Source organism: Nostoc piscinale CENA21, assembly GCF_001298445.1.
GTDB classification, from domain to species: Bacteria; Cyanobacteriota; Cyanobacteriia; order Cyanobacteriales; family Nostocaceae; genus Nostoc_B; species Nostoc_B piscinale_A.
This window is the reverse complement of the sequence record NZ_CP012036.1, coordinates 3,515,735-3,631,077: the sequence shown is the minus strand read 5'-3', so window position 1 is coordinate 3,631,077 and position 115,343 is coordinate 3,515,735. Positions and strand designations below refer to the sequence as shown.

Here is a 115,343-nt window from a genome sequence, read left to right as displayed (position 1 = left end):
CTGATAGTGTAAATTCCAGTTGTGCTGCTTCTGGATAAAATCGCCAATCATTCAATTTAGCGATTTGTGCCGCATGAGTACTAGGTGTTTCTAAAGAAATTGCTGTGTAAAATCCCAGCAAACTGATGCTAACACCCTGACTCCATAATAAAAACCATGTAGGTTTTCGGTTTGTATACATTATTTGATTCCTTTGCAACAAGAACCTTGATTTTGGGAGGGTGTCAGGGTTGGGAAAATATCTACCCTTTCACCAGTCCAACCCTTAATTTTTAATTTTCGTGCTTAACTTCACTTTCATAATTTACCCATATTTCAATGAGGAGTTACCTTTTGTGATTTTTCTGGGGTTGATTGTTTAGCAGCAGTGAATCTCAGGGTTTGAGGAATGCCATTGACTGTGATTTGACCTGTGATTTTATCTTGATCTATTAGCTGCATTTGCATGACGACGGATTGATTTGAGTTAATCTGAGAGTTGGAATCAAGACAAAGGATTTTTGGATCAACTTTGCCAGAAAAACTGATCTGTTGATTTTTCAAGATACCTGTCAGCGAAGGTTTTTCAGTCTCTGCATTGGCATTAACTGTTACCAAAGAGGCATTCAAGTAAATACCTGATTGTTGCATATTTAATACCAGAGAATTTGCGGTTTCACAACTGGGTAATTTTGTCGCCAGAGTCAGAAGGTAGCGGCCATCAACTACAGGAGGGGCTTTGAGATTGTTTTCTCCATAGACAGTAACGGTTTTAAACAACACTAACACTGAACCTATGGCTACTCCGTAGAAGGTTAAAGATTTAACATTCAAATGATTCATCTTTTTAACTTGTGACCCATAATTTATTTGATGGTAGAAGCTCTCAGATAAATCTCAGAGGTAAATTCCAAATCTAGAATTGCTTGACTGTTGATTCTTGGTTGCTAATTTCTGGGAGTACAGAAGCCAGATGAGATGTAACTTGGCTGTAACGACGGGTAATGAGTAGTGAAGAACGACATTGAATCGCCAAAGCATCTGTATATCTGCCCAGGGTTTGACGTTCAATTCCCCAAACGCGGCTAGTACCAGCAATTGTCAGGTCAACTGCTTCGGAAGCTTCTACTACAGCTTGAATTGGCTCTGGAGATTCGACGGTTTTAATGGCAATGCGATCGCGTACACTAGCTGGTAATTGCTCCATCATTTTATGCAGTTCATAGCTCAACTCATCTTGGTGATGGTTATCTCTTAGTACTTGTAAAATCTGCAACATACAGGTGTCACGGTTCAGCAAGAGCCTAAAAGCTAAAATCAAGGCTAAATCATCATGGATATTTGCTGAGTAAGGCACTAATAAATTTTCTAAGCGTTCGGAACCACGATCTACAAACACAGCAACATCTACTGGTGCGATGCTTAAGATTTGACCGACTCGACCACCTAAGCGATTATTACTAAAAGCTGGGCGGTGCCATCCTACAAGAATTAAATCAGGTTGCTCAATTTCAGCGATTTGGGCAGTTTCTCGCGCTACGTTGCTTGATATGCGAATGATGGGATGTATATGAGAACGAGCTATTGGTGGTTCTAAGGTATTAATCAATTCTTCTAGTTCTAGGCGACGCTGAAGAATTAATCGTTCTGCTTCCACTGGGGTACTCTCAAAAGCATAATCTTCTTGCAATTCAATTAAACTGAGAGGATTGACAACCGCAGGTTGTTTGTAATTAAGCGCCAACGCTACTGCCAACTGTACCAAACCTTTTTGGGTGCTGGGATTTGCCACTGGGACTAAAATTCGGTAACTCGGAGCAGGTTCAACAATGGTAGCGGTTTCAGCAGATGTTTCTACTTCTAAGTCTGGTTCAACGACATCTAACTTGATGAGGCGTTTCGGATATGTCCACTCCAGTAGCGGAGAGGTCATAAATGTTGTTACCAATGCCATAATCACCAGCATGGTAAAGACTAAAGGCGAAATTACTCCTAGCTCTAAACCAATATTCAGAACAATGAGTTCAGTTAAACCGCGGGTATTCATTAACCAACCAAGGGCTGAAGCTTCGCGTTTATTAATTCCACTCACACGAGCGGCGATATAAGTACCAAGATACTTGCCTGCGATCGCCACGAGCAATACCAAGCCACACAATAACCACAACTCAGGACGATTTAATAAACCAATCTGTGTCCGCAAACCACTGTAGGCAAAAAATATTGGTAGCAGAAATATCAAAACAAAATCTTCAGTTTTGACGGCTAATTCTCGCACTAAATCTGCATTCTTGGGCATGGCGGCTCCCAATAAAAATGCGCCAAAAATGAGGTGAATCCCAATTAGTTCGGTGATGAGTGCAGAACCAACTACCGCCATGTAAATTACAGCTAAAAGTAACTGGCTTAAGCGTCCAGTACGTCGGTAATAAGTTGCTAAACGTTTCAGAAACCAGCGCCCCACTGTCAGCATAAAGCCAATGTAGACTATGCTTTCAATAATGGTGGGAATAGCACCAAAAAAGTTACCAGTACGTGCTACTGCGATCGCTACTGCTAAAACACACCATGCTGTGACATCATCTACGGCGGCACAAGTTAATGCTAGGGTTCCTAAACGTGTTCCCTGTAAGTTATTCTCTGTAATAATTCGTGCCAATACAGGAAAAGCTGTAATTGACATTGCTGCACCTAAAAATAAGGCAAAGGCAGTAAACGAAACACTTGCATTAGAAACCAGAGGATACAGCAGTACTGCCAGCAAAGTTCCCAAAGAAAAAGGTACTAAAATGCTGACATGGGAAGTTAGAACTGCTACTTCTAACTGACCACTCAGATATTTGGGATTAAGTTCTAGCCCAATCAAAAACATGAAAAATATTAACCCCACCTGAGATAAAACATTAAGAAACGGAATCGTTTCTGGTGGAAATAAACTAGCTGCTATATGGGGAGCAACCAATCCAAATAAAGATGGGCCAAGCATAATCCCGGCAACAATCTCACCAATTACCAAAGGTTGCTTAATTGATTTGAATGCCAGACCTATGAGCCGGGACAGTCCAATAACAATCAGCACCTCGATCAAAACGAGAATAACTGTGTGCATGGTTTCCTCTAAGTGACTATCTGGTTTCCCTAAGATGATTCTTTAAACAATGGGAAATTGTCAACCTAATTCATCATATTCCATGTAAATTTATCCCTTATTTTGATGTTAATTGTTGTTACAACACAGTCATACAAATCAAGAACGAATTGGTTAAATTTAACAGATATTCAGAGAATAATTAGTAAAAATGCGGCAGAAACATTAATGAATAATTAACAATTATCAGTTATATCTTTGGTGTTAACGTCTAAGCGTTGATAAACGCAGTTAACAATTTTAAATTAAATTTTCTCTGGAGAATTACTTAATAGCAATGTAATTTGGCTAAGATAAATTACTGGCAATTACCGATTTATAACATTACTATTGGTTTTTTAAACATAGAAGATTTCAGATACCCGACTTCTTCAAGAAGTCGGGTATCTGGTAGTTTTTGACGAATTTATTGATAAAAATTGACGTGAATCAAACAATTGTGGCTTTTATATTGACTCCGCCGACACATTTATCAAACTGATACAAGCAAACGAATAATTTAGGTTGGAAAAAAGGGTGTAAGGGTGTAGATGTAAACAACTCTTACGCCCAATATTAACAGACAATCTTGATGTGTAACTGTATTATCTCAATTGGTATTCTGGTTGAGCATGATAGGGTGCTAGAGCATCCCATTTCAACACATCATCTAACAAAGCTTGGTAGCCTAATGTATTGGGATGTAAACCATCAGCATTCATTCGCTGGCTTAACCAAGTTTCACCACGTCCCATCCATTGGTCGAAAATATCCAAGTAAGGAATTTGACGTTGTTGACAAGCTAGGCGCGTAGCTTCTTTATAACGGTGTTGGTCAGTATGATTGAAATAAAAACAATCCAGAAATGGCATTTTAGTTTCATCCACAGGTGTCATACCTACAAATAAAACTGGGCAGAGTTGCTGTGCCAAATCTAATAAATGGGCGATATCGGCTTCAAAGGTGGCGAAATCTGTGTAGTTTTTGCCATTGGGACGACCTAACCGCGCTGAATCATTCACTCCAACTGAAAGAATAATTAAATCAGGAACACGATTACGGAGTTCGCCACGATGACGAAATTCTACTTCTAGTCTTTGGGCTACTTGTTGTGTGCGATCGCCTCTGACACCTAAATTATATAAAACGTGACCAGCACTACCAGGCAACATCCACCATCGCCGCAGTTGTTCCACCCAACCACCACGTTCAGGATCACCAAAACCGTAAACTATGCTGTCTCCAAGAGCGACAATCTTCAAAGACTGACATTGATTCGGAGCTAAAGACAGTTGCATTGAAGAAAGAGCTTGTAATGTTTGCATCTTAAAAAAGACTATATTTTATATCTTTACAAGATTCTATACATTTCTACACTATTCCAGCGTATCTTTTTTGTCATGCGTGCTGCAATGTTGACTTTTCTGAATGTTTCACTGATTATCTATTAGACGCTAACTTATCCGCGACACGGGTTGTTTCTGGTAATCTGTACTTTGGTGTACAGCGTAATACATAATCAATTGCTGTAGTTAAGCTAATTTTGTGACCACTAGAAATATACAAAGGTTTAACGCCAACGCGCGTCCGTAACACTGCACCAACAGTTTCACCTTTATGTATGAGTGGTTGCCAACTACCTCTAGCTTCTAGCAATTCTTGATGCTTGCCAATTAACAGTGATTTAGCGACACCAATTGTCGGCATATCTAAAATTACCCCAAGATGGCTGGCTATACCTAATCTGCGGGGATGGGCAATACCTTGTCCATCACAGAGAATAACATCTGGTACTGTTTGAATTTTTGCTAAAGCATCCAGTACAGCCGGAATTTCTCGAAAGGAAAGAAACCCAGGAATGTAGGGAAATGAAGTCGGACGATGCGCCAAGGCTGTTTCTACAACTTTTAAATCAGGAAAACTCAGCACTGCTACAGCAGCGCGGCTAACTTTACCCTCCTCTGCAAAACCCATATCGACACCAGCAACATAACTAATAGTTTCTGGGAGTTGATCTTCTGTAATTACTTGTTCGCGCAAACTTTCTTGAATAGTGATAGCTTCTTCTAGGGTTTGAGGCCAAGCATGAAGTTGATGAATATTCATAATCTCTGGAGAGAAAAATCTAGTTAAATGGGTGCGTAGATGCAAAGCGGTAAAGGGATCAGAGTCTTGGCGGTTCCCGTCGAGTCTGAACCCCTGAACCCGTTAGACGAAGTCTTTCTCGAAGAGTAGGACTTGTCGTCAGACATCGCTAATTTTTCGTTTTCCCTCGACATCGCAATCAAAGCAGATTCCTTGATAAATACCACAAGCTAATCTAGCAACTAAGCCACATCACCACCAAATAAACTCAATAAACCGTCAAAATTAGTGATATTTTGCCACTCTACCTACAGGTTGATATTCCCTCTAACTCAGAAGTGATTAACTTCACTCTACAGGTCGATCCCAAAGTAGGATGATTCAACGTAAATATAAGTTAGGTGAAATTCGCTAGAGAAATGATTGTGAAACAGCTAAACACTGAATGGCTATAACAGCTTTAGTTCAGCCAACAGTGCAAGTAATTCACAATTAAATTATTCTGCAAATATCTACCTAAAAATAACTCACCAGCCAAGCATATCTTAATAATTTTGCGCCAACATTTATTTTGATGATGGCTAAAATTTGCTGCGCTGGAAAATTATAACTTATGTGTTGTTAACGTTGTTTTTGAGGAATTCACATGAAAAATATGACTTCTGTTCTATCTCTATTACGTCCAGTACGTTTCCTAATTGTAGCTTTTACCTGTGCATTAGTTTTATTTTCTAATGCTTTTCCAGCTTTGGCAATTGAAAGCTATAAAAGTGAGCCTACAGAAGCTACCACACAACTGCTAGAAACTCAAAAGAAAACTGATGAAGTTGGTAGATCCGCACCTCCAGGATTGAATAAGGTGCAAGAAGAGTCTAACAAAGGACTCAACGAAGTTCAAGGTGATGCTGATATTGATAAAATGAAGCGTCCTGAAAATTCCCAAGATGCAACCTCAGTGAGAGATGAAGTAGAAAACCTGTTGGAAAAAGTTACAGGTAAAAAGTAAAAAGTAAAAATACTAATTAGCAGTTACAAAGGTAATCTAACTAGTGATATTGGGTAATACTGCATAATCTTTGAATGATAATTATGTACCAAGTAAAGACTTTGGCTGCTGATTAGTATTCACACTCTTCATCTTTGGTTCGGAAAATTGGAAATATTTAGATACCCGAATTCTTGAAGAATTCGGGTATCTTGCTGTTCATAATTGATTGAAATTTTTTCTATTCTAAGTCATAAATGAAGCGTACCCTAAGTTGTAAATAATTCTTCTCTAGTAATCTTTCCTATGGTTGATGTAAATAATATTTGATTTTTGTGAACTTATAAATAAGTCTATTTAGGAATTAAAATCAATGCGTGCAATCAACATCGGTTTGACAGAAGAACAGCGTCAAGGTGTAGCTAATCTGTTAAATCAAGATTTGGCGGATGCCTATTTACTTTTAGTAAAAACCAAAAAGTATCATTGGGATGTCGTTGGCCCTCAGTTTCGTAGCTTGCACCAACTATGGGAAGAACATTACGAAAAACTGACTGAAAATATTGATGCTTTAGCTGAACGGGTGAGAGCTTTAGGTTGTTACCCTGTTGGCACAATGGAAGGATTTCTCCAAATTGCTACTCTCAAAGAACATTCAGGTGATGTTCCCACAGCCACAGGGATGGTAGCAAATCTGGTGGAAGATCATGAGCAAATTATTCGCAACCTCAGAGAACATATAGATCAGTCAAGTGAAGAATTCCATGATGAAGGAACTGCTGACTTTTTAACCGGACTGATGGAAGAGCATGAAGAAATGGCTTGGATGCTGCGCTCTTTTATTGAAGGACAAGAATTGCAGCCAGATGGCAGCAAGCCAGAAACAGGCACAAAAACTCCTGTGGGCGTGTAGTCAAACGCAGATTTACCTCTAAAAATAGGATCTGATTGAACATACTAGGCTGCGGGAAGCAATTATCTCCCGCATTTGCCTGTTTGTCAGTCAACTATAAAAAGCAGATTTTAAGGAGTATTCAAGTGCCAGAAGTCTATCAAGCAGAGCGTACTATTTCGGCTGTATTTAAAGAACAGAAGCAAGTTGATGATGTAATTCGACGTTTACTCGACCGAGGCGTACCCAGAGATCATATTTCGGTGATGGGACGAAACTTCCAGTCAGAAACGAGAATTGCAGGCTTTATTACTAAAAAAGATGTAATTTTAGGCGGGTTGCGAACAGGAGCGATTTTTGGCTCGCTGTTTGGCTCTTTCTTGAGTTTGCTCACAGGTGTAGGTGTACTGTTCATTCCCTTTGTTGGCCCGATTGTGGCGGCTGGGCCAATCAGTGCATTACTATTAGGGGCAGCCAGTGGTGCGATCGCAGGTAGTGCTGGTGCTGGTTTAGTTTCGGTGTTCACCGCTTGGGGAATGCCAGAAGATAAGGCCGCAGTTTACCAAACTCGCTTACAAGCTGGCGAATTTTTATTAATGACAGAAGTACCAGCTAATCGTGCCGGGGAATTTCAACTACTTTTAGAAAGTGCCGGTGCTGAAGAACTGAGTACAATGGACAAAACTTTGGTTCATCCTTGCCCTGGGCCATGTAATAGCCCAGAGGATTTATCTCCTGAAGTCCGCGCTCATCTGTCACAAGAAGCTCAACGAGTATTCATCGAGCGTTACAATGCGGTATTGAATGAAACCAGTGATGAGTTTAATGCCGAACAAGCTGCCTGGGAAGCCGTACACCAGCGTTTTGATGAAGATGAAAACGGTGTTTGGTCAAAACAAAAAGTCGGTGTTTAAGCAATATAGTCAAGACTTAAGCACCAAGATTGTCTGTGGGGATGGGGTGTAGTGGAGCTAGTTGCGTGGTGTTAGCAACGTAGAAGCGTCGGTAGTTCCTTCAGGTCTGGCGACCGAACGGACTGCTCATCGCAACTCACTGGCTTTTCCCACTGTTTTTCAACAGATAAACGTGGATAGGACACAGATTCATCTGTGTCCTATCCACGTTATGAGGTGCTATATCTCTGTATTTAGAGAAAAAATAATTTATGGAAGTGTAGGTTATTTTCAATTAGGTTAGTACTAGATAAAGTGGTCAACTGTCGGATAGTTGCTTGAAGTGCTGCTGATGAGATTTGCTGGTTAATTCGATGCAAGGCATAACGCACGCGATCGCTTAAAATGACCGCAGCGTAGGAATTAGCGAACACACTCATCCTAGTGCATGGGAAGTAATTCGCCACTGTTATGTGAAAGTCAATAACCCCCAGTTCCGATATCTGCATCCGACTTACTTCCACAAACGATATGTGACTATTTGTTGTCCAGATAAGCTGATGAGTGCAGTCCTCACGCAAAAAAAATTTACTGCGAGAAGTCGCACAGTATTTAGGACTAATGGAAGTTGTGTGCTTGAATGCTACCAACTTAGTACGAGACCCTATGTCTCAACTTAAACACACTCATCCGCAATTATGGTTAGATTTATTATGGATTTTATCAACCAAACATGAAAGTTAAGTCTCATAATTTCAACTGAAAAAATTTCTAGATTAATTCTAGAAATGGATGTTTTTTCAGAGGCGATATCCTGCTTTTAGATATGACTTAATTTAGTTGGTAATTACCCATAATCCCATAATAAAGGGCAGTTAATCTGCCCTTTATTTGATGTATTGATAAAAAAATAAATTAATTAATCAATAGCAATCATTACATCAGTAGCTTTAACAATGGCATAAACCTGTTTACCTTCAGCGAGTTTCAGATTTTCCGCAGATGATTTTGTAATGATTGCTGTGACTTCTACACCATTGGCAATTTCTACGCTAACTTCTGTATTAACACTGCCAACTTCAACTTTTTTAACTGTTCCTTTTAAAGCATTACGCGCACTAACTTGCATTTTAAATTGCTCCCTGGCTCAGTATTATTGACAGATTCAATATAGCATTTACTATCTTCAAAATTTAGCAATATTAGGAGTATTACTCTTTTTTAACTATATTTTTAGATTTATCCTCTCTCTGTAACTTATACCAATAAAGTTGGAACTTTTAAATAAAGTCGGTATTTTAGCTGTAAGATTATCTGTGAAGACTGGGTGTAAAAGTTTTTTCCTCTCTTCCCTATGCTCTTCCTCCCAGCAGAGTGAGTATTTTCTTGAGTTGTTAACATTCCCACACAACTTTGCTGGGTAAACTTTTAAACTGTCCTTAACCCATGATAGACTAACTTTACCAACTTTATTGGTTTAGTATATACTTTTACCAACCTACTGGTGTAGTTAAGTTCAGGTGTGAGGCTCATGAATAGTGTTTTACGCAGCGCAGTATGGATCAGTCCAATACTGCTACTTGCTAGTGTCGTTACGAATCAAAAGGCATTAGCAAATTCTGTAATTGAATCTCCAGATGAATTACAAGCAGAAAGTATCAAGTTAGTTTCACCACAATTACAAGATACTCTTGTTGCTCAAACGGCAACTGAAATTAATCAAACTTCTGTATCAGAATTAACCCAAGAAGCTGATAATTCCGATACTATGAATCAAGTAACATCCGTATCGCAACTATCGGATGTGCAACCTACAGACTGGGCATTCCAAGCACTACAATCTTTAGTTGAGCGATATGGGTGTATTGCAGGTTATCCTAACAGTACCTATCGGGGTAATCGGGCGATGACGCGCTATGAATTTGCAGCTGGTTTAAATGCTTGTTTGGAAAAAATTAATGCACTAATTGCCACAAGTACCGCCGACGCTGTGAGAAAAGAAGACTTAGAAACCTTACAAAAGCTGCAACAAGAATTTGCTGATGGTTTAGTTGAGTTGCGTGGCAGAATTGACCCATTGGAAGCACGCACCGCCGAACTAGAAGCCAATCAGTTTTCTACCACGACCAAATTATCCGGGGATGTAATCTTGACCTTTGGTGGTGTGTATGGTGATGAAAAAGCTTTAACTTCCGATGCGTGGCGGACTATCAATAATACCCCTGGTGAAAGTAGAGCCGCCAGAGAAGCCGCAGCTTATAGAAGTGCTGGCGGACGGGACTTGGAAGATAACACAATTTTTGCTGACCGGGTGCGAATCATCTTTGATTCCAGTTTTTACGGTCAAGACCGCTTACGCCTGATATTGAGAGCGAATAATACTCTGGCTTTCAATGCGACAAATCAAGTTTCTGGGACGAATATGACGCGGTTGGCTTGGGATACAACTCTTGAGCCAGACAATAGTTTTGGCTTGGCCAAGTTATTTTATAACTTCCCGATTGGGGATAAGTTGAATGTGACGGTTGATGCTATTGGCGGTTCATTTTTTGATAATTTCAACACAGTTAACCCCTTATTTTCAGCTGCAACGACAGGGGCTATATCGAGGTTTGGTCGTTTTGCACCAATTTATCGTGCGAGTAACTCTGGTCTGGCGGTTGGTAGAGGTTCTGGTGTCAGTGCTATCTTCAAGTTGAGTGATGCTATCACCTTGTCGGGCGGTTATATAGCCAGAAATGCGGAAAATCCTCTTGATGGTAGAGGTTTGTTTGATGGGAGTTATGGCGCATTAGGACAAGTGGCGTTTCAACCAAATAAAGATTTGACTCTGGCTTTTACTTACGCCCATTCTTACTTTAGTGCGGTTGATGGTAATGGAGTCGCAACTGGTGATGTGAATGTCTCCGGTTCGGAAGGAAGTACATTTGCCAATAATCCTTTTGGGACGACTGCAATTCCCATTGCCACATCAGCTAATCACTATGGCATTCAAAGTAGTTACAAGTTGAGTGATAAATTCATCTTATCTGGTTGGGTGGGTTATACACAGGCGATCGCCGAAGCTAGTTCTGGAAGAAACTCTGTTACCAATACAGTCAATAGAGGTGATAAAGCCGATATTTGGAACTGGGCTGTGACTCTAGGATTTCCCGACTTGGGTAAAAAAGGTAATGTCGGTGGGATTATCTTTGGTCAGCCGCCAAAGGTGACAAGCAATGATTACGGGCCACGCACTCTGACGGCGACAAGTGCGCGTCGGGAAGATAGCGATACTTCCTACCATTTAGAAGCTTTGTATCGTTATCAAGTTAATAGCAATATCTCAATTACTCCAGGGTTTATCATTCTGTTCAACCCCGAACACAACAGCAAAAAACGACACTATCTATGTCGGCACAATTCGGACAACTTTCCGGTTCTAGAAATTCTCAATACAACTTTTCAGCTAAGTTGTTTGAGTACTCACCTGCTCAAACAGCTTTTTCCATATATTCACAATAAAATCTCTAACCATGTACAGAAGATCAGTAGTGTACCCATACCCCCATAATTAGGGTAGTGGTAGAGTAATCTGTACAGCAGGTTTTCAATGTCAAAACTTGTTGAGGTTTGAATAGCGATCGCCAAAGTTAGGTTCTCTGGTTAGAAAATTGTTTCAACTAAGGTTTTAAGCGTTTATTAAAGGTTCAGGTTGATGTTATGTAGGCGATCGCTCTGGTTAAGAGAACTTATTCTTCGTCAGAATTAGTAGCCGCTAACCTTTGCTCTTTCAAGTTTTGCAACTGCTGTAACAGAGAATCTACCTCTGCTTCCAGGTGCTTAAACTTGGCTTGCTGATCTGCTTGATAATAGGACTTGTTTAGTTCGTTAACTAAAGCAGCTTGGGATTTCCGTTCTGAAACACTAGATGTAGACATCGTTATATTAAATAGATACACAACTCAACTCACACCAATATTAAATATTATAGTAATGTCGGTTTAAGGTTTGTTAAATGATTGTATATTTTTAATCACATCATTTAATGGATTGTGAGTTTTGTGATAAGTGACGGCGATGAGTACAGGAGTGTTCCAACGTTTGTCTGTTGAGAATGGGTGTAAGGGTGTGGGGGTATAGGGGTGTAAGCCTTTCAGCCTCACCGAAACCCTTGATTTTTCCTCTCACTCTTAAGTCATAAAAAACATGGGTGTACAAAGGCTTTATGGTAAACTGTACTATCTGCACGAAATAAAAAATCTCAAAAACTACACCAAACAAAGATAATATTTTTCTGGAATAGATGGATAAAGAAAGCTAAACATTAGCTTTCGTATCCATAATTGATCAATCTTTAGTGAAAAACTGTTAAAACCTGTGACTGTGAGCTTGTCTGTTGCTAAATCTCATCGCCAACCTTGGCCCGGACTGATAGAAGCCTATCGTGAATACTTACCTGTCAGTGACAAAACGCCTGTTGTTACCTTGTTAGAGGGTAATACTCCCTTAATTCCGGTGCCGGCGATCGCAGAACGCATTGGCAGACAAGTGAATGTATTTGTCAAGTACGATGGCCTCAACCCCACCGGCAGTTTTAAAGACCGGGGAATGACAATGGCCATTTCCAAAGCCAAGGAAGCAGGCGCAAAAGCCGTAATTTGTGCCAGTACAGGTAATACTTCCGCCGCCGCCGCCGCTTATGCTAAACGTGGCGGGATGAAAGCCTTTGTTTTGATTCCTGATGGTTACGTCGCTTTGGGCAAATTAGCACAGGCTTTATTGTATGGTGCAGAAGTTTTAGCAATTAAAGGTAACTTTGACCGCGCCTTAGAAATTGTCCGGGATATGGCTGAGAGTTACCCAGTAACCTTGGTAAATTCCGTTAACCCTTACCGCTTAGAAGGACAAAAAACCGGAGCCTTTGAAGTTGTTGATGCTTTGGGTAACGCTCCCGATTGGCTATGTATCCCCGTGGGCAATGCGGGAAATATATCAGCATATTGGATGGGATTTTGTCAATACCACCAAGCAGGTAAATGCGATCGCCTGCCCAAAATGATGGGATTCCAAGCCGCAGGTGCCGCACCCTTAGTCAACGGTCAACCAGTCACCCATCCCGAAACCATCGCCACAGCCATTCGGATTGGGAATCCAGCTAGTTGGGATAAAGCGATCGCCGCGCAAACAGCGAGTCAAGGAAGTTTTGCGGCTGTCACCGATGCAGAAATTCTCGACGCTTATCGATTGTTGGCTGCATCCGAAGGTATTTTCTGTGAACCAGCCAGCGCCGCTTCTGTGGCGGGATTATTAAAAGTTAAAGACCAAGTACCCACAGGTGCAACAGTGGTTTGTGTGCTGACTGGTAATGGTTTGAAAGACCCTGATACAGCAATTAAGCACAGTGACAGTCAATTTAAACAAGGCATCCCAGCAGAACTGAAAGATGTAGCCACTGCAATGGGATTTTAAAAGTTGTTTTTGGCAATATGCGATCGCTTGATTGACAACTAGAACCCCAGCTTTGTGAAAAAGTTGGGGGTTTTATTTACCTGTTGCGTATCAATATCATTCGTGGTCTAGAATCGTTTCTATATTTTGCCTAGCGTGGAGAATGCGTATAATTTCAATACTTTCATCTCGCTCGCAATAAAAAAATTAGATACCTTTTAAATCCTTTAACAACCCACTTACGTAAACCATGTAAACGTAAGTTATCTAAAGGATAACTACTCCCCATTCCAGGCATTCTAGCTAACTGTGCAAAAGTTTCTCTTATGGAATCAAAAAATATAAGAGCTGTTTCGGGGTTTTCTTGAGCAATGTACGCAAAACACTCATCAATGTCTAAACTAGCTTTGGGTGTAATGACTATGCGTTTTGCCATTATTGGTCTTCATACAGGTGATTTGTTAGGTACGTGCGTTTTTGCTCCCACCATTCATCATTAACTTCTATTGCTTCTCCACTTTCAAGCCCGGCAATTAAAAGTTCTTCTATGTGTTCTTGTGTCTGGCGTTTTTGCTCTTGACTAATCAACTCTTGTAAATACTCGCTTACCGAACTGTAGCCACCTTTAGTGACTTGTTCTTCCACAAAGACTTTCATAGATTCAGGTAAGGAAATATTAATACTGCTCATAACTTTGGTAGTTCAGTTGAACTTTCTTCTATGTTATCAGGGTTCTTAAACGTTGCCTTTGGCAGAACTTTAGCGATCGCAGTATGACATTTTCCACAAGGGTGATCAATTCAAAATTATGTGGGTGAAAAATCAAACCTATTCTTTACGATAGATATACTCTTGCGGGAAATTATGTCTCAGAAAACTTTATGAATATTTTTATGCAAATACCGTTGATTCCTTGTAATCATAGCGATGCTGGGCAATCGATGTTGTTATGGCTGCATATTGTATCTGATAGTTTGATTGCGATCGCCTATTATTCTATTCCCTGCACACTACTATATTTCATTCGCAAACGCCGAGATTTACCATTTAACTGGATTTTTTTGCTGTTTGCTTTATTGATGCTAAGTTGTGGCACAGCTCACTGGATAGAAATTTGGACGCTTTGGCATCCTATATATTGGCTGAGTGGCGGGATGAAAGCGATCGCATCTGTAGTATCACTGTACACAGCATTAGAACTGATACGTTTAATGCCACAAGCCCTAACCTTTCCCAGTCCCGCACAACTAGAAGCCACAAACAAAGAACTAGCGCGAGAAATTAGCGAACGTCAAAAAATAGAAGCAGCTTTACGGTGCAGTGAAGAACGTTGGCACTTGGCTGTGGCTGGTACGAGTGAGGCGATTTGGGATTGGGACATCACAACTAATCAAACTTATCGTTCAGAACGTTGGTATGAAATGTTGGGATATAAGCATCATGAACTGAGCAATGAAGATGATGAATGGAGTAAACGCATACATCCTAATGATTATGAACAAGTCATAGCAGCTCAAACAGCTTATTTATTAAAACAAGCCCCAGATTATAACGTTGAATATCGATTGCGCCGTAAAGATGGTAGTTATGGATGGTTTAGATCACGCGCCAAAGCCGTTTGGGATGAGCAAGGAAATCCTGTGCGGTTGGTTGGTTCATTAGGAGAGATTACAGACCGCAAACAAGTAGAATTGGTTTTGCAAGAACGGGAAGCGATGTTGCGACGGATTGGAGATAACTTGCCGAATGGGGCAATTTACAAAGTCATTCGAGAATTAGATGGTAGCGATCGCTTTTATTATTTAAGTGCTGGAATTGAAAACATCATGGAAGTGAGCGCCGCAGATGCACTCCAAGATGCCAGCCTACTCTATAGTCAGTTTATCCCAGAAGATATCCCCCGACTTCATGCCGCAGAGAATGAGTCAAGACAGCATCTCAGTATTTTTAATATTCAACTACGAATCTGTACACCTAGTAATCAACTGAAGTGGTGTCATTTTCGTTCCTCGCCACGGCGGTTGGAAGATGGTCGCATAGCTTGGGATGGAATGGTAGTTGATATTACAGAATTTAAACGCACTGAAGAAATACTCCGCAAAAATGAAGCTTTGTTAGAAGAAGCGCAGCGCGTGGCTCGTTTGGGTAACTGGGAGTATGACCTTGCCACTGGTAAAGTTAGCTGGTCAAAAGGGCTGTTTGAACTTTTTCAACGCGACAGTAAACTCTCACCCCCCACATATACAGAAAATCTACAGCTATATCACCCCGAAGATCGAGAAAAATTAGACCAAGCTGTTAAGCGTGCTATTGCTACTGGTGAATCTTACAAACTAGTGCTACGTGCTACTAGAGTTGACAATGTTGAAATTTATGTTGAGGGGATTGGCTATGCCGAGTTTAATACTAATGGAGAGGTAGCACGCCTTTACGGTACTGCTCAAGATATTACAGAACGCAAGCAAGCAGAAGCGGCTTTACAAGCCAGCGAACGTAGATTTCGTGGCATTTTCAACAATTCATTTCAGTTTATCGGGCTGCTGAGTGTTGATGGAACTTTGCTAGAAGCAAATCAAACGGCGCTCGATTTTGCAGGAATTAAGCCGGAAGACGTAATTAATCGACCATTTTGGGAAACACACTGGTGGACAATTTCGCCAGAAATTCAAGAGCAACTTAAACAGGCAATTGCTTCAGCGACTCAAGGAAACTTTGTCCGCTATGAAGTGGATGTTTTGGGAGCAAATCACCAAGTAGCAACAATTGATTTTTCCTTGCGTCCACTCCAGGACGAAACGGGCGAAGTTATTTTGTTAATTCCTGAAGGCCGAGATATTACCGAACGACAAGCGGCATTACGCGATCGCATTCAGGCAGAAGAAAAATTGCGCCGTAGTGAATTACAGCTAACTGCTGCCCAGCATATCGCCCATGTCGGCAGTTGGGAATGGAACTTGGGTGATGAACCGCAAATTTGGTCAGTAGAAACCTTTCGGATTTTTGGTCTTTGCCCAATTCAACCAGCACCAACTCAAGCAGAATTTCTGCAAATGGTTCACCCAGATGATCGGCCAGGTTTACAAGCCCATTTTTTAGCAGCAATTGTCGATGCAGTCCCGATTAACGTGGAATATCGGATTATTCGGCCTGATGGCTCAATGCGCTACTTAGAATCTAGAGCAGATGTAGCATACAATACCGAAACCAAAAGTATCAAGTTATTTGGAGCCGTTCTCGATATTACAGAGCGTAAACAAGCTGAATTAGAAATTATCAAGAGCCGTGATTTGCTCGAAGCCATTTATAACGAATCGGCTGATGCTCTGTTTCTGGTTGATCCCCAAACATTATTAACGCTCGACTGCAACCATCGGGCTGTAGAATTATTTGCGGCGCGATGTAAAGCTGACCTAATTGGGATTGAAGGACAAACCCTGCACAAACGACCATTTAGTTCTCAGGAAGTAGCTGATATCCTGGCAATAATGAATCAGCAAGGATTTTGGAGCCAAGAAATTGAGTACGTTACGCAGCAGGGTAATTGTTTTTGGGGAAATATTGCAATTAAACAAATTCGAGTTGCCGAGCAGGTGATGAATTTGGTACGAGTGACTGATATTAGCGATCGCAAATTAGCAGAAGCAGCATTAACTAGAAGTGAAGAACAACAGCGACTCACATTAGAATATACCCAAATTGGGACTTGGGATTGGAATCTGCAAACAAATGAAGTGATTTGGGATGACAATCACTGTCGCTTGCTAGGCTTAGATCCAGAAATATCAACAGCCCAATATCAATTATGGCGTGATGCTGTTCATCCAGAGGATATAGAACGAATTGAACAAACTGTCCTCCAGGCTTTGGCAGATCATACTAATTTTGAGGCAGAATATCGGGTAATTTTTCCTAATGGCGAAATTCGCTGGCTGACAGGAAAAGGACATGGAATTTATGACACAGAGGGTCAGCCAATTCGGATGTTGGGTGTAATTATTGATATTAGCGATCGCAAACTAGCAGAAGAAAAACTCAAGCAAGCCGAATTGCAATATCGCACTTTAGTTGAGCAAATTCCCGGAGTAGTTTACACATCACCAATCGCAGGTACTTCGGAATTTGCCTACATCAGTCCCCAAATTCAAACATTACTCAATGTCCCAGCACAAGAATGGGAAGCAGGCCTCTGCAACAGTTGGGTAAACTTTGTCAATCCACAAGATCACCCATTTGTCCTACAAGCAGTTCAAACAACACTTGCAACAGGAGAGCCTCTCAACATTGAATATCGGATGATGACTCAAGATAACAAAGTCATTTGGGTACAGGATCAGGCGCGTTTAGTATTAGCACCCGATGGCAAAACTCCAATCTTACAAGGAGTTGCATTTAATATTAGCGATCGCAAACAAGCAGAACAAGCACTGCAAGAAAAAGAAAATTTTTTACGCAGTATTTACGATGGTGTAGCCCAGGCAATTTTTGTGGTCGATGTGGTCGATGATGATTTTCGTTATGTCGGTTTGAATACTGCTCACGAAAAACTCACAGGTCTAATTTCCGATGATGTGCAAGGCAAAACCCCAGAACAGTTGTTTCCTCCCACTCCGGCGACGAAGGTAAGACAACATTATCAAGATTGTCTCAACGCAGGCACAACTATTACTTATGAAGAATGTTTACCATTTAAAGGCCAAGAAACTTGGTGGTTCACCAGCCTGACTCCCTTGAGAGACGATAATCACCGTGTTTACCGCATCGTTGGTAGTGGTATTAATATTACAGAGCAGAAACACGCTCAACAAATGCTAGAACTACAAGCAGTCATTACGCGCAACATGGCTGAAGGAATCTGCTTAGTTCGCGCCAGCGATGGCATTATCGTTTATGCCAATCCTAAGTTTGAGAAAATGTTTGGTTATGACACTAATGAATTAACTGGCATACATATCTCAATTATCAATTATGCCAAGGATCAAGCGGAAGCTGAAGCAGTGAATCAAGCCATCAGTGCAACTGTTTTGCAACATGGTGAAGCCAGCTATGAAGTCCACAATGTGAAAAAAGATGGCACACCTTTCTGGTGTAGTGCGACAACTTCTATGTTTGAGCATCCTGAGTATGGACAAGTTTTCGTTGCGGTTCACCAAGACATTACCGAACAAAAGCAAATCCAAGAGCGACTCAAAGCGTCTCTGAAAGAAAAAGAGGTTTTACTCAAAGAAATTCATCATCGTGTCAAAAACAATTTAGGCATTGTTAGTAGTCTGTTACAAATGCAATGCCGACGGACACAAGACCCTGAAGCCACAGCAATTCTGCGTGATAGTCAAAACCGCATTGCTTCTATTGCCTTAGTTCATGAAAAACTCTACCGTTCCGCCGATTTAGCAAACATAGATTTTGCTCAATACATCCCCGATTTGACCACTCATTTATTTGATTCTTACAATGTCACACCTAACTGTATTAAACTGAAAATCCAAGTTAATAATGCCAGCTTAGACATTGAAACAGCCATCCCTTGTGGTTTGATTATCAATGAATTAGTTTCCAATGCTTTAAAATACGCTTTTCCTCATCAAAGTACAGGAGAAATTATCGTTAGCTTAGAGCAGCAAGATAATTACAACTTGATATTAACCATTCAAGACAATGGAGTTGGACTGCCTCAAGACTTTAATCCTAAATACACAAAAACCTTGGGTATTATTCTTGTCCAAGGTTTAGTGAAACAGTTAAGAGGAACGATGGAAGTTAATTCTCAACAAGGCACAGAATTTAAAATTACTTTTACAAAAAGCAGGGCATGAATATGATAGATATCTCCTCCGATACAAGCACAAGCAAGACAGTAAAAGTTTTGGTTGTGGAAGATGAGTATATTCTTGCCATCAATTTGCAAGAAAGTTTAGAAGCCTTGGGTTACACCGTTGTTGAGATTGCAGATACCGCAGAAGCCGCTATAGAAAAAGCAACAGCATTGCGCCCAAACTTGATTTTGATGGATATTAGATTACGGGGTGAAAGTGATGGTATCCAAGCCGCAGAAGCAATCTGGAATAATTTACAAATCCCGATTATCTATGTTACAGGTCACTCTGACCAAAGTACTGTAGAAAGGGCAACTCTGACTTTTCCCTTTGGTTACATTCTCAAACCCATCAGAGATCAAGAACTCTATGTTGCTATTCAAACGGCACTGAATCGCTATGAACGAGAACAGTTTTTGAGTACTGTGTTGCGCGGTATGGGGGATGGGGTGATTGTAGTTAATCCCCAGTTACAAATTAAGTATATGAATCAAGTAGCTGAAACCCTTACAGGCTGGCAATTACAAGAAGGGCAAAATCAATTATTAGAAAAAATTTTTTCCCTAGTTGACGAACAAACTAAAGCACCTGTATCAAACCCCATTCATGCAGCTTTACAACAAGAAACTACTGTATATTTAAGCGATCGCACTTTATTAATTACCAAAGATAAAAATGCTATTCCCATTGCGGATAGTGCTGCTCCTCTACGCGACAATAAAGGTAAAATTACAGGCGCAGTCTTAGTATTTCGAGATGATACCCAACGCAGATTAACTCAAGAGCGCAACCTTGCCAATGAACGCTCCCGTCAGTTAGAAATTCAAATGACAGAACTGCAACGACTAAACCAGTTAAAAGAAGATTTTCTTGCAGCTACTTCTCATGAAATGCGTACGCCATTATCAAACATGAAAATGGCAATTACAATGCTGGAAAGTATTCTCGATCGCCGACGGATGATTCAGTCTGGTAAACCTCCAGAAATAAATGCTGTAGCTTACTATATCAACATCTTACGTTACGAATGCGAACGCGAACTAAATTTAGTAGATGATTTATTAAATATGCGTTTTGTAGACGCAGATATGTATCCTCTAGAATTAACTTCTATTCGTCTACAAGATTGGCTACCTCATGTTACTGAAAGCTATCAGGATCTTGCTCAAACTCAACAGCAAATTTTAACAATTGAAATTCCGTCTGATTTGCCCAATATTACGACTGATTTGGCTATCTTGACCAGGATTTTATCAGAGTTATTAATGAATGCTTGTAAACATACACCCTTGGGCGAAAGTATCACAGTGGGCGTTCAACTAACAACAATCTCTAATCAGCCAAATCCTCCAGAGAAACCACCTGATGTTCCAATCTCTGCGGTAGAAATTATTGTGAGCAATTCTGGTGTAGAAATTTCGTCCACAGAACAAGCTCAAATCTTTGAACCGTTTTATCGCACATCCCAAAATCAAAACCAAGATAAATTATCAATTTTTGATTATACTTACCAAGCTCTGCAAGACGAATCTACATTTAATAGCGGTACAGGTTTAGGTTTAACTTTGGTCAAAAAACTTGTGGAATATCTGCAAGGAAATATTACAGTTACTAGTTCTCAAGGTTGGACAAGGTTCATAGTTCAATTACCATTAACCTTGTCAGATCGTGTTGAGTGAAAAATTGATCATGAAGGGAGCAGGGGACAAGGGTGATAAGGGTGACAAGGACGACAAGGAAGATAAGGAAACAATTTTCTACCTTGTCCATCCCCTCTACCCCCTCAGCACTCAGCGAGAAGTTGCGTGCGGGGGTTTCCCCCGTTGAGCAAACTTCGGTGACTCAGCACTTTTTCATAAGCCTAAATGTTGGCGTAGTGCTTGGCGCATAATCTCAACTGGAACAGTTTCTATTTGTAACCAAATTTTTAAGGCGGCTGCACCTTGTTGCACTAACATTTCTAGCCCATCAATGGCTATAGCCCCTTGATTTTGTGCCTGTTGAAGAAATTTTGTCGGTTGGGGGATATAAATTAAATCATAGGCGATCGCACCTTGGGGTAAATCAGCCATTTCTGCGACACTTAAAGGCGAGTTTTCTACTTGCGGATACATCCCAATGGGCGTTGTATTCACTAATAAATGAGCTTGGGGAATCAATTTAGCTAGACTAGCCCAGGTATAAACTTGCAACTTTTCGGCTATGGGTGAACTCCCCCAACTATCACGAAACTCGATTAATCTTTGTTCATTGCGTCCCACCACATAAATTTCCGCAAAACCCAGTTGATAACAGCCTGCAACTACAGCCCTGGCTGCACCACCATTACCTAAAATGACCGCTACTTTCTGACTCCAATCTTGTTGGTATGTTGTTTGTAAGGGGGCGATAAATCCTTCAATATCTGTGTTTGTCCCTATCCATCGCTGATTTTGGCGAGTCACAGTATTGACTGCACCTATCGCCTGGGCTACGGGGGTAATTTCTGATAATAACGGCATAATTGCCTGTTTATGGGGAATTGTCACACTAAAACCTGTTACCCCAATTGCCGCAAAACCTGCGATCGCTATTTCTAAGTTATCAGGTGCGATCGGGAAAGGTAAATAAACATAATCTAATCCTAATTCTGATATCGCAGCATTGTGCATCAACGGCGACAGCGAATGTTCCACCGGATGTCCAATTACCCCTAATAATTTGGTAGTGCCTGTAATTTTAGTCATTAGTCAATCTTAAGGGGGCAGGAGGCAGAAGGTAGAAGAAGATTTTCCCTGTACACCCTTGCACCCTCACAACCCTATACCCTTACACTCCTATACCCTTACCCCCTTGTTTCTCTCTCCTGCTCTACAATTATTAACAACTACTTAACATTACTTAAAATTATGCAAGTTAGTACAGCCCCTTTGACAAATCCGGTTCCTGGGCAATATTGGCAGTGGCGAGGGCAGAAAATTTACTATGTACATGCAGGAAATTCACAATCGCAACGTCCGCCTTTGCTATTGGTACATGGGTTTGGCGCTTCCACAGACCACTGGCGAAAGAATATTAGTGGATTGTATCAAGATTTTGAAGTGTTTGCGATCGACTTGTTGGGATTTGGGCGATCGGCTAAACCTAAACTACAGTACAGTGGAGACTTATGGCGTGACCAACTTCATGATTTTATCAGTGAAGTAATTGGTCGCCGAGCGATCGTTGCAGGTAACTCCCTTGGTGGCTATGCAAGTTTGTCTGTTGCTGCCCAATATCCTGATAGTGTTGCTGGGGTAGTATTACTCAATAGTGCTGGCCCTTTTAGCGAAGTCCAACCCACAGCAGAACCAGAAGCTTTACAATCACAAATCCAGCCACCTAAACAACCATCACCCCTAGAAAAAATCTTAGGTAGTAGTGTCAAGTGGATTTTTCAACAATCTTTTTCCCGATTTTTGATATTTCAATATGTGCGACAACGTTGGGTAATTCGCCGCACTTTAGAAAAAGTTTATTTAGATAAAACTGCAATTACCGACCAATTAGTAGAAGAAATTTCTCGCCCTGCTTATGATACTGGGGCTTTTGATGTGTTTGTCTCTGTGTTTAGCAGTCCTCAAGGGGAAAAAGTTGATGTGCTATTGCAAAGATTAACTTGTCCTTTATTATTACTGTGGGGCGAGGCTGATCCGTGGATGAAGGCGCGAGAACGTTCGCAAAAGTTCCGCCAATATTACCCCCAACTAACTGAATATTTTCTCAGGGCTGGTCATTGTCCCCATGATGAAATTCCAGATCAGGTAAATCAACTTTTACGAGATTGGGTTCTATCTATTTCTGAGTAGAAATGTAAAGTTATGATTCCTGGTGAAAACGAGTGATACGATGTCCGGTTAATTAGTTGTGATTCCCACAATCCTTGCACCCTACCCCCAACCCCTCCCCGTTGACGGGGAGACATAGCGTAGCTGTGGCGGGGTGGGATTCTTCGGTTTTTGTAAGTAATCAAGCGGACATGATATGACATATACTTTCAACAAAAATAGGGATGTTAGCTTATAAAAAGTGTTGCTTCAGAGTATATGCACCGTTTTTCCTAAACAAATAATGATATTATTTCTCAATAATGTTCAGATTGTTCGAGAGATTGAATGCTCAGTAATGAAACGACTGCAATATTGTTTGCCCTACTATCGGCATTTTTTGCAGCCTTAACCACTATCTTTGCCAAGATAGGAGTCGAGACGATTAACCCCAATTTAGCAACCGCAATCCGCACCGTAGTCATTTTAGTCATGGTTTGGGGTTGGGTTTTTGCCAAAGGACAACTAGATACACTGCTGACAATTACACCTAAAACCCTGTTATTTCTCGTATTTTCTGGTTTATCAACGGGTTTATCTTGGTTATTTTACTTTCGAGCTTTACAAATCGGGAAAGCTTCTTTAGTTGCGCCTTTAGATAAATCAAGTTTACTTTTGGTACTAGTTTTTTCAGCACTGTTTCTCAAAGAACAACTAACGCCGCAAGTGATATTGGGAACTGGCTTGATTTTAGCTGGCACAGTGGTTTTGATTCGTTAAAATACGCTATTACAGTAGTAATTACGCATAACAACGAAAAAATAAGGTTTTAAAATAGGGAATCTCTACAAACAATTTTGGTGCGTAAGTCTTGTTTGATTTGAATCTGTGGAGTCAGTTTGTCATCTACACACAGCCGTCATCAAAAGCAGACTGATAGACTGGAACGTTTGTGAAACTAGAGTTAAAATCACAAACAAAGTTTAAACAAAAATCGAGTTATGAAAACTGCTGAAAAATTGGCGGCGGGTTGGTTACTGACACTCGGATTCATGTTTTTGACGCTTTCAGTCTCTGCGGTAATGGAGAAAAATACGATGCTAAAACCTTTGCCGTCAGGGAATGATGCAGATTCAGGACTGGATTTTGTGAATAAAGAAGCTCTTTTTATGCTGGATACAACAGCAAGACAAGGTTTTATATTTGGTGTGCCGACAATGGTGTTGGGTGGTTGGTTAAGTTTATCTTTATACCGCCGTAGTAAGACAGAACAAAAAGCACTTCAACAACAAGCGAGCGATCGCCTACAATCAATTTTCTATCAAATGTTACAGCAAAATCATGGCAGAGTTACTGTTTTGGGTTTTGCAATGCAGTCTCAGTTACCTGCATCTGTAGCGCGGGAATTTTTAGACGAAAAAGCTAAAGAATTCAATGCGAATTTTAAAGTCAATGAAGAAGGGGGAGTATCATATCATTTTGATGTTTAAATCTGTTGCCAAGTAAGTCTGATGACACAGATTTTTTTGAGTATAGCTGCCGTTTTAGGTGGGTTATCTGTTGCGGCTGGGGCTTTTGCTTCCCATGCTTTACGAGATCATATTAGTGAGCGATCGCTTTCTATTTTTGAAACTGGCGCTCGCTACCAAATGTACCATGCCCTAGCACTTTTAGTAGTTGCTCTCCTCATTAGTCGCCTCGAATCACCTCCAACTACTTTAATTGCTAGTGGATGGCTATTTATTATCGGTATTGCCATTTTCTCCGGCAGTTTATACGCCTTGAGCTTAACTGGTGTGAAATATTTAGGCGCAATCACACCATTAGGCGGTGTCGCCTTTATCGCTGGCTGGGCTACTTTGGCTATTGCGGCTTGGAATTTGAAATTCTGAAGTTTTTCAACACCAAGGGACGCAGAGTTTTGTGATTCACATATCTTATACCTAGCCCTAGCAATAAGAAATCGCGGCTATACAAACTAAGTTCGCCTAGCCTGCGAACAGCAAAGCTGAACGCGGACTAATAGAAAATCAAGGTTTTTAACCCGCGAAGGCGGGTTTTGTCTGTGTAGCCGCGACTTCTAGTCGCCTAGTCTAATATTTCTCCGAATTTTAAGCTACCCTCTAAAATATCGGTAATTTTGCGGGTCTCTGCCAATGACAAGGCGCTGGTCACAAATCTGGGAACGGTTGCGACAATCTTTCTCTGTTGAGGAAAGTCTTAATACCACAATTGACACTAGCAAAACATTTTTAGATGCGGCAAAAACTCTTCAAGAAAATGGTGCAAGTTTAGAAGTTTTAAAACCTGTACTGCAACATTCATCTTCTTTGTTAGATGTGTTGTGTTCACCGTTGGCGCAGGTGATAGGCGCGGGTTTGCCGTTTGTACCGATGGGTATTGCTTTGCTGAAGTTTTATCGCCAAAACAGCCAGGAACAACCAACCCTAGAAGATTGTGTATTTATAGTTAGTCAAATTGCTTATTTAGAAAGCGTTAAAGAAATTTTATCTTCCGATATTAATGTAAATTGGGATGCTCATTTTCAGAGTGATGAAGCAGTCCGCCAACAACTACAAAAACTCAACGATATTGAATTAGATTATGAAGCTGCCAGTAAAACAATCAATTGTTTTCATCAATCAGATTTAGCCCAGGCATTTAATCAAGTATTGTTGGCAAGGTTAGCATCTGCAAATATATCTAATGCAGAAATTTTGACAGAGCGAGTCGCTTGGAATACTCCCCGTTATTTAGTGAAAGCTTGGATAAAATCATGTGATGTTACTAAAGATGTGATTCAACTTTCTTTTAGTGATTGGCAGAAAGCAGAGCAGAAATTTCAAAGTATTGATGAATATTTAAAGAGTCAGATTGCCACTAAACCAGAAGAAAAGGTTTTTAACGAAGACTTTGCTTTTAAAGATATTTATGTACCACTCAAAGCCAGAAATGTAGATAGAAATGGCAAATTAAATACTAATACACAACCTTTTGATTTAGAAACCTGGACTAAACGAATTCTCTTTGCTACCAGATCAAATACACAACCCCAAGTCATGTTTATTCAAGGCGGGCTGGGGAGAGGTAAAAGTGTTTTTTGTCGGATGTTTGCTGATTGGGTGCGTCAGAATTTACACCCTATATGGACACCAATTTTAATTCATCTGCGTGATATTGATGATTTTCAACCAAGTCTAGAAGAAACTTTGCGCTCCCGAATTAAAGCAGATTTCGCGCAAAATGATGATGGGTGGCTAACAGATGGAAATACCAGATTTTTATTTATTTTAGATGGCTTTGATGAATTGCGAATTGAGCGCGGCAATAACCAAAGTGTAGAAAGATTTCTGCGCCAAATCGGAACATTTCAAAATGACTACCAAGATAATAAAGCAGGTCATCGAGTCATCATTACAGGTAGACAGATGGCTTTACATGGTATTGATCGCCTACCACCTAACTTGGAACGGGTGGAAATTGCGGAAATGGATGTGGAATTACAACAGCAATGGTTTGAGAAATGGTACAGGATATTTCCTACCAATGACACGTTAAACTTTATGGATTTCCTGCAAATTACCTTAGACAAAACAGCAGCATCTCAACAGATTTCACAAAATAAAAAATCCTGTCCCCAGCAAATTCAGGAGTTAGCCAAAGAACCACTATTGCTGTATATACTAACAGCAATGCACCGAGATAAAAAATCAGATATTAATCAATTTGAGCAAGCCACAGAGACAGAAGCAAAAATATTAGTTTACGAACAAGCCCTGAATTGGGTACTAACTAAACAGCGTGCTGATACTCGCCACCCTGATTTAAATTATGAACTGACTCGACAACACCCAGACGCATTACGCCGCATATTAGCCGAAGCCGCAGTGTGTGTAGTGCAGTCAGGGGGAGAAAGTGCTTCGATGCAGATGGTAAAAGCGCGGTTGCAGCAAGATGATGAAGCTAAAGAACTCATTGCTAAAGCCGAAAAAGAACTAGGAGAAGAAGCATTAAAAACTGCGTTGGGTGCTTTTTATCTCAAGTCTAATGACCGTGGTGGTGTGGAGTTTTTTCATAAAAGTATTCGGGAATTTCTTTGTGCGGAACGCATCAAACAAAGTTTGGAAGAATGGACAGAACCAGGTAGACGCGGCGCAGACCTCAGCGACGCAAACCTCAGCCACGTAAACCTCAGTGACGCAAACCTCAACCGCATAGACCTCAGCAGCGCAAACCTCAGCAGCGCAAACCTCAGCAGCGCAGACCTCAGCCGTGCAAACCTCAGTGACACAAACCTCAGCGACGCAGACCTCAGCGGCGCAAACCTCAGCGACGCAAACCTCAGTGGCGCAATCCTCAGCAATCAGATATGGAAAGATGTCCGCTGGGATGACAAGACAAACTGGAAGAATGTCCGAGGGTTAAATACAGCAAGGAATGTCCCAGAAGCTTTAAAGCAACGGTTGGGGCTGAGTTGAGAATCAATTTGCAATTCGCAATTACAAAAGGCGTAGCGACTGTCTTAAATACTCGTGAATGAGTATCAAACACTCTCACGCCAGTCTCAAACACTCGTGGGCGAAGCTCAGAGATTCATTAATCAAGTTCCGTGCTTCGTTCACTAAGCTCAGAGGTTCATTCACCAAGTTCCGAGGTTCATTCACTAAGCTCAGAGGTTCATTCACTAAGCTTAAAGGTTCATTAATCAAGCTCCGAGGTTCATTCACTAAGCTCAGAGGTTCATTAGTCAAGCTCCGAGGTTCATTCACTAAGCTCAGAGGTTCATTAGTCAAGCTCAGAGGTTCATTCACTAAGCTCAGAGGTTCATTCACTAAGCTCAGAGGTTCAGCGATGAAGTCCCAACTACATTTATTTTTCTCTCGCGCCAGTCTCAAACAGTTTGCATTTCCTATTGTTGCAGTAGAAAATCCATATAGCAGCCGTAAATTCTACCGCCGCAATAAGCCAAAATTCTTATATAGCGGTTCTTACTTGCTTGTAATGCAGTCGGAACCCCACCCCGCATTTGCTAACGGCAAACGCTCCCCTCCCCGCGTGCGGAGGGGTTGAAAGGTACTTCATCCAACCGAGAACCGCTATAGTCCTTCTAGTTATCAGAACTGACACAGCAAGATTGTCTGTTGACACTGGGATCTCGCATCCCACACCATGAATGACGAAGCATATCAATTTCTGTATCGTGGGGCTTGTCACTGCAATATATTACAATTATAATACAAAATATAATACCACTCTCATAGTGACTATTTGTCGCTTAAACAAAAAGGAAATGTTATGATTCCCCGAACACGCGTCCGCAATATTGGTATTTCTGCTCACATCGACTCTGGTAAAACTACGCTGTCAGAGCGAATTCTCTTCTACACGGGCAGAATCCATGCTATTGAGGAGGTGAAGGGAGGCGGCAAGGGTGCAACAATGGATTTTATGCCAGAGGAAAAGCTGCATGGAATTACCATTACCTCTGCGGCAACAACTTGCCAGTGGCGTGATACACAAATTAATTTAATTGATACCCCTGGGCATGTGGATTTTACGATAGAAGTAGAGCGTGCCTTGCGGGTGTTGGATGGTGCCGTAATGGTTTTGTGTGCCGTGGCGGGTGTGCAGTCCCAATCCATCACAGTGGATCGGCAGATGAAACGCTACCGTGTACCGCGTCTAGCATTCATCAACAAAATGGATCGAATGGGTGCAGATCCATTTCGTGTAGTTCAGGCAATTCGCGATCGCTTGCAATTAAATGCGGTGTTGCTGCAATATCCCATCGGTAGTGAAGATAACTTCCAAGGTGTGATTGACCTAGTGACAATGCAGGCACATTACTTTGAGGGCGAAAATGGCGAAAACTGGGTCAAACCAGCAATTCCCGACAATCTTGTAGCAGCAGCCCAACAAGCGCGGGAAAAATTGCTAGATAGTTTGTCTTTGTTCTCCGAAGAGATGACTGAGATGCTATTGGCAGATCAAGAGATTCCCCAAGAACTAATTTGGCAAGTTATTCGCCAAGCAACCTTGAGGCTGGAACTCACACCTGTACTACTAGGTTCCGCATTCAAAAATAAAGGCGTGCAGAATCTTTTAGATGCGATCGCCCTTTATTTACCATCTCCCATCGATAGGGAAGTAGTCAAAACCGCAGAATCAAACAGTGTTTACCCTGAGCCTGATGCTGCTTTGGTGGCTTTGGCATTCAAACTCACTCTTGAATCTTTCGGTCAGCTAACCTACACCCGCATTTACTCCGGCACATTAAAACCGGGTGATATTGTTTATAACTCCCGTACTGAACAACGAGTGCAAATTGGTCGCTTGGTGCGAATGCACGCCAACAAGCGCGAAGAGTTGCCAGTGGCTGTGGCTGGAGATATTGTGGCTTTGTTGGGTGTGGATTGTGCTTCGGGCGATACATTATACACTGGAGACACACCAGTATTTCTGGAAAGAATGTTTGTCCCGGAACCAGTGATTACACTGGCAGTTACACCGAAAAAACAAGAAGATAGCGATCGCCTAGCCAAAGCCCTCAACCGCTTTCAACGGGAAGACCCCACATTTCGGCTAAGTATCGACCCAGAATCAAAAGCAACTTTGATTTCTGGTATGGGTGAACTGCATCTGGAAATCTACCTAGAGCGGATTCAACGAGAATATAACGCTGAGGTTTATGTCGGTACTCCGGCTGTGGCGTATCGGGAAACCATTAGCCAAAAAACTCAATTTGATTACCGACTCAAGAAACAATCAGGTGGTACTGGTTTATACGCCCATGTGACTGGATGGATTGAACCAAGCGATGAACCATTTGTATTTGAAAATCGAGTAGTTGGTGGTGCAGTTCCTAAAGAATATATCCCAGCTTGTGAAAAAGGTTTCCGCGAAGCGATGACAACCGGAAAACTCTCAGGCTATCCGGTCACTGGGGTGAAAGTTGTGCTGGATGGGGGTTCCTATCATCCAGTTGACTCTTCGGAATTAGCGTTTCGTTCAGCTGCACATCAAGCACTAGAAAATGCGATCGCCCAAGCCAAACCCTATATACTCGAACCAATTATGCTCGTCGAAGTGGAAACACCAAACGAGTTCATAGGTAGAGTCCAGGGTGATATATCATCCCGTCGTGGCTTGCTGTTGAGTTCCGAGACAATGCAAGGATACTCTGTGATTCGCGCCGAAGTTCCACTAGTGCAGATGTTTGGCTATTCTACAGACTTGCGATCGCTCACTGCCGGTATGGCGACTTTTTCAATGGAATTTGCCTGTTATCGCCAGTCTTAAATCCACAATTTGCCACTAACCTCTTGAATTAGTTATTTAGGGACACAAAATAATTGTGTCCCTTTTATTTTTGCGATCAGGTTTCCTCGTCGCGTGATTGGTATGAATACTCGCATCTACGCTTGTGAAGAAAGCAATACTGTTTGATAATGTTTCTACCTATACCAGCAGTTTGAGATGGAAATCGGCACAAAACAGCGAATAATCTTGTTTTACCGTTAAATTTCTCACAGATAGAGTCGTTATTATAAATTATTCATTATGGAAGCAAGCTTTTTAACTGCGGTTGTTCTACCTATAGCCTTAGCGATTATTATGCTAGGAATGGGTTTATCTCTGACACCAGAAGATTTCCAACGTGTCAAGAATTATCCCAAAGCCGTCACCATTGGCTTGATTAGTCAGTTAGTTCTTTTACCAATTATTGGTTTTGCCATTGCGAAATTAGTACCTATGCAACCTACCATTGCTATGGGTTTAATCATAATTGCACTCTGTCCAGGTGGAGTATCCTCCAATATGATTACATTCCTGGCTAAAGGTGATGTTGCCCTGTCGGTAACTCTAACAGCTTTTAGTAGTTTAATTACCGTCTTGACAATTCCAGTATTGGCAAACCTCGCATATCAAAACTTGCTCGGACAAACTGCGGCGATCGCTCTACCTATTGGTGCCACAATAGTACAAATATTTCTGATGACACTTCTGCCTATATGTTTAGGTATGGGAGTGCGTCAATTATTTCCAGAAGTTGCTCACCGTTTAGAAAAGGTGACTAGCCGTCTAGCAGTCGCATTCCTAGCATTAATTATTCTCTTACTAATTGTTCGTGAGTGGAATCGTCTCCCTGGCTTTATTCTGCAAGTAGGAATTGCCGTGGTGCTGTTGAACAGTATCTCAATGTTGGCGGGGTTTTATATTAGCAAACTATTTAATCTCAATCCGCCTCAGCAAATCTGCATCGCTATTGAGGTAGGGATTCAAAATGGTACGCTAGCGATCGCCATTACCGCCGGAATACTCAACAATCCTGATATGGCAGTACCAGCAGCAGTTTACAGTTTATTTATGTATGTGACAGGGTTGATCGCTATTAACTACGGCAGAAAGTTAGCTGCAACTACTCCGATTCCCCAACCTCTAGAAAGCAAGGTTTAGCATAAGTTAGGTGGGCATCAATATTTATCGTTAGGGCAAGGCAGGAGACAGGAGGCAGAAGGCAGGAGGGAAGAGGGTTTGGGGCAACTTTACTTTTAGTTACATACTTCGGTTTTTTTACGCCTTGCTACTTAGTTCAAGATACAGGTTTGACTGAGTAGCAAGATGTTATTTTCATCTGACTAACTTTCTCTTGCCTGCTCAAAGATAGCTTAATTTCAATGAAAGCTACTTCATCAGATGATAGTTCGAGAAAGTCGGCTGCATCGCCTATGCGCCAACCTGCTGCTTCCAGTCGTTGACGTTTATTTATATCCATCTAACCTCCCCTTATCTCCGCGTTTGAAATCTCCTGTAACTCCCATTCTGATAACTGCTGCACTTCTATTTCCATATCAAAACAATCTTTTGCAGCAGCAATCAAAGCTGTGATGATTTGTTCGTGACTGTAAGGCAAATAAACGTTATTGAATGACTCTGTACCAAATACTTTTGCAAACAGTTCCGCATCTGGTTGCAAGCGAATGGAACCATGTTGCAAAATTACGTCACCGCGTTTGAGTTGGGCGCTTCCGATGAGTTTTGCGCCATTGGGTAAAATTAAATCTGCACCTGTCGCCGTCCCAAAACAGTTGGGGTTATGGATGTAGCCTCGCCCAGATGTACCGTAGCTTAATTCCACACCAAGCGATCGCCATCCTTGAATTAAAAATTCACAAATTTTTGTATATGCTTGTAAACGGTTTCCAGTTAAACCCGATGTAATTACAGCGTAAGTTAAATCGCCTTGGTGTAATACTGCTCTGCCACCAGTGGGACGGCGAACTAAATCTAGTTTTTTACCTTGCCAAGTTAAATTCTCCCATGCTGGGGGATATTGCCGTTGATGATAGCCGAGAGAAATAGCAGCTGGCGACCAAGTATAAAAGCGCAGAGTTGGAGGATGCTTTCTTAAATGGTGTTGTTCTACTAACCATTTATCGATCGCCATCTGTAAATTACCAGAGGCTTCTAAGAAAGGAATCAGTCGCCATACCTGCTTGTTGGACATGAATGATTACTTAAGCAATACCAAACTCAGATTGTAAAGCTTCATCGTTGTTATCGGCGATCGTGGCAACAATTGTAATTAACCGCGAGACTTCCCCTGGAGACAACTCCGCAAGGGTACGTGTTGAGATGACAACAACTTTGTCCTCAATGATGCCAAAACGCGCTTCAAAAGTACTAGAACAGTTCAGTTCCAAAAGTTGACGCATTAATTTAGGTTCATCTTTGGCGGGTAATTTTAATACAACAGACCAAACCGTGAGGGTGTCTTCGTCGCTTGTACCCGTGAGTTGCACAAACACTTCCACACTACCGTACTTAAACTTCCAGAGATGACCACCTTCTGGACTCTGGCTAACCATTGCACTGTCATCTTGTTCTAGAGAGTCGATGACGTTTTCAATAATTTCTAGATGGTCGATGGTATTTGTTTCCTGGATTAGTTCGTTAAGAAATTCTTCAGTTAGGTTTTCTTGAGAGATTGCCATAAGGATTTTTGGTTCAATATGTTTACTGGTGTATCGGTAGAGAATTCGGGATGAAGCGAAAAGTATTAAGAACCTCCGCTTCGGTGAATTCTGCTGTAACTACACATACTTTATAGCTTGTCAGCAAAATTAGTTTTAGTTCCCTAAGTGATAATCTGGTCATCAGTGACCAGACTAACGCGGAAAAGGATAGGCTGAATTATGTCATCTCTCTCTCAATCTGTGCAAACTTCTGATGTGCGTCAATTGGGAATTAACCCTAATCATTGGTATGTAGTTGCACGGTGTACTGAGGTAACTAATAAACCTGTGGGAGTGATATTATGGCATCAAGCGATCGCACTTTACCGCGACAGTACAGGTAAAATCCACGCCTTAGAAGACCGTTGTCCCCATCGTCAAGTTAAACTGAGCCACGGACAAGCGATCGCTAATGAATTAGAATGCGCTTATCATGGTTGGCGGTTCAATTCATCGGGTGAATGTACAGCAGTTCCTTATTTAGCTGCAAATCAAAAATTACCAAACTGCCAAATTCGTCGCTACCCAGTCAAAGAACAAGATGGTTTTATTTGGCTATTTCCTGGTGATGCAGAATCAGCCGTTGAACCAATGGGTTTACCAGAATGGGAACATTTGAATTATATTGCTTCAGTTGCCGTCATTAACTGTCAAGCCCATTATTCTTATTTAATTGAAAACTTGATGGATATGTATCATGGGCATTTACATCAAGATTTACAAGCTTGGGCGGCAGCATCTTTAAAAGATATTGACGAAGATAATCACCGTGTAGATGCTCATTATACAGCCCAAAGTTATTACAAAATAGATAAAATCTGGTCAATATCCCAGTTATTTTTCCCTGCATTACGAAAACTCCATCCAGAACCATTGGATGTCAGTTATATCTATCCCCATTGGCAATCAACTTTAGGCAAAGATTTTAAAATTTATTGTTTATTGTGTCCTGTAGATGAAACTCAAACCAAAGCTTATTTAATTCACTTTACTTCACTCAATGCCTTTTGGCGATTACATAAATTACCTGTATGGTTTCGCCGATTTATTAAAGATAGTTTATTTAATGCCGCCAAAAAATTACTTGATGGTTTAGTAGTGCAGGATGTGGAAATGATTGAAGAAGAACAACAGGCGTATTTACAAAATCCGCAACGACGCAATTATGAGTTAAATCGAGCTTTAATTAGTGTGCAGAAATTGATGCGGAGTCAAGTTGAAAGATTAGGCTGAGATATCAGTAAATTATCTAGTTGTAATTCGCATTGTTGAAAAATATAGTTGACAGTGGCAAATAAACTGTCTAATTCATAAATAGTGTATGGTGTAATATTTCTGGTAAAATTTTGTGCTTCTAGTTTACCAAATTGCCAGACTGCACCATTAGAAACAATCCCATAGATAATTACAGGCAACTCTTGATTTAGTCTTTGAGCAGCAATCATTTCAGCTAAACATTGCGCCCAACCTGCTTCAAAATTATCTTGCTTGGCTTCTACTAAAATAAAGTATGGTTTATCAAAAACTATTTTTCCTAAAGGCGAACGTTTAGCCAAAATATATTCAGGAAAGCCTGATAATTGCTCATCACAATTGAGTGATTGATGACTCCATAAAGTAAACTTACTGTTATACTGCTTCCAAACTTCTTTTAGAACTGGATAAATTAAGTTTTCACAAATAGCAAACTCAGAATTATCAACAACACCTTCGCGCATGACAATTGCTAAGTCTTCTCGAAAATACTGCGGAATATTAAACTCTGTAGCTAGAACAAAATTAGCTTCTGTGTAAATAATCTGAAATGTTTTGAGAACTTCGCTAATCGATTTATAACTACTAAAGGCCATATTCACCTCCTGAAGAATAACGTTACCTTAGCTGTATTTTGCAGTTTGTAATCACAATTGTAATGAAGGGCGATCGCCAAGTATCTTAGAAATAGGTTTGATAGTTGTGGAGTGGCGATCGTGAATACTCAGGAATTCCTGCGATTGATCGATAGACAGGTCTCATGTCCGCAAACCCTACCAAAAGCACTACAAGCTCTGTGGTATGACAAAAAAGGCAATTGGCACCAAGCTCATGAAATAGTCCAAAATGCCAATGATGTTGATAGTGCTTGGGTTCATGCTTACTTACATCGTCAAGAAGGTGATTTGCATAATGCGCGTTATTGGTATCATCGCAGCAGTCAGCCAGAGTTTGTTGGTGAGTTAAACCAGGAATGGGAACAAATTACTTCTCTATTACTGAAAAAGGTCAACACTACTCATGGATGCTGAACAACTCAAGCGCAGTTACGATGCAGGGGAGAGATATTTTCCAGCTGCAAATTTAAGTCGAGCTAGGTTAATTTCCGCTTACTTACCAGGAATTAATTTATGGGGAGCAGACTTGAGCCAAGCGAACCTAGCCAAAGCTAAACTCTGGGGAGCAGACTTGAGTCAAGCTAATTTGGCTCAGGCGAATTTGACAAGAGCTAATTTATGCGGTGTCAAATTAAAAGAAGCAAATCTCCGGGGTGCGAAACTCAACTTTACTAAGCTGTATGGTGCAGATTTAAGTGGTGCTTATTATGATGACAGCACGCGTTTTTCTAGAGGATTTGACCCTGTAAAAAACAATATGCGAAAGTTTTAATTCTGATGAACAAACAGCACTGGAGTTCCCGATGATTCGACCTAGTACGCCCGATGATTCAGCCGCATTAATCGCGATCGCTGTAGCAGCAGAACTATTCCCCGCCAACGAAACCGAAGAACTGAGCAAAGTGCTGGCCAGTTACTTTAGTGGTGACATCGGCGATGGTCATGTGTGGCTTACCGATGAGGAGGATGGGGAGCCATGCGGGGTCGCCTATTACGCACCAGCACCCTTTACGGATGGGACGTGGGACTTGTTAATGATTGTTGTGCATCCCAACTATCAGAGACAAGGGCGAGGAGAAGCGTTGGTGAAGTATGTGGAAAATGCCTTACGAGCAAGTGGTCAGAGGATTTTGCTGGTCGAGACTTCGGGACTTCCCAGTTATGATCGAGCGCGGGCTTTCTACAAAAAGTGTGGTTTCGAGGAGGAGGCGCGTATTCGTGACTTCTACAAAGCAGGGGAAGATAAGGTGGTGTTCCGCAAGGCGTTGAATGCGGAATAGACCACACACGAAATTACAACTCCTCAGCAGCAGGTAAGGGAAAGATTTCGCCGGCTAAATACGCATCAAAATGCTTTTGAAAGTACAGCCAAGAAGTCATATCTTCCCCATCGGAAAATGCTTTGGGAGCTTGTTTATATAAGGGAACGCGATGATTAATTTCATCTTGCAATAGTTGGGGTAGTTCTGCTAAACCAGCAACTTTGCAACCAAAAGCACTATAGATGAGATTACCAGCGCGATCGCCCATTTTCATCCACGGTAGCCATTGCCCAATCCTATCCCAACTCAACTTTAGTTGAGAAACAGAATTGAGTTCTGAATTGAATAAATCTGCGGTAGGAACAGATAATTTAAATAATTCTGCGGCTTGATAAGTTTCATAAGGACTATATTCGGCAAATTTTGGATCTTCTGCCAAAGGATTTGGATAAGTTGGAAAAATATCAAAGACAAAAGTTGTGGTGTCTCCTTCAACTTGCGCCGGAAATTTACCTTTAAAATGTCCCTGCACGGGATTATTCGCAACGTGTAACACAGGCACAGTTTGACCAGTCCAAGGATTTTCCCATTTGGGTAAAATCTCTTGTGTTTCTGGGTTCAAGTAATAAGTCAGTTCACGAGAAGTAAAATCCCAACTATCTTCTCCTGTAGAAATACATCTACTAACACTCACACCCAAGATTTTAAATAAAAGTTTTCTTTTTTCTCCAGGAATAAAACTATAAATTTTGCCTTGCCACATTAAAAATGTAGATTCGTTAGCATCGAGGGAAGAGCGAGTTTTAACCCATTGTTGTGCATCAAATTCTTTCACTGTTGTGACCATTTTGCATCTCCTCTTTAACAGAATATACAAAGGGTAGTCTTAAACAAGGTAAAATGACGAGATTATTCTTCCTTGTTATTCATTTACTCAATCAGTTGCTAATTCGTGGTGTAGCAGATTTTTCCCCTTTTTTTTAGCACCATACATTAAATTATCGGCTCTTTCGAGCATTTCGGTGACTGAAGCTGGTGGTTTAATAAAGGTAATTGCGCCAATACTCAAGGTGACAGGCCAATTTTCTGCCTGCATCACAGATGATAGAGTTCTGTGTAATCTCTGTAACACTACTTCGGATGCTTCATAACCAGTACGTGGTAATAAAATTGCAAATTCATCACCACCAAGTCTGGCGATGACATCAATTTTACGTAGATTATTTCTTGCATTTTCTGCAACTAAACATAGCAGGCGATCGCCAACAGTATGACCAAACTGATCGTTAACAAGTTTAAAGTTATCAACATCAAAATATGCAATAGTTATTGGTTCTTGATGTCTTAAAGATTTATGAATTTCAAGATTTACTAACTCTAAAAAAAATGACCTGTTATGCAGTCCTGTTAAAGCATCTGTTCTCGCTAGTTTTTCTAAATTTTTTAATGTGAGTTTTTGTTGCGACAAAAGATAGTTTGTAAATAAAAAAAAACACTAAAACTACAACAGTATTCCAATAAGGTACTAATGGATGTAAATAGTGAAAATTTGGTTTTTGGTTGACTACTAAATTTGTAACTGCACTAATCAATGAAATTAATATTCCACTGCAATTGTCAGCAAACCAAGTTGCAATGCCAATAGGGATTAAGTAAAAAATTGCTATTAATATTTCTGGTGGAATTTGGTAGTCTAACCAACCTATTAAGCTTGTGAGCAAAACACTGAGGGAGATTATGCACCATTTAGGTTGATTATCTAGGATTTTCATTAAATTCATATTCCTTCAGCTTCACTGCAACATCTTTTACAGTTCCTTATTAGTTATCAGCTTCACCCTTATTTTTCACACAATCATATATTTTAGGTTTTGTCAATGTTAATCAAATTAATTCTCTCAATAAAATAATCAATCCAAGCAATAATTTGGGATTTAATATACTGAGAAATTCAATAATAACGTTATTTTAGTTCATAAGACAAATTGAATACATAATTATAACTGAGTAAATTATCCTATTTTATAACCGTAGTCACATAGATGAGGACAGTATTGATGGCTCAAAGCCTTGAAATTACTGTGTTTCTCCTCAGCATTTTGCTATAAATTTAGATTGATAGTTGCTGTATAAGACGGTTTTTTCTGTATCTATCATCATCATTATTTAAATTGATATTCATAGCTTTTACTAAAACCTCTCTACCCAGAAAAAACATCTTTATCGCTTGATCATTTATCTGGATATTAGAGAATTTCTGTCGTTATTATCCATTTCTCCGGATAAGTAAAAAAAATACCTGAATAGTAATTCACATAAATTTTCTACACCACAACTTATGGAACTGCCTCAACGCGTGTCAATTCGCTACAAAGACACTTCCTATAATATGAGTGAGATCCGCCTAAAAACAGTGCAACTAGCATTCAAAATTTGGGAAGAACAAAGTAAGCCTCGCAAAACCGAGTTGTATGATTTTATCTTGACTTGTCTCAAACAATTTGACCGTCAAGACCGTTTTATTGTTTCATATCTATTCTTAGAGTTAACAGATATGATTCGTAATTCTTCCTTAGAAAGAACGATGAGAGAGGTGTTAATTAAAACAGCTTTTCGGGAGTTTGCTTGTGCGTTGACAGATTTTGAGAATGCGGAGAAATAGGACTATAGCAGGAGGGCTTAATTTGGTAACAGAGATTTTGGATGAATTTTGACTCCCGCAAAAGGCATAGAGTCAACAGCCTCTTAAAACCCTCTTCCCTTCTGCCTCAACCGCATAGTGGTAAGTTAAAAGGCAAAAGTTAAAAATCAAGAATACTTTTGACTTTTCCGGCTTTGCTAGAATGCCTTACCTTAGCGATAAATTTTTCCACTCATCTACTTACTTAATAAAAAAGGGATGATTCACTCATCCCTTTATATAACCAACTTTATCTACACCCATAACAATTAGAAAACTCGGAAAATAAACGGATAGCGGAAAGGTTCATCAGGATTGTTTAAACAGTGTAGAAGTGCAAAAAATTGTTAATCCCCAGTGCAGTAAAAAACCAAAAGCTACAACAGGAAAGAACACAATTCCACCTATACCAAAAGTCAGCCAAGATAAAACAGCAATGGGTACACCAATTACAGTTGCCCAAAACCAAACATTGAAGTGAAAGTTAATTGATTCCTTAGCGTTACTTTTAACAACTGGGTCATCCGAGATGATGTTAATAACAATCGGTACACCAACCGAAAACAACGCCGTACTAAAAAAAATCGCCCCATGAGACAGAGATGATAGCAGTTTGCGCTTATCAGAATCGTATGAAACTTGCATCCTGCAAGACTCCTCAATTTGTTTCTTGTCTTTTATTGTAAAGGCTATTTGTTAAGCATTGTATGGTAGTTTACCGTACTCAGTAAATTATTATTATGATTTGCGTCATCCACTGTAGTACAAGCAAGCAGATTGGTTTGCAGTTGTGGGTGGTTCGCGGCTTTACGAACAAAGAGATTTGCGTTTAAGTTACGTGGTTTGGACAGAAAGATTAATAGCACAATTGCGATCGCTTGGCGTTGAACCTGATTTAGACTGATGAATGTTAAATCATGCACTCATCAATGCTCAAGGGAGAAATTTTACTAAAAGCTGGCACTTTATGGACAAGTGTCCAAGCAAGTACACTACATGCTCTCAAATGTGGGGCGTTGCTTTCTATTCCGACAGAATTTGAATTTGTTGAGCAAGATGGCGTTAACTTTTTAGTCCGAATTTTATCGAACCTTACCCGCAAAGACGCAGCCAAGAAACAACAAGATAAACAAACTTCTGCTGGTAAGGATTTCAACCCTTTCCTTCCCTATGAACAAGATTTATTTGTGGCGGATATTTCCGATACTCATGTCTGTATTTTGAACAAATTCAACGTTGTTGACTATCATCTACTCCTCATCACCCGTGCTTTTGAAGAACAAGAAAGCCTACTCACACTAGAAGATTTTGCGGCTTTATTGGCTTGTTTAGCTGACTTTGATGGTTTAGCTTTTTACAACAGTGGTAAAACCGCAGGCGCTAGTCAGCGACACAAACATTTGCAAATAGTACCTTTGCCACTCGCTCCTACTGGAATGCAGATACCTATTGAACCATTACTAGCATCAGCAGAATTGAAAGATGGTGTAGGAAAAATATCGCAACTACCGTTTGTTAACGCTTTTGCAATTTTAGATCCTAATTGGGTGGAATCTCCGTTAACCTCAGCAGCAGCTATCTGGCAGGTATATCACAATTTGTTAAGTGCTGTGGAGATAGAAATAGTTGATAGTCGAACACCATCTGCGGCTTACAACTTACTAGCAACTAAAGAATGGATGATGATTGTACCGCGATCGCAAGAAAAATTCCAATCAATTTCTGTCAACTCATTAGGATTTGCTGGTGCATTACTAGTGAAGAATGAACAAGAAATGCAACTCCTCAAAAATACAGGGCCAATGAACATTTTGAAAGAAGTTGCTGTAAAAAAGTCAATAGTCAAATCTACATAGCAATCCTAAATGAAATAAACCAAACTTATGTTATGAGGCATTGACCAAAAATTTAATCTTGTGGTTCAATACCTGCGGCTCGCAATTGTGCTGCTAGTCTTTCTGCGCGTTGGCGTTCTTGTTCAGCGCGTTGACGTTCTTGTTCAGCACGTTGGCGTTCTTGTTCAACTAACTCTGAACCCCACAATAGTAGTTGTCCGTTTTCATCCCACCAGCGCAACCAATAGCCTGTACGATTTTCGTGTGTACCTTGCCATACACCCAGATAAAAATTCATGTCGGCTATCCAGTAATGTTGGTTTTCGTCGGGGCTTTGTATGGTATATCTACCTGTATTATTATCTAAAAAATAAACTTCTAAATTGCCGCTGGCTGGTTCAAAAATGGCATAGTTTGGTACTTTTAAAATGCACTCGTAAAAAAACCATTTACCAGGGGGATAAGTTGGTTTTATAGAATATTCTCCGCCATCTTTATCAGAAAGAAATTCGATCACAATTATGGGGATGTCTCCCTCTAATTGCGGTGTGTAACTACGAATTACTTCTTCTCTACTGACTGTAATGTTAGGAATATATGCCCAATCTGGAGCTTTGACAACTGTTGCGCCATTTAAAGTCGCGCAAATGCCGTAATTTGTTGGTGTCAGCGCATTAATTGGGAGTTTTCCCGCTAGTTCTAGGCTTTGGGTTAAGGCTGCGGCTAAGGCTGGTTGGTTGATGTTGTCCACTGGTTCATCGGGCAGAATGTAATCTTCGGGTAGTTTTTCCCAAGTGATTTGGTAGTTTTGGGTGATGGTGGCTGTCATGTTGAGTAGGGGTGTGGGGTGTACTTCGACTGCGCTCAGTAACCAGGGTTGAGGGGAGATTCTATAACCTGTCCCCTATTAGCTATTACCTATTCGTCATCGTCTGTCTCGAAATCGCTATCTTCTAGTGTTTGATGGGGGATGGCAGCAATAATTGCATCAATTACTTTGGATACTGGTAAGATTTCTAGATTAAGGTCGGGAAATTTTGTGCCTTTCGGTACGATCGCTCGCTTAAATCCCAATTTAGCTGCTTCTTTTAACCGCAATTCCATTTGGGAAACGGCGCGGACTTGTCCACCCAAGCCGACTTCCCCAATTAATACTGTACCGGGATCGACGATGCGATCGCGGAAACTGGCAACAATAGCGATCGCTACTCCTAAATCTACGGCTGGTTCTACTACACTCAATCCACCCGCCGAAGCAACATAAGAATCTAATTTAGACATAGGAATTCCCACACGTTTTTCTAAGACTGCGAGAATTTGCACCAAGCGGTTGTAGTCTACACCAGTTCCAGCCCGTCGCGGGGAAGGGTAACTGGTAGGACTAACAAGGGCTTGTAATTCCACTACAATTGGGCGTGTACCTTCGCAAGCCACAACAATTGCTGTACCAGGTGCGGGATCATCACGATTGCCTAAAAATAACTCTGAAGGGTTAGAAACTTCTCGCAGTCCGTGTTCTACCATTTCAAAGATACCGATTTCGTGGGTGGCACCAAAGCGGTTTTTCACGGTTCTTAATAAGCGGTGAGAGGCAAAGCGATCGCCTTCAAAGTACAATACTGTATCTACTAAGTGTTCTAAAACTTTCGGCCCAGCGATCGCACCTTCTTTGGTGACGTGTCCCACAATTAACATCGTAATATCTTCGTGTTTTGCCACCTTCATTAAAGCGGCGGTACATTCCCGCACCTGGGCTACCGAACCGGGCGCAGATGTCAACGCCGGAAAAAACACTGTTTGAATACTATCGATAATTGCAACATTTGGTCTGAGGGAATCTATCTCCCGCAGAATTTCTTCTAAATCGGTTTCTGGTAAAACATACAAGTCTGCACTTATCCCGTCTGCGGCTTCTGATTCTTCTGCTGCTTCTGGAGTCGCAGATGTTTCTACTTCTTCTGTATCCTCATCAGAATCAGCTTGTTTACCATTACCATTCCCAACTACATTCATAGGTTTAGACACACCCAAACGCAAAGCCCGCAATTTGACTTGTTGTCCTGATTCTTCCCCAGAAACGTAGAGAATACGGTATCTCTGCGCCAGCTGATTGGATACTTGCAACAATAATGTCGATTTCCCAATTCCCGGATCACCACCGATTAATACCATTGAACCGGGAACAACGCCCCCACCCAAGACTCGATCTAATTCTCCATAGCCAGATTCCCAGCGCGTGACTTGGCGATCGCTAATTTGATCAAAAGTCAGGGAAGCCCGCGGTTTTGCTGGTTTAGCATTAGGCTTACCATTACTTTGCTCTTTGTGCCAACTGCTGACTCCGCCTCTTGTGGGGACATCCACAGAAGATTGAATCGTAATTTGTTCTTCTAAAGAATTGTAGGTTCCGCAATTAGGACATCTACCAAACCATTGGGGAGATTCTGCACCACATTCGTTACAAATGTAAAAGGTTTTAGGCTTAGGCATTCTTAAATCTTAATTAAGTTAATTATTCTTAATTTTTTCTTAATTCTTACAAAAATCTAAAGTCAAAGAAAAGTAGGTTATACCGCATTTTTCAAATCAATTGTGGGAATGATATCTTAATATTATGGTATTAAAAATTAATCATGAAAAATTTTAGTTAAGGAGCGTTGAGAAACTTGGAAAGTCATAAAGAAAAAAATTCTGGTGGTAGACGATGAAGCCAGCATTCGCCGGATTTTAGAAACGCGCCTTTCGATGATTGGCTACGATGTTGTAACTGCTGGCGACGGTGAAGAAGCGTTGGACACTTTTCGCAAATCTGATCCTGATTTAGTAGTGTTGGATGTGATGATGCCAAAGCTCGATGGCTACGGCGTGTGTCAAGAATTACGTAAGGAATCAGATGTCCCTATTATTATGCTAACAGCCTTGGGGGATGTTGCCGATCGCATCACTGGTTTAGAATTAGGCGCTGATGACTACGTAGTTAAACCATTCTCCCCCAAAGAGCTAGAAGCGCGGATTCGCTCAGTCTTGCGTCGTGTCGATAAAACAGGTGCATCGGGAATTCCCAGTTCTGGAGTAATTCACGTAGGGAATATCAAAATCGATACCAACAAGCGACAAGTCTACAAAGGTGATGAACGTATCCGCTTGACAGGAATGGAATTCAGTTTACTAGAATTGCTAGTCAGCCGTTCTGGTGAAGCTTTTTCTCGTTCCGAAATTTTGCAAGAAGTTTGGGGATACACTCCAGAACGCCATGTAGATACGCGGGTGGTAGATGTGCATATCTCTCGGTTACGGGCAAAATTAGAAGACGATCCCAGTAACCCAGAATTAATCCTCACTGCACGCGGTACAGGCTATCTGTTTCAACGCATAATTGAACCTGGAGAAGAGTAAAGGAAAGTGTGAAGTATGAAGTGTGAAATTTTATTCTTCAGCACTCAGCACTCAGCACTCAGCACTTAAGATGACTAAACCTGATGATCCCAATCGAGTTTTGCGCCGTTTGCCCATAGTTGTTGGTGGGTTAGGCGCTATACTTTTGCTGATTAACCGTATATTAACCCCAGAACTCACAGAATCCCAATCACGTGGCGATGTGTTGGGGGTGATATTGAGTGCTGTGTTAATTTTAACAGGGTTAATTTGGCAACAAGTACAGCCGCGATCGCCTGATGCGGTGGAACTGATTGGGGAAGAAGGTTTTATCCTGTCAGAAGACTTACCAGAAGCCGTGAAAACAGAACTAGCCTGGGCATCTCACTTGATATTAACGAATACCGTCACGCGATCGCTGGTAGTTGTATATCAAGGCAAAGTTTTGTTACGTCGCGGTATTCTGGGTTCTAAATCAGAAGTCGTACCAGGGCCAATCTTCAAACGAGTTAATCGAAAAACAACAGCCAGTTATTTAGTCGCTTTAAACCTCTACCCAGGCAGAATAGAATTTGATTACTTACCCGAAAATACCCAAGGGGTAATTTGTCAACCAATTGCCGATCAAGGTGTGATGATTTTAGGAGCAAATGCACCCAGAAGTTACACTAAGCAAGATGAAAATTGGATTGCTGGCATTGCTGATAAATTAGCTGTCACTCTTCAACAAATCAGCTTTGATGCTTCATAATTAAAAATTACTTATGCAAATTATTTATTGGTTACTAATTGCCTTAATGGTTGTGGGAATTATTGGTGCTGTAGTGCCAGCAATTCCTGGTAGCAGCTTAATTTTAACTGCCATTATTATTTGGGGATTTGTTAGCGGTTCTTTTGCAGCGATTAAGATACCGTTAATAGTCACAGTAATTGTTTTGCTTTTAAGTATAGGTGTTGACTTTTTAGCCAGTTATTTAGGTGCAAAACAAGCAGGTGCTAGTAAATGGGGACAAATTGGCGCAGTTGTTGGTTTAGTATTAGGAATTTTGGGATTATTACCAGCTTTACCCTTTGGCGGGCCGTTACTCGGAATGTTATTTGGGCCGCTATTAGGCGCAATTGTGGGTGAATTTATTTACCGCCGAGAATTATGGCCAGCAGTGAAAGCAGGTCTTGGAATTGTCGTCGGTACATTAGTCGGAAATTTAATTCAAGGTTTATTAGCAGTAGCCGCAGTAGCCGTTTTTATCGTGACAACTTGGCCGCAAGTATTTGGTGGATAACCTAACTTTGAGAATCTTGCTTTCTTTTCTCTGCCTGTTCAATACGTTGTCTAATTGCTTCTTCTGCTATCCGAATATTCTCTTCAATTGGTGTACCATCTTCAGCAAACATTGGCCCATACCATGTCGCTTCCGAGTCTGGAGGGTTACGGCGACTAAATAAGATCCGAATAGCTTCATCATCATCCCGGTGTGTAAGTACATAAGCTGTCAGTTCTTTGTTAGTCATTGCTTCAAAGTTCGGTTTCACTTAAAAACCTCCAAAATCCACTAGGGGGTACGATGATTTGAATATTCTCGCCTGCCAGAATATATATTTCTCTAGTTAAGACATTAAAACGAAAGAGGTGAATGTCTTTGTAGGTGTTTGATAACATTTGGCAGACACGTACACAGGCTTATGCTTGCTCGTTTGTGGGATTTATTGTCTGTTCCTCAATTGTGACATAAGTAATCATAAGTCTTGCTAGTGCGTTTAATGAAGCAACAGCATGAACCAACATTTAACAAACATAATATTGACTTGACTTAATCATCTTGACATCCATTTATTAATTATTTTGCGGTAACTACTCAGATGAGGCCATGCTTAAGCGATAATAACTATACCTCCCGATAGATGCACAGTTATGACCTGCTGCCTAGATCCAGCTTGCCACAACCCACCCAATTCCGAAGGCGTAATACACTGCTCTAGCTGTGGTAGCCCATTAATCGCATTAAGAAACCGCTATCGTCCAATTGAATCAATAGGTGGCGGAGGATTTGGTAAAACGTATCTAGCAGAAGATATCGACAAGCTCAATGAGCGTTGCGTCATCAAGCAATTTGCACCGCAAGTCCAGGGAACAGGCGCACTGAAAAAAGCTACAGAACTATTTGAACAAGAAGCAAAACGACTACAACAGTTAGGTAAACATCCGCAAATTCCCACACTGTTAGCGTATTTTAATGAAGATAAACGCCTTTACTTAGTGCAGGAGTTTATTGAAGGACAGAATTTATTAAAAGAAATACAACAACTAGGACATTTCACAGAAGAGAAAGTTAGAGATGTCTTGCTAGATTTGCTAGATATTCTCAAAACAGTGCATCAAGAAAAAGTCATTCACCGCGATGTTAAACCAGAGAATATTATTCGTCACAATAGCGGGAAGTTAGTACTTATTGACTTTGGTGCATCCAAGCAATTGACCGCAACGACCATAACGCAAGGCGGAACTCAAATTGGTTCTTTTGGTTATGCACCAATGGAACAAATGCAGGGCGGTGAAGCTCACCCAGCCAGTGATTTATATAGTGTTGGTGCAACCTGCTTTCATTTGCTGAGTGGAATTCACCCTTGGGAATTATGGAAACGACAAGGTTATGGTTGGGTTTTTAGTTGGAGAGATCATTTGCGGCAAAGTGTGAGTCAAGAATTTGGAAGGATTCTAGATAAATTGTTGCAAGAAGAATCTCATCAGCGTTATGAGTCAGTGGAGGAATTATTAAAAGATTTAAATCCACCACCAAAGCCTTCTATCACCAAAATCCAGCCAGACTTTGCAGACTTTCCACCAACACAACTACCAGTAAATTCACACCCAACCTCACAGCCACCTGCCATAGCAGATTCTAAAACTCAAGCACCCATACCAGAAATCGCAGAAGAGCTATCAGGTAATTCCAAAGTATCACCACAGCCAGCTAAAAATACTAAGTTAGCAACACAATTACTGCTGGGTGTTGTTATTACCCTAGTGGGACTTCAAATATATGGTTATGTCCGTTATCGCTTGTTTCCGACTAATCCAATCTCTGTAATTATCTGTGAATTAAGCGGTAAAACCAGCGACATGTTCTTAGCAAGAACTCTCACAGGTCATTTGAACTCGGTTCGTTTCGTCATCTTTACTCCAGATAATAAAACTCTTATCAGCGCCAGTCGTGACAAGACCATCAAGGTGTGGAATCTTGCAACAGGACAGTTAATCCGCACTCTGAAAGGGCATACCGAAGGAGTTAGTTCTGTTGCTATCAGTCCAAATGGTCAAATTCTTGTCAGTGGTAGCCGTGACAAGACCATCAAAGTGTGGAATCTTGCAACAGGACAGTTAATCCGCACTCTGGAAGGGCATACCGAAGGGGTTAGTTCTGTTGCTATCAGTCCAGATGGTCAAATTCTTGTCAGTGGTAGCCGTGACAAAACTATCAAACTGTGGAATCTTGCAACAGGACAGTTAATCCGCACTTTGGAAGGTCATACCGACTGGGTTAGTTCTGTTGCTATCAGCCGAAATAGCCAAACTCTTGTCAGTGCTAGTAATGACAAAACCATCAAACTGTGGAATTTTGCAACAGGACAGTTAATCCGCACTCTGGAAGGGCATACCGAAGGGGTTAGTTCTGTTGCCATTAGTCCAAATGGTAAAACCTTTGCTAGTGGTAGTGGTGATCAAACTATCAAAATGTGGGATATTTTAACAGGACAAGAAATCCTCAACCTCAAAGGTCACTTAAGCTCAGTAAGTTCTGTGGTCTTTAGTCCAGATGGCGAAACCCTTGTCAGTGCTAGTGACCAAACCATCAAAGTGTGGAATCTTAAAACTGTAAAAGAAATCCGCACCCTCACATCTTATTCTAATGGGTTTAGTTCCTTGGCCATTAGTCCAGATGGTAAAACTCTTGCCCGTGGTAGTATAGACAACACCATCAAAATTTGGCGGCTACCTTAGCTATGATTGACCTACGCTAAAGTCGAGACTGTTTAACCAAGCTGGGGTAGGAAATTAAACAATCGCAACAAAAACAATCACTCTGTTTATTCAACACTGCCTATGTTCAATGTCGTCTTATTGAATTGTGACACAAATAATCTTAAGACTTTTCGGATGTAGCAGGCGATCGCACCTGCAACTCACAACGATGCGATCGCTTAAATAGATGAATCACTAAAAAGTCTGCAAAGATTTTTGCGCTTCTGTGGCGACGGCTTCGACTTCATCATTTACCAGAGTTTCTAATATCGCTTTGGCTTCTGTACCACCCAGTCTGGCTAAAGCTTGGGCGACTCTATAGCGCATTTGCCAATCGGGATTAGTAGAATATGGTGCTAATAAAGGAATGGCGGCGGTATCTCCTAAATCACCAAAGGAACTAATAGCCGCAGTTTGGACTAATTCATTCTCGGATGACAGGGCTTCTTGAAGCAAGTCAAAAGAACGCGGATCACCTAATTCGCCTAATGCCGCAATGATGCTGAATTGAACTAGCCACTCACTAGTCGAGTGATAAAGTTGCTGTAAATCTACAAAAGCATCGTGTAATTTAAGCGCACCTAAACAATCGGCAGCGGCGGCTTGCACATCGGCTTCAGGGTCATTGTGCAGGCGATCGCGTAAAATATCCAAAGACAATTGCAAATCCAGTGTACCGAGTGTATCCATCTGACTCACGGCTGAGTAACGCACTCTTGAGTTGCTATCACCTATAGCAATCTGCACAAGTTCTAAACCAACTGCGGGTTCTAATTCGCGGATTTGATTGACAGCACGCAAGCGATCGCCCAAATCTTGAGAACTGAGCATTTGTCTTACAGACTCAGGAGTAATACTCATTTAATAGTCCTAATTTCCAAAATGTTTTAAAAAATCTCCATAGTTAATCGTCAAATGTCCATAGTCAATAGTCAAGAAACTCCTAACTAATGACTAATGACTCATGACCATGATTAACTTGCAGCCATTGCGCGAATTACATCGCCACGAGTAAGTATGCCAACCACTTGACCTTCACTATCTAATACAGGTAAGCGATGCACATTGCGATCGTGCATCATTTGTGCTGCTTCTTTTAAGGTTTTATTGGGAGAAATAGTTACAGGATTTTTACTCATTACTTCTCCCACAGTTTGCCCCAAGGCTTTATGTAAATCGCGATCATAAGTGGCAGGATTTTTTAGATAAATCACGCTATCCAAAAACATAATGTAGGCAGGCGGAGTTACACCAGTTTCTTGCCACATCAAGTCTGTTTCAGAGATAATCCCCACCAGTTGACCGACATCATCCACCACAGGCAGCCCACTGATGCGTTTCTCTGCCAAAATTTGAATAGCTTCCTTTAGAGGAGTTTCCGTCCGAACAACAATCGGTTCGCGGCTCATTACGTCGGCAACATTTCTAGACATTTGCTTGCTGACACCATTTTTTACAGTCTCTGGGATTATTGTAGAAAATTGCCGGGATGAACTGAATTGAGTTAATAGATTGTTACTTGTGGACAATTTTAAAGCAGAAGGCAGTGCTTCGGCTGCGCTCGCCAAACAGAGGTAGGAAGCTATAGAAAATTAATTCTCACCTTAAACCTTGTTGATGCAGCAGGTCATTCAGCCAAACTGTATCTGTGGCTGATAATGCAGGTATGGGGTCACAAGTGTAATCAACTCTCAAGTCGTAACTACCTTGTTCGTAAATATCATTGATGACCTTTTGGAGATTTAAGAATGGTTCTTGGTCTTCTGGATGCAAAGGTAAGGCAAACTGAGGAATACTATCTTTGAGCTTAAAACCATAGAGTTCTGCTTTGGGGCGGACTTCGCTGCGGCTGACTAAAATTCGATAGTCGCTTTCTATGGTTTTACCCAAAATCGGCATTGGTTTTCCCTGACGGAGTAAATCAATTTCTACCAAATGAGTAGAACTGCCTAAAACTGTTTGACGTTTCGTTTCATATTGCAAGCGACCAATCACAGATTGCTTATTCTTAGGAGAAAGAACTTCTATGGCTGTAACAACTTCATTGGTTTTTACTGCCCGAATTTCTAAATAACCTTCTGTTATGACTTCTGGCAAAGGGATTGTTACTTCTATTGGCTCAACATTGGGAGTAACAACAGCCACATTATTAGGTTGATTGATGTTATTCCTTGCTCGCTGCACTGATACATCAGGAACACCAATCAGTAAAGATTCTTCACCGCTACTTTGATAAACACGCTCTTCAATCGCCACAATATATTTTGGTCGAATTTGTGGTGATAAATCATTAGCGATCGCAGTTATTAAGCGATGATGAATCCCAGACCATAATGCTGGATGCTCTAAATAGGGATTCATCCCAGGAAATGGAGAAGGCATAATTAAGAGAAAACGTGAAAAGTCAACAGACTGCTTTACTCAGCACTCACACTTCGACTCCGCTCAGTGTCAAGCACTTTATACTCAGCACTTTTTAAAGCGGCGATAATTTGAGTGTTTGCTTCGGGAAAGGCGTAATTTTCTAATTCATCTAAGCTTACCCAGCGAACTTCCTCACATTCTAGCGGTTGGGGAATACCAGATAACAGGTGACAGTGATGCACGGTTAAAGTTACACGCAAATGGGTATAAGTATGGTCAATGGTGATGAGATGGTCTTTGACTACAACTTCTATACCCAGTTCTTCGGCTATTTCTCGCCGGATACATTCTTCTATGGTTTCTCCTGGTTCAATTTTGCCCCCAGGAAATTCCCATAAACCACCCATTGCACCTTGTTGACGACGGCGGTCAATTAAAATTTGCTGCTGGTCATTCCAAATGACGGCGACACCAATAATTTTATGTGGAATAGAAGTCATATCAATTTTAGATTTTAGATTACAGATTTGCTGATTCATCTAATCAACTGGAGTGGTCATATACCCGACTTCTTGAAGAAATCGGGGAGCTAGCAGACTGATCAAAAAACTCGGCAGGTTAATTTTGTGTCTGCCGAGTTTATATGATTGATAGTCAAATTTCTATTAATTTCTTAAATATTGTCGCAGAAGTCGCTCAAAGCTACAAGTTTCGATTTCAGAACTATTGATTAATCTACTCTGAGAAATCTAATGTTTAAACATCTTGCTCCCTTCCATTCCTATCAAACATAACTACTGATCACCATTGGTCAAATCCTCACGGCGTTAGCGGTTAGTAATTGTATTGAAACTGTCGCTAACGCATTACAGGGATTTGGATGTGAGCAAAGGTGGGTGATTAGGATTTCGCAGGACAGTAAAATTTTGCATTACTCTTCAATTTCTTGATTATTGGTTTCTGTACCTTGTAGCGCCATTTCAAAGTCCATACGTTGTTCAGCGTTACGCAGGAAATAACCGCTAATCATTGCGGAAGCCAGCAGACGACCAAGGCTTTCCCGGCTGGTTGTAATGGTCATATTAAAGTGTTCTGGTGGTAAGTTACCTAACAAACCTACAATGTTACGTTCCATGACTTGGAAGACTTCGGGAGATGTTGGTTTAGATAAATGGCTTACTGTTTCGGGACTTAAAGATTTAACATATTGCCACAGTAAGTTACTCGTTTCTGATGCGTCGCTGGGGAAAAATTCTTCTGAGACTCGATTGGATTGGTTACTCACGTTTAACCTCCTGTACTACTGTTGCTGGTGGCTATGTTTGCAACTGAAATAAGATGTGCCTGTCTTATATTTAACGATCGCTGTCGTTTTGTTGTTCCTGTTAAATAATTTAACAGGCACATTCTCACATAGAAGTCGGTGTAACCGTACAAAAACCAGAGTATTTTCTCGCCTAATAGTTATTAGTCAATTATTCAGGACTTACGGACAAAGTTTGTTTGTGGAGATTGGGTGTAGGGGTGTAAGGGTATGGGGTGTAAGGCTTTTGGATTACATACACCCCTGTACCCCTACACCCTTAAACCTTTTTACTAATAACCAAGGACAAATGACAAATGACAAACAACTAACTCGCCAAATACTCATTCATTGCGGCTTTGGATTTGCGGAGTTTGTTTAAGGCTTCCCGTTCGATTTGGCGGACTCGTTCACGGCTGATATTTAAGATTTCACCAATTCTGGCCAAGGTTAAGGCTTGACCATCAATCAACCCAAAGCGCAAGGTAATGACTTCTCGCTGTTGGGGGGTGAGTTCTGCCATGACTCGTTCTAAATCGGATGAGAGGGAGGTTTGCATGACGAACTCTTCGGGAGAAGCACCAGGGTCTTCTAGCATTTCTCCGAGTTCGGTGTCGTAGTTGTCTCCCAAACGCAAATCTAAAGAAAGTGGTAAACGGGCTTTTTCCAGGTATTCTCTGACTTGCTTGGGAGTTAAATCTAGTTCTTGGGCTAATTCACCAACTGAAGGGGCGCGTCCGAGTTTTTGCGATAACTGACGCTGGGCTTTTTTGATTTTATTGAGTTTTTCGGTGATGTGAATGGGTAGGCGAATGGTACGGGCTTTTTCGGCGATCGCCCGCGTAATTGCTTGGCGAATCCACCAGTAAGCATAGGTAGAAAACCGATAACCTTTGGTGGGGTCAAATTTTTCTACACCCCGTTGCATTCCAATGCTACCTTCTTGGATCAGGTCAAGTAAGTCTACGTTGCGCTTGATGTATTTCTTGGCGACAGATACCACTAAGCGCAAATTGGCTTCGACCATTTTACGTTTCGCAATTTCACCCTCGGCGATCGCTTTGTTCAATTCGGTTGTATCTAGCTTGGCTTCCTTCGCCCATTCTTCTAAGGTGGGTTCATGACCTAACTTGCCAGCTAAAGATTCTCGGAGTTCTTGTAAAGCAGTTGAACGCTGCACCTGTTTACCGTAGCGAATTTCTTCTTCATGGGTTAACAGGGGTACACGGCCAATCTCACGCAGATAAGTCCGCACGAGGTCTGTAGCTGTCGGGGCCGTCTTGATGGCGCTACTCATTGGTGATGTTGGGGGGTTAATTGCTTGAGTCATTCAACTAACTAGTAGATAACTGATAAATAGATTTTTGTTGAAGTGCTGCCCAATTGAATTGGGAACACATGATATGGTTTACGATTTACGCTTCCGTTACAGTCGGCAGATTTTATTAATCAATTTAGGCTATTAACTGCTAGACGTTACAGTTTTTTCTGAGATTGTACAAGTATCTACGGATAGATCAGGGTAGCTAGAACAACACCTTACATCTTTAAACTTTATTAAAAATTGTAACATTTATGAAAAAATTTGCAAAGCCCCATAGACTGAAAACGATTGAATTTGAGAATGGTTGTAATAGTCTAAACACAGTGGTTAATCAACCTTGATTCCTCTTACAGCAACAATGAGAACCATAGACGGTGGTCAATAGGTGGGTAAAAGTCATGAATTGGTTGTTTTGGGCTGAAACTCCTATAAATCAAGTATTTGGACTGAGTATAATTACTTGAAATGACAGAGAGCGATCGCACTTGCTAGTTAATAAAAATTCGCAGAGAGAAAAATTATTTTACTCATATTTGTTAAAATATCTCAATATGAACCATAAGGTTTCTTCTATAATAATTACTTAATTTTCCTTGTAAATACTGCTTAAAGCAGATTCATGAAAAAAGGGTAGGAGACAAGTTAAATCTTTACACTGCCTCCAAACCCCTTATACTCCAGTCAAATTCAGTGCCACGCCGGGCAAATTTACCACTAAGGCTTCAGACAATATTCTTGGATGCCTTTTACGTCTAAAGTGGTATTTTGCAGAGAACGGATAGCGGCGACGGTAGCTTTTGCACCAGCAATGGTAGTAATAATCGGGATTTTGTAAGCTAAGGCTGTGCGGCGGATGAGTTTAGCATCGGTTTGCGCTTCTTCACCGGAAGGTGTGTTGATGATGAGTTGAATTCTCTGGTTTTTAATTGCATCCAGGACGTGGGGACGACCTTCGTGGAGTTTCAGCACCAATTCAACCTTTAAGCCATTTTCTTGAAGTACTTGGCGTGTGCCGAAAGTCGCCATCACAGTAAAGCCTAAGTCAATAAATTCCTTGACTACGGGAATGGCTAAGGCTTTGTCGCGATCGCTCATAGACACAAATACAGTACCATTCATGGGTAAACGCTCACCAGCAGCTAATTCTGCCTTGGCAAAGGCGCGGCCAAAGTCGCTATCTATGCCCATCACTTCACCGGTTGAGCGCATCTCCGGGCCTAATATTGTATCTGTACCAGGAAATTTATTAAAGGGTAAAACTGCTTCTTTTACGGCAATATGTGAAGGTATGACTTCCTCTGTAAAGTCTAACTCCTCCAGAGTTTTACCCGACATAATTAATGATGCTAGTTTTGCCAACTGCACACCTGTAGCCTTAGAAACAAAAGGTACAGTCCGGGAAGCGCGGGGGTTAGCTTCGAGAATGTAGATTTGGGGAGAGTAGGAACCAACACCCACCACAGCAAACTGAATATTCATCAACCCCACAACCGAAAGTGCTTGCGCCAGTTGCACAGTCCAAGAGCGAATTTGATTGAGAACGGCGGGTGGGAGAGAAATTGAAGGTAAAGAACAAGCAGAGTCGCCAGAGTGAATCCCAGCTTGTTCGATGTGTTCCATGATGCCACCAATTACCACACGTCCGGTATGATCAGCGATCGCATCTACATCGACTTCGATGGCATTTTCTAAGAATTTATCAATTAAAATGGGATGTTCTGGCTCTACTTGTACCGCAAAGGTCATGTAGCGTTCCAGTTCTGTATCTGAGTAGACAATTTCCATTGCGCGTCCACCCAATACATAACTAGGACGCACCACCACGGGATAACCAATACGTCTAGCCACAATCAACGCATCTTCATAACTCCGCGCAATTCCATTTGGTGGTTGAGCGATATTTAATTGCTTGAGAATTTGCTCAAATCTTTCTCTATCTTCGGCTGTGTCGATGGAATCGGGGGATGTACCCCAAATACGAGTGCTGAGTGCTGAGGGATGTTCGCTGAGTGCTTGTTGCAGCGGTAATGCTAACTTTAATGGGGTTTGTCCGCCGAACTGAACGATGATTCCCACGGGGTTTTCGGCTTCGATGATGTTGAGAACATCTTCTTTAGTTAATGGTTCAAAGTAGAGGCGATCGCTAGTATCGTAATCAGTAGAAACTGTCTCTGGGTTAGAGTTGACCATGATGGTTTCATAGCCTGCGCCTTTTAAAGCATAAGAAGCGTGACAGCAACAATAGTCAAACTCAATTCCTTGACCGATACGGTTCGGGCCGCCACCCAAAATCATTACTTTGGGTTTCTCGGAAGGTAAAACTTCGGTTTCGGGTTCGTAGGTGGAATAATAGTATGGGGTAAACGCTTCAAACTCAGCCGCGCAGGTATCAACAGTTTTATAAACTGGTATGACTCCCAACTGTTGACGGTATGCCCTCACTTCATCTTCTGTGGTTTTGGTGGCGAAAGCAATTTGGCGATCGCTATAGCCTTCCCGTTTAACTTCATACAGTTGTTCTTTTGTCAACTGCTTTAACGGAGTGCGCTTGATAAATTTTTCAGTTTCCAACAACTGCTGCATTTTATCTAAAAACCAAGGGTCAATCCCTGTGAGTTCATAGATTTCCTCATTGGTGAGTCCCAGTTGCATGGCGTGACGTACAGCAAAAATGCGATCGGGATTCGGTGTCCGCAACAAAGCGCGGATTTGTTCGCCACTGGGTAATTTTTCGGCTTTGTCACAACCCCAACCCGCGCGTCCGGTTTCTAAAGAACGCAGCGCCTTTTGGAAGGATTCGTTAAAGGTACGTCCGATAGCCATTGCTTCCCCGACTGACTTCATCTGTGTAGTTAGCACTGGTTCCGAACCGGGGAATTTTTCAAAGGCGAAGCGGGGAATTTTGGTAACTACATAATCTATTGTTGGTTCAAAGGAGGCGGGGGTTTTTTTGGTGATGTCGTTGTTAATTTCGTCTAAGGTATAACCCACGGCTAACTTCGCCGCCATCTTGGCTATCGGGAAACCTGTAGCTTTAGAAGCCAACGCCGAACTGCGAGATACGCGGGGGTTCATTTCAATTACCACAACATCCCCAGTCACCGGGTTAACGGCGAACTGAATATTAGAACCGCCAGTTTCTACCCCAATCTCGCGGATGATTTTAATCGACATATCCCGCAACCGTTGATATTCTTTGTCGGTGAGGGTTTGGGCGGGTGCAACGGTGATGGAGTCGCCTGTATGAATCCCCATCGGGTCGAGGTTTTCGATAGAACAGATAATTACTACGTTATCTGCCAAATCGCGCATCACTTCTAATTCATATTCTTTCCAGCCGAGGAGGGATTGGTCAATGAGAATCTGCGATACCGGACTCGCATCAATTCCCACCTGTGCCATTTCTTCAAATTCTTCTTGGTTGTAGGAAATACCGCCACCAGTCCCCCCCATTGTAAAGGCGGGGCGGATAATTAGGGGATATGTACCAATTTTACGAGCGATCGCTTTGGCTTCTTCTAAAGATGAGGCTGTACCACTCGGACAGACTTGCACGCCGATTTTAGCCATCGCCTCGTTGAATAGTTTGCGGTCTTCTGCTTTTTCGATCGCGGCTAACTTTGCGCCGATCAATTCCACATTATATTGATCTAAGACACCGTTTTTGGCGAGGGCAACGGCGATGTTGAGGGCAGTTTGTCCCCCCATTGTTGGGAGTAAAGCATCTGGGCGTTCTTTAGCGATTACTTTAGCGACTAATTCTGGTGTTAACGGTTCAATATAAGTGCGATCGGCCGTTTCCGGGTCAGTCATAATTGTGGCAGGATTGGAGTTGACCAACACCACTTCATAGCCTTCTTCTCTTAATGCTTTACAGGCTTGGGTTCCAGAGTAGTCAAACTCACAAGCTTGCCCAATCACAATTGGGCCAGATCCTAACAGTAGTATTTTTTTCAGGTCTTGACGGCGGGGCATAGTCTTGGGGTTGGAGTAAGAAAATACAAATCCTGATTATTTTAAGGGTCTTTGCCCTCAGTCAGCTTGTTTATTATCAAGTTTTCCGGGTTGAATCTTCGCTGCTAGAGAAAAGAAAGTAAGAAAACCAGGATGTACAGAGAACAAATGACTATCGACGAATGACTATTGACGAATATATCTCTTTTACTATCTTATGTGTCTTACTTGTCTTGACTAACTCGGTAGCCCATTTTTTTGTGTTGAAAGTTTTAATTAATTCTCAAAATTCAAATTCGCAATTATCCGCAAATAATTTGTATCTAACCTGCTACCTACTTTAATTATTTAAGTATGAGTTTCCGGCTGATATGAATATTTAACAATATCCGCAATGTTTCTTAAATAAAAGTATTTATCATTTACCCAATTGCTAATAATTTTTAATATGCAATGAGAGAATTATTTTATCTTGTGATTTTCTGTATATTTAAATAAAAAATGACAGAGAGGCATTCAGTATCTCTGTCATTTTTTACTTTCTCTTAATATTCTGGATTATCAGATTTTGCTGCAACCATATAAAGACTGAACTAGATAAGGATATTTCTAGTTTTGAGCAGGTTGAACAAAACCTAAAGTTAAGCTGTCTTTTGCCAAGAAATGGGCTAAATGATAAGCTCTTTCTTCGGTCTTTAACAGAATTTTTTCGTACATATAGCGTGTGCCACGGTCGCCCAAACTTTCTGCCTGTGCAGCTTGGCGGCGAATCACATTAATAATAGCTTGTTCTGCGGCTAGGTCGTTTTCTACCATTTTGCGGGAAGAATATACGCCATCAGATTCTTGCTCAAAACAAGTTAATTCTGCTAATTTGCTGAAAGAAGCAGCTGGTACACCACCTAAACCGTTAAGTCTTTCGCCAATTTCATGAACATGGTCTTGGACTTCGTTGTAACTATCGTTAAAAAACTCATGCAATGAGTAAAACTCTGCACCTTCTACAACAAAATGATGTTTCTGGTACTGCAAGTAGAGTGCCTGAAAACTAGCTAAGACAACGTTTAGTCCTTCTGTAACTGGAGCAGTAACACTGCGGTCTAACAATACAGGATTGTCGTAAACTTGACCGAAATTTTGTAATAAAGTTTGTGTATCAGACATGGTTCTCCTCGCTATTTTTGCAGTTATAGTTTTTAACCGCTTAGTTTTTACATATTAACATTCTGAAAATAAAAGCAAGCCCAAAGAATATCATAAATTTCTAAAATTTTTTTGTGGCGATAATTGCAAATTTTTGCTTTTTGGCATATCAATCTTGAACTATTTCTTAAGGCGTATATCTAGCGATTGTAGAAATATTTACTAATAGGATAAATTACCAATTAAGAAATTCATGCAGTAAAGGAAACAAGAAAGACATTCAGACAAAGGCAGAACTCAAAAGGTGAGAAGCAGAACTGAATAGGGTTTGAGCCTAATTTTCCTGAATATTTTTCAGTCTTTCCCAGTAGCACCACTGAGTTAAAGCAGACAATTGACTATTGGTCTTACCTAATACCCGGTTGACCATGACTGGGTATCAATCAAATAGGACTTACGCACCAAGAGACTGGGTGTCAGGGTTATGGGTTACGCACAAAGATTGTCGGTTGAGACTCAATACATTTCGGTTAACATCTAAATCTTGTTCAGATCCCCCCAACCCCCCTTAAAAAGGGGGGCTAATAACCCTCTTTTACCCCCTTTTTAAGGGGGTCGCCGTAGGCGGGGGGATCTAAATTTAGAATGAGTAAACCTTTATCCGAAAAGTATTGGGTTGAGACTGGGTGTCAGGGTATAGGGGTGTACGGGGTTTTGCTCACCTACACCCTGACACCCTTGCACCCCCATTTCATCTCACTAGGTAATTCCGAAAAAAATATTAAATTTTTACAAATTTCCAATCACGTCAAAGCTTGATGACATAAGCATTTGAGGTACTTTTTAACCTCCAGTTAATGAGAAATTTTCATATTTTTGCTAGAGAATAACTGAGAATAGTTCGCACTTAGGTTATTCTTATTTAAAGAAGCTATGATCCCAAGATTTTCAAAATCGGGGAGCCAAGGCAGGCTAGTTACTGCAAATTTGTCGCACTTTGAGGGTTCGTCTCTTGAAATCGTTTAGTTCCGGTTCAGAAATAGACCAGAAGTACGTAGTTGAAGTTAATTGGGCAGACCGTTGGCAAGTTTATCAACGTTTAAATGAGCTAGATATTCCCTGTTGCTGTGAGGTTAACAAGCCATTGCAAGTTGAAATTGCTAATCCTTTGGCAATGATTCAATTTTGGTGTGTAATGCAGCGATTTCTTGCTTGTCGCCCAGAACTAATTCAGACTCTTGAGAATAGCTGGCAAAGCCACTATTGAGATTCATTGCTAAAGACAGATGTCTGACAGCTGTTACGTGGTTAGAACAAACTTAATCGGTAAAAAATTAGGGTAAAAAATATGGGTATAATCTACAGTCAGGAAATTACGGAATTTTGCTTAGAAGGCAGATTTATAGATTTTGTTATTAAAGATGGTTATAAGCTCAAAGGTTTAAAATTAGAGACTTCTGAGGGTGAATGCTATGTCAAGCTGGCTAAACATTTGAGGGCTGCTTTTGATTGGCGCTTACCTAAAGGTACTTGGCTGCAAGTCGTCGGCATTAAAAAATATGATGATAAAAAAAGAGAGTTTACACTCAAAGCTGAACGGGTAATGGCGGCGAGTGCTGATTTAGGTAGAGTTGCATTACAGGAACCGCCTGCGAATACTGTACCTCAAAGCAAACCTGCAAAGACAAAGCAGACAATTTTGATGTGTCAAAAATCAGACTGTTGGAAACGTGGCGGTAAAGAAGTTTGTCAAGCTTTTGAGGCGGCATTGAGCGATCGTGGCCTAGAAGACCAAGTTACCATCAAAGGTACAGGCTGTATGAAAAACTGCAAGGCAGGCCCCAATGTCGTGATGCCTGATAAAACCCGTTATAACCGGATTCAACCATCTGAAGTTGCTTCTGTGATGGATAAGCACTTTACACCACAGCCAGAAGATAAGCAAAGTGAGAGTTCAGAATTATTACCAATAAATATATCTAATTTCAATAAAGTTTCTGCAAAAATTTCTGCGATTTAATGAGAAAATCATGAAGTTGGCAGATTAGTGTGTTTCCTTTAAACTTGGCTATAACTTTTGCAAAGAAGATGCAAGAGTTATAGCTGGGTTTTTTAATTTTTAATATCTTATTGGGTAGTTATTTATATTACTCTTCAGAATAGGCGCTTAAAAAAAACTAGCTGATTCTCCATATCTTTAGCAGATTTAGTTGTCATCAACTTCAAAACTCGCCGCATCTGCTCACCTACTGAATAGTCTTGTGTCGAAATAATAATACCTGAATGATTTCTGTTTTCTGTCATGTAAACACTATGCAACTGACAGAAATCACCAACATTAAATGTATAAAATACACGCTGCTGTTCAGTTGATATAGCTAACTGTTCTTCATCACTCAAACCAGTTCTACTTAGTTCTCCAACAGTTGTCACATCTAAGCCTCTTGCTCTTAATGATGCAACAAATCGATGATCCATTGCATCCTCATCTATTAACAGCCGTATTTTGCTCATAATGACTGATTCATCTGTGCTGCTAATCGTTCATAGCTGGACTTTTCATCTGTGAGGTAAGCTTCAATTTCTTCTCGATTAGCATGATAATAAGTCAATGCTGCATATACTTGCGCTAAAGTCAAGTTTCCCATTCTGTCAACTATTTCCTCAGCATTTAGCCCCATTTTGTACCAAGCTGTAACTCTTTGTACAGATACTCTGGTTTCTGCGATGCGAGGACGGCCACCTAGTGTTCCTGGTGTGCGAACAATCAATGTACCAATATCTGTAAAGGTTTGCATTCACTAAATTCCTCTGTTTTAACCTCGATCATAAATCAACAGTTAGTGCGATCGCTCAAAGTCCCAGCAAATTTCTGCAAAGCTTATTCAATCTTTCAGGTAGGCATTAACCACTATATTCCAGGTAGATTGAAAGTCTGGTTGAAAATGCCCACGCTACGAACTACTAGTATATGAAGAAATTATCTGTTGAAGCTGATGTACAAGTTCTTGTTCTTTTAATTCTTGGGCAATTGTTAATGCCTGCTGTAGTTTCTTCAATCCTTCATCTGATTGATGTTGAGCTAACAGCATTTGTCCCAGCAATCCTAAAGTAACAGGTTGGATATTTTTATAATTGATGCTGCACTGAAATTCATAAGCTTTTTGAGCAAGTTCAATTGCTTTCGCTACATTTCCTTCCTGTGCAGCAGAATTAGCTTTCTCGTGTAAGCAAACTGCCTGATTATGATTTATTGCAAGAATTATCTTCTGTAATTCCTCAACTCCATCAAGTTGATTTTCTTGAGCTAACAAAACCGCTTTTTTCAAATCTTTTATACCATCTTCATAATCACCCAAATGTGCCTTGATTTGCCCAAGCATTGAGTAAACTTCCGAAGCCCAGTAAACATCCTCTAATAGTTCTGAAAGTTCTAAGCATTGGTTCCCTAAATTCAGTACTTCGTCAAATTCTTGGCTTTTGCATTTTTCTTGAGCCGAATTAAAAATATGTTTCAGTGTTCCGTACTGTACTGCAAGGGCAATATTTTCTATGTTTTCCCTTTCAGGTAGATTATGCTGCTTTGCAATCTCAATTGCTTGAGATGCTTTTTTAACACCCTCTTTAAAATTTCCTTCACCTATCAAAATGTTTCCCATTGATAGTAAGATACGCGCTTTAATTTCTTCATCGCCAAGTTCTTCTATCATAGGAAGAGCTTGCTCAAATAAATCAAGTGCTGTTCTCGCATTACCTTTTTCAGCTTCAGCAATTGCTGCTTGATACAATTGTGCAGGCTTTTTTAGTTGAGCATTCTTAATTAGCCCTCTAACTTTTTCAACTTCTTTAGTGAAATTTAGTTTTTGGTAAATGTTGAGAGATTCTGTTAAATGCTCAATTGCTACATCTACCTCACCAAGAAATGAAACAACTTCTCCCAGAAGTTTGAGAATAGTAGCTCGAAGAATAACATCAGCAACTGAACTGCATTTCTCTAAAGCTTGCCCTAAAAATTCTGCTCCTGCATCATAATTTTCTTGTTTTATTTGAAGCCGCCCCATTTCTCTAAGAGCGAACACATGATGTTTTGGATTATTAGATTTTTGGAGTACTGCTAAAGCTGCATTTAATTTATCTTCGGCTTCATCTACATTATCTTGATCAATCAGTATTGATGCGATTCGTACTAAGATATGGACTTGAGTGTCCTTATTTCCAATCTTCAATGCTAACTCGTAAGAATCTTCGAGAAACTTTAAAGCTTCACTGACATTATCTTGACGCTCATAGAGAATTCCTATCTCCTGAAGTGTCATTGCTTCATGCGGTTTATCACCATTCTTTCTATGTAGTTCGAGAGCTTGATTGTAAAGCTCTAAAGCAAGCTCTCTCTCACCACAATCTGACCGGAAAGTGGCTATATTATGTAAAAGCAGTGCTTGGAGCCAAGAGTTATCAATTTGGGGCAGTAAATTATTCAAGTGTTCAAAAATCTCTCTTGCCTCTTCTATTTCACCTTGTTTGAGTCTTAAGGATGCCGTATTGCTGAGGAGTGTAATTGTATCCTCAACTTTTTGGGACTCCGTTTTGTGTGAAACTAAAGTTGGTAATACATGATCCCAAGCATCCGTTTTACCAAGATCAACTTGAAGAGTAGCAATGTTATTTTGTACCGTATAGAGAAAATTTTTATCTCCTATTTCTTGAGTAAGTTCCAGTACTTCCATATACAACCTGAGTGCTTCCTCTGGTTCACCTAATTCTCTTTTGATATCTGCCATTTGACTAAGAGACTTAGCTTTACCGAGCTTATTATTATCTTTATCATCAATTTTCATAACCTGCTGGCATATATTCAGGGCTTCCTGATAGTTACCCTGCTTAACGTATAAATCGCCTAAATCATGAAGAATTGTAGCTTTTTCAGTTTCATATTCATCTGAACAAAATTTTAGCGCCTCCTGATAGTTATACAAAGCTTCTTCCACTTCCCCAATATGTTCTTGTGCTTTTGCTAAGTAGTAGAGTAGCCTAAAAGAGATAATATGAATTTTTAAATGAGCATAAGCACCATCACGGACAAATTTACATAGTGTCGCTACTTCTCTGTACCTTCCTTGGCGGTTGAGACGCATTACTAAAAACCAATTGGCTCTAGTTAACAAGTCTGGGTTCAAAGCTTTAATTGCGAGTCGATACAACTCAAGCAACCTATAACTTGGCATAGATTGCTCAAAAGGATCATTAATAAGAGAGCTTTCTGGTAGTTTTTCCTCTGCCTCTACAATCTTTTTAAAACCCTTGAAAAACCATATTTTATCTAAATGTTCCGCAGCAGTTTTATATAATTCTAGAGAATCTTTAGGAAAATCCAGAAGCGGCTCAAGAATTCGTGGGACATAGTACAAGGTTTCTTCTTGAGAATGTACACACTCAAGCAAACCTAATGCAACTGCTCTAGTAATATAGCTATTGACATCAAAAGTTTTTGGACAAATAACTTCTATTGCAGACTGAGGTACTGGTAACTGATAAACTAAACAAAATGCCAGCATTCTTTGCAGTTTTAGTGGTTGTCGATTAAGTAGTTCCTCTGCCAAAATGCTTTCACGAAACTCTTGGCTAGTTTTCTCTACCTGTTCCAATATTTCTTTCTTACCAACTTGTTGCACTTGTAAAACTTTGTCTAACCACTCCAACAAGCGAGGATTACCCGTCGAAGTTATCAAAGCTTTTAGTTGTAACTCTCGATCAATTTCAGAACTAGGTGCAAAAGATACTAAACGGTTACATTTTTTCTGTAGATCAGCACCAGATAAAGCAGCTAACTGTTCTCGATGCAATCGCTGACTTAGTTCTGGCAACAAAAAATCATACCTAGATGTAATAATAATCCGGTGTGGAAGACGGGATTGAGTGATTGCCTTCAGCAGGGATATCAAGACTGTTACAGCTTCCGGCTTTAAAACTGCATCACCATCTGTTCTTAATTCTAGGTTTGCTTCAAAGTCATCAAGAACAAAGATCAGTCTTTGCGCTTGCTCATTTAGTCCTTCTCGTAAGAACTTGGTTAACTTTTGCGTGAGTGACAGATTACTTTGTATAATTTTCTGTCCCGTTTCTGAAAGACATTGTTCAGCAAGCTGCTTGAGCAATTTGTCCTCATCTAATTGCCTATAAATAAAAATTTTGTCATATCCTTGTAACCGTTCTAAAAGCCTTGCTGCAACAGTGCTTTTGCCAACTCCACCTAAACCATATAAAATTACACCCAACTTATCTGCTGCCCGTAACGCTCGCAAGCTACGTTGCAGTATTCTACGTCTCCCTACAAAATCTTGTGGTGTGGCAACTCGAACCATTCCCTGCGAATCCAGAAACTGCTCATAAATTGGTTCTTCTGGCAACCAGACTTGATCGCCTAATGGTTCAACTAACGCTTTTGGACACTGACCTCGAATATAAAGTCTCAGCAGATGCCAATCCTCTACTTTTTCCTCTCGTAGATATTGATAAGTACTGACAAGTGCCTCCGAAACTTCATACCCGGCAGCCAGTTTGCTGTAGAGATACGCTGCTGCTTGTGTTGCTACAACATCTGCGATCGGTCTTCCCCATCCTAAAACAGCTTTACAACCTTGCTCAATCAACGATTCAGCCAAAGAAGATACTGCACCATCACCCGCCGCTTCACCCGTTCGGCAGCCTGATAAAAACACTAGCTGCGGTATGCGAAATCTTAAAGCTGAAGCAATATCTGATGCGTTAGCAGGGTAGAGTTCTCCAGTTTCTGTTTCTGTAAGAAAAAACGGTTGTTCATCCTTTATAGACGCATGACCTGTCAAATGAAACACGTCGAACGGTTCACGGTAGCGCCCCCAAAGTTTGCCTAATTCTGTAATACAACCACTTTCTTCTACTCTTAAATCAAGAGGAATATCTCTAGTTTGAGTCAAGATTTGAGCCTCTTCCTGCTCGAAATCAAGTGAAGGTGATACATCCTCTGGCGATGTTGCCATAAATAAAATCCGCAAAGGACGTTGCTGTGCATCCCCTGAATCTTGAACAGGACGATCAACCCAACGTACTGGGACAACAACTGGATTAACGCGCTCTATTAAAAATTTCTCTCCATCATGCAACGTTTCCCAAGGTAGATGCCCTAATCGTTCACGTACATCTAACGCTAGAATTAAGCCTTCCTCTGTACAATTATTAATTGCTCGACTGAGCCACCTACCATTTCCATCTAACCAATAAAATAACTGAGACCCAATTCCTTTTAAATCAGGCATCAGCATATAGTAGCTACCTTTTGCTTTCTGAATTAATTTCTCAATTGACGATACATCAAGGTGTTGTGTTTCATATCTCGCTGGATGTCCCAGTGCATAACGCAATTCTACAAACTGCTTTTCAAGCGGTACTAACTTGATATAAAGCGTCTGCACATTAACTCTCCAATTCTTCTAATACCGCACAAATATCTTCAATCGTGGCATTCTCTAAAACCACTCGTACATCGCCAGCTACAAGTACTACATCAAATTTCTTCTTCGCTCGTTTGTGTTCCTGATACCACTTACGCACTTGTTCTGCAACTGCAATTGTACCTCCTACAATTCCTACAACAGTTCCTATGACTGCCAATGTACCTTCTTTAGTAGGTAAAGAATTGTTAGCTAACTCCCAACTCCCTTGTAAACCAGTAGTTTCAAAGAGCTTTGCTGCGGCAATACTTGCATCTTCACCTTCAAGTGAGAGCTTTACCTCTGTCATATTTCAACTGAGTAATTATAAATACAAATATACTAACCTATAAATCAAACCCAAAAAAAGCTTTAGCTGCTTGAGGATCATTTTGAAGTTCGGCAAACTGTTCTGGTGTCACACGCCAGTAGTTAGCAATAATGCCCATAACATTCTCAAAAACTAAACGTTATTTATAGTATTCCCATCGACAACTACATCGAATCTAGTCGTTGGCGTAGTTTACTACTAAAAGCATCAATCACAGTCACAACTACTAACAGCACAAGCATCATAGTTGTGGCTTTGTTGTACTCGAACCCATCAATGTAACTCTTCAATTGAAAGCCAATTCCACCAGCACCAACTACACCCAATACTGAAGCAGCGCGGATATTATACTCAAACATCCATAAGGTATAACCTAATCCCAAAGGTAAAACTTGGGGTAATATGCCATACTGCACAATCTGAAATCTGGATGCACCCATAACTTGCAAAGATTCTAAAGACTTGGCATTCACGGCTTCAATTGCTTGTTGATAAAACTTTGCTAAATAGCCAATGGTATAAATTGCTAAGGCTAAAGTTCCGGCGGGTGCGCCTAAGCCAGTGGCGGCGACAAAAATCAACCCTAGAATAATTGAAGGGACGGAACGCACAGCGTTTTGTAATAAATTGGCTAACCATTGCAACCAACGCGGCGCAACATTACTAGCACTAGCTACAGCAATGGGTAAAGATAAAATTGCGCCAATGGTGGTTCCCCACAAAGACATCTGCACTGTCTCAATGAGTGCCTTAATTGCAATATCGACAACTGTAATATCAGGTGGAAATAAGCGAGAAACAAAATCGGTGATGTAAGGCCAGCTAGATATTATCAATTCAAAATCGACTTTGATACCTCGCAAAGCCCAAGCATAAACTACAACAACAATTAAAAGGATGAGTAAAGGACTCATCCAAGGGTAACGGCGAAGAATTTTTGGATTTAACATTTGGCAAATTGGGCTTGCAAGTTTTCACAAAGTCCGTCGTAAACAATGCGTCCCGCTTCTAAGACGATCGCACGTTGTCCGTATTTTGCAGCTATACCTAAATCATGTAGAACTGTGACAATCGTCATCCCTTGCTGGTGCAATTCTGATAAAGTTTCCATCACCTGTTGACAGGCAACAACATCTAAACCTGTAATTGGTTCATCAGCTAAAAGTATCTGCGGTGATTGAATTAATGCACGGGCGATCGCAACTCGTTGTTGTTGTCCCCCACTGAGTTGACTGGTTTTTTGATAGGCTTGTTCTTTTAAACCCAACTGTGCAAGTAAATCCATTGCTAAGTTGCGATCGCGTTGGGGGAAACCAAATAATGTCTGCCAAGTTGTCCTCACACCCAATCTGCCACACAATACATTATCAATGGCGGACAACTGTCGAATTAAGCCACCGCCCTGAAATATCATGCCAACATGACGGCGAATTTGTACAAGTGTGCGCGGTGTCATAGTTACACCATTGATTTTAATTTCTCCCTTGGTGTGAGGAACTAACCCAATCAGCGATCGCAATAATGTTGATTTACCCGCACCATTCAGTCCGAGTAAAACCACAAACTCGCCTTGTTTAATCTGACAATTAATGCCATTCAAAATAGGACGATTTAAAGACGTAGTGTAGGCTGTCTCTAAGTTATGACATTCAATTACAAAATCATTCATCGATTTTTTTAAGGGCTGTAAGGATGTCAGGGAATGTTCTCATCTAGCCCCAAAGAATAGAACTCGTAAGGGCTAGATGCAAATATTATGTCTATCTCCCTTGTCTTCCTTGTCTTCCTTGTCCTCCTTCTGGACGTATTTTTCAAAAGTCCCTAAGTACTTTTCTTAACTCAGCACTCAGTACTTTTAAGGTGCAACTCCAATACGAGAAAGGGCGGTGCGAACTGGGGACAAGTGACGGTTATGATCAACTCTGACTAATTCGGTGGAATTGTATAAGTTACGCAGAAGTTGGTTATTTTGTGATTGATTTAACTTGAGTAGAGCGTTGATTAATCTTTCTCTGTCTTGAACTGGTACATCATCATCAATGGCGATACCGTGGGCGGGAACACCGGAGATTTTATGCAGTACGCGCAACTGGCTTTTTTCTTGGGCGGTGATGTACGGAGGGAACATAGCATACTCAGAAACAACCGCTACATCTGCTTGACCACGCACAACAGCTTGCAAGGCTTTGCTGTAATTACCACCGTAAGCAACTTGACCAAAGAAACCATCGAGGCGATCGCGATTGGGGACAAATCCCTGTTTCACCAATTCACTCACCGGGAAAACAAACCCTGAACCAGAAGTCGGGGAAGTAAAGGCGATGCGCTTACCACGCAGTTGTCCGAGAGTGGCTTGAGCCGTATTTCTAGTTTTTAAAGAGCTATTGTTGGGAACGACAAATATTGAATTATAAGTGTATCTCCCAGAGTAATTGTCGCGGACTTCTGCGAGATACAACTTTGCATTTGCTAACTGTTCCGCTTTCAACGCCGGACGACTGCTAAGAAACGCCACATCAGCGCGATTTGCTCTCAAAGCTTCCACCGCCGCCGTATCATCACCAATTTGGGCTTTGACGGGAATTTTTAACTCGTTAGAGAGAAATCTTGCTACAGCATTGGCTTTGTTTTGCAAATCTGTAGAGTCAGAACGACTAGGAAAAATTATTGTTAAACTATTTAATCTTCTAGCTTGGGCAAGTAAGTGAGGCGCTTGTTGATGAGGAATAACTTTAGTATTAGCTTCACTCGTCTGCATCACCCCAAAACTGCCAGCAACCAAACCTGTCAGCGCCGCAAAGGCAACACCAGCACTCAACACACCCTTTTTACTCACACTCATTTCTAACTCTCCGTTAGGAACTATTAGCAGTATTTTTGATAAAAAGTTTCAAATACTTCAAGAAATGAATCTAAGACTTTTAGGAATAAAAGTCAATATAAACTATGTGTGACTACTTATAAAGATGAATCATAAATATAGCAACCAACAGGTTTTTAATTTACTCTTCAAAAGAAATTCAGCAGTCAGAAAGAAGGGGTTTTCTATTGGTATTTGATTAGCTAAAAATTTTTTCACTCATGCTTGACAAGTATAAAATTATACTTTATTATCAAATCATGATAAAAGCGATCGCCCTCCAAACAGAGTTTGCGATCGCTCTTATCTAAACCCTACTACAGAATAAAGGCGATCGTTCTCCGGCCAGAGTTTGCGATCGCCTTTATGTAACCCTACTACGATTACAAATTCATCATGACACAATTACAACAGTCTGCCCAGTCAAAACTAGAACAATATCTGCGTGACGAAGACTTAAATCAAACCATCCGCAGCAAACCAACCCAACCCCCAGTTCCCCACCGAGAACCAATCAAGCATTTATTAATGGGTTCTCCCAAAGCCGTCACCAATACCATTTACCGCTTACAAGTCGTTGGCTACGCCAGCGTTGGCGACTGGAGTCCACTATTACCAACCGGAAACGCCGATGAAGTGATGAGTATTTTAATCTGGCAAGTTTTAACGTAATAGTTAAATACCCGACTTTCTTTGCAAAGTCGGGTATTTGAACTACTAGAATTTAAACGATAAAATATCAACAATCATCGTTCTTCTCTTAGCAAAAATTATGAGTAACCTTGCCAGCGAAGGTTTACCAGCAGAGGATAAAAAGTCATTAGCACCAAACGAGTCATCTGATGTTAAAAATCTACACAACTCCACAACTCATACCCAAATAGTTAGTCCTTTTGTGGGAATTAGAAAGTATACAAATCAATTATCACCAAAATTAGCAACCACTGGATATATCAAAAGAGCGCGTCAAATATATGAGCGCCTGTACTCTGAGCTAGTCAAGCATTATCCTGGCTCTTTTGTTGCTATTGAACCTGATAGTGGGGATTATTTTCTCAACGCTAATAAAGCATTAGCTCAACAGGAAGCAAAACAAAAACATCCTTCTCGGCTAATTTGTACTTTTCAAGTAATTTTAAAGGAGCATCGTCAAAAAATTGATTGAAGGTAAATTTAGTAGCCAAAGTGAGTTAATTTTTGAAATTGATTTAGTAGCATCTGATGGTTTAGTTATCACAGTTGATGTACTACTAGATACGGGTTTTACCGATTGGTTAGCAATAAATACTCAAGACGCTATATCTCTGGGATGGGAGCTTGTAGAGAGTGAAGAAACACGATTAACAGCGCAAGGTGAAGCTAAATTTAATATTTACAACGGTCTAGTTAGTTTAGATAATCAAGAATTTAACATCTCTGCAATTGCTGGAGAAGAAATAACAGAAGTTCTTATTGGTTTACCTTGGCTTTTTACCAGAAAATTAGTCGTTGATTTTCCTGAAAATATCCTAACTTTAGGATAAGCAATAGGATCTGTTAAAACTATAAAAGTATTTGAGATTTTGCAATGATTATAATTAGTTGTAAATCACCACATGTATCTGTGTGTTCAATATTCCCATAACACACATTCATAAAAATAGGGGCGAATGATCATTCGCTCCTGAAAAAAAATATATTTCTTGTCTTTTTATATAAACAAAGTTCTTTGAAAATTTCTAGTTTTTGTCTAGCTTTTGTTCCCAAGTTTCAGTATCTTGAGATTGTTGTGCCGCAGAAACAATCTGTCCATTAATATAAGTAACAATAAAAATTAAGTCGCCAATTGCTTCTAGTTCAGAGGCTTCCTTTGGTGTCAGAGAATCAGATAATTTTTTATCGACAAGTTCTTGCATTCGGTCTTGCAATTCATCCGTCAATTTAAACAGATTCAGACTATTGACTTTTTCAATTTGAATTCCTTTTTCTAGCCAGGATGAGGGTTTAACTGATGCTGGTATCATGGGTTTACGGCAATTGAATACATCACTATTTTAAGCTTAATCTGTGACACCTTATACCAATTTGAAAAAAGAATGCAACAGATATAAATCAAGAAAGTCTTACTGGAGCTAGATTTCTTAATTGCGAATTGGTATTAAATCTTCCTTACTAGAAGACCGAGTTTTGTGAATACCAAAATAAAATTTTTGACATCCGCGCGATCACTATATCTCTTTCCCTTATCTACCTTGTCTATTTAATCTTCTTTAGGCAAATTCTCTTCCACAGGAGTAGGGGGATTTTCCTCATACAAATCATCATGATTATTAGGAGGGTTACAAACTATCACCATCTCAGTTTCTTTGGAATGGTGAGTTCCCCATTGATCTAATACATCTTTGATTAAAATTTCCTGTACCCAAATTTTAGCAACAACTGTTAAAGGCAAAGCTAAAAATAAGCCTAAAAAGCCGAAGAATGTCACAAAAAATAATTGAGAAATTAAGGTCACGGCGGGTAACAATGAAACTTGTTGTGCCATGACATAAGGTGTAATAAAATTACTTTCAGTTTGTTGAATAAAAAAGTAGAGAATCAAGACAGCAACAGATTTCCAAGGAGCGTCTAATAAAGCGATCGCCATTGCTGGAACTACGCTTAATGTGGGGCCTAAATTGGGTATTAAGTTTAAAAATCCTGCTAAAATTCCCAAAGCCAAGGCTGCTTTTACACCCAAAACTGATAAGCCAACCACACTCATCAATCCGACGACACCCATCGCAATTAATGCGCCTGTCACCCATCCTTCTAATGAAACTTCGCATTTATCTAAAATGCCATCCACCCGACGGCGATAAAAGGAAGGAAACACGCGAATAAAGACTCGGCGGTAAGCTAAAGGATCAGCTAACAGCATTCCTGTCCACACCAGCACCAACAAAACCTTCAGAACAACTTCTAAAGAACTGGAGACAAAGGCAAAGGAACTCCCCAAAACACGATTAACAAAAGGCTGTGCTTGCTGAATTAAACTATTGAGATCGGGAATGTAGGGAACTAATTGGCTGGGAACTCTAGTTTTCATTTCATCCAGCCAACTATTAAAGCGTTCTAAACCTTGGGGAACTCGGTAAGTTAACTCATGAAATTGTTGGGCAAAAGGTGGCACAATCAACAGGAAAAAACCCACCACCACAGCAAAAAAGATAGCCACCGAAATTATGACAGCGAAACCGCGCTTAATTCCTAAATTTTGGAAGCGTTTTGCTAACCGATTTAAGGTAGTTGCTAACACCACGGCGGCAAACATCAGCAATAAAACTTCTTTGATTTGCCACAAGATGTATAGAGAAAGAACTATGGCGATTAAACCGATCCATTGACCAAGGTTCACAGGTTAACTCCCGGCTGTTGGTGATGCAGTTAGGTTAGCTGATTTTAGCAATAACGCCCAGATGATTTAAGTTAAATTTGTTTTTGTTTGGAATCGCCAGAATAAAGCGATCGCTATAATTACAGTCGGTGACAAAACTAAAATTAAGGCGTTTGCCGTTGTGGCTGGAAGCGGCACACTTGGCAAAATGTACTTAATCGCCGCAGATAACAAAGCTGACAGTATAAGTAGCTTGGCAATAAAAATTAGCTGGTTTGGCATAGCAGTACGGCAATTCACCTTTTTCTGTAGGGTATACCCGAATATAAGCTCAAAGGAAGACTCTCTACAATATTCACATAAGTACACAACCTAGAGGCTAGGGGCTAGTATGTTTTTCGCTGCACTCAGAAAAATTTTGAGTTCAACAACTTCAGCCAAAAACATTGCCTGATAAGTCAATTGTCACTGGTCAATTGTCAATAGTAATCAATTTTTTCCCTATGGATGGTTGACGCTGGACTTTTGACAAAAAATTAATCAAGGATACATGAAAATGCCTGTAGAAAAAAATAACCAAAATCCTATTAAACCGCCAAGAGTGAGGCAGTTTGGTGGTAGCTTACTAATACTACTGACTCTGTTATTACTGCTTAATTTTATTGTTCCTAGTTTCTTTGGGCCGCGATTGCCACAAGTGCCTTATAGTGACTTTGTGGCGCTGGTACAGCAAGGTAAAGTAGACCGTGCTGTGGTAGGAGGCGATCGCATTGAGTATACACTCAAAGCCCAAACCCCCGATGGCAAAACGACTGAACAGGTATTTGCAACTACACCTGTAGCCTTAGATTTAGATTTACCGAAGATTCTGCGCGAGAATAACGTTGAATTTGCTGCACCACTCCCAGACCAAAATGCTTGGATAGGGACTCTGTTGAGTTGGGTTGCACCGCCATTAATTTTCTTTGGCATTTGGGGCTTTTTAATTAATCGCCAAGGTGGCGGCCCGGCTGCACTCACCGTTGGGAAAAGCAAAGCCCGGATTTATTCTGAAGGTAGCACTGGGGTAAAATTCCCCGATGTAGCTGGGGTAGATGAAGCCAAAGCCGAACTCGAAGAAATAGTAGATTTCTTGAAGAATGCGACCAAATACACTAACTTAGGCGCGAAAATTCCTAAAGGTGTGTTGTTAGTTGGGCCTCCGGGTACAGGTAAAACATTACTAGCAAAAGCGATCGCCGGGGAAGCAGGTGTTCCTTTCTTCAGCATCTCTGGTTCAGAATTTATCGAATTATTCGTTGGTGTGGGTGCGGCGCGAGTCCGCGACTTGTTTGAACAAGCGAAAAAACAAGCACCTTGTATTGTCTTCATCGATGAATTAGACGCATTGGGTAAATCTCGCGGTGGTGCGGGTGGCTTTGTCGGTGGTAACGATGAACGGGAACAAACCCTCAACCAATTACTGACCGAAATGGATGGTTTTGATGCCAACACCGGAGTAATTATCATCGCCGCCACCAACCGTCCCGAAGTTCTAGACCCTGCTTTGCGCCGTCCCGGACGCTTTGACCGTCAAGTAGTAGTCGATCGCCCTGATAAAATTGGTCGAGAAGCAATTCTCAAAGTTCATGCACGTAACGTTAAATTGGCGGATGATGTCAACCTTGCCACCATCGCCATCAGAACTCCTGGTTTTGCTGGTGCAGACTTAGCCAACCTCGTTAACGAAGCCGCATTGTTAGCCGCACGCCAAAATCGCCCCGCCGTGATTATGGCAGATTTCAACGAAGCGATCGAACGGGTAGTTGCAGGTTTAGAAAAACGCTCTCGTGTGCTTAACGAAACCGAGAAAAAGACCGTCGCTTATCACGAAGTTGGTCACGCCATCATCGGTGCGTTGATGCCTGGGGCGGGTAAAGTCGAAAAAATCTCCGTAGTTCCCCGTGGTGTTGGTGCATTGGGTTATACCATTCAAATGCCCGAAGAAGACCGCTTTTTGATGATTGAAGATGAAATTCGCGGACGCATTGCTACCTTATTGGGTGGACGTTCCGCCGAAGAAGTCGTGTTTGGCAAAGTTTCCACAGGCGCGAGTGACGATATCCAAAAAGCCACCGACTTAGCCGAACGTTACGTTACCTTGTATGGGATGAGCGATAAACTTGGCCCTGTCGCCTTTGAGAAAATCCAACAGCAATTTCTTGATGGTTATGGTAACGCCCGCCGTGCTATCAGTCCCCAAGTCGCCCAAGAAATCGACCACGAAGTCAAACAAATAGTAGACAACGCTCACCACATTGCTTTGAGCATTCTGCATCAAAACCGCGACTTGTTAGAAGAAACCGCCCAAGAACTACTGCAAAGAGAAATTCTCGAAGGTTCAGACTTGCGCGATCGCCTCAAACAAGCCAAAGCCCCCGAAGACCTGTCAGAATGGTTACGTTCAGGAAATGTCTCACCCGATAAACCATTGATGCAATCAGTGTTGAATTAAATAATTAAACCTATATGGTGCGTTGTCTTTTGCGACAACGCACCATATTATTTTTAGGACTTAAACAACAAGCCTCTAAAATCCTCTTAACTTCGTGTCCTACCCTGCGGGAAGGCGCTATCGCGTCTATGCGTCCTTTGCGGTACCCTTCGGGAAGCCGCTTGCGCGTCTACGTTTTTTCATAATTATGCGTAAGTAGGACTTACTCAAAAAACCTCTCAAACTCTTATGACTCCGCGTACTCTGTGTCTCTGTGGTTCGTCATACCCTATCCCAGACTATAAAACCCACAACTTTTCCATCCCTACACCCACTCTCCACTCCCAACTCCCCATATTTCTTAATCCCGCGAACTCACGTATATTTAAGGTGTAGCTGACCATCTAGAGGTTTAACGTGGATACCATTGCTATACCTGCTCTCGATCGCCCAGTGGATGCCACGGTAGAAATTCCTGGTTCTAAAAGTATTACTAATCGGGCATTACTCGTTGCTGCTTTAGCGCAAGGCGACTCAATTTTAGAAAATGCCTTATTTAGTGAAGACAGTGAATATTTTGCCAAATGTGTCGAAAATTTGGGCATTCCCATCACCTTAAATCCTGAATCAGCACAGATGCAGGTGTCAGGGAAAGGTGGGGAAATTCCCGCAACCCAGGCGGATTTATTTGTAGGTTTAGCAGGTACAGCCGCGCGGTTTATCTCAGCTTTGGTGGTACTCGGTAACGGGGAATATCGCTTAGATGGTGTACCCAGAATGCGGGAAAGGCCGATGGGCGATATGTTAACAGTGTTCCAAACAGGCGGAACCACTGTTAACTTTGAGGGCAACCCTGGTTATATGCCCTACACTATCTACAGTCAGCAATTTGCTGGTGGACATATTCGCATTAAAGCCAATCAAACTAGTCAGCAACTTTCAGCCTTACTCATGATTGCGCCTTATGCTCAACAAGACACAATTATTGAAGTAGAAGGCACATTAGTTTCTCAATCTTACGTGAAAATGACTTGTCGCCTGATGGCAGATTTTGGCGTAGAGGTAAATCAAGTTGGCGACAATCAATTTCATATCAAAGCGGGACAGCGTTATCAGCCGCGACATTACACCATAGAACCAGATGCTTCTAATGCGTCGTACTTTTTCGCTGCGGCTGCTGTGACTGGTGGACGAGTGCGGGTTAAGTATTTAACCAAGCAATCTTATCAGGGTGATATTCTGTGGCTGAATGTTCTAGAACAGATGGGTTGTCAAGTACGTGAGGCTGATGACTATATCGAAGTTACCGGGCCACAGCAATTACAGGGTATTGATATTGATATGAATGATATATCTGACCTTGTACAAACATTAGGAGCGATCGCGCCTTTTGCCAACTCACCTGTTACCATCCGTAATGTCGAACATATCCGCTACAAAGAAACGGAACGTATTCGCGCCGTTGTTACTGAATTACGTCGCTTAGGCGTTAAGGTTGAAGAATTTGCAGATGGCTTAAAAGTTGAACCAAGTCCCATTACGCCAGCCGCCATTGAAACTTATCACGATCATCGTATGGCAATGGCATTTGCTGTCACAGGCTTAAAAGTTCCCGGAATTGTAATTCAAGATCCCGGTTGTACAGCTAAAACTTTTCCAGATTACTTCACCCGCTTCTTTAAAATGATTAAACAATAACTGGCTAATATTCAGTTCCTACCTTAATCTTAACGATAAGTATTTACGCCAACTGATAGGAGTTGCATCATGCCTAATCTTAGAGAAGAAATGCCAGTGCTTGCACGTCATGAAGGCGATTGGGTAGGAACTTATACACTAGTAGATACGGAAGGCAAAATTTTAGATAAACATGAATCGCATTTAAGCTGTCAATTTCCTGATGACAGTCCTGATTCTTACTACCAAATTAATCGTTACACCTGGGCTAATGGTAAACAAGAAGAACATCAATTTCCAGGTAAATATTGTGATAAAGCTATTTGGTTTGATACAGAACGCATCACAGGCAAAGCCTGGGAAATAGACGATTCTACTTTGATTTTGTGGTTTTCTTATAAGACAGTTCCAGCCGCATATTTGTATGAAATGATTCAAATTAGTCCAGATAATAACTCTCGTGCCCGGACATGGCACTGGTTTAAAAATCATCAAATTTACCAACGTACCCTCATTCAAGAACAAAGAGTTAGATAGTCATCTAAAAATTTAAAAATAGCACCAAGCGACTGAAGTTGCAGCTACACAGACAAAACCCGCCCGCGCGGGTTCATAACCCTTGATTTTTCCTTAGTCCGCGTAGGCGGACTTCGTTTTTTATAGCCGCGAATTTCATTCGTCGGAGCTATGTACAGAATATGTGTTAACGCACTATTTTATGACATAATAGGTAGTTCATTATATTTAAATTTAAATAGATTACGCACATGGCAAAGACTGACAAAATTAACTTTTCTACTCCTAGCGGTTTCCCTGAATTTTTACCTAGTGAAAAACGTTTAGAATTATATTTATTAGATACCATCCGTAGAGTTTATGAAAGCTATGGATTTACACCCATAGAAACCCCCGCCGTTGAAAGGTTAGAAGTATTACAAGCCAAAGGTAATCAAGGCGACAATATTATTTATGGTATCGACCCAATCTTACCACCAAATCGCCAAGCCGAAAGAGACAAAGCAGGCGAAACAGGTTCAGAAGCAAGGGCTTTAAAATTTGACCAAACTGTTCCCTTAGCAGCCTATATTGCCCGTCACTTAAATGAATTAACTTTTCCCTTTGCCCGTTATCAAATGGATGTCGTATTTCGGGGAGAACGAGCCAAAGATGGACGTTTTCGCCAATTTCGTCAATGTGATATCGATGTAATTGCGCGGCGCGAACTCAGCTTATTATATGACGCGCAAATGCCTGCAATTATCACCGAAATATTTGAGGCAGTGAACATTGGTGACTTTTTAATTCGCATCAATAACCGCAAAATTCTAACTGGGTTTTTCCAGTCATTAGGCATTGCCGAAACTCAAATTAAAACTTGTATTAGTATTATTGATAACCTAGAAAAAATTGGTGAGACTAAAGTTAAGCAAGAATTAGAAAAAGAAGGTATTTCCCCAGAGAATACACAAAAAATTATTGATTTTATCAAAATCGATGGCAATGTTGATGAGGTATTAGATAAACTCAAGCATTTGTCACAAAACTTACCAACAGCCGAACAATTTAGTTTAGGGGTTACAGAATTAGAAACAGTAATTACAGGTGTGCGTAATTTGGGAGTTCCTGATAAACGTTTTTGTATTGATTTGTCTATTGCCCGTGGCTTAAACTACTACACAGGCACAGTTTACGAAACTACCCTTATCGGTCATGAAGCTTTAGGTAGTATTTGTTCTGGTGGCAGGTATGAAGAATTAGTTGGTATGTTTATCGGTGAAAAAATGCCTGGAGTTGGTATTTCTATCGGGTTAACTCGCTTAATTAGCAGACTACTCAAAGCGGGTATTTTAAAGACTTTACCTGCAACACCAGCGCAAGTAGTAGTAGTCAATATGCAAGAAGATTTAATGCCGACTTATTTAAAAGTATCCCAACAGTTACGCCAAGCAGGTATTAATGTAATTACCAACTTTGAAAAACGCCCATTAGGTAAACAATTTCAAGCCGCAGATAAACAAGGAATTAGATTTTGTGTAATCATCGGTACTGATGAAGCCGCCGCCCAAAAATCATCGCTCAAAGATTTGCAAACAGGCGAACAAGTAGAGGTAGCATTAGCAGATTTAGCAGCAGAAGTTAAACATAGATTAGAGCTTTGATTAACTGTTGAATTAATTGTGCAATTAATCATTTTTATTGGGATACAGGCAAGCGGAAAATCAACCTTCTACAGTCAACGTTTTTTCTGATACTCACATCAGAATCAATCTGGATATGCTCAAAACTAGACACCGAGAAAAGCGACTGATAGAAACTTGTCTGGAAATTGCTCAACCATTTGTTGTAGACAATACAAATCCTACACCTGAAGAGCGAAAACGCTACATTGTGTTAGCCAAGAATCAAGGATTTAGCATTACTGGCTATTATTTTGAATCAAAAATTGCTGATTCAATTCAACGTAATCAAAACCGTAAACCGGAGCAGCAAGTACCAGATAAAGGTATTAGAGGCACACACGCACGGCTGGTACTACCTCGGTATGAGGAAGGTTTTGACGAACTTTACTATGTTCGGTTAATACAAAAAGGAGAGTTTGCTGTACAGGAGTGGCTGGATGAAGTTTGAAGAGTTAGATACAAGACTGAGAGTTTTTGAAACAGCCCATGATTTGTGTGTATTACCAGGGCTATTTATTGTTGCTCGAATTGATGGGCGGAACTTTACTCGCTTGACAAAGGAAACTCACAAATTTGTAGCTCCCTTTGATGCTCAATTTCGAGATTACATGGTATCTACAGTAGAACATCTAATGAATTGTGGATTCCGTATCATTTATGGCTATACGCAAAGTGACGAAATCTCACTTCTATTCCACCGTGATGAGGAAAGTTTTAGTCGCAAATTGCGGAAACTCAACTCTATTTTGGCAGGAGAGGCAAGTGCAAAACTTTCACTGCTACTTAATAGCATTGCCGCCTTTGATTGTCGAGTTTCCCAACTTCCTACATTAAATCTAGTAGTCGATTACTTTCGTTGGCGTAATGAAGATGCTCATCGAAATGCCTTAAATGCTCACTGTTACTGGATGTTACGCAAAGCAGGTGAAAGTGCTGTAGCTGCTACAGAAAAGCTTGATAGGCTTTCAGTCAGTGATAAAAATGAATTACTTTACCAGCAAGCAAACATCAATTTTAATAACTTACCTAATTGGCAGAAACGAGGTATAGGACTATATTGGGAATCCTATCAAAAGGAAGCAACCAATCCCCAAACGGGAGAGAAAGTCTTGGCGATGAGAAGACGTATCAAAGTTGATATGGATCTGGCGATGAAAGATGATTACAGTAAATTCGTCCGGGATATCGTACTGCGAGAGCATCCTGATTTTGAATTGAGGCAGCTAGAGAATTAAATCCTTGCGGATGAAAGATAAATGGTGCTGTAAAGAAAACAATTTGTGATGTACAGTCTTTAAAATTCTCGCAAAAGTCTACCACAGCCATAAACTTGATCGTGAATGTCGTTTTGGCGTAGGGCGTACCACCAAGTAGCGGCGTTGACGGCGATTACTGGTTTAGCAAGCGATCGCTCCATTTCATCCGCCAGTCGGAGCATACTTAAATTAGTCCCCATCTGTACAATTGCCTGCACATCATCACCATCAAGTTCCTGAAGATATGTCCTTAAAGTATCTTCAGACACCTCTGCAATAGAAATTGCCGTAGGACAACGGAGACTCTTGAGGCGCACAACTTCTACCCCAATCTCACTAAAAAAGCGACAAATTTTCTCATCAGCTACAGCTTGATAAGGGGTAATTACAGCAATTTTATTCACTTGAAATGTGGCTAGTGCTGCCTGATATGCCGAAGCACAAGAAGCCACCTTGACACCAGCATAATCTTCAACTCGCTTGATAAACTCTATGTTACCTGCTTTACCTTCCCAAAAAGTTTCCGCACTCATAGCCATAATCAAGTAATCGACACTCGCAGTCATCACCCGATCAATTGCCGAAAACATTTCTTGAGCGATCGCCTCCAAAAGCCTTACCATCTTTTCATCACTACTCAAATCCTGGTTTCTCAGATAAATCCGCGATGTATGAGAAGTCACCCCAGGTACAGCCATTGTATGAAAATCAGGTTCAACAATCGTATTTGTACTAGGCGCAAGCACGCCAAATTTCTTTCGCCATCCTAACGCGTCTGTCATTGTTTACTAGTCAGTACATAAAAGATTGACTGTAGCTTATGGTAGTTTAAAGTTACAGGCATATTATTGCAATATGTAAACTTTACTTTATGACTGGAGAGCAGAACCTTGGGTATAGAACTACGCAGTTTCGTATTTCTTGATAGCTTGCAGCCGCAACACGCAGCCTATATGGGAACAGTAGCTCAAGGTTTCTTGCCCTTACCAGGAGACACATCATTATGGATTGAAATTTCTCCTGGGATTGAAATCAATAAAATTACTGATGTCGCCTTAAAAGCTGCTTCTGTTCGTCCGGGAGTCCAAGTAGTTGAGCGATTATACGGTTTATTAGAAGTTCATTCTGGTTCCCAAGGAGAAACACGCACAGCAGGTCAAGCCATTTTGGATACATTAGGAGTCAAACGCGAAGAATGTCTCAAACCGCGTGTTGTTTCTAGTCAAATTATCCGTAATATTGACGCTTACCAAACACAACTGATCAATCGTACTCGTCGCGGACAGTTGCTATTAGCGGGACAAACTTTATATGTCTTAGAAGTTGAACCTGCCGCTTATGCTGCACTAGCCGCCAACGAAGCTGAAAAAGCGGCGGCGATTAATATTTTAGAGGTACAAGCTGTAGGAAGTTTTGGCAGGTTGTATTTAGGTGGACAAGAACGAGATATTCTAGCAGGAGCGAGTGGCGCGTTAACCGCAATTGAAAGTGTAGCTGGTCGGACAAATCCCAATAGTGGCCGCCAGGAGTAAAGGAGAGACAATGGCAAATCAAGAGCATCTGGTTTTACTGAGAGCCGGTGCAGTTACCTGGAGTGAATGGAGACAGAAAAATCCACAAATTCAACCAGACCTGAGTGCTGCGAACTTGCAAGGAGATAACCTCAGAGGTGCAAACCTTTATCAAGCCAACTTGACCAAAGCAGATTTGAGTCAGGCTTTACTGGTACGTGCGAATTTGAACGGTGCAGATTTTAGTGGCGCAAATCTGGAACAAGCCAAGCTCATTGAAGCTAACTTAAGTGGAGCTAACTTGAGTGTGGCTAACTTAAAGGGTGCAACGCTAACACAGGCAAATTTGAGTCATGCCAACTTTATTGGTGCTGATTTAAGTGAAGCAAATTTGAAAGAAGCTGCGATCGCCCATGCTATCCTAATCGGCACAGACCTAAAAGATGCCAACCTCAGAAGTGCTGACTTGGGTGCAGCAAAACTCATCCGCGCTAACCTTGCTTACGCTAACTTGATTGAAGCCAACTTGATTGCAGCTGATCTCAGTAAAGCCAACCTCTACAATGCCGATTTAATTGGGGCTTATCTATACAAAACAGATTTATGTAATGCGAATCTCAGTCATACTTACTTAGTAAGTGCATATATGTTGCAAGCTAACCTCAGTGAAGCTGATTTAACAGGTGCAAACTTAAGCTGGGCAAATCTGCAAGGCGCAAACTTAGCTGGTGCAAACTTAACTGGCGCTAACCTCATCGGTACTAAACTGCGCGGCGCTAATCTCATCGGTGCAAATCTTGAGGATGCGATCGTATCTGAAGTATGTCATTAATCTTGTGATAGGGAGTGGAGTGACGGAGGAGACAAGGGGGAGATGTTTGTAAATCATTAGTAACCAGAATTTACTGATGAGTTACTTTATCCTCACAACTTCCTCAAATTATCTTTCTATAAATAACAGTGTGAGACCTAAGAACTAATTATTGATCACAAATTTTGCCAGCAACACTGAGGGAAATTAAGCTCAGAATACCAGATTTTGAGAATTAATTGAATTTATCAATCTTGATATTGAATGTGTTGCAATGAAACTTGCTAATGCCCAGATAGTAAGAGGTTCTTAGATATCACTATCTGTTATGGAAATTCTATTATGCTAGACACATTGTTAAATTCAGCAACATCTCTCTCTGCTGCTCAAGAAGAAGCTTTAGTTTTACATTTAAAAAATGTGGGAATTGCAGATATCCCGTTAGTTGGTGGTAAAAATGCTTCTTTAGGAGAAATGATTCAGCAATTGCGGCGTAAGGGAGTCAAAGTGCCAACAGGCTTTGCGACAACTGCTTTTGCTTACCGCTACTTTATTTCTGCGGCTGGAATTGAAACACAACTCAGAGAGATATTTGCCGATTTAAATGTGGAGGATGTACAAAATCTGCGGCAATGCGGCAAAAAGGCGAGAATGTTGATGTTGCAAACTCCATTTCCGCCAGATTTACAAGCAGCGATCGCTCAATCTTATCAAAATCTTTGCGAAGAATACGGTGCTGATACTGATGTTGCGGTGCGTTCTAGCGCCACCGCCGAAGATTTACCCGATGCCAGCTTTGCAGGTCAACAAGAAACTTATTTAAATGTCCACGGACTGCAAGCCGTTTTAGAAGCCTGTCATAAGTGTTTTGCCTCGATTTTTACTGACCGTGCAATTTCTTATCGTCAAATTAAAGGCTTTGATCACTTTAATATTGCCTTATCGGTGGGCGTACAAAAAATGGTACGTTCTGATTTGGCGGTGTCTGGTGTAATGTTTTCTATCGATACCGAAACAGGTTTTAAAGATGCCGCTTTAATTACCGCCGCTTACGGTCTTGGTGAAAACGTCGTTCAAGGTGCAGTTAACCCTGATGAATATTTGGTGTTTAAACCAACTCTCAAACAAGGGTACCGCCCAATTATTCAAAAGCGCCTAGGCACGAAAGAAATCAAAATGGTCTATGACCAAGAAGGCTTGAAGTTAACTAAAAATATTTCCGTCCCTACCACCGAAAGAAATCAATACGCCCTGAATGATGAAGAAATTCTCCAACTAGCAAACTGGGCTTGCATTATTGAAGAACATTATTCCCAAGTGCGGGGAACCTACACGCCGATGGATATTGAATGGGCGAAAGATGGTTTGACCAATGAATTATTTATTGTGCAAGCCCGTCCAGAAACAGTCCAGTCGCAAAAAACCAAAAATGTTCTCAAACAATATCAACTCAAAGACAAGGGTGAGGTATTGCTAACAGGTCGCAGTGTTGGCGAGATGATTGGTCAAGGTAAAGCCAGAGTTATTTTAGATGTCCGCCAAATTAACCAATTTCAACCAGGAGAAGTGCTAGTTACTAACCGCACTGACCCTGATTGGGAACCAATTATGAAACGGGCGAGTGCCATTGTCACTAATTCTGGCGGTAGGACTTGTCATGCTGCAATTATCGCCAGAGAAATGGGAATCCCAGCGATTGTCGGTAGTGGAAATGCCACGACTGTGTTAAAGACTGGGCAAGAAATTACTGTGAGTTGTGCTGAAGGTGAAACAGGAAAAGTCTATCAAGGTTTATTACCTTACGAAGTCCAAGAATTGCCTTTGGAAAAATTGCCCCGCACACGTACACAAATCATGATGAATTTAGCGAATCCCGAAGAGGCTTTGGGTTTAACTGCAATTCCGAATGATGGTGTGGGATTAGCGAGGATGGAATTTATTATTAACAATCACATCAAAGCTCATCCACTGGCGTTAATTCATTTTGATCAGTTAGAAGATGAATTGGCAAGATACAAAATTACTGAGTTAACTGCCCAATACGAAGACAAAACTAAGTTCTTTGTTGATAAACTAGCCCAAGGTATCGGCACGATCGCCGCAGCTTTTTATCCAAAACCTGTGATTGTGCGGCTATCAGATTTCAAGAGTAACGAATATGCCAATCTCTTGGGTGGTAAGCAATTTGAACCCAAAGAAGAAAACCCGATGATTGGTTGGCGTGGTGCTTCTCGTTATTACGACCCCCGCTATAGTGAAGGTTTCGCCCTAGAATGTCAAGCGATGAAGCGGGTGCGAGATGAAATGGGTTTGACCAACGTCATTTTGATGATTCCTTTCTGTCGGACTCCCCAAGAAGGTCGGCGCGTGTTAGCAGAAATGGCACAACATGGTTTAGTGCGTGGAGTCAATGGACTGCAAGTTTATGTGATGTGTGAATTGCCCAGCAATGTGCAACTTGCAGATGAATTTAGTGAAATCTTTGATGGTTTTTCGATTGGTTCCAATGATTTAACGCAGTTAACCTTGGGACTTGACAGAGATTCGGAATTAGTCGCCCATTTATTTGATGAACGGGATGAAGCTGTAACTAGAACCATTGCCAATGCGATCGCTACTGTTAAGCAATATGGTCGCAAAATTGGGATTTGTGGTCAAGCACCAAGCGACTATCCAGAATTTGCCCGTTTCTTAGTTGAACAAGGAATTGATTCTATCAGTCTCAACCCCGATTCTGTACTTAAGACTCTCTTAGAAATTGCCAAAGCAGAAGAAAAAGAATGAAGTGTGAAGTATGAAGTCTGAAGTTTCATGCTTTAGACTTCTACTTCCTATGTTGAAACACATCTAACGTTCTGCCATTTTTATTAGTGAATTTTTTTTATCATCAGCATCAATCATATTTGTTTTTTTCAACAACCTATACTTCTTGGCTTCTTAAACTCATAACCAAGCGATAAATGACATACAAATTTAAATCTATGTTCAAGAAAATTTTAGTAGCTGTTAATAATACAGAAATCGGTCATCATGTTTTTGAACAAGCTTTATCATTAGCAAAATTAACTAATGCTGAGTTAATGATATTGCAAGTTGTTTCTCCTTTTAATGATGGCGTTATCAATACTTCGACAACGGAAATACATAGCCGTTATACTTCATCCCAGAGCCAGAATTTAGAATATTATTTAGGAGAATGGGATAAATTAAAACAACAAGGCATTGAGTTTTTAACATTACTAACAAATCAAGCGATCGCCAAAGGTATAGCCGCAGAATTTACCCAAGAATTAGGTGATCCTGGTCGTATGATTTGTGAGGTGGCTAAAAATTGCCATGTTGATGTCATAGTGATTGGTCGGCGCGGTTTGAGTGGAATTGGTGAATTATTTCTTGGTAGCGTGAGTAATTATGTTTTACATCATGCACCCTGTTCAGTTTTGACAGTTCAAGGCATGATTCCTGTGACTACAAATAACTAATTAAAAACTTCATCAATTCCAGCGAATGAATAATGATCATACCTGATGATAGGATTTATATAATTATTCATCAATAAGTAGATCCCCGACTTCTCAAAGAAGCTGGGGATTTGAGGCTCAGGTTGAATAAAATTCAACAAATTTTAAGATTTTACGGTTTGGGCGTTTGTATCTACACTGGTAGAAGAACTACCTGTAACTCCGCCTAAATTAATTTTCACAACTCGATTCCGCACTTCTTCAACTTTGGGGAGAGTTAAAGTTAAGATACCATCTTGAAATTCTGCTTGTACTTTATCATTTTGTACAGCAATAGGTAAGTTAACTACTCTTTGGAATTTACCGTAACGAAATTCCGAATGAAGATAATTAGTATTTTGACTTAAACGCTGGCGATTGCCTACAATTGAAACAGCATCACGAGTTACTTGCACATCAAGATTTTGGGCAGTAATTCCGGGTAATTGTGCTTTGAAAATCAAACTATCACCCGCATCAATTAACTCGATAGCTGGACTCCAAGTTGTTGCCGTTTCAGTTGTTTGCGTAGTTTGTGCAGATAGTTCATCAAATACTAAATCCATTTGACGACGTAAATTTTCGAGTTCGCGGATGGGTTGGAAGTAGCGAATCATCATATTATTTTACCTCTGCATTGATAACTTATGGAATTGCGATTTTTTAAGCTTTAGCGATGTTTAGTTTGTCTGTCGCTGACACTTGTAATCTTGCCTTAATTCCCAAGCAAATGAAAATACAGAGAACACAACTTTGATAGTAGGGTTCTACACACCTATGAAGAGTGAAAGCTTCTTTGTCAAAAACAAAAATAAACATTTTAAAAAAATTTATTTGCCTTGTCAAGTTCGGTTATTTCGACATGATATATAATGTTTATTGGTATGTACGACCAAATCAGTATGTCAGCTAAGATTTAAACAACGCTCTTAACTTTGGCTTCTTCAAATAAGTATTTTCTATTCCCTGATAAAATCTTAAAACCGTGTCTGAAGGTACTCTTTCACTTGAATAAAGTTGATATCTTCCTATTAACAGCGAAAGTGTTGTCAGGTAGATGAATGACAAGAATTAATGGATTTATTGGTCGCCGTAACTTTTTGAAATTTGCCGGGACAGGTAGTTTAGCGATCGCGGCTACAACGATTGGTGGTAGTTTAATAGGTAGTATTCAGCAAACTGCGATCGCTGATGTTAATCCAGCTAATCCAAATCCAGTTAACCCTAGTCAGGCTCTAAAACTTTTGCTGGATGGTAATCAACGCTTTATCCAATACAAACGCCAATATCCCCATCAATCATTGGCACGTTTACAATTATTAGCCAAAGCACAGTACCCTTTTGCTGCTATTTTAGGTTGTGCTGACTCTAGAGTTCCGGCGGAAATTATTTTCGACCAAGGCCTAGGAGATTTATTTGTGGTGCGCGTTGCTGGTAATGTCGCTAGTGACGTGATTATCGGTAGCTTGGAGTATACTACAGCCGTACTCGGTACCCAACTAATTGTGGTGTTGGGTCATACAAAATGTGGTGCTGTAGCCGCAGCCATGAAAAACGAACCTATGCCTGGTATGATTAGCAACGTAGCGGAAAGTATTAAACCTGCATTAACCAACTTTAATTCCACTGAAGCAGTCATTGCCAATGTGCAGTATCAGTCAAAAAAATTACAACAAAGTTCGCCAATATTAACTCAATTACTACAAGCCAATAAACTCCAAATAGTTGGTGCTTGTTACGATATCGATACTGGCAAGGTGAATGTAATTACTTAAAATTATCAGGTAGATATAGCAATTTTATTTGATTTATGGACATCCTACCGCTTCAGATCCCCGACTTCTTGAAGAAATCGGGGATTTTGTCGTTCACCAATAATGTCAAGTGCGATCAATGCTGTTGATTTCTGCCATACACTAATTTGTGACTTAAGTCTTGTGTACATAGAAAAATTAACCATAGATTAAATCCATACTTAATCATATTATTCTTATATGAAAATTATATTTAGCAACACTACACCAGTCTGATATATTTCAGTGAATGACAAACATTGAAAATTTCTAAGTTAAATCAACAAATTTATCTTTACTTAAAAGACAAAATGTGCATTAAAGCGATCGCGTCTTTTTAGTAGGACGATTTAACTTGGTTTAGAAAACAGCAACTTAGCAAAAATTTACTGTTGGAAGTGAGGTAGATTAATGAGTAGAATTAATGGATTTGTTGGGCGACGAAATTTTTTGAAATTAGCAGGTATAGGTAGTGTTGCTGTTGGTGCTAGTGCCACTAGCAGTATAATTTGGCAAGAAGAACAAGCTATTGCCCAACAACCATCTAAGCCTGAACCAAAACCTCAAATAGTAGATCCCCAAGAAGCTTTAAAAACATTAATGGATGGTAATAAAAGATTTGTAGAAGATAAACGCATGAATCCAAATCAATCAAAATTGCGTTTACAAGAAATTGCTGCTGGTCAATATCCGTTTGCAGCAATACTAGGCTGTGGAGATTCTAGAGTTCCAGCCGAAATTGTTTTTGATCAGGGATTTGGAGACTTATTTATTGTACGGGTAGCAGGTAATATTGTTAGCCCAGAAGGTATTGGTAGCTTAGAATTCGCCACGCTGTATTAGGTGCGCCATTAATAGTAGTTTTAGGACATTACAAAATGTGGTTGGCAGTCTCAGCTGCTGTTAAAGGTGACCCACTTCCCGGTAGAATTGGTGCTTTTGTGGAAGAAATAAAACCAGCCGTAGAAATGGTGAGAAATAAACCAGGTAATTTAGAAGATAATTCTGTAATCGCTAATGTTCAATATCAGGTAAAAAGGTTAGAAGAAAGTTCAACAATTTTAAGAAGCCTGATCAAAGAAAAGAAACTAAAAATTGCTGGCGGTCGTTATGAGATAGCAACCGGAAAAGTTACTATGGTAGCTTGATGATTTGAGTTGCTGAGTGGAAAAACTGCATAAATCAGAATTGATATTATTAGGGTGGATATGATTCACCCTATTTATTTAAATTTGGTCACTATTCATTTGGATTGACAAAGGACAAGAGACAAATGATTAATGACAATCTCCACTCCTAGAATATGCCACTTGAATGCACATCAGCTGATGATCATCTATTATGTTACAAGTTAGAAATGCTTTATCCATCTGATTGCGATCGCCTGATTAGCAGTGTAGTGGAAGTCGAGCAACCTTTAATATCCTTTATTGACAAGCAGAGTCGGAACTTTTAAGAAATGAACCGCAGATGAACGCAGATGGGAACTAAATGAGATTACGGAAAAAATCATTGGTAGTGCGTTTACAGTAGGAAAAGGTTTAGGTTGTGGATTCTTAGAAAAAGTTTATGAAAATGCTTTGGCTCATGAATTGAGAAAAGCCGGACTATTAGTAGAACAACAGTATGCAATAGAGGTACGATATGACGGAGTTGTAGTTGGCCAATTTTTTTGCCGACATAGTAGTTGAGAAATGTGTGCTAGTAGAACTAAAAGCAGTAAGGACTATAGACGAAAATCATTTTGCACAATGCCTCAACTACCTCAAAGCAACAGGCCTAACTGTATGCTTATTAATTAACTTTGGCAATTCCAGAGTCGAATTCAAACGAGTAGTTCGTAACTTCTGAATGATTCTCAACACATAACGAAGAATACATCCTCTTCATCCGCGTAGCCTGCGGCAAGCGCTTACGCGTCTACATTCGCGTTCATCTGCGGTCAAATTTTTCCATGAATATTAAACTACAACACATCCAAATGATCCGCAGCCACGCCGAAAGCACCTACCCCGAAGAATGCTGTGGAATTATCCTGGGTTATCTAGAAAATCACACCAAAACTGTCGTCGAAATTATCCCCACCGAAAACGCCTGGAGTGCTGAGTCAGCTAACTTCGCCCCTAACACAGAACGCAGCGAAACCAGCAGATATGCGATCGCACCCCAAGATATGTTACAAATACAAAAATCAGCGCGGGATAAATCATTAAACATAATAGGGATTTATCACTCCCACCCTGATAACCCCGCAATTCCTTCCGAATGCGATCGCCAGTATGCTTGGCCTGCATACTCGTATATAATAGTTTCCGTTCAAAATGGCCAAGCTGGCGAACTCCTCAGTTGGAGTCTAAATGACCAGCATCAGTTTCAACCAGAGACAATTGATACCATAAATTTAGCTACTTAAGTTAAATAAACACATCATTTTTCGATAGGATTAATGATCCGCTCGTCCACAGCAAAACTGCTATGTTAAATCCCAACCTGGAAGAAATCCAGCTAACTAAAGACGACTACGAACGATACTCCCGCCACCTGATTTTGCCAGAAGTCGGTGTCGAAGGGCAGAAACGACTCAAAGCCGCCAGTGTATTATGTATCGGTACAGGCGGCTTAGGTGCGCCACTGCTGTTATACCTCGCCGCAGCAGGTATCGGCCGCATTGGTATTGTGGATTTTGATGTTGTTGATACTTCTAACCTGCAACGTCAAGTTATTCACGGTACTTCTTGGGTAGGTAAACCCAAAATTGAATCAGCAAAAAACCGCATTCACGAAATTAACCCTCATTGTCAGGTTGATTTATACGAAACTCGTCTGAGTTCCGAAAATGCCCTCGATATTATTAGACCTTACGATATTGTGGTGGATGGAACTGATAACTTCCCCACTAGATATCTAGTCAACGATGCTTGTGTATTGTTGAACAAGCCCAACGTTTACGGTTCAATTTTCCGGTTTGAAGGTCAAGCAACAGTATTTAACTACGAAGGTGGGCCGAACTACCGCGACTTGTATCCCGAACCACCACCACCAGGGATGGTTCCTTCCTGTGCAGAAGGCGGTGTTTTGGGAATTTTACCCGGAATTATTGGGGTCATCCAAGCCACGGAAACTGTCAAAATTATTCTCGGCAATGGTAATACTTTAAGCGGCAGACTATTGTTATACAACGCCCTGGATATGAAATTCCGGGAGTTGAAACTGCGTCCTAACCCCATCCGCCCAGTAATTGAACAGCTGATAGACTACGAACAATTCTGTGGTATTCCCCAAGCTAAGGCGGAAGAAGAAAAGCAGCAGCAAGAAATTGCTGAAATGACGGTGACAGAATTAAAAGCATTGCTAGATAGTGGTGCGAAAGATTTTGTCTTGTTGGATGTGCGTAACCCCCACGAATACGACATTGCGAAAATCCCTGGTTCGGTATTAGTACCACTACCAGATATTGAAAATGGTCATGGCGTAGCTAAGGTGAAAGAAGTCCTCAACGGACACCGCTTGATTGCTCATTGTAAGATGGGCGGTCGTTCTGCCAAAGCCCTCAGCATCCTCAAGGAAGCAGGAATTGTTGGTACAAATGTCAAAGGCGGGATCACCGCATGGAGTCGAGAAGTTGATCCTTCGGTTCCTGAATATTAAGAATCATCTGCCAATTAAGCAGAAAAAATAAGGGGGAGGTAATATAAATTACTTCCCCTTTCTCTGTTATGAGTATTGCGCGATCGCCAGCCCAGGTTTTATGGTTGCAAGTATTAGCGTTAGCAGCCGTACAAGGGGCAATTAGTCTGGCTTGGTTAATTTACAATTCATACTTGCCTCAACTACTGACGCAGTTTGGTTTTTCTGCATCTTTGGCGGCTGGTATTCTAGTCATTGAAAATGCCTTGAGTGCAGTCTTAGAACCTGTGATGGGTGGACTTTCTGATCAATCTCAGCGTTGGGTAGGAAGTCGCTTTCCCTTCATCTCTGTGGGTGTGATTCTTTCATCCGCGCTCTTGATTGCCATACCATGTATTGTAACTTTTGTCCAGCCAACGGGAATTATGCGATCGCTTTTACCGCTAACTCTGGTAGCCTGGGCATTAGCCATGACTATATTTCGCAGTCCGGCTATGGCTTTATTGTGGAAATATGCCACGCCGCCCCAGTTACCATCAGCCGTGAGTGTTGTGACGTTGGTTGGGGGTACAATTGGGGCATTTCGACCTATAGCAAATCAATATATTCTGAGTTTTGGGGCAGTTTTCGCCTTTGCAATTGCTTCAGTGGTGATGTTGGCGGTGGCTGGGCTATTACGTTGGTTGAACCCTCCCGAAACACCAAATTTTCAGGCGGAAACCACAACCGCCAAATTACCTTATCCCACATTGAGTTTAATTTTTGCCACTGGTATTGGTGTCGCCTGGGGTACAAGGCTATTAATGACCACCTTAACTCAATTGCTGAAGCTACAATTTTCTGGTCAAAATATTGACATGCTACTAGTTTACATTGGGCTGGCGATCGCCATCTCTGCCTTACCTGCTGGAGTTTTTGCGGTCAAACTCGGTAATAGTCGGGCAATGCTAGTGGGAGTAGTTGCCACAATTATTTCCATATTAGCGATCGCTTTTACAGGTGCTATCTTACCGTTAATTGTTTTGTTAGTACCAAGTTTTAGTACCATTATCAATGGCGTAATTCCTTTGGCTTTAGACTTAATGCCGCCCAAATGGGCAGGTTTGGGTATAGGGACTTACTTTGGTGGGTTTGCTTTAGCGATGAGTTTATTTGGCTGGTTATTTCCCCAAGCTGCAAAAATCCCACCTATAAGTAGTGGTTTATTTTGTGCTTTGGCTTTCTTGTTAGTAGGTATTTGCGTCACAACTGCTAACCAAGGGTTTAAGAAAATGGTTTAGAAGTATAGGTATTTCAAAACTCTTACACCCGTAAACCCCTACACCCTTACACCCAGTCTCAACAGACGACCTTGGCGTTTAAATCCTGAGTCAAATCCCATAACTACGATGATATGGTTTCAGCAACGTCTTGGCTTGATAAACATAAACAACATTCACAACCTCTCCACCCCGACGCAGCATTATTTGTTCAATTTCTTCCAGACTGCGAAAATGATGGCGATAACTAGCCATTAAATCTTGTCTCAAATTAAATGGTGCAGTTGTAATATATAACGCGTCTTTACCTACCCATTGTTCCGCCGTAGACCAAAAAGCAAAGCCACGATTATCATTGCCAATATCAAAACAAGTAATCGGAATTTGTGCTACAGGTTGCAACGCCATCGCAATAGGGCCAGCTACATAATAGCGATTAGTAAATATAAAGCTAGAATTTTGCAGTGCAGTTTTCAAAATCGGAGATTCACGAAATTTCTCTCGTAGTTGTTGAATATCAATTAATTCTGTTGAAGGGTCATTCTTAACAGGTAAAAAGCCTCCTAGTAAAGCGTACTGGCTAGGTTTTTGGAATATGCCGATGGTTAATTGCAGTAGTAAAATGATGAAAATACTAGCAATCGTAATTCCTGAACCTAAAAGCCATCGACGCACCCCACGGGGTGATTTCTGCTCCCAAATTACAACTTGTTGTCCTAATAATAAAGTAATTCCCCAAAATCCCGGCATTGCCCAAGCTGGTAAAATTTGCCGATATCCTCCAATAAAAGTGAAGCCTAAAATTAAAGGGAGAGATAACCAGAAAATTAAGAATTTGGCGGGATGGAAATCATCTTGATAAGCTAATGATTTTTGCGCCAAAATTTGCTGAATTTTTCTAATAACTGGCTGTAAACTAATATGCCATAGCGGAAAACCGATGGTGGGAAATAAATAAGCTACTTGAACTAAAACCACTAAGAATACATTTAGTAAATTGTAGCCATTTTGAGGTACGGCTCTTGCTGACTGAAAACTAAAAGATACCCAGTCATGCTGAATATTCCAGAACACAATCGGGGAGATGGTGATGATAAATAATCCTAAACTGAGCCATGCCCAAGGCGATCGCACTACAACCCGATGCGGTGGACTAGTTGCACAAAAACCAACTAACCCTAGTCCTAAAATAAACCCATGATATTTACTATTACAAGCTAACCCGACCAAAATTCCCAAAATGGCTAAACGGTAACTGGGAACATACAAAGGCCGCCGGAAAAACTCAGCCACCGCACAATATAAACTAGCCGACCAAAACAACATTAAGGGACTGTCTGGTAAACTCAATACACCAAAACCAACTTGAAAAATTGGGCTGATAGTAGCAATGGCCAAAGTAAACACAGCCGCTTTGACAGAAAATATTCGTTGACTAGTTAAATATAAAAATATCAAACTACCTGTATAGCAAAGTATCGCGCCTAAACGAATGGTAAATTGTGAAACTTCTCCCGTTAACCAAGTTCCAAAACCAGTCGTGAGGGCGACTATTGCTGGATGATCAAAATAACTCCAGTCGAGATGCAAACTGTAAATATAGTAGTACGCTTCATCAAAGGTAGGGTAAAGCCAAAAAGCAATTATGGCTCTAAATAATAATCCTCCGACCAACAAAAAAAGCACTGATTGATGAGCTTTTTTAGTCAACCACTTTTGAGATATTTGCATTTATTTAGATTTTATTTTTACTATGCACCCCAAATCATAAACTCCTGCTGCTCAAATAAATGCAATATCCGCAAAATCTCTCAAAAAAAATTTCAAATGCTGAATTACTTTTTAATGGCCTTTCCCCGCACCCAAATATAATTCGCCTACTTTCGGGTCTGTTAATAATTGTTGACCAGGGCCTGAAATCGCATCTCGTCCAGACTCCAGGACATAACCACGATGCGCCATTTCTAGGGCTTTACGCGCATTTTGTTCTACCAGTACGATCGCAGTACCACTTTGATTAATTTGTTTAATCTGCTCAAATACTTGGGTAACGAGAATTGGAGACAATGCCGCAGAAGGTTCATCCAACAGTAATAAACTGGGTTCTAACATCAAAGCTTTGCCCATTGCCAGCATTTGCCGTTCTCCTCCAGAGAGTGTACCAGCCCGTTGCCTGCGGCGATCGCTCAATTTGGGAAACATTGCAAATATTTTATCTTTCACAGGCTTTAATGGCGCATTACTCACAAACGCCCCCATTTCTAAATTCTCTTCCACACTCAAAGAAGGGAAAACATTGGCAATTTGGGGTACATAGCACAAGCCTTTTTTGACAATTTGATTTGACTTTAGTCCAGCAATATTCTCGCCCTTAAAGGTAATTGTGCCTGTATGGGGTGTTAACAGCCCAAAAATAGTTTTCGCCAAAGTGGACTTTCCCGCACCGTTGGGGCCAATTACCGTCACCAATTCTCCAACTTCTACCCGAAAATTAACACCTTGCAAAATATCCACATCTTTGATGTAACCAGCATGGACATTTGTAACTTCGAGTATTGGGGCAGAGTGATCAACTGAACCTGACATACAATCCTTGAATTAATTGAATTTTATGATGCTATGCGATCGCATAAATTTTAACTTGAGTTCGTTGAATAAAGTTTTGACCTCTACCCCAACCCCAACAGGTATAGGTTTTTTATGTTCTGACCCAAAAACATTTGTAAGCCTGTAACCTATCTCCTATCTATTTTTGCGACAGTGACGTACTACCAAATATATCCCCGCCAAAGATAATACAGCTAGACCACTCGGTTCAGGAACCGGAGGTGCTGGTCGTGAGATAATTACTTCCCCAGTTGCTAACTCACCATTGTCGCCGACTTCGCCGATGTAAAGATATAGCGGACGATTGTTAGTAACAGGACTTTTGAGTTTAAATTCAACTTGACCATGATTTCCCAAGCTGAAAAACCCAAAAATTCTTGTAGGGTCAGTAGTGGCGTTAGCATCAAAATTTCCCAGGGTAGCCACCGCATTATTCACATTACCACCTGTAGTTCCAAACAATTCTGGCGATGTAGGCGGACGCTGGCTTCCAGGAGTGAGGATAGTTCCTGTTGGACTAAAATCAAACAAGTCTAATGCTGAGATGGTATTCACATCTGCTGCCCTGTCAACAGCAGTGTAGCTCAGTTTAATGCCATCTAAATCAAAACCAGTAACATTTCCAGGAGAGCCAGCATTACTATCACTGATATCTTTAATTACAATAGAAGCAATCTTACCAAAGTTAATTGCCGGAATTTCCGCTCGTAGAACGGCGGTAGTTGCAGGAGAACCACCTGTGACCCCTGTTAGCTTAGTAAAGCCAAGCGCGATCGTTGCGGCTGTTGCACTTTGACTTGAAATCAAGCTAATAGCTAACGTAGCTATACTAGACGTTAAAAACTTAACCCTAGGAAAACTACTTAGTTGTTTCATGAATTTCAATATCTTTCTTTCAGATAAATACAAATATTTACTGATGTGTCAGATTTAGCTGAGGATGCTAACTGAGGTAATCAACTAGAAAGTTTATCAGATGTCATCAAGAAGATATCAAAATTATATAAATTTTTTATACGTAAGAATTAAGTACTTAAAAGTTTGCGAGACAGTAGATTGAAAAGGGTGCGAAAGTGTAAGGGTTCTGCACACCTACACTCCTACACCCTGTGCTTAAACCTGAGTTTTTGTTTTCTTGCGTAAGTTCTACGGAACTCTAGCTAGGTGTTTTCTGCAAATCAGGTCGTTCTTCTTGAACGATCGCACCTGTTACTGGGCATACTTGGAAACATATTCCACAATCAATACAGGTAGAAAAGTCAATCCAGTACCAATCGGTTCCTTGCACATTTTTGCCTGGCCCTGGATGGATGCAAGCTACAGGACAAGCATCTACGCAGTCGGCAACACCTTCACAAACATCAGTCACAATTGAATGTGGCATTTGTCTAGATTCCCTCTCTTTAATGATGGTCATTGGTCATTGCTTATGTTTATTTACAAAGGACAAATGACCAATGATTATTGACTAATACTTTCTATTGTGGGTGAGCCATCGGCTTTAATCCAAGCGATTTGAGCAATTCGGCGATCGCTGGCATACTGACGAATAGCTTGTGCATCTCTTCCCCCTAGTTCCATTTCCACTATGACTAAGTGGGTAGAATCTCGGAGTTTTTGAGCATAAGCAAAAGCCGCGACTTCTGCACTTGCGGTTTCTGGTACTACTAACCAGTTACTGGCGGGGATATCTTGGGGTAATTGCTGGCTTGATAACAGAACTTGGTATACATCTTCAATATTGAGGACAAAACCAATTCCGGGGATATTTTCGCCTTGGGGATGATATAGTCCTAAAAGTTGGTCATAGCGACCACCCCGCCCTAAAACTGTGGCTGGATGATCGCGGTTGTGGACAATTTCAAAGACAATACCTGTGTAATAGTCAATGGTTTGGATCAAACTCAGATCCAAGATGATGGGAAACTTTCTTTCTGACTCCAGTAACTCTACCAAAGATTTCAGATGATTGACAGCAGCTTGCTGTTCTGCATCCAAACCCAAACTACTGACTTTTTGTAATACATCTTGACTTTTACCGCGCAGGTCGAGCATGATTCTGGCGCGATCGCGCAAATCTTCACTCAAGGGCAAAGTATCGATAGTCACGCGATCAAGGTGAGCGATCGCTTGACGCACTTTTGCTTGTACATTAGCCGGAAAAGCCTGTAAAAGCGAGCGAGTAATTCCCGCTTCGCCCAAAACTATCTGCCAATCACGCAAACCTAGCACGTCTAAACAATCACCCACCAACAGCAGTACTTCGGCATTAGCTCGCAATCCGCCAACACCTAAAAGTTCCACACCAGCTTGATAAAACTCTTGCTGACGATTGTGCCGATTTTCCCAAATTCGCCGGAAGACATTGGCATGATAATAAAGTCTTTGCGGATAAGTGACAGCTTCCATACGCGTAACTACAGCACGCGCAATCGAAGCTGTCAATTCTGGACGCAAGCCTAATTCTTCATCTTCAGAATTTTGCAGTTGAATCACCATCTGGCGTTGAATTGCTTCCCCCGCCATCAAAGTGTCCATCCGTTCCAGCGTTGAGGTAATAATCTTGTGATATCCCCAACGATGGAACACTTGTTGTAACCTATCTTCAATCCAGCGTTTTTGAGCTACATCTAAAGGTAATAAATCCCTCGCTCCCGCTGCTGGTTGATACACCATTATTTTTTATTCCCACCAAACAAACCGCCAAATAAACCTCCACCTCCTGATTTATCTGGTTGTGTGCCAGTTTTGGCAGATGGAGTCGCTTTAGAACCACCGGATTGTTGACCCAAAGCTTTATCTATTTTAGGTTTCCATGCGCTCGCTGTTTGGTCATTCGGGTCTAATTTTAAAGCATTGTCAAAATGAATCTTGGCCATTTTGAGTTGATTTTGCTTTAAATAGACCAAGCCAATCAAGCTATGACAACGGCTACTCTTGGGAGCCAGTTTCAGCGCGTCTTGCAATTCGACTTTCGCTTGAGCAAATTGATTTTTATCAATTAAAGTTTGCGCCCGCCGAATATATTGTTCTACTGCTGCGTCTTCTTTGGCTGGCGCTGGTGGTGGGGGTGCAGCAGCTGTATTTTGGGGTGTGTTAGCCGTTGATGTGGGAGATTTCTGTGCAGGCGCTTGGTTTGAGAAAGCTTTACCAGCACTCCGCATTAAATAAACCAAGTTCAACTCGCTAATTTGAGCAATGATAGGGATTACTTGCTGTAAGGAAGTGAATTGAGTTTCAGCAATTTTAGCGATCGCAGTTTTATAGGAATGATCAATATTGGGAGCCGCAGCTAGTTGTCTACCTAAATCTGTGGTAAGTTCTATCGAGCTTGACTCTTGTACCAAACGCTTGCCCATTTGGGACAAAATTATCATGTATTCTGTGCGGGTGCGATCGTTAGATAAGGCTTCATAAGCTGGGTTAACCAACTTCGATAATAATTCACTAGCTAACTTCTTTTCCCCAGGCGAGGCAGAAGCATTACTGTCAGGATGCAAACGCCGAGCAATTTGCAAATAACGCTTCCGAATGTCTTTCACATCCGCATCCACCGTAACGCACAAGACTGCGTGATGATCTATAAAGTCATATTTAAACAATCCACGATCTATTTTTAGCGACATAGGTTGGTCTTGCACCAAAGGATTCATAAGATTCCTTCTAGTTTACTTCGCTCACTCAGTGGATTGTCAGTAGCAATTTTTCATTTATTCCATAGCCAAGGGTCAATATTTTCTATGATCCTCACACTGATGCAGCTAATGTCCTTTTAGCAACCCGTAATTCAAATTACGGACTACAACCAGTGCTTAAATACAAGGTATGACAATATTTTTCTCCTAAAAACCCAAAAACAGCCTGTTTTTCGGCTACACTGAGCAATTTCTCATGGCTGGGTTGAGTATAATTTTACTGTAAAATTTTAGACATTTAACTTCCTGCGACAAAGCTCAGTACCAGCAGTTCGTCCGCTCCTGATTCTCTGTTCCTTGTTAAACACCTAGACATCGCAGCAAAATCGATTCAAGCTGCATGATCCGAATTGGTTTGACAAGATAGTCATACTTTTCTGGTTGTAGATTATTTAATTCTGGCCAATCATTTTCCTGAACACCCATAAATACCACAGCCATATTGAGCAAGTGAAATTTTTGCTTCAAAGCTTGCAGTAGTCTTGTATCGTTATTTGCCAAAAATTCAGTATCTAGTAAGAGTAAACTTGGCTGAAAATTTTTGATAGTTGCTAAAATTTTTTCTTGATTATTGAGCCATTCCACTTGGTAGCCAATAATTTGGAGATAGTCTTGTAAAAATATCCCAATATTTTCTTCTGTTTCGGCAATTAAAATGCGTTTTTGTGCTAATTGATTCGCTGTTGAAGATAGTTGATTTCTATCTTCATAGTTCATATCTATTTCTGTGATTAAATCTACTGGTTCTGGAATAAATAAAGTAAAGCGGCTACCTTCCCCTAATTTTGATTCGACGGTAACATCTCCCCCATGTAATCGCGCTAATTTACGTGTTAAAGCCAGTCCTAAGCCTGTACCTTCATACTGACGATTTAATTGACTATCTAGCTGTTTAAATGGTTCAAACAACAGATGAAATTGACTGTTATCTATACCAATACCAGTATCCGCAACAGTAAATGTAATACCTCCAAGAACTTTTTTTAATTTCTAAACTTACCTGACCTGTGGGTGTAAATTTAATCGCATTGGTCATTAAGTTAATTAGCATTTGTTTACAGCGACGAATATCAACTCGACAAATTTCTGCCTGCGGGTCAATTTCGCTGATCAGTTTTAACCCTTTTTCTTGGGCTTGCTCGCTGACTGTCGAAATGGCATAATTACATAAATCTAATACTGATACAGTTGATAAATGTAATTCTTCCTTGCCTGATTCTACTTTTGATAAATCTAGAATATCGTTGATGATTGCTAATAAATGTTCGCCGCTACCATATATACAACTAATATATTCTTGTTGTTTCTCATTTAAAGCGCCGACCATTTCTTGTTGTAATAACTGAGATAAGCCCATAATTGCATTTAAAGGAGTTCGCAGTTCATGGCTCATTGTTGCTAAAAATTCGTTTTTGGCGCGATTACCAGCTTCAGCAGCTGCTTGAGATGTACGCAGTTTTAACTCTGTTTGTTTGCGTTCTGTAATATCTTCAATAATTCCTAAAAATAACTCTGGTGTCCCATTACCCCCAGGAATCGTAGAAATCGAGAGTTTAGTCCATACTAATTGACCATTTTTGTGGCGGAAGTGTTTTTCGATTTCAATGCGATCGCGCACTCCTGCTACTAATTGTTTATATAGCTCTAAATCTCCTTTCTGGGTCGCAATATAATCAATAAAATACTTTCCATAAAGTTCTTCCCGGCTATATCCCAGCATTTGAGATAGCGCCGGATTAATATCTACTATTTGTGCTTTTATATCTGCAATTCCAATCCCAATTGATGAACGCTCAAAAATTGCGCGAAATTGTGCTTCACTTTTGCCTAGAGCTTCTTGTACAATGTGGCGATCGCTGGCTTCTATTGCTAAAGCGACAAAATCGGCAATTGAACTAGCAAAATTTTCTTCTTCAACAGTCCATTGGCGCATTTCGCCAAAGTGTTCATGACATACTACTCCTACTACATGTCCGCCTAACCAAATAGGTGCATCTAGTAACGATGTAATGCCAAATGCTTTTAAATAAGATGCTGCTAATTCTTTGGTTCTCTGGTCGTTCATTGCATCTTTTATAGCCAGACTGCGTTCCATTTCTAAACTTTGGAAATAATTAGGATAACTTGCTTTTAATAAAGTCTGACCAGATATATGTATATTTTTCCGCGCATCATACAAATTACTACACTCAATCGCTGTGTTATCCGCAGTGTATAACCATACACCCACTCGCTCGACCGACAGTGTTTTTGCTGCTACCTCTGTAATTTCTTGTAGTGTTGCCTGGAGATTGCCAGTTTGGAATGTCTTACTCCTGGCTAACTGCACTAAGGATTGAATTTGCTTGCGCTGCTCGTTGTCTCTAATCTGCACAATCTCTGCTTGACCATCATTTACCACTGCTAACTGCATCTAATACACCTGTTAAGTAATTACCATGTCTGAGGGAGTTATCACAAAAACAGAACTATCTTTTATAACTACAAATACTCCAGAGGATTTTTCAGAACAGGATAGTATATTTTTTTTCATCAAACTCTTTGAGTACAGTGCAATACTTATTACTAAAATTACATTATTATTAGTTATGTAAGTTTGGCAATCCTCTGGTATATAACTACGTACGGAATGGCTGTTTGTTAAAAATTTTATGATTTGAAGAGAGCATTTCCATAGAGCTACTATGCTATTAACCAGTTCATACAGTTACAACATGCTTTTTATCAACAAATTTATGATTGATGTCTAATATCTAATACCATAGAAGGCAAGATATTAGCATCACTCCTGAAGACGATATCTCCTAACATAAAAGGTAATCAGGTATAAAAATATTTTGATTTATGGCACTTTCTCAAATGGTCAATTTACCCAGTTAATCATGACGCTCATAGCTTGCGGCATTCTCCTACAGAAAGATACTTAATTATTTGAAGTTTGTGAAAATTTAACTGGCAGCAGATGTTCGGGAGATCAAACAATGACTAATAGCAATATCAGAATTGTCTCTTTAATACCAAGTGCAACGGAGATTTTAGCAAAACTGGGGTTAACTGATGCAATTGTAGGGCGATCGCATGAATGTGACTATCCGCCAGATATTCAAAATATTCCTATATGCACCGAAGCACGCTTTGATACTGATGTGCCTAGCAGCGATATTCACACTCAAGTCAATGATTTATTGCAATCAGCATTGAGTATTTATCACATCAAAACCGATGTTTTAGAGCAGTTACAACCGACTCACATTCTCACCCAAGACCAATGCGATGTTTGTGCAGTCAGCTTACCAGAAGTGGAAAAAGCTGTTAGTAATTGCATCTCAACTTCACCAAAAATTATTTCTTTACAACCTAATCTTCTAGAAGATATTTGGACTGATATTGAAAAAGTTGCTCATATCTTTGATGTAGACTCAGTAAAATTACTGGAGAATCTAGAGGCCAGAGTTAAAATTATTCAACAAAAAATCCAAGGGCTGGCACTCAATGAACTGCCGAAAGTTGCTTGTATTGAGTGGACAGATCCTTTAATGGCAGGAGCAAACTGGATTCCAGAATTAGTCAACTTCGCAGGCGGACAATCACTATTTAGCCATCCAGGTAAACCTTCTGTAACCTTAGAATGGCAAACATTCATCGCCACTAATCCAGATGTGATTGTATTTATGCCTTGTGGCTTTGATTTAATTCGCACTCGCCAAGAAGCTGAATTATTAACTCAACGCTCCGAATGGCAAAAACTCCACGCCAGCCAAACAGGTAGAGTTTATATTACTGATGGTAATTCTTACTTCAACCGTCCCGGCCCCAGATTAGTGGATTCTTTAGAAATTTTGGCAGAAATTTTGCATCCAGAAATTTTTGACTATGGTTATAAAGGTACTGCTTGGGAAGTCTTATAAAAGTGCTGAGTAATGATTTTTTAGTTAGTCTAAAAAACCAATTTGCTAATTTGATTAACTCAAAAAACCTCTATCTTCCTTGTCCACCTTGTCCCCTGACCCTAACCCCTCTAAATGGCCGCATTATTTAGCCATTCAATTAAAGGTCTTAAAGTTCCGGGTAAGGCTGCTTCACTCACAATTACTGTGTGCTGTTTATCGTTGTCTTCTACAGTTAACCTATACTGAAAGCGATCGCTCTGGGGATTTGGCGAAGGAATTTGTGCAGGTAAGCGAAATAAATCCGCTGCTTGGACTAATAGTGGTAGTTCTTTAGCTTCCTTTGCTGGAAGATTGTTGGTGTCTAGGGTTTTTTTCTTAGTTATTCCAGCAAAGCCACCTGTGCGTTCAAATGTGATCCGCATTGTTTTGCTCTCCGTTGTATACAAAAACTGGGAGAAGATAACTATCTTCCCCCAGTTTAGCAACAATGAAAATAAGTCAGAAGTCAGAATCCAGAAGTCAGCAGGACTTAGGTGTTGAGATTTGGTGCAAGGGTTTTCGCCCATCTACACACGTCGTTCTGTATTCTGGCTTCTGACTCCTGAATTCTTCTTGCTAAATTACTCCTACTTTTTGCCAAGCGTTCTGTACAGCTCTTTGTTCTGGACTATCTGTACCGTAAAGTTCTCCTGCAACTTGGATGGTGACGTTAGCGGCGGTTTTAAATTGTGCTTGGTTACGCAAGCGATCGCGTAAAGCAATGTACCATATTTTCCCGGCTTTTTCCCAAGCATAACCACCAATTTCCATTGCGGCTAAATAAAAGGCATAGTTGGGGATGCCAGAATTGATATGCACACCTGCATTATCTTCCCAACCAGTATATTTATCGCGCATGTGGGCTGGTTGCGGATCTTTGCCCAATACAGGATCATCATAGGCTGTTCCTGGGGCTTTCATCGAGCGAATACCAATACCTTTAACACCAGGCGCTAAAAGACCTTCACCAATAATCCAGTCTGCTTGGTCGGCTGTTTGATTTTTTAATCTTTGTTTGACCAAGGAACCAAAAACATCAGAAAATGATTCGTTCAACGCCCCTGGTTCACCATAGTATTGCAGACCAGCTTCGTATTGAGTTACTCCATGTGTTAACTCATGCCCAATAATATCAACGCATTTTGTGAAGCGTTGGAACAGTTCGCCATCGCCATCGCCGTAGACCATTTGATCACCGTTCCAAAAGGCGTTGTCGTATTTAACACCATAATGAACGCTAGAGTCTAAACGCAAACCTTTATCATCAATCGAGTTGCGTTCAAATACTTCATAATACAAGTCATAAGTAGCACCAGCAGCGTCGTAAGCTTCATTCACTGCTTCATCAGTGCTGGGCGGATCACCTTCACCACGTACTAAAGTACCCGGAAGTTGCTGTCCATTTTTCGCGTCGTAAATGGTGCGTCGCTTCTCACCCGGAGAAGGAGAGAAGAAAATATTCCCGACAACATTCCGTCGCCCGCGTAACTGTGCGGAAACGTTTAAGGTATGAAATGCCCAAGAACGTTGCTGCGGATTACCATTCACAGCCACATTTTCTAGCATGTGAGGTGGCACAATACAACAAATAGGACATCTCGTGTCAATTGAATGTTGCAATTTCAAACCTGATGATTTTTTCTTACGCGCCATATAAGATATTCTCCTGAAAAAACTAAGCGATCGCTATGCTAATTTATGCAATCAACATATCCTCTAGGAATAATTTTTATTGACTTTTCTACTAGTTTTTGGATATGTCTGTTCAGCATATATAATACTGAGTCAAAAAACTTAAAACCCATCATTTTAGCCTTAGTGTTTGCACCAGTTAATCACAACTCTCCACAGAACTAGCAGGGCTAAATGATACTTCCTTTTAAGAACGATTATGCTATTTTTTAAAGCTCTTTTACAGCATATTTTCTAAATATTTCATTAAGCTTTGTTGCATATATAGAAATTTTTACAAGTTGTTAAATTGGTAATGAGCATATTGCAAATCAAATTTAAATGTAAATTGCCAATTTAAATTAGTGACTAACATATATCTGCCAAATCAATGAATTATATTCAGCATCTACCAATTGTTAAGGCTAAATTTCGGAAAAGTTTATATTAATTTACCTCAGAAAAATTCAGTCCTACCTTAGTTCATTTTTAGCTGGTTGGCAACCTAGTTAATCCAGCTAGGTGTTAGATAATGAAAATGATAATCAGTATATTTTCAATATAGTTTTTAACTAGTACATAGGAGCGTAAATAAAGTAATTATTCTAAATAAATGTAAAGCCTATTTAATCAGATGTTTGACTTCACAAGAGTACTAGTACAGGTCGGCGTAAATAAACAGACCATAATAAATTGGTAAAAGGCTTGTGGTATCGTTATTCTTTCTTTTGACTTTTGACTTTTGATTTTTGCCTTGTTGTACTAGCCATTTTTCTAGGTGACATTCTCCCCATTTTTCCGATGCTATCTCTGGATATAAAGCGACAAGATAGAAGCATCACAAAATATTGGCGGATAATTTTATGTCTTCATTGCAGGATTTTTCTAATAGTTTAGCAGATATTGTAGAACAGGCTGGAAATGCTGTAGTTGCTGTTAATGCTGGTAAACGTCTTTCCTCTAGTGGAATTCACTGGCGTAATAATATTATTGTGACTTCTGATGAATCTCTGGGGCGTTATGACGAAATCACGGTAACTCTTGCAGATAGAAATACTGTACAAGCGTCATTTATCGGTCATGACCCTAGTACTGATATAGCGGTTTTTCAACTACAAAATGCAGCAATTCCAGTTGTACAAATTGGTGATGTCACAAAACTCAAAGTTGGTCATTTAATTTTGGGACTAGCCAGAAGTAGCGAAGGTGATATCCGGGCGGCGATGGGGGCGGTGAGTGTAGTGAGCGGGGCTTGGCGGAGTATGAGTGGTGGCAATATTGACCAATTTATTCGCCCAGATATCACCCTTTACCCTGGTTTTGCTGGTGGGGCGCTGGTAGATGCGGCTGGTTATGTGGTGGGAATGAATACATCAGGAAGGCGTGGTACGGCTTTAACAATTCCGGCTAGTACAATTGAGCGTGTAGTCAATCAATTACTCACTAAGGGACACATTTCTCGCGGTTATTTGGGTGTAGGTATGCAGCCTGTACGCTTACCGCACAATTTGAAAAATAGTTTAAATTTAACGACGACAACCGGGGTAATTGTTGTCAATGTGGAATCATCTAGTCCGGCTGACAAGGCAGGTATATTGCTGGGGGATGTGTTGGTAACATTAGATAATGTAGCTGTGAGTGATACAGGCGATGTCTTGGCACTACTAAATAATAGCGATCGCATTGGTAAACTCATCAAAGTGCAGGTTGTCCGGGGTGGGGCATTGGTTGAGTTAGATATTGTGGTTGGCGAACGCCCCGTCGAGTAAGTAATTTCTCAGGATTCCTGGCAAAGATGATGACACAATTCAATGATGAACTGTCCGCAGTTGCCGCTAAACTGCGTCAAAGCACAGTCAAAATTAAAAGCGGTGGGTTGGGAGTTGGTTCTGGGGTAATTTGGCAAGCAGACGGGTTGATTATTACGAATGCTCATGTGGCGACCAGTCAGCAGCCGACTGTAGAATTATCTGATGGTAGAGTATTTGCGGCGGTGCGATCGCACTTTGACCCCCAGCAAGACTTAGCCGTACTCAAAATTTCTGCAACTAACTTACATCCTGCCACCATCGGTAATTCCGATACATTGCGAGTTGGTGAATTAGTTTTGGCTGTGGGTAATCCTTTAGGTGATGATGGCGCATTCACAATGGGGATGGTTCACAGCAATCATCAACAAGCAGTCATCGCAGATTTACAGCTTTATCCTGGTAATTCTGGTGGATGTTTAGCTGATTGTCTGGGACGAGTTGTTGGGATCAATACAATGATTGTCAATGGTTTGGCGGTGGCAATTCCTAGCAACACAGTTAACCGCTTTCTGAGTGGTAATCATCGTTGGCAACTCGGAGTCACCTTACAATCGGTAGTCATAGACAGGCACAGTCTTGGTTTATTGGTATTATCTGTACTTCCTGGTAGTGTGGCAGAAACTGTTGGTTTGCAAATTGGCGATGTCTTAATTGGGGTTGCAGGACGGTTATTCACCAAACCCGATGACTTGGCAAAATATCTGCATTACAGCCAGGAGTCCATACCATTACAAGTGTTGCGAGGGAGACAGCAATTTATCGTTGACATTGCCAAGAAAAACGCTGTGGAGGCTACATGATCCGAGTGATGGTAATTGCTGCTTCTGTAGTCGTGCAGGTAGGTTTGTCGTCAGTCATCAATCATCATCCCCAATTAACTGTAGTAGGAACGACATCAGATTTAGAGACATTCACCAAGGAATTTGAACAACTACAACCAGATGTATTGCTGTTAGATTTCAGCAGTCATCTTTCATCAACTTGGACAAAATTGCAACAGATATCAGAACAACAAATTTTGCTAATTACGGAAGATATCGAAAATATTGACCTAGAAATTGGCTTACGTTCTGGTGTCCGGGGGATATTACCCAGTACTAGCACAGAAGCGGAAATTACTGCGGCTATTGAAGCGATCGCATCGGGTTTGATAGTACTGCATCCAGATTATTTAGAATTACTCCCCATCCGCGAAAAAGTTGTGACTAACCCTGTACAAACTTTGACACCCAGAGAAATTGAGGTGTTGGGAATGTTAGGTTCTGGGTTGGGTAATAAAGCGATCGCTAAACGTCTACAAATTTCTGAACATACGGTAAAGTTCCATGTTTCATCCATCTTTCAAAAGCTGGCTGTCTCCTCCCGTACGGAAGCAGTGACGGCTGGTGTCAGGCTGGGTTTAATTATGCTGTAATTAGGAGGCGGAGAAGTCATACCAATTCACAATTCGCAAGTCGCAATTCGCAACTAAAAAACTTAGATACAGTAAACCTTTCAGGGTTTACATCTGTATCAGATTTTTCGTTAAATGGTATCAAAAGTCAAAAGTATTCTTCATTTTTGCATTTTTACTTTTGCCTTTTTACTTACCGTTATGCGGTTGAGCTAGGAGGCAAAATTCTTACTCTGCTTGGCGCGATCAATCAAGATTTTACTTGATGATGTTGGATTTGAGATTCTAGAATTACCCCATAAAGTGGACTAATTCGCATCAATTCCTCATGGGTTCCTTGGGCTACCAATTGACCTTTATCGATTAATAAAATGCGATCGGCATTCTTGACTGTACTAATACGTTGCGCTACTACAAAGGTGACACAAGCTTTTTGCTGCATTAAATCATCTAGTTCGGCTTGAATTTGTGTGGCTGTTTTAGCATCAACCGCAGAGGTACTATCATCCAAAATCAGAATACTGTAATCGGTAAGTAAGGTACGAGCGATCGCAATCCGTTGTTTTTGTCCGCCAGATAAACCAACACCCCGTTCACCGACAATTGTGTTGTAGCCATCGGGTAAGCTGATCACAAAATCATGAATCTGGGCAGTTTTCGCCACTTCTATGACCTGTTCTAAACTGGCATTGGGTTTGGCGTAGGCAATATTATCGCGGATAGTTCCAGAGAATAAGGTGCTTTCTTGAAAGACTATGCCAATATGTGATCGCAAACTTTGGAGTGTAAAATCTCGCACATCGCGCCCATCAATGCGAATCGCTCCTCCAGTCACATCATAAAAACGCGCAATCAAGTTCATAATTGTACTTTTGCCGGAACCTGTCATACCTAGAACAGCAATGAGTTCTTTAGGCTTGGTTTCAAAAGATACATTTTTTAGGGCTTCGGTTGTGGCTCCTGGGTAGCGAAAGGAAACGTTTTCAAAGGTAATGCGGCCACCGCAAGTATCAAATAACATCGCATTCGGGCGATCGCGGATTTCTACAGCAGCATCAACTACTTCAAACACTCGTGTGGCCGAGGCTGCGGCTTGAGCGATCGCTGGGGCGGCAAAGCCAATTAATAATATGGGTTGAAAAATTAACACTAAGTATGAGTTAAATGCTACTAATTCCCCAATCGAAAAGCTACCAAAAATTACCTGTATACCTCCATAGCCAAAAACTGCCAATGTCACCAAAGTACTCAGCAAAAAGATAAACGGAAATGTATTGCGAATAGCACGAATCGTTTGCATATTTGCAGTGACGAGGGCATCATTTAAGGTGGTGTAACGCGACTTTTCCGCCGACTCGCGCACAAAGGCTTTAACTACTCGTATCCCTAGCAAGTTTTCTTGCAAAACCGCATTCAAATTACCCAATTGCTGTTGTATTTGACCAAACAGTTGGTTATTCCGATTCACAAACCTTGCCATCAACCATGCAGATATCGGGACTGCTGATAAGGTAATTAAAGCCAGTTGCCAATTCATGATGAGCAAAATCACCGCAATACTCACCAATGTTATCAATCCGCCAATCACCTGAATCAAGCTAGTCCCAACAAAAGTGCGGATTTGCTCAATGTCGCTGGTGACACGGGTTAATAATTGGGAAGTCTGCGATTGATCATGATAGCTAAAACTCAAATTTTGAATTTTGCTGAAAATTTTGTTGCGTAAATCATAAGCGACACCTTGAGATGCAGCTTCAGCTAAATAGCTTTGACCAAAGTTAAACAAACCCCGTGCGATCGCGGCCACTACCATCCAAGCCGCACTATAAAGTACTATTTGTAAATTGCGCGGTGCAATACCTTGATCAATTCCCCAACGAAATAATTGCGGTGTCACAGCATTGGCAACTGTTAATAGTAAAACACTAATCAAAGCTCCCAAAGAAGTCCAACGGTAATTGCCTAAACTCTTCAACACGCGACCAATTGACCGCATCGGCGAATTTTGCCGCAGTTCTGGTTGTTGCACCAATTGTCCTCACCTCAAAATAGATACTTACAAATAGGACTTAGTAGTGGGTTTCAGGGTGTAGGAGTTTTAAATTTCCCCTCCCTTGCGTAATCATAAACCACATCACCAAAGTATGAAATTACTCTGAGGACTGACACAAATTTAGTTTTTGAGATTGGATATCAGAGTTTTGAACACCTATATCCATACGAGGAAGTCAAAATGCTAAATTCAGATAATTTTTAACTTTTAACTTTTGACTTTTGACTTGATTTCACCCCATTTTCCGTACAGTCACCACAGGTAATTGCACTGTAACAGTAGTACCAGATGCAGCATCAGAATAAATAGATAATTCCCCACCATGAGCATGAACAATGCGTTTACTAATTGCAAGTCCCAACCCAGTACCGTTAGATTTGGTGGAGAAGAATGGCTGAGTTAGTTGTGAGAGAATTTCGGCTGGAATTGGCTCACCGCCATTACAAACGTTAATGCTAACTTGACCCAAAGAGGAATTTTTTACTTCCCAGATAATCACATCTCCAGAGGAAACTGCCTCACAAGCATTACGCACAATATTAATAAATACTTGTTTGAGCTTGTCTTTATCTCCTAAAATTTTGATTGGGTTTGGGCTGGCGATAAATTTTATTTCCTGTTCTAATGCTTCTGGCATTCCCCAAATTAATTTCAGCAACTCTCGAATAAAGTCATTTATCTCTAATTCATCTAATTGCAAAACTTGAGGTTTCGCATAAAGCAAAATTTCACTCAACAGATTTTCTAACCGAGAGGCTTCACCTAATGCTAACGATAATCGCTCTTGCGATGCAGGGTTCAAACTAGTCTTTTGGAAATACTTTAATCCCATGAGCATTGTCGTCAAAGGATTGCGAATTTCATGCACAATCATGGCAGCAAATTCACCAATTGCTGCTAGGCGTTCTTGTTCTACTAGTTTGGCTTGGGCGGTTCGCAGTTCAACAGTACGTTTTTCTACTTCTGATTCTAAAATTTGATTAAATTCGCACTGTTGTTGGTAGAGATAATAATTATCTATGGCTGTGGCTGCGCGTTCGGCAAATACTTCAGCGACTTGAATTTCTTCTGGTGTAAATGCTCTGTGCTGGCGATGAAAAGAGCAGATTGTACCAATGACTTTTCCTTCTGCTGTTTTTAAGGGTATGCCCAAATAAGCATAGTAACCTTCGGGAATCTGCCCATACTCTGGATTTTTGACTGCATCTTCTACAGCCAAAGGGCGACCAATTTCGATCACTGTGCCAGTGAGTAAACCATGTAGTGAATAAACATGCTCACCCTCGCCCATATCAATACTACTGGCTAGTACTCTCTCAAAATCTTTTTGGCAAACAGTCACTACTGACCAATCGATTTCTAATAACTCGCTGACTCCACAGGCAATGCTTTGTAGGTAGCTAGATAGTTCCCCAGAGCGATAGTTCAAACAAGATAAAAATGCGATCGCTCGTCTTTTCGCGCTGCCATAATTGTTTTTGCAACAAACTTGTTTTACTATCAGCTTTACTCATATATGCCTGTTGCAGAAGTTAATATTTTTTTATAATCATTAATCCTCAGTTCAAAACTTTTTCCAGGAATGCTTCTGGCTTTTTATAATATTTTAATAACTTTGGATTTTGATTTAATCATCATAAACAATACTATAATTACATTCTTAAATACTAGATATTTATATTTTTTTTTACTATTTTAATGAATTTTAATATCATCTCAAATTAGAGATAAAACTAGCAAGTAAAATAGCTTACTCATCATCAATAATAAATTTTTTTTCAACAGTCTAAAAGTTAATTCTAGGTTAATATCCGTTAAAACCTAGCTAACCAATCATAATTTACTTTTTGAATGACTAGGTTAAAAACTTAGACAAACTGTAATATCACGACTTGTAATGACTATTGATACTTTGAATAAGTTGATTGTCAAAGCCTAATTTAGCCAAAATTACAATGTTATATTTTGCAGCAAATAACCTCATTCTAAATGTACCATACGCCCAAGATAAAACTCAAGTAAATCTGTGAAATGGCAGATTAAAAGGGGTTTTTTGGGATAGCAAAAGTTATGGCGGAATGCCACGATGAGAGTTCATCTGATGGTTGTCTGTAATCATGCGTAATTAAATTTATTGATCACAAAAAAACAGTATTTACACTGGGTACAATTGTAAAAAATAAAGCGTAATCTTGGGATATATGATACTCATTACATCACTAAGCAAAGCAACTCTCAATCAGTGAAGTACAACAGTGATTTTGATGATTGCCTAGAAAACTGACTCAATATTTATGCGTGGGTATTTTAGTGTGAAGACAAAATTGATAATTAGCCATACACACAAGCATCAACTAATTTCTCAACCGCGCAGAATAACACTGAAACCTTTAACATTCAGTTTTGTTATTGCAGCAGTATTATGTAATTATCATCAGGCATACGGACAAACTGCCAACCCGCAGAGTTTACCACCAGGAAGAATAGAAGAAATTCCGGTTACGCCCTTACCATCAGATGCGCTACCACAACCATCAGAAAAAGAGCCATTACTTCCGCCTGTGGAATTACCTGATCAGCCAACAACAGGAGAAGATGATCCTAATATTAAATTCCGGGTAGAGCGCATTGAAGTTATTGGCAGTACAGTATTTACACCAAAAGATTTTGCACCGATTACAGCCCCTTTTGTGGGGCGCGAAGTATCCTTTGCAGAGTTATTACAAGTCAAAGAAGCTATTAGCAAGTTCTACACCGATAAAGGCTATGTCACCACTGGGGCGATAATTTCACCGCAAACACTAGATGCAGGAGTCGTCAAAATTCAGGTAGTTGAAGGTAGTTTGCAAGAAATCAAAATTGTGGGTAATCGACGATTGAATAGCAACTACATTCGCGATCGCATTCGTATAGGTGCAGGAAAACCCCTAAATGTGCCACGCTTACTGGAAAAACTACAACTACTCCGACTCGATTCCCGCATTAAAAATATCTCTGCGGAATTGCAAACCGGTACAACTCCCGGAACTAATATCTTACGTGTCGAAGTTCAAGAAGCCGACACCTTCACAGGATCAGTCAGCTTGGATAACGGGCGATCGCCTAGTGTTGGCAGTTTTCGCCGGGGTATAGATGTCCAAGAGGCCAATCTATTAGGACTAGGGGATACTTTGAGTGTGGGTTATACCAATACTAATGGTAGTAATACCATTGCAGCTAGTTACACATTGCCTGTAAATGCTTACAACGGCGCTTTATCTTTTAGTGTTAATCAAGGCTGGAACAACGTTATTGAAGAACCTTTCAGCGTTCTGGATATTCAATCAAATAGCACCGCGTATGAATTTGGATTTCGTCAACCATTACTGCAAAAACCTACTCAAGAATTAGCGGTGGGAATATCATTTTCCCGCCAAGAAAGTCAAACAATCATTGGTTTAGATAATATTGGCGGCTTTCCTTTATCTCCGGGAGCCGACGAGAATGGCAGAACCAAAATTTCTGCCTTGCGCTTTACCCAAGAGTATACCCACCGCAGCAGTACACAAGTTTTCGCCGCGCGATCGCAATTTAGTTTGGGAGTCGATTGGTTTGGAGCTAGTGTGAGTGATGAGGCTCCTGATAGCCGCTTTTTTAGTTGGCGAGGACAAGCACAGTGGGTTAGACAATTTGCTCCAGATACCTTGTTTTTAAGTAGGGCTGATTTACAACTAGCCGCAAATAATCTAGTACCTTTAGAGCAATTTGGATTAGGTGGACAGCTAAGTGTGCGGGGTTATCGCCAAGACACATTACTCACAGATAGCGGCTTCTTGTTTTCCTCAGAATTTCGCTTTCCCATTGTGCGTGCTAACAAAATCCAAGGAGTGTTACAACTAGCACCATTTGTTGATGTCGGTCAAGGCTGGAATACCAAAGGTAACAATCCTTCGACAAATACCTTAGTGGGTGCAGGGTTTGGGCTGTTATGGAAACAAGGCAATAACTTTTCTGCCCGTTTAGATTGGGGTATTCCAATCATCTCTGTGGATGGCGACAAGCGATCGCTCCAAGAAAACGGATTGTACTTCTCTATGCAGTACTCACTGTTTTAATCAAAGTGATTAACAATTCCTTTGATAGGGAATCTTAAATTTAGAGAATTGGAAATTGTGGGTATCAAGGGCAAATTAAATATGAAAACAAGTATAGTTGCAAGTCGGATAGGATTGGCTATTATGCTCCTATGGAGTAATGCTGCCAATGCCGAGGTGACAACTGACGGCACACTCAGCACCGAAGTTTCTCAACCAAGCAGCAATAGCTTTAGTATTACCAAAGGTACCCAGTATGGAAGTAACCTCTTTCATAGCTTCGGTCAATTTTCCATACCTAACGGTACTACTGTCACATTCCAAAATCCTACCAGTGTACAAAACATCTTCGCTCGCGTCACAGGTGGTAGTTTATCAAATATCGATGGCACAATCAGCGCCCAAGGTAGCGCCAATTTATTTCTGCTGAATCCTGCCGGGATTTTGTTTGGGGCTAACGCTAAACTGAGCATCGGCGGTTCTTTTGTCGGGACAACCGCCGATAGCATCGTATTTGCCGATGGGTTGAAGTTTAGCGCCACCAACACCACATCGCCAGCCTTATTAACTATGAGCGTCCCTGTTGGTTTGCAACTTGGCAGCAATCCAGGAGCGATTACTGTTCAAGGAGCCGGACACAATGCCAATTTTCTTGCATCAACTCAGATATCTGGACTTAATATTGGCACCAGAGGATTACAAGTACAATCTGGCAAAACCCTAGCATTAGTAGGTGGAGATATTGCCTTGGATGGCGGGTTACTCTCCGCACCAGGAGGACAAATAGAACTGGGTAGCATCAGCAACGCTAATGTTACTCTCAATTCTACTTCCCAAGGATTTACCCTGAGTTATCCCAAGACTGGGAATTTTGGTGATATTACTCTGACCCAACGTGCTTTAGCATCTACACGCGATCTCAGCCGAGAAAATGGCGGATCTGTCAAAATTCAAGGGAGCCAGGTAAGTATCCGTGATGGTTCTTTAGTATTTGTCCAAAATCGTAGTAACCAAGCTGCGGGTGATATTGTTGTTAATGCTACAGAAGCATTGAATATCAGCGGTAAATCCCCTAAGTTTACAAGTTCTAGCAGTTTAGTCAATGACACCGTATCTTCTGCGGCAGCAGGGCATATCATCGTTAATACCCCGAAGTTAAATATTGATCAAGGTGGTTACATCTTAAACCGCACATTTAGCGCCGCCACTGGGGGCAACATTATCATCAATAGTGATGCAATCGATGTTAATGGTTATGCACCAGGCGATCCTTCTCCTTTTCGAGCCGTCAGCCAAATATTAGCCGCTTCTTTTGGTAAAGGAAAGGGCGGAGATATTTCTATTTCCACTCAAGATTTATCTGTTTCAGCCGGAGCCAATATAGCAGCTAGACCTTATTCTTCAGGTAAGGGCGGCGATCTGAATATCAAGGCAGATACAATCCAGGTATTAGGTGCAGGAACGCCAAAAGGTAGTTATTTTACTTTAGTTTCTGCCGCCACATTCGGGCCTGGTGATGCAGGTAATTTGAACATTGAGACCCGTAAGCTATCTGTTCAAAGTGGTGGGAGAGTATCGGCTTCGAGCATAGTTTTAGGCAATGCAGGTTCACTGACTATCAATGCGTCAGAATCAGTTGATGTGAGTGGGATGAAACCTGGAGAAACTCCCAGTTATATTGGTACTGCTGTTCTGCCTGTAGGCGCTTTTAGTAAAATTTCCCGTGCTAATGCAGGGAACACGACAATTAACGCACCCATTGTGAACGTTGCTGATGGTGCGACGATTTTTGTTCAAAATACTGGCTCTGGCACAGCTGGTAATCTGATCATTAATGCCAATACCCTGACACTCAAAAATGGTGGAAACCTT

The 115,343-nt window shown here is 40.7% G+C and carries 102 protein-coding genes and 7 pseudogenes (2 of these 109 running past the window's edge); 53 read left to right on the top strand and 56 right to left on the bottom strand.

Annotated features, from left to right (window positions below; translation table 11 throughout):
- The 5 genes from ACX27_RS15590 to nfi form a co-directional block, all read right to left on the bottom strand.
- Positions 1-181, bottom strand: partial view of an AMIN domain-containing protein gene (locus ACX27_RS15590; protein WP_062294195.1) — the start only. Its footprint begins 662 nt before the window's first position; 181 of the gene's 843 nt are visible here — the first part of the coding sequence; the start codon lies at positions 179-181; its stop codon lies beyond the left edge, outside the window.
- Between the two features lie 134 nt (positions 182-315).
- Entirely contained in the window at positions 316-822 is a 507-nt protein-coding gene (locus ACX27_RS15585; RefSeq protein WP_062294192.1) for a hypothetical protein, read from the bottom strand.
- A 73-nt stretch (positions 823-895) separates the two neighbouring features.
- Positions 896-3,088 (bottom strand): cation:proton antiporter, encoded by a 2,193-nt coding sequence (locus ACX27_RS15580; protein ID WP_062294190.1) that lies wholly within the window; start codon positions 3,086-3,088, stop codon positions 896-898.
- 623 nt (positions 3,089-3,711) lie between these two features.
- A complete protein-coding gene (locus ACX27_RS15575; protein ID WP_200929809.1) occupies positions 3,712-4,431 on the bottom strand; it encodes a GDSL-type esterase/lipase family protein in 720 nt (239 codons plus the stop codon).
- A 115-nt stretch (positions 4,432-4,546) separates the two neighbouring features.
- Complete coding sequence (nfi, locus tag ACX27_RS15570; protein ID WP_062294189.1) at positions 4,547-5,212, bottom strand: deoxyribonuclease V; 666 nt, start codon at positions 5,210-5,212, stop codon at positions 4,547-4,549.
- A 625-nt stretch (positions 5,213-5,837) separates the two neighbouring features.
- Here nfi and ACX27_RS15565 point away from each other — a divergent pair.
- The 3 genes from ACX27_RS15565 to ACX27_RS15555 all read left to right on the top strand — a co-directional run bounded on the left by ACX27_RS15565 (position 5,838) and on the right by ACX27_RS15555 (position 7,982).
- Entirely contained in the window at positions 5,838-6,197 is a 360-nt protein-coding gene (locus tag ACX27_RS15565) for a hypothetical protein (RefSeq protein WP_062294187.1), read from the top strand.
- Between the two features lie 352 nt (positions 6,198-6,549).
- Entirely contained in the window at positions 6,550-7,089 is a 540-nt protein-coding gene (locus ACX27_RS15560; RefSeq protein ID WP_062294185.1) for a Dps family protein, read from the top strand.
- A 125-nt stretch (positions 7,090-7,214) separates the two neighbouring features.
- A complete protein-coding gene (locus tag ACX27_RS15555) occupies positions 7,215-7,982 on the top strand; it encodes a ChaB family protein (protein WP_062294183.1) in 768 nt (255 codons plus the stop codon).
- A gap of 233 nt (positions 7,983-8,215) precedes the next feature.
- Here ACX27_RS15555 and ACX27_RS31765 read toward each other — a convergent pair whose 3' ends face one another.
- Together ACX27_RS31765 and ACX27_RS15550 are read right to left on the bottom strand one after the other, a co-directional pair.
- A complete protein-coding gene (locus ACX27_RS31765) occupies positions 8,216-8,401 on the bottom strand; it encodes a hypothetical protein (protein WP_144427472.1) in 186 nt (61 codons plus the stop codon).
- A 479-nt stretch (positions 8,402-8,880) separates the two neighbouring features.
- Positions 8,881-9,090, bottom strand: coding sequence for a TOBE domain-containing protein (locus ACX27_RS15550; RefSeq protein ID WP_062294181.1), 210 nt, complete (start codon positions 9,088-9,090; stop codon positions 8,881-8,883).
- A 402-nt stretch (positions 9,091-9,492) separates the two neighbouring features.
- On the opposite strand from ACX27_RS15550, the gene ACX27_RS15545 reads away from it, so the two are divergent.
- The gene (locus ACX27_RS15545; RefSeq protein ID WP_335337699.1) at positions 9,493-11,514 is read left to right on the top strand and encodes an iron uptake porin; all 2,022 of its coding nucleotides are present in this window, start codon (positions 9,493-9,495) and stop codon (positions 11,512-11,514) included.
- A 178-nt stretch (positions 11,515-11,692) separates the two neighbouring features.
- On the opposite strand, the gene ACX27_RS15540 is transcribed toward ACX27_RS15545, so the two are convergent.
- Complete coding sequence (locus ACX27_RS15540; RefSeq protein WP_062294179.1) at positions 11,693-11,881, bottom strand: hypothetical protein; 189 nt, start codon at positions 11,879-11,881, stop codon at positions 11,693-11,695.
- 439 nt (positions 11,882-12,320) lie between these two features.
- On the opposite strand from ACX27_RS15540, the gene thrC reads away from it, so the two are divergent.
- Positions 12,321-13,412 (top strand): threonine synthase, encoded by a 1,092-nt coding sequence (gene thrC / locus ACX27_RS15535; RefSeq protein WP_062294176.1) that lies wholly within the window; start codon positions 12,321-12,323, stop codon positions 13,410-13,412.
- Positions 13,413-13,575: 163 nt separating this feature from the next.
- On the opposite strand, the gene ACX27_RS15530 is transcribed toward thrC, so the two are convergent.
- Both ACX27_RS15530 and ACX27_RS15525 read right to left on the bottom strand, forming a co-directional pair.
- A complete protein-coding gene (locus tag ACX27_RS15530; RefSeq protein WP_083468751.1) occupies positions 13,576-13,827 on the bottom strand; it encodes a type II toxin-antitoxin system RelE/ParE family toxin in 252 nt (83 codons plus the stop codon).
- Complete coding sequence (locus ACX27_RS15525) at positions 13,827-14,081, bottom strand: type II toxin-antitoxin system ParD family antitoxin (protein WP_062294173.1); 255 nt, start codon at positions 14,079-14,081, stop codon at positions 13,827-13,829. Before ACX27_RS15525 ends, ACX27_RS15530 begins: the two co-directional genes overlap by 1 nt.
- Before the next feature lie 191 nt (positions 14,082-14,272).
- Here ACX27_RS15525 and ACX27_RS15520 point away from each other — a divergent pair, with 191 nt between their 5' ends.
- Positions 14,273-19,204, top strand: a complete 4,932-nt coding sequence (locus ACX27_RS15520) for a PAS domain-containing protein (RefSeq protein ID WP_062294171.1) — start codon at positions 14,273-14,275, stop codon at positions 19,202-19,204.
- Positions 19,205-19,206: 2 nt separating this feature from the next.
- Positions 19,207-20,883 carry a hybrid sensor histidine kinase/response regulator gene (locus tag ACX27_RS15515; protein WP_062294170.1) on the top strand — a complete coding sequence of 559 codons (1,677 nt, stop codon included), beginning with the start codon at positions 19,207-19,209 and terminating at the stop codon, positions 20,881-20,883.
- Between the two features lie 174 nt (positions 20,884-21,057).
- Here ACX27_RS15515 and ACX27_RS15510 read toward each other — a convergent pair whose 3' ends face one another.
- A complete protein-coding gene (locus ACX27_RS15510; RefSeq protein ID WP_062294168.1) occupies positions 21,058-21,930 on the bottom strand; it encodes a shikimate dehydrogenase in 873 nt (290 codons plus the stop codon).
- A 162-nt stretch (positions 21,931-22,092) separates the two neighbouring features.
- Here ACX27_RS15510 and ACX27_RS15505 point away from each other — a divergent pair, with 162 nt between their 5' ends.
- From ACX27_RS15505 to ACX27_RS15485, 5 genes are all read left to right on the top strand, one after another.
- Positions 22,093-23,031, top strand: a complete 939-nt coding sequence (locus ACX27_RS15505) for an alpha/beta fold hydrolase (RefSeq protein WP_062294166.1) — start codon at positions 22,093-22,095, stop codon at positions 23,029-23,031.
- 306 nt (positions 23,032-23,337) lie between these two features.
- Entirely contained in the window at positions 23,338-23,769 is a 432-nt protein-coding gene (locus ACX27_RS15500; RefSeq protein WP_062294164.1) for an EamA family transporter, read from the top strand.
- Positions 23,770-23,990: 221 nt separating this feature from the next.
- Entirely contained in the window at positions 23,991-24,479 is a 489-nt protein-coding gene (locus ACX27_RS15495) for a hypothetical protein (RefSeq protein ID WP_062294161.1), read from the top strand.
- A gap of 21 nt (positions 24,480-24,500) precedes the next feature.
- Positions 24,501-24,881, top strand: coding sequence for a DUF423 domain-containing protein (locus tag ACX27_RS15490; protein WP_062294160.1), 381 nt, complete (start codon positions 24,501-24,503; stop codon positions 24,879-24,881).
- A 264-nt stretch (positions 24,882-25,145) separates the two neighbouring features.
- Positions 25,146-27,467, top strand: a complete 2,322-nt coding sequence (locus ACX27_RS15485; RefSeq protein WP_062294158.1) for an NACHT domain-containing protein — start codon at positions 25,146-25,148, stop codon at positions 27,465-27,467.
- A gap of 75 nt (positions 27,468-27,542) precedes the next feature.
- Here the strand turns inward: ACX27_RS15485 and ACX27_RS32450 are convergent, their stop codons facing one another.
- Positions 27,543-27,821, bottom strand: coding sequence for a hypothetical protein (locus tag ACX27_RS32450; RefSeq protein WP_062294155.1), 279 nt, complete (start codon positions 27,819-27,821; stop codon positions 27,543-27,545).
- Positions 27,822-27,840: 19 nt separating this feature from the next.
- Between ACX27_RS32450 and ACX27_RS32445 the strand changes: the two genes are divergently transcribed.
- The 3 genes from ACX27_RS32445 to ACX27_RS15465 all read left to right on the top strand — a co-directional run bounded on the left by ACX27_RS32445 (position 27,841) and on the right by ACX27_RS15465 (position 31,446).
- Positions 27,841-28,059 (top strand): hypothetical protein, encoded by a 219-nt coding sequence (locus tag ACX27_RS32445; RefSeq protein ID WP_062294153.1) that lies wholly within the window; start codon positions 27,841-27,843, stop codon positions 28,057-28,059.
- Between the two features lie 225 nt (positions 28,060-28,284).
- Complete coding sequence (gene fusA / locus ACX27_RS15470) at positions 28,285-30,288, top strand: elongation factor G (RefSeq protein WP_062294150.1); 2,004 nt, start codon at positions 28,285-28,287, stop codon at positions 30,286-30,288.
- A gap of 261 nt (positions 30,289-30,549) precedes the next feature.
- Positions 30,550-31,446 carry a bile acid:sodium symporter family protein gene (locus tag ACX27_RS15465; RefSeq protein WP_062294147.1) on the top strand — a complete coding sequence of 299 codons (897 nt, stop codon included), beginning with the start codon at positions 30,550-30,552 and terminating at the stop codon, positions 31,444-31,446.
- A gap of 136 nt (positions 31,447-31,582) precedes the next feature.
- Here the strand turns inward: ACX27_RS15465 and ACX27_RS15460 are convergent, their stop codons facing one another.
- Genes ACX27_RS15460 through ACX27_RS15450 form a run of 3 tightly spaced genes read right to left on the bottom strand, consistent with a single transcriptional unit; the run spans position 31,583 to position 32,984 of the window.
- Entirely contained in the window at positions 31,583-31,765 is a 183-nt protein-coding gene (locus ACX27_RS15460; protein WP_062294145.1) for a hypothetical protein, read from the bottom strand.
- Complete coding sequence (locus ACX27_RS15455) at positions 31,766-32,497, bottom strand: lipoate--protein ligase family protein (RefSeq protein WP_062294143.1); 732 nt, start codon at positions 32,495-32,497, stop codon at positions 31,766-31,768. It abuts the gene before it with no gap.
- Positions 32,498-32,507: 10 nt separating this feature from the next.
- Complete coding sequence (locus ACX27_RS15450; protein ID WP_062294141.1) at positions 32,508-32,984, bottom strand: YbjN domain-containing protein; 477 nt, start codon at positions 32,982-32,984, stop codon at positions 32,508-32,510.
- 201 nt (positions 32,985-33,185) lie between these two features.
- Between ACX27_RS15450 and ACX27_RS15445 the strand changes: the two genes are divergently transcribed.
- The gene (locus tag ACX27_RS15445) at positions 33,186-34,238 is read left to right on the top strand and encodes an aromatic ring-hydroxylating dioxygenase subunit alpha (protein ID WP_062294139.1); all 1,053 of its coding nucleotides are present in this window, start codon (positions 33,186-33,188) and stop codon (positions 34,236-34,238) included.
- Here ACX27_RS15445 and ACX27_RS15440 read toward each other — a convergent pair.
- Positions 34,217-34,855, bottom strand: a complete 639-nt coding sequence (locus ACX27_RS15440) for a hypothetical protein (protein ID WP_062294137.1) — start codon at positions 34,853-34,855, stop codon at positions 34,217-34,219. The genes ACX27_RS15445 and ACX27_RS15440 overlap by 22 nt on opposite strands.
- A 120-nt stretch (positions 34,856-34,975) precedes the next feature.
- Here ACX27_RS15440 and ACX27_RS15435 point away from each other — a divergent pair, with 120 nt between their 5' ends.
- From ACX27_RS15435 to ACX27_RS15425, 3 genes are read left to right on the top strand one after another with little or no spacing between them, the layout of a single operon-like run.
- A complete protein-coding gene (locus tag ACX27_RS15435; RefSeq protein WP_200929808.1) occupies positions 34,976-35,290 on the top strand; it encodes a hypothetical protein in 315 nt (104 codons plus the stop codon).
- The gene (locus tag ACX27_RS15430; RefSeq protein ID WP_062294133.1) at positions 35,280-35,648 is read left to right on the top strand and encodes a pentapeptide repeat-containing protein; all 369 of its coding nucleotides are present in this window, start codon (positions 35,280-35,282) and stop codon (positions 35,646-35,648) included. Before ACX27_RS15435 ends, ACX27_RS15430 begins: the two co-directional genes overlap by 11 nt.
- Positions 35,649-35,679: 31 nt before the next feature.
- The gene (locus ACX27_RS15425; RefSeq protein WP_062294131.1) at positions 35,680-36,156 is read left to right on the top strand and encodes a GNAT family N-acetyltransferase; all 477 of its coding nucleotides are present in this window, start codon (positions 35,680-35,682) and stop codon (positions 36,154-36,156) included.
- 13 nt (positions 36,157-36,169) lie between these two features.
- Here the strand turns inward: ACX27_RS15425 and ACX27_RS15420 are convergent, their stop codons facing one another.
- Together ACX27_RS15420 and ACX27_RS33910 are read right to left on the bottom strand one after the other, a co-directional pair.
- Positions 36,170-36,985 (bottom strand): DUF1838 domain-containing protein, encoded by an 816-nt coding sequence (locus ACX27_RS15420; RefSeq protein ID WP_062294130.1) that lies wholly within the window; start codon positions 36,983-36,985, stop codon positions 36,170-36,172.
- 87 nt (positions 36,986-37,072) lie between these two features.
- Positions 37,073-37,606, bottom strand: a complete 534-nt coding sequence (locus ACX27_RS33910) for a GGDEF domain-containing protein (protein WP_235526228.1) — start codon at positions 37,604-37,606, stop codon at positions 37,073-37,075.
- An 870-nt stretch (positions 37,607-38,476) separates the two neighbouring features.
- Here ACX27_RS33910 and ACX27_RS15410 point away from each other — a divergent pair.
- On the top strand, positions 38,477-38,800 hold the full coding sequence (locus ACX27_RS15410) for a hypothetical protein (RefSeq protein ID WP_062294129.1): 324 nt from the start codon (positions 38,477-38,479) through the stop codon (positions 38,798-38,800).
- 287 nt (positions 38,801-39,087) lie between these two features.
- Here the strand turns inward: ACX27_RS15410 and ACX27_RS15405 are convergent.
- Positions 39,088-39,463 (bottom strand): annotated as a pseudogene (locus ACX27_RS15405) (DUF4870 domain-containing protein).
- 284 nt (positions 39,464-39,747) lie between these two features.
- Here ACX27_RS15405 and ACX27_RS15395 point away from each other — a divergent pair.
- On the top strand, positions 39,748-40,674 hold the full coding sequence (locus ACX27_RS15395) for an ATP adenylyltransferase family protein (RefSeq protein WP_062294123.1): 927 nt from the start codon (positions 39,748-39,750) through the stop codon (positions 40,672-40,674).
- A gap of 52 nt (positions 40,675-40,726) precedes the next feature.
- Here ACX27_RS15395 and ACX27_RS15390 read toward each other — a convergent pair whose 3' ends face one another.
- On the bottom strand, positions 40,727-41,482 hold the full coding sequence (locus tag ACX27_RS15390) for a Uma2 family endonuclease (protein WP_083468749.1): 756 nt from the start codon (positions 41,480-41,482) through the stop codon (positions 40,727-40,729).
- 89 nt (positions 41,483-41,571) lie between these two features.
- The gene (gene radA / locus ACX27_RS15385) at positions 41,572-43,143 is read right to left on the bottom strand and encodes a DNA repair protein RadA (protein WP_062294118.1); all 1,572 of its coding nucleotides are present in this window, start codon (positions 43,141-43,143) and stop codon (positions 41,572-41,574) included.
- Positions 43,144-43,319: 176 nt separating this feature from the next.
- Between radA and rpaB the strand changes: the two are divergent.
- The 3 genes and pseudogenes from rpaB (at position 43,320) to ACX27_RS15370 (ending at position 45,311) form a co-directional block, all read left to right on the top strand.
- Positions 43,320-44,049: pseudogene (gene rpaB / locus ACX27_RS15380) on the top strand (response regulator transcription factor RpaB).
- A gap of 70 nt (positions 44,050-44,119) precedes the next feature.
- Positions 44,120-44,779: a cofactor assembly of complex C subunit B gene (locus ACX27_RS15375; protein WP_062294113.1), complete on the top strand. Its 660-nt coding sequence runs from the start codon at positions 44,120-44,122 to the stop codon at positions 44,777-44,779.
- 13 nt (positions 44,780-44,792) lie between these two features.
- Entirely contained in the window at positions 44,793-45,311 is a 519-nt protein-coding gene (locus ACX27_RS15370; RefSeq protein WP_062294110.1) for a DUF456 domain-containing protein, read from the top strand.
- A 1-nt stretch (position 45,312) separates the two neighbouring features.
- Here ACX27_RS15370 and ACX27_RS15365 read toward each other — a convergent pair whose 3' ends face one another.
- Complete coding sequence (locus ACX27_RS15365) at positions 45,313-45,561, bottom strand: DUF6887 family protein (RefSeq protein ID WP_200929807.1); 249 nt, start codon at positions 45,559-45,561, stop codon at positions 45,313-45,315.
- Positions 45,545-45,697 (bottom strand): annotated as a pseudogene (locus ACX27_RS35760) (DUF6888 family protein); the annotation flags it as partial. The pseudogene ACX27_RS35760 and the gene ACX27_RS15365, both read right to left, overlap by 17 nt.
- Positions 45,698-45,940: 243 nt before the next feature.
- Between ACX27_RS35760 and ACX27_RS15360 the strand changes: the two are divergent.
- Positions 45,941-48,028: a serine/threonine-protein kinase gene (locus ACX27_RS15360; RefSeq protein WP_062294107.1), complete on the top strand. Its 2,088-nt coding sequence runs from the start codon at positions 45,941-45,943 to the stop codon at positions 48,026-48,028.
- Positions 48,029-48,244: 216 nt separating this feature from the next.
- Here the strand turns inward: ACX27_RS15360 and nblB are convergent, their stop codons facing one another.
- The 8 genes from nblB to dpsA form a co-directional block, all read right to left on the bottom strand.
- Positions 48,245-48,910 (bottom strand): phycobilisome degradation protein NblB, encoded by a 666-nt coding sequence (gene nblB, locus ACX27_RS15355; RefSeq protein ID WP_062294104.1) that lies wholly within the window; start codon positions 48,908-48,910, stop codon positions 48,245-48,247.
- 113 nt (positions 48,911-49,023) lie between these two features.
- Positions 49,024-49,482, bottom strand: a complete 459-nt coding sequence (locus ACX27_RS15350) for a CBS domain-containing protein (protein WP_200929806.1) — start codon at positions 49,480-49,482, stop codon at positions 49,024-49,026.
- Between the two features lie 166 nt (positions 49,483-49,648).
- Positions 49,649-50,431: a DUF4058 family protein gene (locus tag ACX27_RS15345; RefSeq protein ID WP_062294101.1), complete on the bottom strand. Its 783-nt coding sequence runs from the start codon at positions 50,429-50,431 to the stop codon at positions 49,649-49,651.
- 35 nt (positions 50,432-50,466) lie between these two features.
- A complete protein-coding gene (gene mutT / locus ACX27_RS15340; RefSeq protein WP_062298359.1) occupies positions 50,467-50,913 on the bottom strand; it encodes an 8-oxo-dGTP diphosphatase MutT in 447 nt (148 codons plus the stop codon).
- A gap of 431 nt (positions 50,914-51,344) precedes the next feature.
- Complete coding sequence (locus ACX27_RS15335) at positions 51,345-51,698, bottom strand: DUF760 domain-containing protein (RefSeq protein WP_062294098.1); 354 nt, start codon at positions 51,696-51,698, stop codon at positions 51,345-51,347.
- A 346-nt stretch (positions 51,699-52,044) separates the two neighbouring features.
- Positions 52,045-53,001, bottom strand: a complete 957-nt coding sequence (locus ACX27_RS15330; RefSeq protein ID WP_062298358.1) for an RNA polymerase sigma factor, RpoD/SigA family — start codon at positions 52,999-53,001, stop codon at positions 52,045-52,047.
- A gap of 753 nt (positions 53,002-53,754) precedes the next feature.
- The gene (gene carB, locus ACX27_RS15325) at positions 53,755-57,015 is read right to left on the bottom strand and encodes a carbamoyl-phosphate synthase large subunit (protein WP_062294093.1); all 3,261 of its coding nucleotides are present in this window, start codon (positions 57,013-57,015) and stop codon (positions 53,755-53,757) included.
- A 588-nt stretch (positions 57,016-57,603) separates the two neighbouring features.
- A complete protein-coding gene (dpsA, locus tag ACX27_RS15320) occupies positions 57,604-58,158 on the bottom strand; it encodes a DNA starvation/stress protection protein DpsA (protein ID WP_062294090.1) in 555 nt (184 codons plus the stop codon).
- Positions 58,159-59,149: 991 nt separating this feature from the next.
- Here dpsA and ACX27_RS30955 point away from each other — a divergent pair.
- Both ACX27_RS30955 and ACX27_RS15315 read left to right on the top strand, forming a co-directional pair.
- The gene (locus ACX27_RS30955) at positions 59,150-59,404 is read left to right on the top strand and encodes an Asr1405/Asl0597 family protein (protein WP_083468748.1); all 255 of its coding nucleotides are present in this window, start codon (positions 59,150-59,152) and stop codon (positions 59,402-59,404) included.
- A gap of 81 nt (positions 59,405-59,485) precedes the next feature.
- Entirely contained in the window at positions 59,486-60,157 is a 672-nt protein-coding gene (locus ACX27_RS15315; protein ID WP_062294088.1) for a (2Fe-2S) ferredoxin domain-containing protein, read from the top strand.
- Between the two features lie 134 nt (positions 60,158-60,291).
- Here ACX27_RS15315 and ACX27_RS15310 read toward each other — a convergent pair whose 3' ends face one another.
- The 8 genes from ACX27_RS15310 to ACX27_RS15280 form a co-directional block, all read right to left on the bottom strand.
- Positions 60,292-60,651: a DUF5615 family PIN-like protein gene (locus ACX27_RS15310; RefSeq protein ID WP_062294084.1), complete on the bottom strand. Its 360-nt coding sequence runs from the start codon at positions 60,649-60,651 to the stop codon at positions 60,292-60,294.
- Positions 60,648-60,935: a DUF433 domain-containing protein gene (locus ACX27_RS15305; RefSeq protein ID WP_062294081.1), complete on the bottom strand. Its 288-nt coding sequence runs from the start codon at positions 60,933-60,935 to the stop codon at positions 60,648-60,650. Before ACX27_RS15305 ends, ACX27_RS15310 begins: the two co-directional genes overlap by 4 nt.
- Before the next feature lie 156 nt (positions 60,936-61,091).
- Entirely contained in the window at positions 61,092-65,432 is a 4,341-nt protein-coding gene (locus tag ACX27_RS15300) for a tetratricopeptide repeat protein (RefSeq protein WP_158507390.1), read from the bottom strand.
- Positions 65,433-65,589: 157 nt separating this feature from the next.
- Positions 65,590-65,916, bottom strand: coding sequence for a hypothetical protein (locus ACX27_RS15295; protein WP_062294075.1), 327 nt, complete (start codon positions 65,914-65,916; stop codon positions 65,590-65,592).
- A 37-nt stretch (positions 65,917-65,953) separates the two neighbouring features.
- Positions 65,954-66,055, bottom strand: a complete 102-nt coding sequence (locus ACX27_RS33905) for a YfbM family protein (protein ID WP_235526227.1) — start codon at positions 66,053-66,055, stop codon at positions 65,954-65,956.
- 46 nt (positions 66,056-66,101) lie between these two features.
- Positions 66,102-66,887, bottom strand: a complete 786-nt coding sequence (phnE, locus tag ACX27_RS15290) for a phosphonate ABC transporter, permease protein PhnE (protein WP_062294072.1) — start codon at positions 66,885-66,887, stop codon at positions 66,102-66,104.
- Positions 66,881-67,606, bottom strand: a complete 726-nt coding sequence (locus ACX27_RS15285) for a phosphonate ABC transporter ATP-binding protein (protein WP_062294070.1) — start codon at positions 67,604-67,606, stop codon at positions 66,881-66,883. The genes phnE and ACX27_RS15285 overlap by 7 nt, the downstream gene beginning before the upstream one ends.
- 186 nt (positions 67,607-67,792) lie before the next feature.
- Complete coding sequence (locus ACX27_RS15280) at positions 67,793-68,779, bottom strand: phosphate/phosphite/phosphonate ABC transporter substrate-binding protein (RefSeq protein ID WP_062294067.1); 987 nt, start codon at positions 68,777-68,779, stop codon at positions 67,793-67,795.
- Positions 68,780-69,193: 414 nt separating this feature from the next.
- Between ACX27_RS15280 and ACX27_RS15275 the strand changes: the two genes are divergently transcribed.
- The 3 genes from ACX27_RS15275 (at position 69,194) to ACX27_RS15265 (ending at position 70,320) form a co-directional block, all read left to right on the top strand.
- On the top strand, positions 69,194-69,469 hold the full coding sequence (locus tag ACX27_RS15275; RefSeq protein WP_062294065.1) for a hypothetical protein: 276 nt from the start codon (positions 69,194-69,196) through the stop codon (positions 69,467-69,469).
- Between the two features lie 100 nt (positions 69,470-69,569).
- The gene (locus ACX27_RS15270; RefSeq protein WP_062294063.1) at positions 69,570-69,962 is read left to right on the top strand and encodes a hypothetical protein; all 393 of its coding nucleotides are present in this window, start codon (positions 69,570-69,572) and stop codon (positions 69,960-69,962) included.
- Positions 69,955-70,320: an aspartyl protease gene (locus ACX27_RS15265; RefSeq protein WP_062294060.1), complete on the top strand. Its 366-nt coding sequence runs from the start codon at positions 69,955-69,957 to the stop codon at positions 70,318-70,320. The genes ACX27_RS15270 and ACX27_RS15265 overlap by 8 nt, the downstream gene beginning before the upstream one ends.
- A 195-nt stretch (positions 70,321-70,515) precedes the next feature.
- On the opposite strand, the gene ACX27_RS15260 is transcribed toward ACX27_RS15265, so the two are convergent.
- From ACX27_RS15260 to ACX27_RS15250, 3 genes are all read right to left on the bottom strand, one after another.
- The gene (locus tag ACX27_RS15260; RefSeq protein WP_062294058.1) at positions 70,516-70,800 is read right to left on the bottom strand and encodes a hypothetical protein; all 285 of its coding nucleotides are present in this window, start codon (positions 70,798-70,800) and stop codon (positions 70,516-70,518) included.
- Positions 70,801-71,036: 236 nt separating this feature from the next.
- The gene (locus ACX27_RS15255; protein WP_062294055.1) at positions 71,037-72,173 is read right to left on the bottom strand and encodes an AI-2E family transporter; all 1,137 of its coding nucleotides are present in this window, start codon (positions 72,171-72,173) and stop codon (positions 71,037-71,039) included.
- Positions 72,174-72,239: 66 nt separating this feature from the next.
- The gene (locus tag ACX27_RS15250) at positions 72,240-72,434 is read right to left on the bottom strand and encodes a hypothetical protein (RefSeq protein ID WP_062294050.1); all 195 of its coding nucleotides are present in this window, start codon (positions 72,432-72,434) and stop codon (positions 72,240-72,242) included.
- A gap of 274 nt (positions 72,435-72,708) precedes the next feature.
- Here ACX27_RS15250 and ftsH point away from each other — a divergent pair, with 274 nt between their 5' ends.
- The 6 genes from ftsH (at position 72,709) to ACX27_RS15220 (ending at position 79,717) form a co-directional block, all read left to right on the top strand.
- Positions 72,709-74,646: an ATP-dependent zinc metalloprotease FtsH gene (ftsH, locus tag ACX27_RS15245; protein ID WP_062298357.1), complete on the top strand. Its 1,938-nt coding sequence runs from the start codon at positions 72,709-72,711 to the stop codon at positions 74,644-74,646.
- Between the two features lie 396 nt (positions 74,647-75,042).
- Positions 75,043-76,323, top strand: a complete 1,281-nt coding sequence (gene aroA / locus ACX27_RS15240; RefSeq protein WP_062294047.1) for a 3-phosphoshikimate 1-carboxyvinyltransferase — start codon at positions 75,043-75,045, stop codon at positions 76,321-76,323.
- A 69-nt stretch (positions 76,324-76,392) separates the two neighbouring features.
- Complete coding sequence (locus tag ACX27_RS15235; RefSeq protein WP_062294045.1) at positions 76,393-76,839, top strand: DUF3598 family protein; 447 nt, start codon at positions 76,393-76,395, stop codon at positions 76,837-76,839.
- Positions 76,840-77,069: 230 nt separating this feature from the next.
- Positions 77,070-78,461 (top strand): histidine--tRNA ligase, encoded by a 1,392-nt coding sequence (gene hisS / locus ACX27_RS15230; protein ID WP_062294042.1) that lies wholly within the window; start codon positions 77,070-77,072, stop codon positions 78,459-78,461.
- 115 nt (positions 78,462-78,576) lie between these two features.
- A complete protein-coding gene (locus ACX27_RS15225) occupies positions 78,577-78,930 on the top strand; it encodes an AAA family ATPase (protein ID WP_235526226.1) in 354 nt (117 codons plus the stop codon).
- Positions 78,920-79,717, top strand: coding sequence for a tRNA(His) guanylyltransferase Thg1 family protein (locus ACX27_RS15220; RefSeq protein WP_062294039.1), 798 nt, complete (start codon positions 78,920-78,922; stop codon positions 79,715-79,717). The genes ACX27_RS15225 and ACX27_RS15220 overlap by 11 nt, the downstream gene beginning before the upstream one ends.
- A gap of 59 nt (positions 79,718-79,776) precedes the next feature.
- On the opposite strand, the gene ACX27_RS15215 is transcribed toward ACX27_RS15220, so the two are convergent.
- Positions 79,777-80,520 (bottom strand): maleate cis-trans isomerase family protein, encoded by a 744-nt coding sequence (locus ACX27_RS15215; RefSeq protein WP_062294036.1) that lies wholly within the window; start codon positions 80,518-80,520, stop codon positions 79,777-79,779.
- Positions 80,521-80,628: 108 nt separating this feature from the next.
- On the opposite strand from ACX27_RS15215, the gene ACX27_RS15210 reads away from it, so the two are divergent.
- The 4 genes from ACX27_RS15210 to ACX27_RS15195 all read left to right on the top strand — a co-directional run bounded on the left by ACX27_RS15210 (position 80,629) and on the right by ACX27_RS15195 (position 85,542).
- Positions 80,629-81,270: a hypothetical protein gene (locus tag ACX27_RS15210; RefSeq protein WP_062294033.1), complete on the top strand. Its 642-nt coding sequence runs from the start codon at positions 80,629-80,631 to the stop codon at positions 81,268-81,270.
- Positions 81,271-81,280: 10 nt separating this feature from the next.
- Positions 81,281-82,081, top strand: coding sequence for a pentapeptide repeat-containing protein (locus ACX27_RS15205; protein ID WP_062294019.1), 801 nt, complete (start codon positions 81,281-81,283; stop codon positions 82,079-82,081).
- 321 nt (positions 82,082-82,402) lie between these two features.
- On the top strand, positions 82,403-84,844 hold the full coding sequence (ppsA, locus tag ACX27_RS15200; protein WP_062294014.1) for a phosphoenolpyruvate synthase: 2,442 nt from the start codon (positions 82,403-82,405) through the stop codon (positions 84,842-84,844).
- Positions 84,845-85,041: 197 nt separating this feature from the next.
- Entirely contained in the window at positions 85,042-85,542 is a 501-nt protein-coding gene (locus ACX27_RS15195; protein ID WP_062294011.1) for a universal stress protein, read from the top strand.
- A gap of 143 nt (positions 85,543-85,685) precedes the next feature.
- On the opposite strand, the gene ACX27_RS15190 is transcribed toward ACX27_RS15195, so the two are convergent.
- Complete coding sequence (locus ACX27_RS15190; protein ID WP_062294008.1) at positions 85,686-86,180, bottom strand: Hsp20/alpha crystallin family protein; 495 nt, start codon at positions 86,178-86,180, stop codon at positions 85,686-85,688.
- Between the two features lie 441 nt (positions 86,181-86,621).
- Here ACX27_RS15190 and ACX27_RS15185 point away from each other — a divergent pair, with 441 nt between their 5' ends.
- Complete coding sequence (locus tag ACX27_RS15185) at positions 86,622-87,335, top strand: carbonic anhydrase (protein WP_062294005.1); 714 nt, start codon at positions 86,622-86,624, stop codon at positions 87,333-87,335.
- Positions 87,336-87,379: 44 nt separating this feature from the next.
- On the opposite strand, the gene ACX27_RS32440 is transcribed toward ACX27_RS15185, so the two are convergent.
- The gene (locus tag ACX27_RS32440) at positions 87,380-87,520 is read right to left on the bottom strand and encodes a hypothetical protein (protein WP_158507389.1); all 141 of its coding nucleotides are present in this window, start codon (positions 87,518-87,520) and stop codon (positions 87,380-87,382) included.
- Between the two features lie 244 nt (positions 87,521-87,764).
- Here ACX27_RS32440 and ACX27_RS15180 point away from each other — a divergent pair.
- From ACX27_RS15180 to ACX27_RS15165, 6 genes and pseudogenes are all read left to right on the top strand, one after another.
- Positions 87,765-88,501 (top strand): annotated as a pseudogene (locus ACX27_RS15180) (carbonic anhydrase).
- Positions 88,502-88,656: 155 nt separating this feature from the next.
- Positions 88,657-88,809, top strand: coding sequence for a hypothetical protein (locus ACX27_RS32435; protein WP_158507388.1), 153 nt, complete (start codon positions 88,657-88,659; stop codon positions 88,807-88,809).
- A gap of 40 nt (positions 88,810-88,849) precedes the next feature.
- A pseudogene (locus ACX27_RS30945) lies at positions 88,850-89,204 on the top strand (GxxExxY protein).
- Between the two features lie 103 nt (positions 89,205-89,307).
- Positions 89,308-89,766, top strand: a complete 459-nt coding sequence (locus ACX27_RS15175) for a M67 family metallopeptidase (protein WP_062294001.1) — start codon at positions 89,308-89,310, stop codon at positions 89,764-89,766.
- Positions 89,767-89,828: 62 nt separating this feature from the next.
- A complete protein-coding gene (gene moeB / locus ACX27_RS15170; RefSeq protein WP_062293998.1) occupies positions 89,829-91,001 on the top strand; it encodes a molybdopterin-synthase adenylyltransferase MoeB in 1,173 nt (390 codons plus the stop codon).
- Between the two features lie 68 nt (positions 91,002-91,069).
- On the top strand, positions 91,070-92,260 hold the full coding sequence (locus ACX27_RS15165; RefSeq protein ID WP_062293995.1) for an MFS transporter: 1,191 nt from the start codon (positions 91,070-91,072) through the stop codon (positions 92,258-92,260).
- Positions 92,261-92,350: 90 nt separating this feature from the next.
- Here ACX27_RS15165 and ACX27_RS15160 read toward each other — a convergent pair whose 3' ends face one another.
- From ACX27_RS15160 to ACX27_RS15130, 7 genes and pseudogenes are all read right to left on the bottom strand, one after another.
- Positions 92,351-93,970 carry an ArnT family glycosyltransferase gene (locus ACX27_RS15160; protein ID WP_062293991.1) on the bottom strand — a complete coding sequence of 540 codons (1,620 nt, stop codon included), beginning with the start codon at positions 93,968-93,970 and terminating at the stop codon, positions 92,351-92,353.
- Between the two features lie 111 nt (positions 93,971-94,081).
- On the bottom strand, positions 94,082-94,825 hold the full coding sequence (locus ACX27_RS15155; RefSeq protein ID WP_062293988.1) for an ABC transporter ATP-binding protein: 744 nt from the start codon (positions 94,823-94,825) through the stop codon (positions 94,082-94,084).
- A gap of 156 nt (positions 94,826-94,981) precedes the next feature.
- Entirely contained in the window at positions 94,982-95,653 is a 672-nt protein-coding gene (locus tag ACX27_RS15150) for a PEP-CTERM sorting domain-containing protein (protein ID WP_144427471.1), read from the bottom strand.
- A 349-nt stretch (positions 95,654-96,002) separates the two neighbouring features.
- On the bottom strand, positions 96,003-96,230 hold the full coding sequence (locus ACX27_RS15145) for an indolepyruvate ferredoxin oxidoreductase subunit alpha (protein WP_062298355.1): 228 nt from the start codon (positions 96,228-96,230) through the stop codon (positions 96,003-96,005).
- A 77-nt stretch (positions 96,231-96,307) separates the two neighbouring features.
- The gene (locus ACX27_RS15140) at positions 96,308-97,522 is read right to left on the bottom strand and encodes an ATP phosphoribosyltransferase regulatory subunit (RefSeq protein WP_062293982.1); all 1,215 of its coding nucleotides are present in this window, start codon (positions 97,520-97,522) and stop codon (positions 96,308-96,310) included.
- Positions 97,522-98,472, bottom strand: a complete 951-nt coding sequence (locus tag ACX27_RS15135) for a J domain-containing protein (RefSeq protein ID WP_062298353.1) — start codon at positions 98,470-98,472, stop codon at positions 97,522-97,524. Before ACX27_RS15135 ends, ACX27_RS15140 begins: the two co-directional genes overlap by 1 nt.
- Positions 98,473-98,841: 369 nt before the next feature.
- A pseudogene (locus ACX27_RS15130) lies at positions 98,842-100,981 on the bottom strand (GAF domain-containing sensor histidine kinase).
- Positions 100,982-101,522: 541 nt separating this feature from the next.
- Here ACX27_RS15130 and ACX27_RS15125 point away from each other — a divergent pair.
- Positions 101,523-102,449, top strand: coding sequence for a cobalamin-binding protein (locus ACX27_RS15125; RefSeq protein ID WP_062293978.1), 927 nt, complete (start codon positions 101,523-101,525; stop codon positions 102,447-102,449).
- 110 nt (positions 102,450-102,559) lie between these two features.
- Here the strand turns inward: ACX27_RS15125 and ACX27_RS15120 are convergent, their stop codons facing one another.
- Together ACX27_RS15120 and ACX27_RS15115 are read right to left on the bottom strand one after the other, a co-directional pair.
- Positions 102,560-102,853: a protealysin inhibitor emfourin gene (locus ACX27_RS15120; protein WP_062293975.1), complete on the bottom strand. Its 294-nt coding sequence runs from the start codon at positions 102,851-102,853 to the stop codon at positions 102,560-102,562.
- A 193-nt stretch (positions 102,854-103,046) separates the two neighbouring features.
- Positions 103,047-104,123, bottom strand: coding sequence for a M4 family metallopeptidase (locus ACX27_RS15115; protein WP_062293972.1), 1,077 nt, complete (start codon positions 104,121-104,123; stop codon positions 103,047-103,049).
- Positions 104,124-105,004: 881 nt separating this feature from the next.
- On the opposite strand from ACX27_RS15115, the gene ACX27_RS15110 reads away from it, so the two are divergent.
- The 3 genes from ACX27_RS15110 to ACX27_RS15100 are packed head-to-tail and all read left to right on the top strand — an operon-like array spanning position 105,005 to position 107,366.
- Positions 105,005-105,910, top strand: a complete 906-nt coding sequence (locus tag ACX27_RS15110; protein ID WP_062293969.1) for a S1C family serine protease — start codon at positions 105,005-105,007, stop codon at positions 105,908-105,910.
- Between the two features lie 26 nt (positions 105,911-105,936).
- The gene (locus tag ACX27_RS15105; protein ID WP_062293968.1) at positions 105,937-106,752 is read left to right on the top strand and encodes a S1C family serine protease; all 816 of its coding nucleotides are present in this window, start codon (positions 105,937-105,939) and stop codon (positions 106,750-106,752) included.
- Positions 106,749-107,366: a response regulator transcription factor gene (locus tag ACX27_RS15100; protein WP_062293964.1), complete on the top strand. Its 618-nt coding sequence runs from the start codon at positions 106,749-106,751 to the stop codon at positions 107,364-107,366. Before ACX27_RS15105 ends, ACX27_RS15100 begins: the two co-directional genes overlap by 4 nt.
- 229 nt (positions 107,367-107,595) lie before the next feature.
- Here ACX27_RS15100 and ACX27_RS15095 read toward each other — a convergent pair whose 3' ends face one another.
- Positions 107,596-109,341, bottom strand: coding sequence for an ABC transporter ATP-binding protein (locus ACX27_RS15095; protein ID WP_200929974.1), 1,746 nt, complete (start codon positions 109,339-109,341; stop codon positions 107,596-107,598).
- A 289-nt stretch (positions 109,342-109,630) separates the two neighbouring features.
- Positions 109,631-110,912: pseudogene (locus tag ACX27_RS15090) on the bottom strand (GAF domain-containing sensor histidine kinase).
- 780 nt (positions 110,913-111,692) lie between these two features.
- Between ACX27_RS15090 and ACX27_RS15085 the strand changes: the two are divergent.
- Both ACX27_RS15085 and ACX27_RS15080 read left to right on the top strand, forming a co-directional pair.
- The gene (locus tag ACX27_RS15085; protein WP_062293955.1) at positions 111,693-113,492 is read left to right on the top strand and encodes a ShlB/FhaC/HecB family hemolysin secretion/activation protein; all 1,800 of its coding nucleotides are present in this window, start codon (positions 111,693-111,695) and stop codon (positions 113,490-113,492) included.
- A gap of 81 nt (positions 113,493-113,573) precedes the next feature.
- A protein-coding gene (locus tag ACX27_RS15080) for a two-partner secretion domain-containing protein (RefSeq protein ID WP_062293950.1) crosses the window boundary here: on the top strand, positions 113,574-115,343 show its 5' portion. The gene runs 690 nt beyond the window's last position; the window shows 1,770 of its 2,460 coding nt (coding positions 1-1,770); it begins with the start codon at positions 113,574-113,576; its stop codon lies off the right edge, out of view.

Excerpts from the sequence above, each read along its gene's own strand:
- ACX27_RS15160 (WP_062293991.1), bottom strand. The coding sequence starts at position 93,970 with ATGCAAATATCTCAAAAGTGGTTGACTAAAAAAGCTCATCAATCAGTG.
- ACX27_RS15105 (WP_062293968.1), top strand. The coding sequence starts at position 105,937 with ATGATGACACAATTCAATGATGAACTGTCCGCAGTTGCCGCTAAACTG.
- phnE (WP_062294072.1), bottom strand. The coding sequence starts at position 66,887 with ATGTTAAATCCAAAAATTCTTCGCCGTTACCCTTGGATGAGTCCTTTA.
- ACX27_RS15375 (WP_062294113.1), top strand. The coding sequence starts at position 44,120 with ATGACTAAACCTGATGATCCCAATCGAGTTTTGCGCCGTTTGCCCATA.
- ACX27_RS15185 (WP_062294005.1), top strand. The coding sequence starts at position 86,622 with ATGACAAGAATTAATGGATTTATTGGTCGCCGTAACTTTTTGAAATTT.
- ACX27_RS32435 (WP_158507388.1), top strand. The coding sequence starts at position 88,657 with ATGCCACTTGAATGCACATCAGCTGATGATCATCTATTATGTTACAAG.
- ACX27_RS15530 (WP_083468751.1), bottom strand. The coding sequence starts at position 13,827 with ATGGCAAAACGCATAGTCATTACACCCAAAGCTAGTTTAGACATTGAT.
- ACX27_RS15280 (WP_062294067.1), bottom strand. The coding sequence starts at position 68,779 with ATGAGTGTGAGTAAAAAGGGTGTGTTGAGTGCTGGTGTTGCCTTTGCG.
- ACX27_RS15500 (WP_062294164.1), top strand. The coding sequence starts at position 23,338 with ATGCTCAGTAATGAAACGACTGCAATATTGTTTGCCCTACTATCGGCA.
- ACX27_RS15580 (WP_062294190.1), bottom strand. The coding sequence starts at position 3,088 with ATGCACACAGTTATTCTCGTTTTGATCGAGGTGCTGATTGTTATTGGA.
- ACX27_RS15430 (WP_062294133.1), top strand. The coding sequence starts at position 35,280 with ATGGATGCTGAACAACTCAAGCGCAGTTACGATGCAGGGGAGAGATAT.
- ACX27_RS15360 (WP_062294107.1), top strand. The coding sequence starts at position 45,941 with ATGACCTGCTGCCTAGATCCAGCTTGCCACAACCCACCCAATTCCGAA.
- ACX27_RS15250 (WP_062294050.1), bottom strand. The coding sequence starts at position 72,434 with ATGCCAAACCAGCTAATTTTTATTGCCAAGCTACTTATACTGTCAGCT.
- ACX27_RS15220 (WP_062294039.1), top strand. The coding sequence starts at position 78,920 with ATGAAGTTTGAAGAGTTAGATACAAGACTGAGAGTTTTTGAAACAGCC.
- ACX27_RS15175 (WP_062294001.1), top strand. The coding sequence starts at position 89,308 with ATGAATATTAAACTACAACACATCCAAATGATCCGCAGCCACGCCGAA.
- ACX27_RS15165 (WP_062293995.1), top strand. The coding sequence starts at position 91,070 with ATGAGTATTGCGCGATCGCCAGCCCAGGTTTTATGGTTGCAAGTATTA.
- ACX27_RS15395 (WP_062294123.1), top strand. The coding sequence starts at position 39,748 with ATGCTCAAGGGAGAAATTTTACTAAAAGCTGGCACTTTATGGACAAGT.
- ACX27_RS15485 (WP_062294158.1), top strand. The coding sequence starts at position 25,146 with ATGACAAGGCGCTGGTCACAAATCTGGGAACGGTTGCGACAATCTTTC.
- ACX27_RS15350 (WP_200929806.1), bottom strand. The coding sequence starts at position 49,482 with ATGTCTAGAAATGTTGCCGACGTAATGAGCCGCGAACCGATTGTTGTT.
- ACX27_RS15370 (WP_062294110.1), top strand. The coding sequence starts at position 44,793 with ATGCAAATTATTTATTGGTTACTAATTGCCTTAATGGTTGTGGGAATT.
- ACX27_RS15135 (WP_062298353.1), bottom strand. The coding sequence starts at position 98,472 with ATGTCGCTAAAAATAGATCGTGGATTGTTTAAATATGACTTTATAGAT.
- radA (WP_062294118.1), bottom strand. The coding sequence starts at position 43,143 with ATGCCTAAGCCTAAAACCTTTTACATTTGTAACGAATGTGGTGCAGAA.
- ACX27_RS15440 (WP_062294137.1), bottom strand. The coding sequence starts at position 34,855 with ATGGCCTTTAGTAGTTATAAATCGATTAGCGAAGTTCTCAAAACATTT.
- ACX27_RS15410 (WP_062294129.1), top strand. The coding sequence starts at position 38,477 with ATGGAACTGCCTCAACGCGTGTCAATTCGCTACAAAGACACTTCCTAT.
- hisS (WP_062294042.1), top strand. The coding sequence starts at position 77,070 with ATGGCAAAGACTGACAAAATTAACTTTTCTACTCCTAGCGGTTTCCCT.
- ACX27_RS15585 (WP_062294192.1), bottom strand. The coding sequence starts at position 822 with ATGAATCATTTGAATGTTAAATCTTTAACCTTCTACGGAGTAGCCATA.
- ACX27_RS15305 (WP_062294081.1), bottom strand. The coding sequence starts at position 60,935 with ATGCAAACCTTTACAGATATTGGTACATTGATTGTTCGCACACCAGGA.
- ACX27_RS32440 (WP_158507389.1), bottom strand. The coding sequence starts at position 87,520 with ATGGTTAATTTTTCTATGTACACAAGACTTAAGTCACAAATTAGTGTA.
- ACX27_RS15560 (WP_062294185.1), top strand. The coding sequence starts at position 6,550 with ATGCGTGCAATCAACATCGGTTTGACAGAAGAACAGCGTCAAGGTGTA.
- ACX27_RS15545 (WP_335337699.1), top strand. The coding sequence starts at position 9,493 with ATGAATAGTGTTTTACGCAGCGCAGTATGGATCAGTCCAATACTGCTA.
- moeB (WP_062293998.1), top strand. The coding sequence starts at position 89,829 with ATGTTAAATCCCAACCTGGAAGAAATCCAGCTAACTAAAGACGACTAC.
- ACX27_RS15455 (WP_062294143.1), bottom strand. The coding sequence starts at position 32,497 with ATGTCCAACAAGCAGGTATGGCGACTGATTCCTTTCTTAGAAGCCTCT.
- ACX27_RS15155 (WP_062293988.1), bottom strand. The coding sequence starts at position 94,825 with ATGTCAGGTTCAGTTGATCACTCTGCCCCAATACTCGAAGTTACAAAT.
- ACX27_RS15215 (WP_062294036.1), bottom strand. The coding sequence starts at position 80,520 with ATGACAGACGCGTTAGGATGGCGAAAGAAATTTGGCGTGCTTGCGCCT.
- ACX27_RS31765 (WP_144427472.1), bottom strand. The coding sequence starts at position 8,401 with ATGAGTGTGTTCGCTAATTCCTACGCTGCGGTCATTTTAAGCGATCGC.
- ACX27_RS15110 (WP_062293969.1), top strand. The coding sequence starts at position 105,005 with ATGTCTTCATTGCAGGATTTTTCTAATAGTTTAGCAGATATTGTAGAA.
- mutT (WP_062298359.1), bottom strand. The coding sequence starts at position 50,913 with ATGACTTCTATTCCACATAAAATTATTGGTGTCGCCGTCATTTGGAAT.
- ACX27_RS15515 (WP_062294170.1), top strand. The coding sequence starts at position 19,207 with ATGATAGATATCTCCTCCGATACAAGCACAAGCAAGACAGTAAAAGTT.
- ACX27_RS15540 (WP_062294179.1), bottom strand. The coding sequence starts at position 11,881 with ATGTCTACATCTAGTGTTTCAGAACGGAAATCCCAAGCTGCTTTAGTT.
- ACX27_RS15260 (WP_062294058.1), bottom strand. The coding sequence starts at position 70,800 with ATGATACCAGCATCAGTTAAACCCTCATCCTGGCTAGAAAAAGGAATT.
- ACX27_RS15115 (WP_062293972.1), bottom strand. The coding sequence starts at position 104,123 with ATGGCGCGTAAGAAAAAATCATCAGGTTTGAAATTGCAACATTCAATT.
- ACX27_RS15285 (WP_062294070.1), bottom strand. The coding sequence starts at position 67,606 with ATGAATGATTTTGTAATTGAATGTCATAACTTAGAGACAGCCTACACT.
- ACX27_RS15460 (WP_062294145.1), bottom strand. The coding sequence starts at position 31,765 with ATGGATATAAATAAACGTCAACGACTGGAAGCAGCAGGTTGGCGCATA.
- ACX27_RS15450 (WP_062294141.1), bottom strand. The coding sequence starts at position 32,984 with ATGGCAATCTCTCAAGAAAACCTAACTGAAGAATTTCTTAACGAACTA.
- ACX27_RS15270 (WP_062294063.1), top strand. The coding sequence starts at position 69,570 with ATGAGTAACCTTGCCAGCGAAGGTTTACCAGCAGAGGATAAAAAGTCA.
- ACX27_RS15235 (WP_062294045.1), top strand. The coding sequence starts at position 76,393 with ATGCCTAATCTTAGAGAAGAAATGCCAGTGCTTGCACGTCATGAAGGC.
- ACX27_RS15575 (WP_200929809.1), bottom strand. The coding sequence starts at position 4,431 with ATGCAAACATTACAAGCTCTTTCTTCAATGCAACTGTCTTTAGCTCCG.
- dpsA (WP_062294090.1), bottom strand. The coding sequence starts at position 58,158 with ATGTCTGATACACAAACTTTATTACAAAATTTCGGTCAAGTTTACGAC.
- ACX27_RS15520 (WP_062294171.1), top strand. The coding sequence starts at position 14,273 with ATGAATATTTTTATGCAAATACCGTTGATTCCTTGTAATCATAGCGAT.
- ACX27_RS15310 (WP_062294084.1), bottom strand. The coding sequence starts at position 60,651 with ATGAGCAAAATACGGCTGTTAATAGATGAGGATGCAATGGATCATCGA.
- ACX27_RS15095 (WP_200929974.1), bottom strand. The coding sequence starts at position 109,341 with ATGCGGTCAATTGGTCGCGTGTTGAAGAGTTTAGGCAATTACCGTTGG.
- ppsA (WP_062294014.1), top strand. The coding sequence starts at position 82,403 with ATGCTAGACACATTGTTAAATTCAGCAACATCTCTCTCTGCTGCTCAA.
- ACX27_RS15565 (WP_062294187.1), top strand. The coding sequence starts at position 5,838 with ATGAAAAATATGACTTCTGTTCTATCTCTATTACGTCCAGTACGTTTC.
- fusA (WP_062294150.1), top strand. The coding sequence starts at position 28,285 with ATGATTCCCCGAACACGCGTCCGCAATATTGGTATTTCTGCTCACATC.
- ACX27_RS32445 (WP_062294153.1), top strand. The coding sequence starts at position 27,841 with ATGAAGTCCCAACTACATTTATTTTTCTCTCGCGCCAGTCTCAAACAG.
- ACX27_RS15425 (WP_062294131.1), top strand. The coding sequence starts at position 35,680 with ATGATTCGACCTAGTACGCCCGATGATTCAGCCGCATTAATCGCGATC.
- ACX27_RS15445 (WP_062294139.1), top strand. The coding sequence starts at position 33,186 with ATGTCATCTCTCTCTCAATCTGTGCAAACTTCTGATGTGCGTCAATTG.
- ACX27_RS15420 (WP_062294130.1), bottom strand. The coding sequence starts at position 36,985 with ATGGTCACAACAGTGAAAGAATTTGATGCACAACAATGGGTTAAAACT.
- ACX27_RS15510 (WP_062294168.1), bottom strand. The coding sequence starts at position 21,930 with ATGACTAAAATTACAGGCACTACCAAATTATTAGGGGTAATTGGACAT.
- carB (WP_062294093.1), bottom strand. The coding sequence starts at position 57,015 with ATGCCCCGCCGTCAAGACCTGAAAAAAATACTACTGTTAGGATCTGGC.
- nfi (WP_062294189.1), bottom strand. The coding sequence starts at position 5,212 with ATGAATATTCATCAACTTCATGCTTGGCCTCAAACCCTAGAAGAAGCT.
- ACX27_RS15120 (WP_062293975.1), bottom strand. The coding sequence starts at position 102,853 with ATGCGGATCACATTTGAACGCACAGGTGGCTTTGCTGGAATAACTAAG.
- ACX27_RS15525 (WP_062294173.1), bottom strand. The coding sequence starts at position 14,081 with ATGAGCAGTATTAATATTTCCTTACCTGAATCTATGAAAGTCTTTGTG.
- ACX27_RS15315 (WP_062294088.1), top strand. The coding sequence starts at position 59,486 with ATGGGTATAATCTACAGTCAGGAAATTACGGAATTTTGCTTAGAAGGC.
- ACX27_RS15495 (WP_062294161.1), top strand. The coding sequence starts at position 23,991 with ATGAAAACTGCTGAAAAATTGGCGGCGGGTTGGTTACTGACACTCGGA.
- ACX27_RS15225 (WP_235526226.1), top strand. The coding sequence starts at position 78,577 with ATGCTCAAAACTAGACACCGAGAAAAGCGACTGATAGAAACTTGTCTG.
- ACX27_RS15465 (WP_062294147.1), top strand. The coding sequence starts at position 30,550 with ATGGAAGCAAGCTTTTTAACTGCGGTTGTTCTACCTATAGCCTTAGCG.
- nblB (WP_062294104.1), bottom strand. The coding sequence starts at position 48,910 with ATGAGTATTACTCCTGAGTCTGTAAGACAAATGCTCAGTTCTCAAGAT.
- ACX27_RS15345 (WP_062294101.1), bottom strand. The coding sequence starts at position 50,431 with ATGCCTTCTCCATTTCCTGGGATGAATCCCTATTTAGAGCATCCAGCA.
- ACX27_RS15085 (WP_062293955.1), top strand. The coding sequence starts at position 111,693 with ATGCGTGGGTATTTTAGTGTGAAGACAAAATTGATAATTAGCCATACA.
- ACX27_RS15490 (WP_062294160.1), top strand. The coding sequence starts at position 24,501 with ATGACACAGATTTTTTTGAGTATAGCTGCCGTTTTAGGTGGGTTATCT.
- ACX27_RS15275 (WP_062294065.1), top strand. The coding sequence starts at position 69,194 with ATGACACAATTACAACAGTCTGCCCAGTCAAAACTAGAACAATATCTG.
- ACX27_RS15190 (WP_062294008.1), bottom strand. The coding sequence starts at position 86,180 with ATGATGATTCGCTACTTCCAACCCATCCGCGAACTCGAAAATTTACGT.
- ACX27_RS15100 (WP_062293964.1), top strand. The coding sequence starts at position 106,749 with ATGATCCGAGTGATGGTAATTGCTGCTTCTGTAGTCGTGCAGGTAGGT.
- ACX27_RS15125 (WP_062293978.1), top strand. The coding sequence starts at position 101,523 with ATGACTAATAGCAATATCAGAATTGTCTCTTTAATACCAAGTGCAACG.
- ACX27_RS15140 (WP_062293982.1), bottom strand. The coding sequence starts at position 97,522 with ATGGTGTATCAACCAGCAGCGGGAGCGAGGGATTTATTACCTTTAGAT.
- ftsH (WP_062298357.1), top strand. The coding sequence starts at position 72,709 with ATGCCTGTAGAAAAAAATAACCAAAATCCTATTAAACCGCCAAGAGTG.
- ACX27_RS15300 (WP_158507390.1), bottom strand. The coding sequence starts at position 65,432 with ATGCCTGATTTAAAAGGAATTGGGTCTCAGTTATTTTATTGGTTAGAT.
- ACX27_RS15205 (WP_062294019.1), top strand. The coding sequence starts at position 81,281 with ATGGCAAATCAAGAGCATCTGGTTTTACTGAGAGCCGGTGCAGTTACC.
- ACX27_RS15145 (WP_062298355.1), bottom strand. The coding sequence starts at position 96,230 with ATGCCACATTCAATTGTGACTGATGTTTGTGAAGGTGTTGCCGACTGC.
- ACX27_RS33905 (WP_235526227.1), bottom strand. The coding sequence starts at position 66,055 with ATGGGCATTATTGCTAACTACTGGCGTGTGACACCAGAACAGTTTGCC.
- ACX27_RS15295 (WP_062294075.1), bottom strand. The coding sequence starts at position 65,916 with ATGACAGAGGTAAAGCTCTCACTTGAAGGTGAAGATGCAAGTATTGCC.
- ACX27_RS15195 (WP_062294011.1), top strand. The coding sequence starts at position 85,042 with ATGTTCAAGAAAATTTTAGTAGCTGTTAATAATACAGAAATCGGTCAT.
- ACX27_RS15550 (WP_062294181.1), bottom strand. The coding sequence starts at position 9,090 with ATGCAAGTTAGTGCGCGTAATGCTTTAAAAGGAACAGTTAAAAAAGTT.
- ACX27_RS15505 (WP_062294166.1), top strand. The coding sequence starts at position 22,093 with ATGCAAGTTAGTACAGCCCCTTTGACAAATCCGGTTCCTGGGCAATAT.
- ACX27_RS15390 (WP_083468749.1), bottom strand. The coding sequence starts at position 41,482 with ATGACAGCCACCATCACCCAAAACTACCAAATCACTTGGGAAAAACTA.